Below are 115343 nucleotides of genomic sequence, written 5' to 3'. Positions count from 1 at the left end.
AACGGTTGAAGCGAGCGAAAAGGGGTGGATAACCGTGGGCAACCAACCTCTGGACATTGGCGCGAACGATTCGGCGGACGCTTACGACGCCGTGGTGTTCGGCGGCGGCATCGGCGGTACGGCGGCAGCGTATGTCTTGGCCCGAGAAGGCTTGCGCGTCCTCCTCTGCGAAACGACGGGAACGCTGGGGCGGGAAATCGTGCGAGGCCGCAACCAATTCGCCGACTTGCCCCGATATTCGGAAGCTTCCTCCGCGGTTCGGGAATTTTTCCGGTACCTTACGCTTCGCGGAGGCTGGTTCGACGGCGAGATGGATCCGGCCGCGGCGGCGGTCGCATTCGACAGCATGATGGAACAGGTCGGCGCGGACGTCCTGTTTCAGGTGTGGCCTTCGAAGGTTTGCGCGGAAGACGGGCGCATAACAGGGGCCGTCCTCGCGACGAAAACCGGGTATCGATCGATCCGGACGACGAAGGTCGTCGATGCGACCGGCCACGGCAAACTCGCCCGAAGCCGGTTCGAGGGGATCCCGAATCCGGACGCAAGGACGGTGCTGCATGTCCTCTTCAACGGATCGGAAGGAGATTGCGAAACGGAACGAAGCTGGACGGCGGACGGGCTCGGCGTCATCAGGGCGTCTTGCAGGGCGACCTACTGGCCCGGAGAGCGGCGCATCTCTCTGTGCGTGGACAAATTCGTATCCCGATCGGAGTGGATGCTTCGTCTTCCGTCCGTCGTTCCGGAACTCAAGCGCTTGTTCCCCTCGCTGAGCGGCAGCGCGTTCACGTACGTCGGCGACGATGTATGGCAGACCCCCTGCCTGCGTTACCGGACCGGTTCCGTTGACGCCCGGGCGGCGGGTCAGGTGGAAGATGCGGAAGGCCGTCCGTACGACATCCGACGCAATATGCTAGGCGATCCCTTGAGGTTGCAGGGATTCGCGATGGCGGGCTATTGGCTGGAAGGAATGCCGTTCGATCCCGCTCAGGAGGAAAGAGCGCTAATGAACGCTTTCCGGCTCGGAGAGCTTGCGGGACGATCCTTGCTGGCCGATTGACCGGGTCCTCGCGAACCATACGCCATGGAAAGAAGGCCGTCCCTCAGTCGTCTAGGACGACTGAGGGACGGCCCCTCTCATGCGCTCCGTTTTCCGGATTCGAGGGAAAATCAGCTCCCCTCGGCCGCCGGAATCGGCGCGACTTGGAAATTGTCGATCGCGCTTTCGCTGTTAAAGCTTCGGACCCCTGCCTTCCCGTGCGTGAAAGCCGTCTCGCTGTGATCGGTGTAGTCGATCAGCGGCGTGTCCATATCCCCGACGTACACCTGGATTCGATTTCCTTGCGCGACTACCTTCAGATGCTGCCATGTCCCGACCGTTCCCGACAGCGGCTTTCCGGCCAAGTGTTGGAAGCCGTAGTTGAATTTGCCCAATTGCACGCCGTCTGCGGTCAAGTAGGCCATATATCCCTGCAAGAAATCGTCTCGGTTCTGTCCGTATTCCGTTCCGTCGGCCGGGTTGTTGACGCGGAAGAGAATCCCCGCGTTACCTCCTCCTCGCGTATTTCGCCCCAACCGAATATCCGTCTCCACGATATAATCCGACCATCTGTCGTCGCCGATCACCGCTTTCGGATACCCATTCGGCTGGGATAGAAACTCGCCTTGTTTCGGGACGTCCGGGTCGTTATGGAAACGGAAGCTGTAAAAGTCGAATTCGCCTTTAACGATCTCCGCTTTGATGGTGTGCCGGCCTGCGGGAAGGACGACGCCTTCTTTCGTCATCGTCATCCACTCATGGAAATTGCCCGTGTTCGGAATGTCGATGATGCCCGTTAGGTCGGTCGTATCGTCGAGCCAGAACCGAACCTGGCTGCCGTTCATGGCCGTAGCGAATCTCAAATCGAGTTTGTAGGTGGTCTCCGTGACGCTAACGTCGTACTTCAACCATTCGCCGGTTTGGTTCCACCCCGTCGTGAAGCCTTCCGGGAGCAGCCGAATGTCGACATCGTCGGTCCGGTACAGACCGCGGATATTTCCCGGAGTATTGTCGTGATATCCGACCCCTTCCCCGCCGTTCATATAATCTACGGCGAGAACGGTTCCGGGAAGTCGGATCGGATCGTCCGACGTTCGGAAGGAGAGGCCGGCAAAATCATATTCGCCCTGTACGATTTCGACAGTAAGGGTATGATCGCCTTCCGGCAGCGCGATATCTCCCAGGTTGACGTTCGTCCATGCATTCCAACCTCCGGTATTGGGAACGTCGACCACGCCGGTCAGATCGACCGCGTCGTTCAACCATAACCGGATTTTCCCGCCGGCGAGCGCCGTTGCGATTCTAGCGCTGACGTCGTAGACCGCCGGCTCGGCGACGGCAACGTTATACTTCAACCACTCGCCGGTCTGGTTCCAGCCGACGTTCCAGCCTCCCTGAGGATGAACGCGAATGTCGACGCCGTCGTCGCGGTACTGCCCGCCGATATTCGCCGGAGTATTGTCATGATAACCGATCCCCTCGCCGCCCGTTCGATAATGGACCGCTTCTACAATGCCAGGGATCGATGCCGGTACGTCGTACGAGACGAATTTGAGCCTTGCAAAATCGTACTCGCCCTTCACCGTTTCGAAGGTGATCGTATGTCGGCCTTCCGGTAAATAGAAGCTTGGGGACAGCGTCGTCTTCCACGCGTTCCAATCCCCGGTCGCCTTGATGTCGATCGCGCCGGTCAAATCCGTCGTATCGTTCAACCAGAGTCGCGCCTCATTGTCCGCGAACGTGGTCGCCGCCGTCACCTCGACTCTGTACGTTCCTGCCCGCTTCACTTCCACATTGTATTTGAGCCATTCCCCGGCACGATTCCAGCCCACGTTCAAACCGTTGTAATTGGTGTTCGTTCGAATGTCGACGGAGTCGCCTCGATAAGCCCCCCCTATATTTTCAGGAGTCGTATCATGGTAACCGACGCCTTCGCCGCCCGTGTTGTAGAAAGGCGCTTCGACGATTCCCGGCACCGGCTTATATGCGTCGAACGCGGGTTCTTCGCCGGTATTGACCCTCCAGCCCTGTTCGAATTTCCTCCAACCCTGATCGTCGCCGTCGTTGAAATCGTCGAAGATCGGCGTCGTCGGAACCGTTCGGTTGAAGGTCATGGAAGAAAATTCGAACGACGCGTCTCCGACCGGTACGACCTTGAGCGTATGCAATCCTTGCGGAAGCTCGACGTTCCGAATCAGCGCATTGCTCCACTTCTCGGCGCCGCCGGTGGAAGGGAGTCGTACTTCGTCCGTCAGTGCGGTCGACTCGTCAAGCTCGAGCTTTACGCGAGCATCGGCATCCGCCGCATACCGGATCATCACATCGTAAGTACCCGCTTCGGAAACGTTGATGCGATACGGCAAATTCCCCTTCCGGAACGACGTGAGGTAATCGCTCCCGTCCGCGGCTTCGGCCGTTCGAACTCGGTTCGAAACGCGATCCGAATCGCCGTTCCCTCCCATATGATAATGGACGGCTTGGATTTTGCCGGGAATCGGCATGGATGCGGTATGAACGCTGTTCCCTCCGACTTTATCGCTGAACGCCACGAAGCCGAAATCCGCATGCGCATCCGTCGTCGCGTAACCGATACTGCCTTGGCCCAGCCCTTCGATCGTGCGGGTTTGTTTGAGCATATTGTCTACGTAGATTCGATATTCGGCACCCTCCTTCTCGATCCGGATCTGATGCCACTTCGTATAATCGTAACCTTCCGGAAGCGGGGTAACGACCCGTTCCGCATCTTCGCCGTCCACCCGGAAGAACGTCTCCAGACGGTTGCGATTACGGTTCAATACGGCAATCCCGTAATGATTCTCGTTCCTATAGGAAAATACGGCGCCCATCAACGGGCTTTCGCTGTCTCCCTGAGAAACCTGCTTCATGTTGAACTCCGCGGTGAACTGGTCGCCGGTCGCCTTCTTCGAAAGCAGCATGCGAGCTTGCTCCGGCTCTCCGGTCGCTTCTTGATACAATGTCTCGCCGTTCCGTATTCCCCAAGTTCCTCCGCCGACGGCGTTCCATTGGTCGCCTATTGCGCCTCTTTGAAACCTGTCGCTGAAATCCGGCATGGCCGGATCGGGCTGTTCGGTCGTCGTGGGGCCGAGAACGAGCATTTTATCTCCGTTCCATACGATTCGATCCAGGTTCAGATGCCGCCCGGGATTGGCATGGCTGTGGTATACGATATAATCGGAATCCAGGTCGGGACCGCGAACGATGGAGTTGTGTCCAAGTCCGACATGCTCTCCCTCCGAGTCGAGAAGAATCGGGTTCTGGGAGGCTGCCGGCTCGAAGCCCGAGACCGGATTCGAGCTCGTCGCATAATCCACCCGATAGGCATCGTTCCAAATATGGTTTCCGGTGTACGTCATGTAATATTTTCCATTCCGCTTGATGACCGTCGGACCTTCGGTCCATCCCCTCATCGCGGCGCCGGTATTCGAGGGCTCCCCGAACGTATAAGGATCGCTCATCGGCCGAACGTTGATATTTCCGCTTCCCGTACTATAGAAATACCATTTTCCGTCGTCGTCGATGAAGACGTGCCCGTCGATCCCGTCGACCGTATTCCCCGTCTGCGCCGTGAACGGACCGATCGGACTGGAGCTCTTCAACACCCGGTGTCCGCGCTGCGTCGTGCCGGGATCGTCTCTGAGCAGCGCCGTATACATGTAAAAATCCCCGTTCCAGTACACCACTTCAGGAGCGTAAGCCCCCTTCGTCACCGGCTCCTCCGCGCACAGTCCGCGGTATTCCCAGTGCACCAAATCCCCCGAAGACCATACCTTCACGCCGGGCTTATCGTCCACCGTGCTGGTGTATAAATAATAGACGCCGTTAAACTTCAGGATGTAAGGGTCGCCTTCGCCATAAAAGCCCCCATGATCCCAATGCCACGAGTCGGTCACCGGTTGGGGATTGCTATACGCTAAACTCGATGCGGGGAAAGATACAGTCAGGACGGCGGCAACGAGTCCCGTCAGCCATCTTTTCATGTCAGATCAGCTCCTCGGTTCAACAAATCATATCGGTCAGACGACAGGTCACTACCCGTTGGAAAACGGAACCGGATGCGTTGCGCCGACGACGGATCCGGACAGTCTACGCTGTTGAAAGTTTCATTGTGGTCCGCCGTTATTTCCCGCAGCCGCGCCGCGTCCGACTCCGCAAAGTATTAAGGAGTTCCAATGGCCGACGGCGTAAAACAACACCATCACCGCCAAGATCGGCTTGAAAAGCGGCGGTATGATCTATGCGTCGGCAACAATGCCAAGCATCGTAACCAAGGGAAACGCAACGAAAATTTTCCCTTGGATGCTTACCCGGGGGGAAATCAGCTTCTTGAACGAGAGGAAGATCATATTTCCTCGGGCTCGATGAGCAATCCATGTTCGTCTTCTTCGACTTTGAGCGCGACGATGCCGACGCGCGTCCGGAACGGAGCGGTGCGGTCGTTCCCGAACAAGGTCGACCGGAGTCTGCCTTCGCGATCGACGAACATCGTACCGTGTCCTCCGTGAGGCACCGCAAGCCGCCTCGGGGAGTAAGGTCCGTACACCTGATCGGATACGGCGTACAGTAAATCGTACGTGCCGTCCACCCGTTCGTCGCCGTTCCATTCCGCCGCCCCGAGAATGTACTTGTTCCGATATTTGACGAGGAACGCCCCCTCGTACCCGACGCGCTGACCGTCTTCGCACAACAGCTTGCGGGGTTCTTCCGCGAAGCCCGTCATATTTTCCTTCATGCGAGCGATCTTCCCGTCCTGCCATACGAAGTACACCTGACCGTGTTCATCCCGGAACAGACTGGAGTCGATATCCGTATTCGTCATCCGCCCCATGTCAATATAAGGTCCCTCCGGCTTTCCGGATACGCTTTTAATCAGCCCGGTGCCTCCGCCCTTCAGCGAATACGTAATCCAGAAGGTTCCGTACAAATAAATCGTCTCCGGCGCCCAAAGACATGGATTTTCATAAATGTTGTTCTCCCACGTCCCGTTTTCCGCGAGATCCCATACTTTCCCCACATGGCTCCATGCCGTAAGATCCTTCGAGCTCCATAAGTGAAGCTGGTTGTTCCCGTTCCAGAAATCTCGGTGGGGTCGGTCGGAGGTGCCCGTCAAATAATAGACGCCGTCCGGACCTAAGCAAATATGAGGGTCTCGAATCGGAAAATCCGCGGCGGGCGCAAGACTTCCGACGGCTCCCTTCTCAAGCACGACGTTCTCGTCCGGCCTTATAAATCCCGGTCCTGCCAGGGACATCGGCACGACGGCGGGGTAATGCTCGACCGGCGAATAGCTGCCGCAGCCGGAGAAGGAAGCATACAGCCGTCCGTCCGGTCCGGTAAATAAAGACGCTTGGCCGCCATGAGGCAGCGCCAAATATCTTCGACTATATGGCCCGTAGACGGATCGGCTGACCGCCGCGAACGTATCCACCGCGTCGCTTCCTAGCCGCTCGAACGGTTCCGCGCAAAACAGGAAGTAATAGCCGTCCCTCTTGCAGATGAACGCCCCGTATGCCCCTGCCTGATGATTCCCGGTGTACGCGGGCCGGTCTACCCGTCCGGCCGTGCGCCAAGGCTGCACTTCCACCCTCCGGGGTTGTTCCAGCAGTCCCGTCATCTCCTCGTTCATTCGGGCGATCCTGCCGTTGCCGTACACCCAATAGACCGTGCCGTCATCGTCCTCGAAGAGAGAGGCATCTCGTCCGTCGGCGGTCATTCTCCCCATATCTTGATATGGGCCCCGGACGTCTCCGGACGAGCTCCGAAGCAACCCGGTGCCGCCTTGTTGTACTCCGTAGGCAATCCAGTACGTTCCCCTCGCATAATGGATTCTCGGAGCGCAGATGCCGCAAGGGCCGTCGTTTTCCTGCTGCCGGGTCCCCTCTCGCTCCAAGCTCCATACCGTGACGGGCCCCGTCCAGGTTTGCAAGTCCGAGGACGTCCAAATCCGAATGCTCCGGCCGTCCGTCGTTCCGGTCAAAGCATACGTTCGGTCCGGGCCCGCGCAAATACTGGCATCCTTCAATGGCGTATGTAATATAGGCCGTACGACGGTTGCCGATGCCGAGAAGCCTGTGCAGGCGGCCCATTCCGTTTCGGGGTGAGGCGGTCGTTCGAGGAAATGATGCGTCATTTTATTTCCCTCCTTCGGTTTGCGATGGGAAAAGGCCACCTTCCTCCGCGGAAGACAGCCCATACTTTTATGCTTATCCCGGAGAATGGACCGCCGGTTTTTCCAATCTGGGCGCTTGTCCTTCCATCACTTGCTTGATGACGTCGAGCGGCAGCTTCGGCTCCCGATCGAACGTAAGCAAGCCGTTGATTTCCTGTTCCACGTCGGTTAGCTGCGTGTAACAGTACCCTTGAATCGCCTTCGACTGCATGATCGGCTGCACGACGTCGACGATGCGGCTGAGGAAATCTCCTTCGTCGGCGGCCGACGAGTACCCCCACCCCGCCGCGTCTCCTTTGCGAAACGAGATGCCCCCGAATTCCGACATATGGATCGGCTCGCCCTCGTACGGGAAGCCCGGCACGTAAATCCACCGGTTCTGCGCGATGCTCCGGATCGCGCGGTCGGCGGAAGCATATCGCTCGCGCAGCACTTCCCGTCTCGATTCGTAATCGTGAATCGTCGCGATGTCCGACTTGACATGCTCCCACCCGTCGTTGGACAGGACCAGGCGCGTGTCGTCCAGCGACTTCGTCAGATGGTACATCGTCAGCGCATGCTCTTGCTGCTTCTTGTCGATCAGCACGTTCGGCACGCCCCAACTCTCGTTAATCGGCACCCAGACGACGATGGAAGGATGGTTGTAGTCCCTCTCGACCGCTTCCTGCCATTCCTTCGTGATGCGTCGCACATACGTCGCCGAGTATTGATACGCGTTCGCCATTTCGCCCCAAACGAGAAGTCCCAGTTTATCGCACCAATACAAGTAACGCGGATCCTCGATCTTCTGGTGCTTTCGAGCGCCGTTAAATCCCATCGCCTTCGTCAGTTCGACGTCCCTGCGAAGCATCTCGTCCGAAGGCGCCGTTAAGACGCCGCCGGGGAAGTAGCCTTGGTCCAGGACGAGCTTCATATAATAAGGACGGTTATTGAGGCAAATCACGCCGTCCTCGACGGAAATTTTCCGCATGCCGAAGTAACTGTTCACGACATCGACGCTTGCGTCTCGATCGATGAGCTCGAACTCGATATCGTACAGATTCGGAGTTTCCGGCGACCACCAGCGACCCAAACCATGGTCGTTGAAGTCATGCAAGCGGATCGTTCGGCTTTCTTCCTCGGCATGCATCAGCCAGCGATCTCTCGCGACGGGCTCCCCCTGGAAAGAAATCGAAGCGGCCAGCTCCAATCCGGGCCGCCACCCTTCGACGAAGCCTTCGATCCGGATTTCGTTGCGGTCGATGTCCGGCGTCAGCTTCACGCTGCGTAAATACGAGTGCGACACGGCTTCCAGCCATACGGTCTGCCAGATCCCGGTCGTTCGGGTATAGAAGATGCCCTCGGACTTCTCCTTCCAATATTGTTTCCCCCGCGGCAGCGTAACGTCCAAGCTGTAATCCTTCGCCCGGACGACGATTTCGTTCGACCCGCGCTTCGCCGCGACCGTAATATCGGCCGTGAAAGGCGTATGCCCCCCCTCATGGCAGGCGACGAGCCGCCCGTTCACCCATACCTTCGATTCGTAATCGACCGCGCCGAAATGAAGCAGGATGCGACGGCCCTCGTAGTCGGACGGCAAATCGAATTCCCTTCGATACCATACCAAGTCGTGGAAGGCAGTGTCTCCGATCCCGCTAAGCTCGCTTTGATAACAGAAGGGGACTTGAATCCGCTTCGAGAAAGGACGGTTCGTATGCCAACCCGCTCCCTCGCCGGCTCCTTCGTCGTCGAACTCGAATTGCCACATCCCGTTCAGGTTCAGCCATTCGGTCCGCTCGAATTGCGGCCGCGGGTATTCCCCCCGCGAGTAAAGTTCTGTATGCGTCATCTCTCCACCGCTCCCATCCGTATTTTACTTTCTCTCTAAAGACGTAACCGTAAGATCGCCCAACGCGGTATGCTCCGCGAAGCTGGAGCGGATGCCGACTTTGCCGCGCAAGAACGCGCGGTCGTCGAAGTAAGAGAAGACAGGTTCCTTCCCCTGATCGAGATACGCTTCGATTCGGCCGCCGACCGCTTCGACGCGGAGTCGGTACGTCTTATTCGGCTCCAATGCGACGTCCGCCGATACGAGCAGCTCCGAATCGTAATTCAACTTATACAACTCGATCTCCCGATCGTTCACGGCGACATAATACCCCATTAGAGCATCGGTCACTTGGTCGGGGAAATGCGACTCGTTCGTGACGCGGACCAACACGCCGGCTTGACCGAATTCTTCCGAGTCGATCGTAATGTCCGTCTCTACGGCGTAATCGTCCCACAGCTCGCTCCCGCCGTACATCTTGGCGTCCTCGGTTCCTACGCTGCGGTAGGCGCCGTCTACAAGCTCCCACGAACCGTGGACGGCTTCCGAATCGGACCGTTCCAATACGTTGCGCTCCTCGAACGCTCCGGAGACGGACGGCGAAAATTCGATCGTTCGCCACTCTGCAGTCCCTTCCGTTAATTTGACGGCGAACGTGTGGTAGCCTTCCGCGAGCTCGACCTTCCCTACCCGCGTGCGAACCCAATCCGATGCATCGTCCTCGGAAGACGGGAAGGACGGGAGGCCGTACGAACCGACCCGTTCGTCATCGACCAGAAGTTCGATCTCCGCGGACGCCTCAACCTTCTTCATCAGGAAATCCACGCCGTAGATCCCGCTCTTGGACACGTTGACGGCATACCGGAGCCAATCCCCTTCGCCGGATAAAGCGGCCGAATAGCTCCCGTCCTCCGTCTCTCGGATCGCGATCCCGTCCCCCTTCCGCCGATCGGACGCCGCAGCCGCTTCGGAACGGCGGTACCCGCGCCCCTCGCCCTTCAAGTAATGGACGGCCTCGATCGAGCCGGGAATCGGCTTCGCCGTTTCATAATCGCTCGTCCCGCCGGCATCGTCGGCGAACGCCGTATAAGAGAACGTCGGCCGCGCCTTCTCGTATCGATACCCGATGCTTCCCGCGCCGATCTCCGATGCGCCCGACTCCAGCTTCAACATCGAATCGAGATACACCCTTACAAGCTCGTCCGTTCGCTCCACTCGAATTGAATGAAGCTTCGTGAAATCATAACCGTCCGGGATCGGCCGCTCCTGTACGACCGTCGTCGCCCCGCCTTCCGTCCGAACGAGAGAGATCGTTCCCTTCTCCGGTTGAATGACGGCTTCGCTGTAATGATCTTGATCCGTATAACCGAATATCGCGCCGATCCGAGTTTCCGGCGATGCCGCATGGTCGAGTCGGAAGTTGTATTCGGCCGTAAACACAGGCCCGGTTTGCGCCTGGCTGACGATCCGCCCGCCGTCGCCGACTCGCTCCTCCGTCCAACGCCGATCGTCGATCCCGGCATCCAACCGATCTTCGAAATCCGCCCGCTTCGGCGCCGGTTGGCGGAAGCTCGTGGGACCGAGCGCCGACATCTTCGCGCCGTTGAACGCCAGCCGATCGATGTTCATCTGCCGTACGGGCGGGCCTTCGGCCGAACGTCCGACCAAGTTGTGATACACGATGTAGTAAGAATCTAAATCCGGTCCCATCACGGTAGAGCTGTGACCGAGGCCGTTGAAATCCGGCTGCGTGCTGATGAGGATCGGGTTGTTATCCGGCACGCGGTACGGCCCTAACGGCGAATCCTCGGACACGGCGTAGTTAACGCGGTATCCTTCGCTAAACACGTGATTTCCGGTCAACGTCATATAATAACGTCCGTCTCGCTTGATAATCATCGAGCCTTCGGTCCAGTGCCCGAGGAAGGCGCCGAGGATCGGCTTCCCGTAATCGAACGTCGAGGGCGACGTCATCGGAACCCCGACGATCCCTTCCCGGCCGGCATGCGTGAACAGCATCGTGCCGTCGTCGTCGACGAATACGGACCCGTCGATGCTCATCCCTACATTTTCCGTAATTCTCTCGAACGGCCCGATCGGCGATTCGCTTCGGAAGACGTAATGCCCTTTCCCGGCGGGAGAGGTGTATAAATAGAAATACCCGTTCCAATAGATGACCTCCGGCGCGTAAGCGCCCGTCGAGACGGGATCCTCCGTAACCAATCCCGCGTACGTCCAATTCACGAGATCGTCGGAAACCCACGCTTTAATGCCGACTCGGAAATCTTTCGTGCTGACGTACAAGTAATAACGTCCGTCGTGACGCATGACGAACGGATCTCCGTTCCCGTAATCCGGCCACTCCTCCTCGAGGGATGGGAACGGATTCGCATAGGATCGCTCCTCGAACTTCTTCATATCGATCGCCTCCGGTGTACTGGAATCATCGCAGCCCGTCGCGGCGACGGCCGCGAACGCAAGACACCCCGCCAATACGGCTCTCGCGGATCTCAACGCCCCCGCCATGAGAATTAGCCCTTAATGCCGCTAATGGCGAGCGACTCGACGAAGTAACGTTGGCAGAAGAAGAACACGAGAATGACCGGCAGCATGGCGATCACCGCGGCGGCCATAATCATCGGGTAGTTCGATCCCGAGATATACATGGATTGCATGGAAGCGATCAACACCTGAATCGTCTGCTTTTCCGGCGTATGCAAATAAATGAGCGGTCCGAGGAAGTCGTTCCAGATGCCCATGAAGCCTAACGCCGCCTGCGCCGCAAGGGCCGGCTTCATGATCGGAAGCGCGATCGTCCAGAAAATCCGGAAAAATCCGCTGCCGTCGATTTTCGCCGCTTCGATCAAGTCGTTCGGCAGCGCTCCCGCTAAATATTGCTTCAAGAAAAAGATGACGACGATGTTGCCGAACAAGCCGGGCACGATGAGCGGCAGCAGCGTGTCGACCCATTGCAGCGCCGAAAATCCGATGTATTGCGGAATCATGACGACCGAGTACGGAATCATCATCGTTCCGAGGAGGCCCATAAACAGAACGCCCTTATAGGGGAACTCGAATTTGCCGAACGCGTAAGACGACATGGCCGAGACGAACAGCCCCACCGTCAACACGACGACTACGATCGTCATGCTGTTCAGAAAGCCGAACAACAACGGCGACTCTTCCCAGACGGCTTGGAAGTTGCCGAAGGTAGCCGGGCTCGGAATCCACTTCGGCGGCAAGTCGAATATATGTTGCTGATGCTTCAGCGACGTCGAGAGGGTCCAGATGAAAGGAGCGATCATGAAGACGGAGCCTAGGAGCAGAAGGAACATCGCCCAGGCGTCAGCCGTTTTTTTGTATTGCATTCCGTGTACCCCCTATTCTTGATACACCCATCGGTCGGAGAGCTTGAATTGAACCAGGGTGATCAGAAAGATGATGAGTCCGAGCACCCAAGCTCCGGCGCTGGCGTAGCCCATATTGAAGTAAGCGAAGGCGTTTTGGAAAATGTAGTACACGATCGTCGCCCCGCTGTATTCCGGACCTCCGTCGACGGCCAATACATAAATTTGGCTGAACGATTGGAACGTGCCGATCACGCCCATCACGACGACGAAGAAATGAATCGGCGTCAGCAGAGGAATCGTAATGGTTTTCAGCTTCTGCCAACCGCCCGCCCCGTCGATCTCCGCAGCTTCGTAATAAGTGGACGAGATCGATTGGAGTCCCGCGAGATACAGCACCATCGTCCCCCCGACGCCTCCCCAGAGACCGATAAGAATGAGGGAAGGCTTCACCCAATCGGCTTCGCCCAGCCAATTCGGACCTTCGATGCCGAACAGCTGCCAGAGGAAGTTGTTGAGCAACCCGTAGTCCTTGTTCAGAATCCACTGCCAGAGCAAGGACACCGCGATGATCGGCGAGATGACCGGCAAATAATAAATCGTTCGCATGACGGAAATTCCCTTAAGCTTGCGGTTCATAAGAATGGCAAGAAGGAGCGAGACGACCATGCCGATCGGAATGCCGAGCAGCAAGTAGAACGTATTGAAAATCGACTTATAAAATTTCTCGTCCTTCAGCAGGTCGACGTAGTTGGCCAAGCCGATCCATTCCGGAGGAGAAAGCATATCCCAATGATGGAAACTCATATAGATCGAGTACAGGATCGGCGCAAGTCCGAAGATCAGAAACCCCAACACCGGAGGCAGCACGAACGAGTAAATCCACCAAAGCTCTTTTTTTCGATATCCGGGTAGCTTATTTTTCATAGGGAGCCCACCTTACTTCCGTAGTTCGACTGGGGGAAAAGGAAGAGAACCGGCGGTACGCGGGACCGCCGGCCATCTCGAGAGCAATCGCGTGTCTTATTTGTTTCCCTTATCGTAGAGCTCTTGAAGCTTCGGCTGCATCATCGCCGTCCAATCCTTCGCGGACATCTCGCCGTTCCACACCTTGCTGGCTTCCTGCCAGAACGTATCGAGCCACTGATTATCCTTGGACCGAGCGGGAAGATCCGTCCTTCCGTAATCTTGGATAATGTCGAGGAACACTTGGCGATTGGCGGGCGCTTTCTCGTAAGCCAAGAACTCGCCGTTCGCCATATCGATCAAGTTCGGCACGGCCTGCCCGAGCTGATAATTTTGCCGTTGGCCTTCCTCGTCGAGCGACAGGAACGCCGCCAGGTTGAAAGCTTCTTCGACGTGCTTCGTCTTCGCCGACACGGCGAAGCCCATGGACCCGAGCCACGTCGCCGTCTTTCCCGTGTTCGGACTTGCAGGCCAGGCGGCGATATCCCATCCGAAGGGAAGATCCCAGAACGCCGGTTGATCCCAAGGCCCCATGGCGAACATGCCCATTTGACCGTTCACGAAGCGCGTATACGCATTCATCGCTTGCTCGGCTTCTTGATTCGGACTTACCTTATGCACAAGATTCAAGTCCGCCGCAAACTGCATCGCTTCGTAAAACTCCGGCTTGTCGATCGTGACGGTGCCCGTCGTCGAGTCGAGGAAGTCGCCCCCGTTGCCCCATACCGCGGATTCCAGGTTGTATGCCCCGACGCCGAACACATCCGTTTTTCCGTCGCCGTTATTGTCCGCGGTAATCGCCTTCGCCGCTTCCAACATGTCGTCCCACGTCCACTCGCCCGCTCGGGCCGGGGGAGGCGCGATGCCGGCTTTGTCGAAGAGGTCCTTGTTGTAGACGAACGCCCATGGACCCACGTCCTTCGGAAGCCCGTAAATATCGCCCGTTCCGACCGTCGAACCGTCGTAGCGATAACGATCCAGCGCCTGCTTCCACACATTGTCCGGATTGAACAGATCGGTCTGGTCGAGCTGCGCTTGCAGGTTCATGAGAATGCCGGATTCCGCGAATCGGTAAAACTCCGAACCGCCGACGTAGAATACGTCCGGCGCTTTCCCGGAGCTGACGAGCGTCGTGAGCTTCTGCCCGTATTCGCCAGGGGGGACGGAAGTATACTTCACTTTGACATGCGTGTATTTCTTCTCGAAGGAAGCGATCAGCTGCTCGAAAATTTTCTTTTCGTTCGGATTGCCGTGACCCATGAATTCGATCGTGACCGGTTCTTTCTTCGGTTGTTCCGCAGTCTCCCCGCCGCCGCTCGGTTCGTTCGACGGAGTCGGTTCGGCGCTTCCGCCCGCGCTGCCGCTTCCGCCCGAGCAAGCGGACAAAACCAACATAGAACTCATAAGGACTAGCGATAACCATTTCAAATTGTTATTCATCTGCTTCCCTTCCTTCTCATTCGATTGACGACCCGTCTTCCACTCTGTAAGCGCTTTACGAAACCAATTATATTAGATATTGATATATGTTTATATACCTTATTTAGTATAAATTTATCGCCCCGGCATTGGATTGCACCAACTTCACGGGAACGACGACTCTTTGCGGTTCGAGCTTCCCTCGAATTTGCTCCAGCAACAGCTCCATCGTGATTCGGCACATCTCTTCTTCGTTCTGGCGAATATACGAGACGTCCGGAATGCCCGGCGGGTCGAACGTAATCAGCTCCATCCCTTCCGGGATCGGCTTCCCGACGGTTGTCGCGGCCCCGTACACATACCGGCAAAGCTCCGTATTCACGGTAATCGCGGCCGTCACTTCCGGGTGCCCTTGCAGAAACTCCTTTACCGCTTCGTACGCGCGTCCGCCGGAGATCACGTCGAGCGGGAGCAGACACCATAAGCTCTTGTCGATGGAAATCCGCCGATGGAGGTAAGCCCTTTCAAAACCTTGCGCGCGTTCGTCGGTCACCGTGTTCGTAATTTCCGGCGAGATGAAGGCGATCGAGGTATGTCCTTTATCCATCAAATATTCGACGGCCTCGCACGTTCCGGCGATATTGTCGGAGCTTACGCTGTAGGTCTTTATTTCTTTAAGAAAGCGATCGATAAGCACCAACGGGAATCGTTCCAACGATAATCTCAGAATCGAATCGTTGTAGTTTTCGTTCTCCACCGGAAAAATAATGATTCCTTCTACCCCATGCTTCAGAAAGGAATCGATAATCTTCGTTTCCTCTTCCTGCGATTCTCGGGTAATGCGCAGCATGAGATCGAACCCCGCCGCGGAGGCGTATTTCTCGATCGCGTCCACGAAGCTTTGATCCACCTTCGTCTTCATCGTCGGAACGATCAAGCCGATCGTTCCGCCCGTTCCCGGCTTGTTTCCGGCGTCGGCGACGCGATCCAGCGCGGAGGCGTATTCGGGACGGGTCAGCACGAACGTCCCTTTGCCCTGGACGCGGACGAGCAGTCCTTCCTCGACCAATCCGTTCAAGGCGTTTTTGCTCGTAATTTGACTGACGTGATATTTGTCGGCCAGTTCCTTCTCGGACGGGATCCGGTCGCCCTCTCTCAACACGCCGCTCCCGATCAGTTGTTTGATTTCCAGTTGAATTTTCTTGTAGAGAGGCATGGACTTCATAGCTTAGATCACAACCTTCGGAACTTAATATATGTTAGTATATTATTATAAGTTAAATAGTATATTACATTGGGTTTGAAGTCTAGGCATATTTTGTTAGCGACAACAAAAAAGACTGCCCCGGTCCGGAGACCCTAGGCAGTCCATACCATCTGTCATCTATACTTTCCGATAATCTACAGGCACCATGAGTCTTCGCGGTCGAAAGGTCCCCTGCAGCTGTTCGGCCAGCAATTCCACCGTCATCCGGCTCATCTCGTCTTCCCTTTGCGCCAGAACCGATACGCCGTCCAATTCGTATGCGTCGAACGCGACGAGCTCGACGTCCGTCGGTACCCGCTTCCGCAAGCTGCGCAGCGCAGCATACGCGTAACGCGCCAACTCGGAGTTCACCGCGAATACGGCCGTCGCTTCCGGCCTTCCTTCTAGAAAGCGCAAAATTTCGTCATACGCCTGCTGTTTGGCGATGGTCTCCAGCGATAACATGCACCAAAGCTGTTTATCGATCGGCAAGCCGCTGTCGACAAGCGCCTGTTCGAATCCCTTCGCCCTCTCGTCGGTTACGGAGTTCGTGATTTCCGGAGACAAGTATACGATGGAACGATGCCCTCTCCCGATCAGATCCGTTACCGCGGCGCAAGTTCCCTCCAGGTTCGCCGAGCTGACGCTGTAAGTCTTTATTTCTCTCAGGAAACGGTCGATGAGGACCAGCGGCACCCGATCGAGCGACAATCGAAGAATCGCATCGTTATAGCTTTCATTTTCTACCGGGAAAATGATAAAGCCGTCTACGCCTCGTTCCCGGAACCGTTCGATCGCCTTCGCTTCTTCTTCCTGAGACTCCCTTGTAATGCGCACCAGCAGCTCGTACCCCGCTTCCGAGCAGTACCGTTCGATGCCGTCGAGAAGACGCTGATCCACCTTGGTCTTCATCGTCGGCAAGATCAGCGCGATGGTACTCCGTACGTCGTCCGACGCCGTCGCCTGCTCCGCCTCCCCCTCCGACATTCGAACGAAGGTCCCCTTGCCTTGGAAGCGTACCAGCAAACCCTCCTCCACCAGTCCGAGCAAGGCGTTCTTGGAAGTAATTTGGCTGACCCCGTATTGGGCGGCCAATTCCTTCTCCGACGGGACGCGATCTCCCGGGCGCAGCGCGCCGTCGCGAATTTGCCGTTTAATCTCTTGTTGGATGCGTTGATATAACGGTTCTATACGACGCTCACCTGCCTATCTCTTACAAGCGGATATGTCGAAAAATAACATAAATTTAGTATATCGATTTCACCTGACATTAGCTAGAAGGAAAGCATGAGGGCCTCTTGCGGTCGTGCAATGGGCTTGGGAGACAGCAAGGATTTGGAGAATACCGTATCGAATTATTAGACTATGCTTGATTACGACTATTAAAAGATAAAGGAGATAAAGCGATGACTGAATTTTGGGAAACAAGTTTTATCGAAAATCAAATGATGTGGGGATTCGAACCTTCGGACTCGGCCATCTTAGTAAAGGATTTTTTCCTTGAAAAGAAAGTTAACGATATATTGATACCTGGTATCGGCTACGGGAGAAACGCAAAGATTTTTATCGACAACGGAATCCATGTAACGGGTATCGAGATTTCAAAAACGGCGATTGACTTGGCAAGGCAAAAAGGGCTTGATGTTCCTATTTTCCATGGTTCCGTAACGGATATGCCCTTCGATAACAAACTTTATGACGGTATATTTTCTTATGCGCTGATCCACTTATTGAATCATCAGGAGAGAGCGAAGTTTATTAAAGATTGCTACGATCAGTTAAAGCCGAACGGTTATATGATTTTTACGACGATTTCCAAAGAAGCCCCGATGTACGGAAAGGGCAAACGACTGGGGAAAGACTATTTCGAGATTATGGAAGGGGTAAAGATGTTTTTTTACGATTCCGACTCGATCAAACAAGAATTCGGAACATATGGGTTGATTGAAGTTTCGGAGATTGTCGAACCCCATAAAAATATGGAAAATAAACCTCCATTCAAATTCACTATGGTAAAGTGTCAAAAAGCCCTTCCCCTGCTACAATAAGGAAACATGCTTTACCCGAACGGGGGGTTCGTCTTTGGCTAAAGAAAGCTTCGATAAGGAGATCCAATTCCTTCGCATGCTCGCGTTGACCAGCGGGGCGTTCAATCGGCAGCAGTTCGCGGAGCGGTTGGGCATTTCCGTCCATACCTTCGACAAGACGATCCGCCGGCTCAAAGAAATCGCAAGCTCCGTCCATCCGCAGACGAACGAAGAGCAAAGCACCCCTTTGGCAGACGCGCTGCGTTACAGCTATTACGACTCCTCCGATCCGATGCTGTTGTTCCTGTTCCGCGCGAAGTCCGTGAAAGAAACCGAAAGCGAACGGATCTCGCTGCTGCTGGGGGCGATGAACGGGCAAGCGCTGACCGCGATGGAGCTGCTGGATCTATGCTGCGGCAGCTTGTCCTCCGACCTTCCGATGCCGGACGAGAAGACCGTCCGCTCGGATCTCAAATATTTGGAAGAGGTCGGCGTCATCCAGCGGGAACCGGGCCCCCGCCCCTATCGCTATCGGATACGGAACGATCTCGTTCGGGACCTGACGGACGAGGAATTGATCGACCTGTATGATTTCGTGGATGTCATGGCCAACACGCAGATCCCTTCCGTTCAAGGGTATCTGCTGCGCGACGGACTGAAGAAGTATCTCCTTCGAAATCAATCCGAGTCGCTCATCGTCGAGCCCTTTCTATATAAGTATCACTATTACTCGCGGATTTTGGATGAGGCGCATCTGTTCACGCTGCTGCATGCCATCCGCGGCCGCCGGAAAGTGAAGTTCGTCTACTTCTCTCCCAAATCCGAACAAAGCTACGCTTCCAAGAATACCAACCCTCTGTTCCTAAAGGATAAACAGGGCAAAACGGAAAAGACCCTTCCGCTGAAGATCGTCTACGATCATCAGTATGGGCGTTGGTATTTGTTGGCCTACGGCCGGGAGGGCATTCGAATGTATCGGATGGAAGGCATCACGCAGATCGAAGAGGATGAATCCGCAGCGAAGGAGTTGTTCGAGGAAAAGACCCGTCAGCTGCTCGAAAGCATACGGTACAGCTGGCTTATCGACACCAGCCCGCCGGTGACGGTGCGTGCGCGCTTCTATAAACCTGAGGGCCCCGAACCGGATTTCATCAAGGACCGGGTATTGCTTCAAGGGCAATGGGGGCGCATCGTGGAGGAAGACGAGGCGTCGTTTATCTACGAAATCGTCGTCAACGGAACGACGGAAATTAAGCCGTGGCTTCGGAGCTTCGGGTCCAGCTGCGAGATTCTCGAGCCGCTCCGCTTCCGTCGCGAAATGATCGCCGAATGGAAGGAGATCCAGACCTACTATGCATCTGTTCGAGAAAATCTTTAATCATCAGATCCTGTCCCGTCTGGAGGACTCCGGCACGTTCATGGTTACTTCGCACGAGCGGGCTTGGCTTAAGACGATGCTCGAGCATCCCGCGGCGGTCGAAGCTTTCACGGCGGACGCCTTAGGGAAGCTGCGCTCGATGCTTGAGACCGATGAGGCGATGGATGTCTACGGCCATCTGATCGAGAAAGCGCGTTGCATCGAAAAGCAGGTGTACCACCCGCTCCTCCGCACCTTGCGCCGGCTCGTCATGAATAAGAGCGCGGTCAGGTTGACCTACGAGGTGAAAGGCGGCCGCCTCAACGCGGATCATTCCGGACTTCCGTACAAGCTCGAATACTCCATGGTCAAGCGGGAATGGTACCTGCTCTGGTACCACCTCCGTCATCACGCCTTCATGAGCACGAGACTGAAGAAGATCCGCGCGATCGAAGCCGAACCCATTGAAGCGGCCAAAGCGGATGAGATCATTCGAAGAGTAGACCGGCTCCTCGAATCGCGCAAAAGCGAAGCCGTGATCGAAGTCGTCCGGCAGTACAACGGAGAGCTGTCCCGCATTCTTTACGCCTTCTCCAGCTTCGAGAAAGATGTGGAGTACGATGCGGAATGCGATACATACAGAGTGAAGGTTACTCTTCTCGGAGATGAATTCGAGTATCTGCTTTCGAAGATCCGTTTTCTAGGTAAACGGGTACGAGTGGTCGAAGGCGATTATTTGAAACGGCGCATGCTGGAGTCGTCGACCAAGGCATTGGAACGGTATGGGGTTACCGAGGAGGAGATGAGCTCGTAAAGCGCCGGACAGGGAAGCCCGGCGCTTGCGTTTCGTTCGTCTCCGCGAAGGTTAATGTACCGGTACATCCTTCGCTTCCGCCTGCAATCGGGACAGCTCCTCCTTCAGCTCTCTCACGATTTGGGCGTATGCCGGCGAATCGTACACATTGTTCAGCTCTCTCGGGTCCCGCTCCAGATCGAACAGCTCCCATTCGGGCGGCGTCGCCTCGTACGACGTCATGCCGAGCGACTGGCCGTAATAATAGATCAGCTTATAGCGCTGCGTGCGAATCCCGTAATGCGAAGCGACGCGATGAGGCTGGCTCATATGCTCCCAATAGCGATAATACATCGAGGTACGCCAGCCGTCGGGAATTCGGCCCTGCAAGAGCGGCCGCAGACTGCTTCCCTGCATCTCCGAAGGAATGTCCACGCCGGCGAGGTCCAGGAACGTTGGGGCGAAGTCCACATTGAGCGCCATCGCGTCCATCGCCGAGCCGGGGCGTACCTCGCGCGGATAGCGGACGAGGAACGGCATGCGCAGCGATTCCTCGTACATGAAGCGCTTGTCGTACCAGCCGTGATCGCCAAGGAAGAAGCCTTGATCCGAAGTATAGACGACCAGCGTCTCCTCGGCGATCCCTTCGCGATCGAGATAGTCGAGCAAGCGTCCGACGTTGTCGTCGACGGAAGCGATGCAGCGCAGGTAGTCTTTCATATAGCGCTGATATTTCCAACGTTTCAATTGCTGCGGAGTCAGATTCGGCGGCGGCTCCCGCTTCAGATCGATCGGGTCCAGATCGCGCTCCACGCGCATCGTAGCTCGTCGCGCCGCTTCCGAACGGTTCTCGTAATCGTCGTCGAACGTATCCGGCTCCGGGATGTCCTCGTCTTCGTACAGCGACATATGCTTGTCGTCGGGCTCCCATGGGCGGTGCGGCGCTTTATGATGGCACATCAGCAGGAACGGTCGATTCGGATCGCGCCGCTGAAGCCATTCCAGCGAGATGTCGGTAACAATATCGCTGACGTAGCCCGGAAAGACGCGCTCCCGGCCCATCTCGTACATCAGCGGGTTATGATAGTCTCCCTGTCCGGGCAGCACGCACCAATAATCGAACCCGGTCGGGTCATGGTCGCCGCCATGGCCAAGATGCCACTTGCCGATCAGGCCCGTCTGGTAGCCGGAAGCCTGCAGCAGCTTCGGGAAGGTCGTCTGCCGGCCGTCGAACTTATGGCCCAACGTTTCCACGCCGTTCAGATGATTGTACAGGCCGGTCAAGATCGCGGCGCGGCTCGGGGCGCAGATCGAATTGGTGCAGTAACAGCGGTCGAATCGCATCCCTTCTTGAGCGATGCGATCGATATTCGGCGTCCGGTTGACCTTGCTGCCATAGCTTCCGATCGCGTGGGCCGCATGGTCGTCGCTCATAATAAAGACGATATTGGGTTGCTTCTTCTCGGTAGACATGGCTATCTTCCTCCCTCCTCGCGTCCCCTAGCGATGCATTCGGGCATTCTCCGCCCATTCCCGTTCCCAGCGCGTCTCGATGCCGGCCCGCCAGCGTTCGGCGGCGGCTTGCAGCTCGGCCGCCAGCTCGGGATGCCGGTCCCGTTCATTGCTCCGTTCGCCAGGGTCGTTCGCGACATTGGCTAGATGCACGTCGTCCGCGGAAGGCGCGCCCTCTTCCAGTTGGCCATGCAGCACAAGCTTCCAGTCTCCGCGGCGTACGGCCGTCTGTCCGCCGAGCTCCCAATATAAATCGCGTTCGGGTAACGTTTCGCCTCGGCTCAGCAGCGGCAACAGATCGATGCCGTCGCGCTCCAGATGCTCCGCCGTCCCGCCGGCCGCGCCGACGATCGTGGGCAGAACATCGACCGCGCAGCAGGGGCTGGAGATCGTCTGACCCGCGGGGATGACCGCAGGCCAGCTCCAGATTCCGGGGACGCGAATTCCGCCCTCGTACAGACTGAACTTATGGCCCTTCAGCTGGCCGGCGGAGCCTCCGTAATACGGGTCCTCCTTGCCGTCGAGCCAGTTGCGCGATTCGCGCGACGGGCCGTTGTCGCTCTGGTAGAAGATGCAAGTATCGTCGCGTATGCCTTGCCGTTCCAGCTCGGCGACGATGTCGCCGACTCCGTCGTCTACGGCGCTCAGCATGGCCGCCATGATCTGGCGGTCCCAAGGCAGATGCGCGAACCGATCGGTATATTTGCGCGGCGCATGCATCGGATAATGCGGGGCGTTGTAGGCGACATATAGGAAGAACGGCTGTTCCCGGTCGTCGCGGACGATGGAACGGATATGCTCCACCGCGCGCCGCGTCACCAGATCGGTGAAATATTCGCCGTCTTCGTACACTTCTTTGCCGTTATGCCACAAGTCGTGCAGCGGATTGCCCGGGCTTCCCCAATAGAAGATGTGGGAGTAATAGTCGATGCAGCCGGCCATAAATCCGAACGCTTCGTCGAAGCCATGACGTTCGGGACGGCAGTCCTCTCGCACGCCGAGATGCCACTTGCCGAACATCGCGGTCCGATAACCTAGCGCTTTCAGTTCCGAGGACAACGTCGGGACGCTCGGCAGCAAGCCGCTCGTCTGTCTTCGTCCGGCGAGGATCGAGCGCACGCCGGCGTTGCCCGGGTACCTGCCGGTCAGCAGCGCGGCCCGGGACGGCGAGCACACGGCGCTGGCGGCGTACCAGTCGGTGAAGCGAGCGCCGGAAGCGGCCAACCGGTCGATATGAGGCGTTCTCACCTCGGTCGAACCCATGCAGGACAAATCCCCGTACCCCTGATCGTCCGTCATGAAGACGATGACGTTCGGACGTCGGCCCGTCGGCGCGGACAGGCGCTCCGCAGCATTTTCAACCATAGTAAAACCCCTTCCTGTTATTGCATATATCGATCATATGCTTGGCGGTACGTCTGCATATACTGCTCCAGCCCCATGCGTTTCAATGTGTCCGTATAGGCGCCCCACTCGGTGAAGGGAGCCGCGCCGGTAATAAATTTCACCGTCATTTCGTTCACATAGGTCGTCAAATCGTTGCCGACCGAGGCCATCACATCCGATTCGTCGCTCGTATAGGTGAAGGCGGCCCATACCTCCTTCGGGAAGTGCGCATTGACTTTCGCCGTCGCTTCCAGCGCCGACGGGTAGCTTGCGCCGCCCTTGGAGAACTTCTCGGTTTGCACCGTCGGCTGGCCCGCTCCCGGCCAGGCCAAATGCTGACCTACGGCCTCGTCCAAAGTAAGCCCGCTTGGATTGTGCGTAATGTCTTCCACGTACTCGTACCGGTCCTCTCCGAGCGAGCGGAACGTCCCGCCTTCCACGCCCATGAAGAACAGCTTCATCCCTTCTTCCGAATACCAGTAATCGACCCACTTCATCGTTTCCTCCGGATGAGCGTTTCGGTGCGTTATGACGAATGCGCCGGAAGCGCGAATCTTCGGATTGATGCTGGATACCATCCGATCGCCGCGCGGGCCGACCAGCGCGTTCATCCCGATGTAATCGTCTTTGGTGGTCTGTCCGATCGGCACCGGATTGACGAACACGAAGCTGCCGACCGTGTCGGCCTCGCCCTTAGCCGTCATCTTCGGATTGTTCATGGTGAAGATTTCTTCATCCAACAGCTTCTCGTTATACAGCCGCGCGATGTATTCCAGCAATTCCCGGTATCTCTCGTCGGCCGGAATAAAGCGCAGCTCTCCCTTCTCTTCGTCCATGTCGACCATGGCATGCGCGCTCCCGCGATTGCCGAGACCCCAGAAGCCGCGAAGGGCGTTGATCACCGCATCGATGTTGGGCGCGGTCAACGGCACCTCATCCATCGCTCCGTTGCCGTTGGCATCCCCCTCCTTGAACCCCTTAAGCAGAGCGTAATACTCTTCCGTCGTCGTCGGTTCTTTCGCTCCGATCCGCCCCATCCATTTCTCGTTCAAGAACAGCTTGGAGCCGTAATTGGCCGATTGAAAATCGCTGACGAACGGCAGGGAATAGATGTTCCCGTCCGGCTGGGTAATGCCCTTCTCGACCTCCGGGTACAGCTCGAAGATGCGTTTCAAATTCGGCGCATGCCGCTCGATCAGGTCGTTCAGCGGAATGAAGACGCCGTCCGCGCCGTATTTCATGATATCGGAATTTTGCAGCTGCGCGCGGAATATGGCGTCCGGCACATCGCCGCTGGCCAGCAGAATGTTTCGCTTCTCGGCGAAGTTCGCGTCCGGCACCTGCTCCCACTCCACATGAACCCCGGACAACGCCTCATACTCCCGCCATACGAGCATATTGCCGAAATCGCCGTGCACCGGCGCCCGCGACGTCAGCATCTTCAACGTAATCGGTTCGCCGCCGGACGTTTCTCCGCCTTCGGTCGACTGCTGAGACGGGCCGTTCGCGCAAGCCGCGGTAACGAACGCCATGGCTGCGATTGTCGAAATCGAAGCGAGTCGCTTGATCTTATCCATTGTACGCCTCCCGGATCCTTCAGATTGATTGCTACGCATGCACGGCTCTACCCCTTGATCGCTCCGATCATAATGCCCTGCACGAAATATCGCTGCAAGAGCGGGTACAGCAGCAGCACAGGCAAGCTCGTGACGACGATCAACGCATATTTAATGCTTTCGCCCATCAATTGCTGCTGAGCGGCCGATTCGTCGGCCAGCTCCATCATTTCTTGCATTTGGCTCTGGATGAGAATTTCCCTGATGATCAGCTGCAAGGGGTACTTCTCGCGATCGGACAAATAAATTAAACCGTTAAAAAAGGAATTCCAATGAGCGACGCCGTAGAACAACGTCATGACCGCCAAGATCGGCACCGACAACGGCAGTACGATGCGAAGCAAGGTGCGAATCTGCGAGCTGCCGTCGATCATCGCGGCTTCGTGCAGCTCGCCGGGAATATTTTCAAAAAAAGTGCGCATCACGATCAGGTTGAATACCGACACCGCGCCGGGCAACACCATCGCCCAGTATGTATTGATGATTCCAAGCGATTTGACCACCATATAGGTGGGAATCAGCCCGCCGCTGAAGAACATCGTCATCAAAATCGCGAGCATGACGATTTTCCGCCCGGGCAAGTTCGGCCGGGATAACGGATAGGCTCCCATCGTCGTCATCGCCAGGTTGATCATCGTACCGGTCGAAGCGTAGACCAAGGTGTTGAGAAAGCCGGTAAGCACGGCGCTGTCCCGAAATACGCGGGTATAGGCTTGGAAGGTGATTTCCTTGGGAAACAGCAGCACTTCTCCGCGAATCACCAGATACGGATTGCTGATCGAAGCGCTGAGCACAAAGACCAGCGGGTACAGCACCACGATCAAAATCAGGCTCAGCGCGATTACGTTGATCGTCTCGAAAACTTTGTCATGAATCCCCTTATGCGTCATCGTTCCATCCCTTCTTTCCTCCCGTCGCCGCAATCCGCCCGTTACCACAGGCTGTTCCCGCTAACCCTGCGCGCGGCGAGGTTGACGGCTACGAGCAGCGCCAGATTGACGATCGAATTGAACAGACCGACCGCCGCGGCGAAGCTGTATTGAGCGCCCAGAATCCCGCTCCGATACACATACGTGGCGAACACGTCCGATGCCGACATATTCAAGTCGTTCTGCATTAAGAAGATCTTCTCGAACCCTACGTTCATGATGGATCCGATATTCAGAATGAACAAAATGACGATCGTGGGCATAATGCCGGGAAGATTGATGTGCCATATTCTTTGCAGCCGACTCGCCCCGTCGATCGCCGCCGCTTCATGCATTTGCGGATCGATATTGGTCAACGCCGCAATGTAGATGATGGAGCTCCATCCCGCGTTCTGCCATACATGCGAGCCTACGAACAACGTCTTGAACCATCCCGGCTCGGTCATGAACGAGATCGACTCCAACCCGAACCAGCCGATCAGATGGTTGACGATCCCCGTCGTCGGCGACAGGAACGTCATCAGCATGCCGACCATGACGACGACCGAGAGGAAGTGGGGAGCATAAGTGACCGTTTGCACCGTTCGCTTGAACTTCTTGCTGCTCACCTCGTGGATCATCAAGGCCAACAAAATCGGCACCGGGAAGGACACGGCTAACTCATACAAACTGATGCCCACCGTATTGATCAGCAGCCGCATGAAATAATAGGAGTTGAAAAAGCGCTCGAAATGATCGAACCCGACCCATTCGCTACCGATAATGCCTTTCATCGGAGTGAACCGTTTGAACGCGATCTGCACGCCGTACATCGGCCAATAATGAAATACGGCAAAATAAATCAGCACCGGGATCAACAGCAGATAGAGCTGGTAGTTATGGGCTAACCTTCTTACCAAATTCGCACCCTCCTTTCTTCGCTTGCCGCTAGCCCTTCATACGGCAATATTGGATCAAGCGAACGGCAGCGCGATCGTGCACCGCCGTCTGCTTGTGTCCTCTACCCTATCCGCTGTCGTCCGAACTGTAAACGAGCAGTTCTGCCCTCCCGTGCATATCTTTACATCCGTCGAAAACGAGGCGCCGGCCGATGCCGTGCAAATCTGTCGGAGCCGTGCACATCTTGACATCCCGCGTTTTCCCGCCTGAACCCGGGTTATTCCATCCTGCTGATCGCGCGGTATTTGATCGGCGATACCCCTTCCTGCTTGAGGAATTTGCGGCGGAAATTGGCTTCGTCTACGTAACCCGAGCGCTCGATGACCTCGCCGATCTTCCAATCGGTCGTTCGCAACAGTTCTTTCGCTTTGTCCATTCGCAGCTTATCGATATATTGAATCAACGAAAACCCGGTATGATCCTTAAAGAAGCGGGTGGCATAGGAGGGCGAGAGCCCTACTTCCTCCGCGATCACATCGAGCGAAATCGTATTGTCCGTATAACGTTGATGGAGCAGCTGCATGAGCCGGTCAAGCAACGCCGTATTTTTACTCTCTTTGCCGCTTTCCACCGCTTCGCACAAATTCGCGCAGATGTTCGTCAACCGCCGCTCCGTCTCCGTCAATTGTTCGCTCGTCTCTTCGTAAAACTGCTCCAGCGCCTGTCTTTCCTGTTGAATCCACATTCCGTTCATATCCCCGAGACTGCGCACGATTTCCCCGCCTAGACGCTTCCACACTTCTCTGGCGGTGCCCGGATGGACGAGCTGTCTGCGCATATCGGCGGCGATGTCGCCGATCGTCTGCGCGGCCTCCGCCTGGTTCCCTTGCTTCAACGCCAGCATCAGACGATGCTCGTTTTGCGGTTGGTATTGATACGGGTTGTCCAACAGTTGCCGGACGTCCTCATAGGCAATGGCGTTTCCGGGTCCCTGGTAATAGCGGTACCTGGCGGCCGTCTCCGCTTCCTTCAGCGACGGCCCGAGGCGCTTGTAATCTTCATACACCGAGCTGATCCCTGCGGTAAGCGAATAGCGGAAATATTGGGAGTAGACGCGGATCGCTTGCTTCGCAAGCTGCGTCAGATTTTCGTTGTTCGCCGCCGTTCGCTTCAGATTAAGCACCAACGCCACCGAGCTCGTGTCGGGAAGCCGCAGCGCATACCGCTCGCCTGACTCCTCCGCCAGTTCTTCGGCGATATTCATCAGCGCGAACATCAACGCTTCCCGCTGCTGCGGCGAATTCAAGCGATTGAAATCGGATGCGTTGTCGATCATGAACAACATCACGGCATAGGCAGGATGCGTAAGTAAAAACCGCGGACGATCCAGCATGGCGGCCGCCTCCTTCCTTCTCTCCTCCTCCCCTCGGATCATCCAGATCACATATTGTTCCTTGAGCAGCCGGCTGCCCGTCTTCATCTGAGAATACAGCGAGCTGTTTTTCCGCGTTAACTCGTCGAACGCTTGCGTCACGAGCGAATATTCATCATTCGTCGCTTGCGTTCCATTCGAATGGGCGGCCATCCACTCCTTGGCGCTTCCGGAGTTTACGGTACTGGCAAGCTGTTTCCATGGCCTGTAGTTTTGTTTGGCGAACAAGTAAGACAGCAGCAGACCGAGCAAGAAGATCCCGAACACGGCCAGATAGTAAATTCTCCTCATCGCCGTCGTCTCGTCCTGGAACTGTTCCTTGGGCATGACCAGCACATACGTCCACCCGTTCGTTTCCGACTGGAAGCGGATGAACGACATGGAAGGATCGTCCTCGTTACGGGGCAGGCCGCCCCCAGGTTCCTCCATCGCCGATGGCAGCCATCTCTCCCGCTCGCCGCGAATATTGCCGAAGCGAGTAGAAGTAATCAGCTTCTTGGTATCATCCAAAATGTAGAAGTATCCGTCGTATCCCTGCAGCACCCGATTGATCATCGACGTGAACTGCCTCTCGCTGATGACGAAATTGACGAATCGCAGCTCCTCGCCGCGCGATCCGGGCAGCGGGTACACATATAGCAGGCTGTCGCCCTCCACGGGATAGGGATGGGAATAAGGGGAGATCAACAAGGGTTTCTTGCTTGCCGTCACATGCTCCGCGATCAACTCATCGTATGGAGCGGTGAAAGCATATAACTTGAGGAACGATGGGAAATCGTAGCTGCCGCTGGTGCTGAGCGTTTGAATCGTCTCGTCCGAGCCGTAGCCGACGGCGATGTCGTAAATAAACGAAGAACCGGCCGCATACATGCGAATTTGATTCAACGCCGCATAGCTTTCATAGCCTCCGTTCGCGAGCGCATACGGGCTAAGCATCGGATTCAGGGGGATCTGCAAGGCAATGCGCTCCAAGTCCTGCAGGCGGACCTCCGTCATCAGCTTCACCTCGGCCAGTACGGTGGAGCTGACATGCTCCACGTTGTCCTGCAGCAGCTCGGACATACGCCCGTAGACAAGGCTGCCGACCGCCAGCAAGAGAATCAGCGTCAACGAAATATAGGAAACGAAGTACTTATAGAACCGCACGGACAGCCTAGTCTTCGTAGATGTCATCCCTTTTAGCCCCCTTTATTGTTAGCGCTTACTTTTTTGTGTTGGAATTCGCCTCAGGCCGAGCCGGCAAAACACTTTAAACATGATACCACAGAATCTGGTACTCATAATCACATAAATCAATATCGATGCGGGAGGTAATTGCTCCAATCCACAAGAAATTCGCAATTTCTTCCTTCGGATTTTTGTGGTTTAGTTAAAGGAGAAAATGGGAGGCGGTCATCCATATGAGTTCGAACGAAATATTCGAGTTATTATCGGAGAGCGGAGCGCGGCGGCTGCCGGATCCGTTGAGGAAGCTCGGGGGAAAGGCGGTCGCAAGCTCCGAGGAATGGGAGCAAGGAAGAAGGGAAGAAGTGCTGCGCCTGTTCGAGGAGCGAGTGTTTGGCGCGGGGCCGGTCGGGCGTCCGCGACGAATCGCCTTCGAGGTCAAGCCGACGGAGGGGTGGATGGGCGGCTCGGCGGTTCGGAAGCAGGTGCGCATTCGGTCGGAAGGGCCGGGAGGCGAGAACGTCGTTCGGCTGCTTCTGTTCGTGCCGGTAAGTGCCAAGGAACGCCCGGTTCCTGCATTCCTACTGATCAATAACCGCGGAAGCGAGCATATGGATGCCGCGCGGGAGAAGCGCTCCCCCTTCTGGCCAGCCGAGGCGATCGTCGCCCGCGGGTTCGCGGCCGCCGTATTCGACAATGCGGATGCGGATCCCGATCATCACGACGGGTTCCGCGACGGCGTTCACGGCGTATTCGATCCTCCGGGGGAGCGTCCGGGGCATGCCTGGGGAACGATCGCCGCATGGGCGTGGGCCGCGAGCCGGGCGATGGACTATTTGGAGACGGACCACCATATCGACGCGTCGAAAGCGGCTGTCGTCGGTCATTCCCGGGGAGGCAAGACGGCCTTATGGGCTGGGGCGGCGGACCGGCGGTTCGCTTTGGTCGTCAGTAACAATTCCGGCTGCACCGGAGCCGCCGTAAGCCGGGGCAAGGGCGGGGAGACGATCCGGCAGATCAACGACAGATTCCCGCATTGGTTTTGTGAAAATTATAAAGCGTATAACGATAACGAGTATGCCCTGCCGGTCGACCAACATATGCTGATCGGGCTGATCGCGCCGCGGCATGTCTATGTTGCCAGCGCTACCGAAGACCTCTGGGCCGATCCGGAATCGGAATTCCTGGGGCTGACGTTTGCTTCGCCGGTGTATCGACTATACGGAATGGACGGCATCGCGGGGCTGCCGATGCCGACGGCGGAACAACCGCTTCATACGAACGGCATGGGCTACCATCTTCGCGCCGGCGGCCACGACATGACCGAGTACGACTGGCAGAGGTTCATGGATTACGCAGAGAGGTTTCTATGCGACTAGAATCTTCTTCCCCGCGTTACTTCTTATGAAAAGAAAAGAAACCCAACCCGTTGTTTGACGTTGGTTGGGTTGGGTTTCAAATGTTTTTAGAAAATCTCGATTTCCGACAATCCGACGTTACTGCCCGCTCCGCCGGTCACCTCGAATTTGACCCACTCGACGGTTTTCCGATCGAATACGATTTCTTTAACGGTTCCGTCCTCCGGGATTCCTTCAACCGTTATGCTGCTGCCGTCGCTGAATCGGAGGACGCCGGACAATGCGTTGTCCGCCAAATTGATGCGGTCGTACAACCGGATCCGGTCGATCGTTACAGCCTCATCCCATTGCAATTGAATCCAAGGATTCGATTCTCCGCTCGACGCCCACTCCCCGTTATCGTGAAATCCGACCACGCCGTCGGCCGCTCTCGTAACGCCGTAATGATCGTTGAACTGCGAGGAACCTGTAATCGTCGCTTCTCTGGCCCGGTTGACCGCCTCGATCATCCGAAGCTCCGACAATCCGACGTGCGTTCCGCTTCCTTCGGTCACCTGAAACTTCATCCAGGACACCGCCTTGCTCGGGAACGCGACCGACTTGCCTTGGCCGTCGTTCGGGATGTCCGACACGTCGATCGCCGATCCGTCGCCGAACGTTATCGTCCCTTCGCTTGCGTGATCCTGCAGGTTGACCCGGTCGTATATAACGACCTCATTGATAAGCTTCAGACCCGGCCATTCCAGACGGATCCACGGAAGACGCTCGCCGTTCGACGCCCATTCGCCGCGGCCGTGAACGCCGATGACGCCGTCCGCCGCTTTGGCCGCGCCGTAGTCCTCGTTAAATTCCGACGAGGCCGTTACGAACGCCCCCGTATTTCCTCCTTCCTGAAAGACTTCGATTTCGGAGAGCCCTACATTGGCGCCGGAACCGCCGGTGACCTGCACTTTCAACCAACGCACCGTCTTCGTATCGAAGTCGATCTCCTTGAAGGCCCCGTCCGCAGGAATGCCCTCGACCGGGATATGGGTTCCGTCGCTGAAGTAGACGGACGCCGTCACGGAATTGTCCTGCAAGTTTTGCCGGTCGTACAACTTGATCGAACGGATGGTTACGTCCGACTCCCAATCCAGTTGAATCCAAGGATTCAATTCGCCGTTGGACGCCCATTCGCCGGCTCCGTGCACGCCGGCCACGCCGTCGATCGTCTTGGCCGCCCCGTATTCCGCGTTATATTCGGAAGAGGCGGTCGCGACGGCCAGCGGAGCGACGTTGCCTCCCGAAATTTCAAGCGGGAACGTGCGCACGTTTACCGCATCGCCGGACGCGGATTCGTTGCCGAACCCGTCATAGGCTGCGACCGCATAAGTATACGTCCGCCCTCCTTGGAGACCGGTGTCCAAGTAACTCGTGAAATTCGCTTTCAGATCGGCGATCGGTTCCCCGTTACGATAAATTTTGTAACCCTGCAGGCGTACATTATCTGAGGAAGGGAGCCAGGACAACGATACTCTCGAATGATTTTGCGCGAACGCATGCAGCGCTGCGGGAACCGAAGGCGACTCTGTGTCCGTAATGACGCCTTCCCGCGCCTCGGCTGCATCCGAGTAACCGCCCTTCGCTCCGCTCTTGACCGCGCGCACCCGGTAATAATAGTCGTGTTCCATATCGGAGGCGACTTGATGGTCGTAGTAGCCGTTCGACGTCACCGAGGCGACATAATCGCCCGGACCGGGGACGAAGTCGGCGCTCGTGCCCCGGAACACCTCGTAATGCGACAACCGTTCGTCGGCAAGATCGTTCCAAGTCACATGCGTCCCGTTTGCGCTCGACACTGCGGATACGCCCTGCACCTGTTCCGGCGGCCGTCCGTGAACGACCCGCATCGTCACCCAGTCGTGACCTTCGATCTCGAACGTGACGAACCGCCCTTCCACAAGGTCGATAGGCTCGATATCGTTCTCCACCATGTCGGTTCGAATCACCTGCGCCGGGGCTAACGCGTTCAAATCGACGGTAACCATCGTGTCTTCGCCTAACGTTTCGTTGAAACGGAGAATGACCCCTTCGCCGTTCGCCTCCGCCAGCTTCGCTGTCGTAAGGACGACATTGTCCCGGTCGATCGACATAAATTGCCCCGCGGACGCGCGAAGCGTACCTTCCGGCTGGGCGTCGTCGATCATGACGCCGCGCAGCGCATGGTTCGCCTGCATGCCGAATCGATCCGCGCGCCCCGACTCCCAGTCCCCTCCCGCATGGGAAGCGATCGAATAGCGCAAGGTTACAGGTCCCGGCTGCGTCTTCTGGAAATTGACGTGCCACTTGTTGTTGAAAACAAAGCTGTAGATCCACGGATTCTCCGTATTATAATCCCAAGGCCCGAGAGCCGACCTTCTCTCGCCGTACTGCACGATCGGGTTGGAGATCGGCGAGAGGGTGATGCCATACCCCTCCTGATCGGATGCGTCGATCCAGCGGTTGACCGTGTAGTACGCCGTGCTGGAAGATAGAAACTGCTCGTTATCCGGATGGGTAATATCCGTACGTACATACGGCCTCATGTCCCCGCTCGGCATTTCATGGCGAAGCATAAAGTTCGGCACGCGCAGCGGGAACGTAAAGAACCCTTCTTCGTCCTGCGTCGCATACGACGGCGCGTCCTCCTTCACGACGTCGTTCACGATATCGATCCGAGGCAAATCCTCGTACAGAATCACCTGACGGCGCATCTCCTTCACGCCGACGGAAACGCCGTCGGCGGTCATCGTACCGAGCACGGGACCGGCATCACCGGACAACTCCGCCTTCGGCACCGTATGCTCGGTGTACACATCGTGGCTCATCTTCTTCGTCGTGAAATAGACGAACTCATTCAATCGATACGGCGAAGCGGGGTCCACCATCTCGCGGTTGCCGTGCTGCTTGTCGACGATGCTGGATATGGCCCCCGTGTCGTCGAATGTAATTTTATAAAAGCGGTTTTCCAGCGTGTCGTCGGTCGCAACGATGCTGCTCTCGAACTGCGGCTCGCTCGCGCTCTCTTCGATCGCGAACGTCTTATAACCGAGTCCCGGCACGCCGGAAGCGACGAAAACAATCGAACCGTCGTCCGTCTTCCGGTATTTCACCGGCTGTCCCGTTTCTTGATCGACGAGTTGAAACCGGTCCGGGAAGCCGTCGCCAGACATTGTGACCACATCCGATCGTTCCCAGCTAAGCGCGTTATAGACGGCTACGGATTTTCCCGAAGCTGCGATCTGGGTGCTTATGGACTCCAGCGACCGATCCAACACGCGATTCGCCAACGTATCGCTCGCGATCGCGGTATTCCGCTTCCATCTCCATTGATCGTCCGGCTGCGGAATTTCATTGCCCCACGTATGTTCGTCATACAAAATCATGTTTCGGTACGCGTCGGCCAGCTCCCGATACGGGTACTTGGCGCCGTCCACGAGGGCGTTCGCCAGCGTTGCGTAGAGCTCGGCGGCCGGCAGCTTGTCGTGGTTTTGTTTATTCAGCGCCGTCTCGTAAGCGGTCGAGGAGACGCCGTAGTTCCACCAATCCTCCATCGTCCCTTGGAAAACGGGAATGTCGTCGCTGTATCGCTCCGACATATAGGAGAAGAAATCGTCGACCGTCGAACTGACGAATTGCGGGTATACGTATTTTCTACCTTGCGCATCCGTCTTCGAATTCAGGAACGCGATATTGTCTTTCACGGCCGCCGTAATCCCTTGATTATCGTAAGGCGTCGTGAAATCCGCGATGACCGCGTCGTACGGATAGTCGCCCCTGTGGTAACGCATCAAGTTATCCGTAATGTTCGCGGCGGGAACGAGCGGATCCGGGTTCCGGAAATCGAATTCGTCGGTGGCGTAATGACCGTAATTGTACGTTAAAATCCTGTTGTCCGGGTTGAGTCCCTCATAGTAGAACAACTCGGGATACGGCTCGAGCGGATAAGGATTTTGCCGCAGCATCGCATAGCGGACGCCCGACGCGGCGAAGGCGTCGATCGCCGCCCACGACATGCCCGGGCTGTCGGACATATACAACACCTTGTTCGAGGCGACGCCCAGCCGATCTTTCAGATGCCTCTCCGAATAATATTGCATGCGGGCAAGCTCTTCCGTACCGAGCCCCCCGTACACGGTGTTCACATAGTTGGACGGATAGGTCAGCGTTCCTTCTCGCAATCTCGCTTTTACCGTCTCGAACCAGTCGGCGTCCCGCGCGTTCCAGGCCGAATCGTAGAGCATATAAGACGCTTCGATCGGGTATCTGAACCGATCGTTCGGCTCTCGGCCCTCGGTTTCTTCGACATACCCTAACGCATCGTCGAGGTACCCCGGCCATACGTCTTCCAAGAGCTCTTCCTGACCGTGAGTATACCCGATGTCCAAGTGCATATCGTGCGCGACGTACACTTTCCAATGCCGAATTTTTTTCTGTTCGACCGTAAGCGAGGCGTGCGGCGCTCCCTGACCGTGCCTATTAAAATACAGCTCGAACGTGACCTCGTCGCCGTCCTGCTCCAGCTCGGCGACGTAGACGCTTACCTCGTTCCTTCCTTCCGTAAGCGCCGGGATCTCTTGCATATAAGGCGCCTTGCCTTCGACTGCGATTTTCACCCAAGCGTCGGCTCTAGCGTCATTGCCATTCTCGATGAAGAGCTTCGTTTCCGATTTCAGAACGCCGCCGTCGTCGACGATCCAAGGGGTTTGCACGACGTCGACGATGGAGACTTTCGATGCGAGCGCTTTCGGCGGAGCCAAGGGGAGCATAGAGAAGACTACTAGAAGCGGTAATACGAATCGGATTTTTTTGACCATACATAAATAACCTCCTTCGATTCTGCAACCTACCATTGCAATCTTGTAATTCATGGTAAGTTTCCGAACGTCGGAGGTAAATCTCAATATTTTTCGATAAGTATCAGATTTCTATGCAATCCTTGGGGATCGTGACGCTAACTCGCGTCCAGCAACCGGGCTCGCTTGCGATGGTAATGCCGTATGGGTTCCCGTATTGAATGCGGATCCGCTCCTGGACGTTGCGGAGACCGTACCCTCTCGACTGCTTGATCAGTACCTCTTCGGCGATGTCGGGCTGGATTCCCGGTCCATTATCCTCGACGACGAAGACAAGCGTATTCTTGTCCTCGCCCATCTGTCCGCTAATCCGCAGCGCCCCTCTTCCGGTTCGCTTCTGATCGATGCCGTGTTCGATCGCATTCTCCACGATAGGCTGCAAGACGAGCTTAATCATTCGCTGCTCGACGATTTCCTCGTCAATCTCGTACGCGACATCGAAATTGTAATCGTGCATAATCAATTGCATCTCGAGGTAGGACTTCGTGTTCAGCAATTCGTCTTTGACGAGAATATGGTCCTTGCCCTGATTGAGCGTAGTCCGATAGAACGCGGACAGGATCCCGGCCACCCGGCTGATCTCGTCCGCCCCTACCTCGATGGCCTTCCAATTAATGACGGATAAAGAATTATAGAGAAAATGGGGATTGATTTGAGCTTGGAGCGCTCTCAGCTCGGCTTCCCGTTGGGTAATCTTGCTTTTGTATCCTTCCTCGATCAACAGGTTGATGCTCGTCAGCATTTTGCCGAAGCGGGACTCCAGCTCTCCGATCTCGTCGCCCGCATGAACCTTCAAATTGATCGTAAGCGTGCCTTCCTCGACCAACTGCATCTTGTGGTTAAGGCGCTGAATCCTTCGTACGAATACGCGCGAGAAAATCCAAATGATGAGCAATAGCACGGCGACGCTGGCCCCTTCGATGATCAAGGTCGCCCGAATGATCCTCCACGGACTGATCGTCAATGCCTCGGCGGGCACGATCATCGATAAGGACCAATTCGATTCTCTCATCTCGCGATGCAGCCAGAGGTGTCCCGGAAGCTCGCCGCCCTCTCCTTGAAGCCGCTGCTCGACAAGCTTGGCCGCGTCGAACGTTGCGCCCGCGTCCGGCTCCGTCGCGTATACGACCTTCCCTTCGGGATCGGTAATGACCGCGACGGCTTCTTTGATGTCGGACAGATCCAAGGAGTTGGACAGGAAGCTCGGAACCAGCTCGACATAAACAAGGTTCTTCTTCTCGTAATTCACGTCCCCGAAGATGCGCCTGACGCCGAACACCTTGCCGCCCTCCACATACCAATGCGTATCGAGCGTCTGCATGGCTTCTCGATACCACCGTTCATGCTCCACGGCGGCGATCGGCATGATCGAATTCATGCGCTGCGTCAAGTTATTTTCCGTATAAATAATGATCCGTTGGATGTCGCTGTTGAGGAATGTCGCCGTATTGATCAGAGGGTCGACGGTTTCCTGCAGATCGACGTACATCGCATAGTAGCTGGTGTATTCTTCATTGAAAATATGGGAGAAATTCGGGTTGTAACTGATCAATTCGATCGCCGAATTAAAGCGCTGCAGTTTGTAACTCAGGTTATCGTCGATTTTCCTTAGATTATCTTGCAGTACGATATGAGCCTGCTCAAGCTGAACTTTCTTGGACTGCTGATAGGAATAGACGCCCAGAATCGTGAGCGGAATCAAGACCACGGCCAGATAAGACACGAACAGTTTATGCCTCAGCTTCATCGAATGAATCCAGTTTGCAAGCAAGCGCCTTTCCGCCTTTCCTGTCGCATTCCGACCTTAACCAATTCCCCTCACAGCGCCGAATTCCTTCCTTTTCGTTTTTCCTTCACCGTTTCATTATTCCTTCACCGCGCCGAGCACGATGCCGCTCACGAAGTATTTCTGCAGGAACGGATAGATGAGCAGGATCGGCACCATAGACACCATGACCTTGGCGGAATTGAGCAGCTGGCTCGACATATTCGTCAACCGTTTGATCTCTTCGGGATCCGTCGTATTCATGATCGAGTTGACGCTGATGATGAGCTGCTGAATGTACGTTTGCAGCGGCCAGTTCTCCTTCGAATTCATCAGAATCATCCCGTCGAAGAAGGCGTTCCAATGCCCGACGATCGAAAACAGCGTAACGGTGGCCAGCGCCGGCAGCGAAGTCGGGAGGAAGATGGAAAACAAAATTTTCCAAGGCCCCGCTCCGTCCATATTCGCCGCTTCCTCCAGCTCTTTCGGAATGCCCCGGAAGAAATTCATGAGCAAGATGACGTTAAACACAGGAACGGCGGTCGGCAGCACGAGCGCCCACATCGTATCGAGCAAGCCCATCGAATAGATGGTCATATACCAAGGAATCAACCCGCCGTTGAACAGCATGCAGAAAATGACGAACCACATATACACGTTCCGGCCGGGGAACAGCTTGGCGGACTTGGATAACGGATAAGCCATCAGGATCGTAATGATAAAGTTGATCGCTCCCCCGAGCAGCACGCGCTGCACCGACACGCCGAACGAAACGAAGAAGCTGCGGTCGCGGAGAATGGACTCGTACGCGTTCAGGTTGAATTCGACCGGCCAGAAGAACACTTGCCCGGACATAGCCGGAATTTTCCCGCTGAACGAGATCGCCAGCGTATTGAGCATCGGAGCGATGGACAGAAGCGCGATCAGGCTCAATATCAAATAGATCGTCAGATCGACGAATCGGTTCGTTCCACGAATCATAGACATCGTCACTCCCGTCAAAAGATGCGGTAATTAGCGAAGCGGGCGGCAAGGAGGTAAGAGACCGCGATCAAGACGAAGCTGACGACGGATTTCAGCAAGCCGACGGCCGTAGCCAAGCCGTACTGGATTTCCAGCAGCCCCGCGCGATACACGTACGTATCGATAATATCTCCCGTCTCGTAGACGATCGGATTATACAAGTTCAAGATTTGTTCGAACCCTGCGTTCAACACGTTCCCCAGCCCGAGCGTCGCGAGCAGGATAACCGTCGGCAGCAAGCCGGGAATCGTAATATAGAGCAGGCGTTGGAACCGGCTCGCTCCGTCGATCGCCGCCGCTTCGTATAAATTCGTGTTAATCGAAGTCAACGCGGCGATATAGATGATCGTGTTGAAGCCGAATTCCTTCCACACGTCGCTGGCGACGAGCACGACCCGAAACCAGACGTTGCTCTGCAGGAATAGAATCGGGTCTCCGCCGAAAAATTGCACGACTTGGTTGACGACGCCTTCCAAGCTGAGCAAATTAATAAGAATGCCGGATAGAATGACCCACGACATAAAATGAGGCAAATAGACGATCGTCTGCACGATCCGCTTGAACTTCGTGCTGACGACCTCATGAAGCAGCAAGGCGAAGAGGAACGGAGCGGCCATGCCGAAGACGATCTTCAGCGAAGCGATTACCATGGTATTGACGAATATCGATCGGCTGTCAGGTAAGGCGAACATGTATTCGAAGTTCTCCCAGCCGATCCACTCCGAACGGAAGATGCCGCGCGTCGGTTGAAAATCTTGAAACGCGATCACGATGCCGAACATCGGAATGACGCTGAACGCGATCAACAGCAAGATGCCGGGCATCAACATGATGTGGTAGTTCCGGATAAAGGTCTGGTTTCTCATTGCATCGCCACCCATGCGTAAGTTTGTTTCAAGAAGAAGGAAGGGGCCGCCTCGCGTGCGGGCAGCCCCTGACGATTACCGATTGTTGACGATTTCCGCGATCTCTTCGGCGACATCGTCCCCGCCGATGGATTTCCAGGTAGAGACGAACTTGTCGAACTCGTCTAACGGAGAAGTGCCGGAAATAATTTTCAGGAACGTCTCCTTCTCGAGCTTCTCCAGGTTTGCGCCTCGCTTGAGCATCGTCTCGGTATTGCCGTAGAAGATCGGCTCGATCCGATTCATTTCCTTGGCGCCGGTGACCGCGGCAGCGGTATAGAACGCCAACGAATCCGCGTACGCGACCATATCCTGCTTCGGATTTTCGTGATTTTTCAAGATCGCCTCCACGCGAGGCATAATGCGCGCCGGCAGACCGGTCGTGTCTTTGTCCTTAAGCACCTTGTCGTAGATCGGGATATCGCGGGCCAGCGCATCCTGGAAGTCCAGCTGCAGGTTCAGCGGGTAGTTCAGCCAGCCTACGCCTTGGCCTTTGTACAGCTCTTGGGCCGCGGGATCGATCAAGCGGATGCCTTCGTATTCCACGTTCAGCACTTTCAGGACCGCTTCCGGGTGTTTCGCGCCTTTCTTCACGACCAGGAACGAACCGGATGGGACGGACGGCACGAAGTTGCGCTTGCCCGCATCGTCGAGCGGTACGGCCACCGGCACCCAGTCGGCTTCCGGATTGGCCTTGACCGCGTCGGACATCGCCCAGCCGGCGAACCACGGCGCGAAGAGGATGCCTGCGCGCCCGCTCGATACGAGACCGGCGTTGTCTTCCCACTTCCGCGTCAGGAATTCCATGTCGATCAGTCCGTCGGCATACATCTGGCGCAGTACGCCGAGCGCTTCCTTGGTCTCCAGCGTCGTGGAGCCGTAGACGATATTGCCTTGGTCATCCTTGAACCAGCTCTTCGGGTACGAATGGTATGCGTTGAAGATCGGGTCGAACGTGAAGAATCCGCCGTCGCCGACGATGCTCGGATCCCCGAGCAGACCGACCGTATCTTTCGTACCGTTGCCGTCAGGGTCCTGCTCGACGAACGCTTGGATAATGCCCTTCACATCGTCTACCGTCTTCGGCAGCTGAAGATTCAGCTTGTTCAGCCAGTCTTGGCGAATCCACAGCAGCTGGAAGTTCCCGTCGATATTCGTATTCGGGAGCGCATACAGCTTTCCGTCGATTCTTCCGGTGTTGAGCGCGCGGTCCCCGGAATACGAATCGTAGTACTCCTTGATCAACGGAGAAGCGTAGTTCTCGTACACTTCGGTGAGGTCCTCCAGCATATCGGCTTTCGCCAGCTGATGGAACTGCTGTTCGTTGACGATCATCACGTCGGGAATGCTGTTGCTGGCGATCGCGAGCGTAACCTTCTGATTGTATGCGTCCAGATCCTCGACGGAGAATTCGTACTTGATGTCGACGTTGAGCCGCTCCTCAACGTACCGGAGGTACTCGTTATCCTCCAGCGTGTCCCCGTCGGGCAAGTTGTTGCCGGATACGCCTTGCCGTCCCAGCGTAATCGTGACGGTGTCCTCATACGCGGCGAACGGCCCGTCCTCGACGGCGGCATCAGCCGGCTGCTGTGCATTGTCCGTCGTCTCTGTCGCTGTCTCCGGCGTCTCTGTCGTCGCACCGGACGATGAACCGTCGTTCGCGCCGCTGCAAGCCGTCATGCCGAGGAGCGCCGCAGCGCTGAGCAAGACAAGCCATTTTTTTCTGTTCATGACCCAACCTCCAGTGATTGAACTTGTTTACGTGTTCATCATACCAGTCCGATGGAAACGCCTTCTATCTCACATATTTTTGATTTGAATCGTTTTTTTACGGATTTTTATCTCTGAATTTCGCCGGCGTGACGCCGTAATGCTGACGGAAGGACTGGATAAAATAGTTCGAATTTCGGTACCCCAACCTTTTGCATATATCGACGATCTTCATGTTCGTGTCTCTGAGCAGCGTCACGGCTTTGTCCATGCGGACCTGGGTAATGTACCGAATCAAACTTTGCCCGGTTTCCTTCTTGAACAGGTAGCTTAAATAGCTAGGCGTTAAATACACCTGCTCCGCAATCCCTTCGAGGGAGAGATCCTGATCGTAATGTTCCTCGACCATCTGTTTGATTCCCTCGATGATTTTATTCGTAGATTCGCCCTTCCCCTTCGATTCGGCGCCGGATTCGAAGAGATCGAACATGTCGAACATCAAATCTTTCAAATCGTGCAGGGAAGGCGATCGGGTAATTTTGTCCAAATAATCGTTAATGACGCTCAAGTTGTTCCTGTGTTCTTTGCCCACCGCTTTGCTCATAATTTCCGAACATAAAAATTTGGTGTACAGCGAGGAGAATTGCCCTTTCGTCTTCAAGTAAGAGAACAGCAGCTCGACCCCGTACTTCGCGCCCCGCATGTCACCGTAGTCCAGGCATTGGTAAATTTTGTCCGCGATCGACTGCAATTCGACCTCGTCGACGGCCGCTCCGGCGAACTGCTCGCCGTCGAACAAAATCGCGTCGTCATTCATAAAAAACGTAAATTCCAGCAAGCGCTCGATGCCGCAGTAGGCGTTATGCACGCCTTCCCATCCGTCGGCCGCGGCGCCGACGATCAGTCTCACTTGCTGTTCGTACCGTTCCGCGGTGCCGGAGGCGATCGTCTCGGCCAGCGATCGGAGCATCTCCTTCGGCAGCGGAACGGAGCTGCGGACGAACAAGAGGCTCTGATTTTCGTTCACGTTCAAATAGTCGAACGGGAGGGGGATGCGTTCGCCGAGCATCGCGTAGAAATCGTCGTTATGCATATCGAAGAACGGACGCGGACACTCCGCCAGCAAGAGATGGATCCATTCCCGTTCCGGGGCGTCGCCCTCTTGCAGAGAGACCGCGGAGGGCTTGTTCGGCTTGGTCCCGTTGATCGCGTCCAGCAGCATCTTTTCCCTCTCGTAGACCATGCCTCGCCGGTAGCCTTCGAGCAGCTCGCGCTCGCGAGCTTTGTCGGCCTCCTTCTCCAGGCAAGCATCCATCGCCCGATGGACCGCCGCCAGGAATTCAGGCACCTGGATCGGCTTCAGCAAGTAATTCGAGACATTGGTGCGCATCGCTCTCCTTGCGTATTCGAATTCGTTGAAGGCGCTGTAAATAATAAGCTCGATGTCCGGTTTCTCCTCCCGGATTTTTTCCGACAATTCCAGACCGTCCATGAACGGCATCTTAATATCCGTGATGACGATATCCACCGGCTCGCTTCGCACGATCTCGAGCGCAGCCTCTCCGTTTTCGGCCAGGATAGGTTCCAGCTCCAGCTCCAACTTGCGGATCAGATTGCGAATGCCTTCCCGTTCGATTCGCTCGTCGTCGACGATCAGAATGCGTTGCATCGAATCGCTCCTTCCTCTCGCACAAGCACAAAAAGGGCTTCTCTGCAGAGAGATATCGCCCTTCTTATGCTTGTCGGACTATTTGCTTCTGAATGCTACCGTCCCCGCGTTGACGCTGTGGTTCGCGCGTACGGCCTGCTCTGCCGTACAGAATCGCTCGCCCCATTGAAGGGTGTAGCGGAATTCGTAGAAACCGCCTAACGTCGCCTTGAAGTTCGTCTCCCAATAGTTGGTCAGCACCCAGGCGTACAACGATTTGCGTTCTTCTTGCGGGGCCTGGCCCTGGACTCTTCTCTCGCCGAATTCCAACGGCCCGGTCTGCATCAGCGGGGTATCCGGCGTGGCGAGAGCCAGTCCGCCGGTCGGCGCAACCAACGCCAGCCCTTCTTGAATGCAGTAGAAGTCGGTCAATGTGCCCGGGATTTGATCGATTCCCGGCCGGATCGCCGCCCCTGCCTTCTCGAGCCACAGCTCGCCGTTGTCCTCCCGGAGGAAAGGCAAGGATACGTATACGTTCTCGGGTTCCCAGACGCTAGTCTTGTGCATGCGGACGGATACGTCGACCCGGGGCTGATCTTTGTACACCTTCAGGAAGAGCGAGTAGTGACTCATACCTTCCACTTGATACGTGAGCTCCACGATACCATACAATGCGCCGTTCGTAATGGCTTTTACGCCGCTGAGTCGGCCGAAGTCGCGCTGGACGTTCATCCCTTTGCGGTTTCTGCCCATGATTCTTCTGACGGTCGTCTGATCGCCGTGCTCGCCCTTGGTCACTTCGTAGACCGGCGTGAAGGCGCCGCAGGCCTGTTCGGAATCGATAAGTTCCTTGCCTGTCCGTTTATTGACCCACGAGACGATCCCCGCTCCGCGCTGCCAAGCGATGCGCACGTCGGCGGACTCGATGCTGTTTTCCGTGATCATGATCCGATCCGGATCCTGTGCCAGCGGGAGGAGATCCCGAACGTCTTGAATCCGGTCGTTGCCGATCAAGCGCGTGCTGCTGGTGGTGCGTCCCGCTGCGCGAGCCGCTGCGCTGCGGATCGCGTACCGCTTCTCTTCCCGCGCGCCCAGCTTGGCCATAATGGCGATCTGGTAGCCTCGGCTCACCTTCTCCTGTTGGTGGGGGACGACCTCCCCGGTTTGTTCGTCAACGACCTCTAAGCCATTCCGGAAGTAATCCGCTTCCCACTGCTCTTCCAGATAGAAGAAGGCGAGATCTTCCACAGGGTAGTCGAACGAATTGACGACCGTGTACGTGAACGCCCGGTTCGCCCGCAGCAGCGCATCACCTTGGGTACGCAGCACCTTATCCAGCGAGCGGTACGCCAGACGGCTCGCATTGGCGGCGTATGCCTCCTTGCGAACCCCCAATTCCTGCACCATCGGATGCCACGGCTCGGAGATCGAGGAATGATACCCCCAGGTGTGCTCGGCGTACATGATTAATTGCTGCTCGGCTTCCTTCATCTCGTTCGCTTGGACGCTCTTGCCTTCCGGGTCGAGCCGCTTGACGACGGACAGCGTGCGCTGCGCATTGCGGAAAATTTGCGTATGCATCGCCGTCGAGGCTACGCCGTCGGACCACCAATCGGGCCAGTCGCCGCGGTACACCGGGATCTCCGCGTCTTGCTGCTTCACGAGGTCGAAATAACGGTTCAGCGTGGTCATCTCGAGCTCGACGCGGTCCCCGTGCTTGGCGTTCCATTCGCGAACGAAGCTCGCGATCCGTCCGTTCGGAGCCGCGTTATCCCGCAGCAGCCCCATGACGTTGACCAATACGAAATCGTACGGATAGCCTTCCTTGTCCAGCTGCTCGAGATAACGCGAGACTCTCGTCTCCGCGAGCTTCCAGTGGTCTTCGGCAATGCCCCAGACCGGCGTCTCGTCCCGGATCGTATAGGACAACGTGCCGTCCGGATTGAGCCCCAAGTCGTTGCCCATCATATAATGTTCGCCGCTCCATACGAGCAGACGCTTGCCGTTCGGCGCCTCCCAGTAAAACGGAAATTGCTTGCGGCCGATGGCGAACATGCCGTGATGGGTATGGATGCAGCTCAGCAAGTGCTCGATGCCGGCATCGGCCAACGCCTCTGCGTATCCCCAGCTGTAGCCGTTAATGTCCGCGGTCATCGCCGATCTGACGCGAAGTCCGTAAGGCTCTGCGAATTTCCCGGCTCTCGCGACCATCTCGGCAAGCAGCTCGTATTGGATGAGCTCCGTCATGTTCAAGTACGTGCCCGACAGCTCGATATCGCCTCTGTGCAGGGCGGCGACGAACCGTTCCTTTTCTGCGTCGGACGCTTCCTCCAGAAACTTCTCGACGGCCCAGAACGTCTCGCAGGTCCACTTGAAGCCCTTCCACTCCGGACGTTCTCCCTTATGCGAGGCTTCGCAGATGTCCACCGCTTGCCTGATGAAGTCGACGTGGTATTGCTCGATCTTTTCCTGTCTTTCCGTGTAACCGATATCGGTGTGAGAGTGATGAATCACATAAATTTTCCACTTTTTTCTGCCGGTTTGCATGGACTCTTCTCCCTTAATGTGAGATGTTCACTTCTATACTTTCGACAGTATAGCGTCAGGGAGAATGGATCGGTAGACTATATTTTTGCGATTCGTATCGGTTTTTTTCGTTATTGGACGGTCTTATTTATAAGCCCGTACACGCCAAGAAGCGTACTGGACAACGTATCTCGACTGACCCGGATATCGGCATGCAAACCGGCCGTCGCCGCCGCCTCCCGGAAGGCGGGCACGAATAGATGCGCGCTCTTGGAGATCTGTCCGCCGAGCGCGATGCGATCGGGCCGGAAGCGGAGCAACGAAGGGAGGAGAACGTCCGCCATCCGCCGCCCGAATCGCTCGAACAACAGCAGCGCCTCCTCGTCGCCCGCGTCCGCCAGACTTGCCAGCTCCCGAACGTCCAGATGCTCCGCATTCGAACCGAGCCCGGCGGCCAGCTGCAGGATGCCTCTGCGGGAGATATAGTCATCCGCGATCCCATCCTGGTAAGGTACGGTATAAAGCCAACCCTCGGCAGGCACGTCGTCGCGATGCTTCACGAGTCGTCCGCGCTCCAGAAAGCAAGAGCCCAGCCCCGTTCCGATCGTCAAGCAGACGGCGCGATCCGCGCCTTCCGCCGCGCCGCCGGGTCCTGTCTCGCCCAGGCCGAACAACGCCGCGTCGTTCTCGAAGGCGATGCGAAAGCGCGGCGTAAGCCGCCCGCCCGTTCGCTCGTCCGCGCGCAGCGCTTCCTGGAGAAGTCGACCGACGGGCAAGCCGTACAGCGAGTCGAACTTGCCCAAGCCGCGGATGCGGCTGACGCCTTCCTCGTAATCGAACGGTCCGGGGAAAGCGACCCCCAAGCCGTCCGCCGCGGCATCCGGCCCGGCCTTGTCGAGAATATCCGCGAAGATGTCTACGAAGCGGGCGATCATCGGCCCGGCAGCCAGACCGGCCCGAGTTTCGTAGTGACCGACGGTCCCTTCCGCGATTCTCCCGTCCGCTAAAGCGGCGGCTTTAATTTCCGTCCCTCCGACATCGAACGCCACGATCAAAGACGATGTCATGCGTCTCGCCTCCTACGCCCTAACATAAGCCTTGATCGTCCCTACCGTCTTGCCCTCGCTCGGTCCGCTCGGTCGAATCGTGTAAGAGGTTACGGAAGCCGGCACGATGAACGTCTCGGCATAACGGACGACGAACGGCTCGAACGCCCCGTCCGGGCTTTCGACGGTCGCTTCTTCGCCTTCGATCAGATTGAGCATGTGGACGCTGCCGTTCTGCGTGTGCACGACGGGTTCGGAGAACCAATGCCGTCTCGTCTCGATGAACTCAAGCTCGTGCAATCCCGTCCGCTCTTCCTTCCAGCCCGCTCCTTCCCCGATCGGCTCGATGCGGTTCGCGCACTCCGCCTCGATCCATGGCGACGTCCGATCCCAGCGAATCACCTGCTCGCCATGCTCCAGATGCACGGGGCGGGGCTTGCCGTCGAGTCCCAACCGATCCCAGTCCCATAGTTTGAAGGTGAAAATGTACGGCGTGGCGCTGATCTCCAGCACCATACAGCCTGGCGCGGAACAATGCACCGTTCCGGCGGGAATGAGAAAGTGGTCGTGCTTGGCCGCCGGGTACGTATTGATATACTTTTCCGCCGGGAACGAATATCCGCCTTCCTGCGCCTTGCGCAGATCCGTCATCATCTCTTCGGGAGAGACGTTCTCCTGAAGTCCAAGGTACACTTGCGCCCCCGGAACGGCATCCAGAATGTAGTAGCTCTCATCCTGCGTATAGTGCATGCCGAAGCGATCGCGGATATACTCCGTCGTCGGATGGACTTGCAGGCTTAGAGGCTGACCGCCGATCGTGTCCAGGAAGTCGAACCGGATCGGGAACTCCGCGCCGAACCGCGCGTATACCTTCTCGCCGAGCAACTGGATCGATCGGAAGAACACCAGATTGATCGCCGGCAGCTCCAGACGAACCGGGCCGTACTGAAAGTATAAACTGTTCTCCTCCGGCACGCCGTCGAATCCCCAGGCATACGGATGTTCGCGCTTGGGCAGATCGATCCGCTCCTCCAGCCACGTGCCCCCCCATACGCCGGGATCGAAATAAGGAACCAACCGGAACGGCCGGCTAGCCGCTTGGGCCATTCCATCGAACAGCGCCTGACGGGTGACCATCTTGGGCGAATCCTTAACGTTCGTATCCAGATAGTAGTCGATTTCGCCGAGCCGCTTCTTCTTCAGCCGGTCCGCCATGCGCCATTCGAAGAAGAATCCCCGCTTGTACAAGCGCAGGATATCATCCTCGCGACGTCCCGCGCGCCAATTGCCGAGTTCTTTGGAGCGATAGCGTTGCTGAATCTCCCAGCGCGCCAGATCGGCATAGAGGAATAGGTCTCCCCGAGCGATCAGCGAAGCGCCGAAACCGACCGCAAGCACGATGCCGTCCCCCGCCGCATCGATCCGGCTTCGCAATACGTCGATCCGCTCCGGATCATAGAACTCTTCGATCTGGAACGGCGCCATATAACCGAAGACGCGGTCATCCGTGAGATAACGTTCGACTTTGCGATCGACTTCATCGGGAGCCAGCGCCGCTTCCTCGGCTTGAACGATCGTTACCGATTCGAGCGACTGCCGGCATCCCGCTATGATTTCCTCCTGCCGAACGCCGGGGTAACATTCTAGAACGACCACGGTTTTTTTCTTCCCCAGACGCTTGACCGCGGCGGCGAGCTCGCGGCCGATCGCTTCGTACCCCTCCCAGGCCTCATCTTCCCGTCCTCGAATGGCGACAATGGGTTCTTTATCATAGCGAGATGACATAACAGTGCAACTCCTTTGTGTTTGTTTATCACAAGATAACATAAACTAACACAAATGAACATACCCATCGTCAATATATACCACCAATGATTCGGAAACAGATGCCGCGGCCTCTATACGATGTGCAGCTCCACGCCGCTCTCCTCAATGCGTTCCCGATCTTCTTGTTGTAAGCCGCTGTCCGTTACGAAAACATGGATGTCCGCCAAGGTCGCAACCGGCGAGAAGTAACGCTTGCCGATTTTAGAGGAGTCGAGCAGCATCACGACCTTATTCGCGGAGCGGATCATGTTTTTTTTGACTTGCGTATCCATTAGATTCGGGTCTGTAAACCCCGTCTCTGGCGTGTAGCCGAGCGCTGACAAAAATAGCGTGTCCGCATGATAGCGGGAGAAGAACTCTTCCGCCACCGAACCGACGAACGTGCCGGATATGTCCCTCAGCATGCCTCCGCAGCTAATGATTGCCCGCTTGTCGGTTGCGTAGGGGCGGAACCGACTCAGCGTATCGATGCCGTTCGTAAGCAGCGTCAACTGTTCCAGATGGCCCAGCCGTTCGGCCATGCGCGATACCGTCGTACCGTTCTCCAGCACGACGGTGTCTCCGCTGCGCACAAACTTCTGCGCGGCATATGCGGCCAACCGATCCTTGACGTCCCGGTTGATGGCTTGTTTGGCCGTCATCTCCGGTTCGTCCTGGCCGATCTCCTGCTCCGGCTTCAGGTAGACGGCCCCGCCATGGGAACGACGGATCCGATTTTCTTGCTCCAGCTCGTTCAAATCGCGACGAACCGTCATCTCGGAGACGCCGAATCGGTCGCTCAACTCTTTCAATGTGGCAGCGCCTCTATCGGCCAGGTAGGCGATTAACGCTTGTTTCCTTTGTAATGGCAACATCGCGGCACCTCGTCTTTTTTCCCATTCTAACACAAACGAACATTGCTGGCATATCCGCGATGACCTTGTAGAAGGTTGGCGAGTGCATAAGACGGGTCGACTGGAACCCTATTAACGACTTCCTCCAGGCTGCCCGCCTGCGTCTCCCAAAGCGCAAGGCTCCTCGCGGCGTCCCCGAACATGCCGGCAGCCAACTTTCGAATTCGTCCATCGTCTTGACACTCGGAACGCTGAAAATTCGGAGGACGTGTGGCCGAACAACACCGGGGTCATTCACCCGAAATTAAAAAAGCGATTCGGCTTACGATACAAACGCAAACCCTTCGCTTTCCTCAGGTTAAAGGCTCAGATTTCTAGCACGACTAACGACATCGGAGGCAGCGTAACGTTCAGCCGATCCTGTTTTCGAACGAAATCCCTAAACGTTCTAGGGGCGACTGCGGCGTCACTCCTGTATGAAATTACCGTCAACGGAACGACCGAAATCCGGCCGTGGCTGCGGAGCTTCGGCTCCAGCTGCGAAGTGCTCGAGCCTCGTCGCCTCCACAACGACATGATCGCCGAATGGAAGGAGATTCAGGCGTACTATGCGTCTGTTTGAAAAGATCTTCAACCATCAGTTCGTCTCCCGCCTGGAAGACTCCGGCATGTTCATGGTCACCTCGATGGAGCGGGCATGGCTCAAGACGATGCTTGCACCCCGCGGCGGCCGATGCGTTCACGGCGGATACGTTATCGAAGCTGCGAACGATGCTCGAGGGCGATGAAGCGATGGACGTGTCGGTTCACTTGATCGAGAAAGCGCGCAGCCTTGAGAAGCAGGTGTACCTCCCGCTTCTTCGCACATTGCGTCGGCTCATCCTGCGGAAGAGCGGGATTCGGATTACCTACAAAGTGAAAGGCGGCCGGATCAACGCCGACCATTCCGGGCTCCCGTACCGGTTGGAGTATTCTATGGTCAAGCGGGAGTGGTACTTGCTTTGGCGCCGCGCACGCTTTGCCCGCCAACTGCACCGCCGTGCAGCACTTTCTGCACCAAGGCGGTGCAATTTTTGCACCATCGCGGTGCACTTGATCCACCACGCCACCACGCCGCGCACGCTTTGCCCGCCAACTGCACCGCCGTGCAGCACTTTCTGCACCAAGGCGGTGCAATTTTTACACCATCGCGGTGCACTTGATCCACCACGCCACCACGCCACCACGCCGCGCATGCTTTGCTTACCGGATACTCCTTTGGTCATTAATTGCAAAAAAACCTTTCCGCTTGTTGGCGGAAAGGTTTTTACACCGATACATCTAAATAATGTTTCGCCGCCCCCGCCGCTTAACCGACGCCGACCAAAGCTGCCTGGATCGCCGAGTTGACCGACGCCCTAAGCCGTAGCAGCCAGGCTGCATCCCTTGGATAACGGTAAAAGGTAAGCGACTCCTCGAGCCCGTCCTCGATCAGCTCCATCACCCGCTCGCGCCCGACGAGACTCTCGAGCAGCTGCAGCGCCCGAAGATCCTGCATCGCCTCGTTCAGCACCTCCAGCCGGATCGACTCGACCGGTCCCTCCGCGCCGGGGTACACGAGGAACGCGTCGCCCGATGGGAAGGCGCAGCCCGCATCCGTCACGCGGTACGGGTCGATCGCCCGAAGCGAATATTGCGTATTCCAGAAGTTGTAGCCCCAATGCAGGAATCCGGCCATCTGGAACTTATACAGCTGGATTCCGAGTATGCGATTGCGGGCTGACGACATGTTGAAGAATCGATTCGATTCTCCAAGACGATACTGCGCGCAGGCATAGTACGTCCACAGCTCCGGAATGCCCCGCTCCAAGAACGGCTCGATGTGATTGTTGGCCGGGATCGGACGCTTGACCAGTCCTTGCTCGTAATATTCGAGATTCGAAAGCGCGTCGATGATCGGGAATTCCCCCAAGTACGACTGCATAAGCTCGCTTGCACTGCGGTACCACGGCAAATGCTCGAGGAACGGTTCATCCGAGACGTGAAAGTAGCTGCGCTTCTCGAGGCCATGCTCCCGAATGTAGGCCGTAAGCGCGGGAAGGAACTGACCGAGGAACGTCTTGTAAGCTTCCCCGGTCGCATCGGTTTCCCAGCCGAAAATCCGCTTGACCTCCCGTTTCTCCTCCGCCATGATTTTCGGCGCGTGCTTCGCCCCCCATTGGGTGAACAGGTGGGAGAATTCGAAGTAACGCACCCCGACCCGGTCGCAGAGCTCGATCCAGCGCCCCAGCCGCTCGAAGCCGAACGTATAGGAATCGCCTTCCTTCTTCACGTCCACGAGCTGGACGGTGGGACGCTCCCCGCCTTCTTGGGTATCCAGCGGAGGCGTGAACACCGGCGTAAGCACCATGTTCATCCCGTGCCGAACCGCCGTCTTCAAATAATGCTCGATGAGCCCCCAATGGGCCTCGCTAAACACTTCCACCCCGTAGTAGTTCGCCAAGCAATCGCTATGGAACCATTCGGTGTGGATCAGCGTCTGCGGGGGCAGGGCGGCCTCCAGCACTTCCAGCTCGAAGCATTCTTCCGCATGCCGCTCCCCGGCGGCGTCCGAGAACCGGACGACGATGGGGTGAACGCCCGCCGGCGCGTCGTCGTCCAGCTCTACCGTCACCCAAATCGAACGCCATTGATAGTGAATGCCCGTAACCGTGCCCGGGAACGCGCCGATGCTTGCGTCCGGGCCTTCGATCGGGAACAGCGGGTCGGGATACAGACCCGCTGTCGTCCGAAGCACGTACTCGTCATGGGCGCGTTGACACGGCAGCTCCGACGGTACCAGGCCGACGACCCGCAGCGCGATCGATTCGCTCAGCGGCGATTCTACGCTCACCGTAATCAATCTGGTCTGCGCAGCCGCGCGGTAGGCGACCTGGAACGCGTAGGTTTCCCCCCGCAGCGCGGAGCCCCGATGAAAGGGCTCGGCGCTTAATTCCTCGTCGGCAAATACCTTCTCCAAGGAACTGAGACATCTTGTGATCAACCAGTCGTCTTGCTTCTCCATGCGAGATGCTCCTTCCCCTTGCGCTTACGTCCACGCCTCGATCAAAAACTCGGCGTCGGCCTGAAGCGCCGCTTTGGCCGCTGCGCCGATGTGAGCTTCAAGCGCAGGGTTCGACATATGCTTGATGAAGTCTTCTAGATGTTTTGCCGCCTGCTCCGGTCTCCCCTGATCCATGTGATGCCGGGCCTGATCGAGGTTGTTCCCCAGTTGAGCGGACAACGGGCCGGTTAGCTCGCCGTCTTGCCGATAGCGGTCCATCAGCGCGTTCATGGAATCCAGGCTCGTCGTCACGGTGAAGGCGAACGACGTCTCCAACGTATTCCCGGCGGCATCTACCAAGAAGACTGCCGCCGTATGGCTGCCCGGCTTGCCGACCATATCGATCTCCGCTGTAGGCGCAAGCGGGTCGATCGCGACTTGGGTTCCGTAGACCGACAGCGTGACGGAGGCGAGACCGGACCCATCGTCCCAAGCGGCAAAGCCAAGCGGCAGCAAATCCTCGAAGCTATCTCCCTCCGACAGGATGCGACCGCCTGCGGTCAACTGGAACGTCGGGGCCATCTTGTCGATCCGTACGACGATCGACTTCGCCGACTCCACGTTGCCGGCTTTGTCGGAAGATCGGTACCATACTTCGTGAACTCCTTCATCGCTCAGCAGGATCGGCTGGGTGTACCGCGCCCATGCGCCGTCCGCCCCGAGCCGAACCTGCGTCTCCTCTACGCCCGACAGGCTGTCGGTCGCCGCAAGCGTGACCGTCGCATCCGTGCGGTGCCAGCCGTTCGTCGGCTCCCCTTCGACCGTTGCGGTAGTAGCGGGAGCCGTCTCGTCGATCGGCACGCCCCACGCTTCCACTTCCACATAGTGATGCGAGGCGTTCCGGCTGCTCCCGTTCGTCCAGAGCTTAATATACCTTGCGGTCGTAGGCTCGAACTCGATCGTCTTGCCGTCCGCGGACTCGGCGTACTCGTCGTCGGCGCCCGCGCCTTGGCCGGACGAATTGTCTGTATCGTTATTGAATACCGTCGTGTGCGTCGCAAAGCTCGGATCGCTCGACAGCTGCACGACGACGTCGCGATACGTTCGGCCATCAGCGAAATAGTGCCACAGCTTAATCGTGTCGAGGCTGTAGCTCTGGCCCAGATCGATGCGAACCCACTGCGGACCTTCCGCATCCATACCCGTATAGGCCGTGGCCGCTTTGTCCCCGTCGGTCAATCGTACCGGGTTGATCGGCTTGCTGCTGGCAATATCCGTCTTCCCGAGCGCCTGATTCGCGTACCCCGGCGGCTTCGGTTGGACGATCGGCGCGCCCCACGCCTCCACCTCGACGTAATGATGCGAGGCGTTCTTATCGCTCCCGTTCGTCCAGAGCCGCACGTACCGAGCGCTAACAGGCGAAAACTCGATCGTCTTGCCGTCCGCCGTTTCCGCGTATTCATCGTGGCTTCCCGCGCCTAATCCAACCGTATTGTCCTTATCGTTATTGAATACGGTCGTTGCGGTCGCGAAGGTCGGATCGTTCGACACCTGCGCGATGACGTCGCGGTATTTCCGGCCGTCCGCGAAATAGTGCCACAGCTTAATCGCGTCGAGGCTGTAGCTTTGGCCGAGGTCGATTTGTACCCACTGCGGCCCGGGCGCTTCCATGCCCGTGTAGTTCGTTTTGTCCCCGTCGGTCAGCCGTACCGCATTGATCGGCGCGCTGCTCGTAATTTGCGTACGGTTCTGCGCCTGGTTCGCATACCCCGGCGGCTTCGGCGCGGCGAGCGGCGATCCGTATACTTCCACCTCGACGTAATGATGCGAGGCGTTCTTATTGCTCCCGTTCGTCCATAACCTCACATACCTGGCGTCCACGGGTTCGAACTCGATTTTCTTGCCATCCGCCGTCTCGACGTATTCGTCGTGGGTTCCGGTGCCTTGACCGGCCGAATTGTCCTTATCGTTATTGAACACCGTCGTGAAATTCGCGAAGGTCGGGTCATCCGACACCTGCGCGATGACGTCGCGATACACTCGGTTGTCGGCATAATAGTGCCACAGCTTGATCGCGTCGAGCTTGTAGCTTGCGCCCAAGTCGATGACCACCCATTGTGGGCCCGGCACATCGATATTCGCGAAAGTGTTGAAGTCGCCGTCCGTCAATCGCGCCGTATTGAGCGGCAAGCTGCTCGTAATCGACGTCCGGCCCGCTGCCACGTTCTTATACCCCGGAGGCTTCGGCGGCGGCGGATCCGTCGGGTCGGTCGGGTCGGTCGGATCTGTCGGCGGCAGCGTCGTAATCGGGCCCATCGTGACCGCTAGATCGGAGATGACCGCCTTCGCCGGCGGCTTATCCTTGCCCGTATACATGCCGATGCCCGCCAAGAACGTGTTGCCGGTAAACTCTACAGTCGTCTTCCCCATGTACATCCACGTCTGATTCTTGTAGTAATACCCGGCGACGGTATTGCCCTGCTTTACCAGCTTCAGCTTGAAAGGCGCAATCATGCTCTTGCCGGCATAATCCATGAGCAGGCCCGACTGCGACCCCCAATACTTCTGTTGGGCGGGCGGCTTCTGCGCGTCCAAGATACTCTCTTCATTCCGGAAAACGTACCGCATCACCTGTCCGTTCCCGTCCAGGCGGAAATGCACATGCTTGGAATCGGCCGTATCCCGATCCCGGATCATTAGTCCGATCGAAGCCGGATCGGCCGCGCTGAACGAATCGATCGTCGCCGTCAGCGTCACCTCCGGATTCTCTGGATCCACCTCGAAGCTCTTGCTCAAATACACGAAGTCGTCCGAAGCGTTCCAGACGTTCTCGCCCATGCCGACTAGCGTTAGCTCGGAACCGTCGACGGTCGCGAATCCGCGGCTAGTCGGGCCGTAATGCCGAACCGACCAGTCTGTGCCCACCGGCGGCGGAACGTCCGGGAATACCGTAACGACGGCCGTCGTCGCTCTCGTGATGCCGTCCATCGTCACCTTCGCCGTGACGATGACCTGACCTTCGGAGAGCGCCGTGAACGACGCCGCGGCGCCGGTCGCCCCGTCGAACCGCAAGACGCTCTCGTCGCTGGACGCGAATTCCAAGCTCGCGGCCGAGAAGTCGGCAACGGCTCCGTTGCGCAGCTTGCCGTTCAACGTCAGCGTCGCCTGCTCGCCTTCCGTATAAATCAAGGTCGGCGACGTAAGCTGCACCGTATCCAGCAGCGTCTGGCTGACGCCCGGATCGAACGGCGTCGCCTCGTACACCCCGATGTCGTCCGCGTACGAGAACCCGGTCGCCGGGCTGCCTTGAACGATTTGCACCAATGCGGTTGTGTCCGTAGCTCCCGTCCGGAACGTAAGCGTCTTACGGACATACTCCGTTTCGTTCGCGGTAAGGGTCATTTCCGCCCCGCCGTAATCTTTAACGCTCAAGGAGACGGTATGGTTGGGATCGTTATACATCCAACCCGTAAGCACATAATCGGTATTCGGCTTCAAGCCCTCAATGAGCTGCTCTACGCCGCCGCCGCCCGCGAGCTGCAGCTTGGACTGAAAGCCTCGCTTGCTGGCGGCCGAGCCCGAATTCGACACCTGCAGGATCGATGCCGAGCCCGTCGACCGCACCGTCCAATACGAATCCACGCCCCAGCCGAAGCCGCTGTTCCGAACTTTGTTCATATACGGCGTCTCGATCGGAGTCAATGCCGCGACGGGCGGATTCGCGAAATTATGGCCCGCCGTCCAATCCGCGCCGCCGAATTCGTACGCGCCGACGTCCGGCGCCGCGCCGACATACCCGTCCGTAATGCCCGGAATGACCGCGCCCGAATTGATCGCCGTCGAGCCCTCCGTCAGTCGGTAATTATGCGCGGAGGGATCTGCGAAGCCCACACCCGCCTCCGTCAGCGTGTTGTACCCGCTGGCCGTATCGGCCGTCAAAGACACTCGATCGGTGAAGATGTTGTTGAACACCCTTGTCCCGTAGAGTTCCTTGTCATAAGGGGCCGTGCCCCAGTAGCCGATGCCGCCGAGGTTGTCTGCGACCGTGTTGTTGTAGATCAGGTGGTAATTGCCCGGCGTGTTCAGCTGAATGCCGACGTCATTTTCGAAAATTACATTGTGATGCACGACAGAGTTCTGCGTGAAGTTATCGAAGTAAAGACCGACGCTCATGTCGGTGCCTTGGCTGTCGTGAATCCAGTTATGGTGAATTTCGGTGTTGCCCATGTCGGTGCCCCAGCTGTAAATCTGGGCGCCGTCCCGCGACAGCCACATGCCGTTGTAGATGTCGTTGTACGCGATCTCCCCGTTGCCCATTCGCCAATACAGGATAAATCGGCCCGAATCGTGGAGCGAGTTGTGGCTGATCAGGTTGTCGTCGCCGCTCGACAGCTTGACCAGAGGATCGTAAGCCGCCATATAGCTTCCGTCATGGATGTCGTTGTTCACCAAGCGGTTATGGCTGCCGTCCAGATTGACCAGCGTACCGGTCGAATAAGCGATCGTGCTGTTCTTAATTTCGTTATAAGTGCCGGCTACATTGATCCCTCCGGTGAGCTGGTGGGGAATGGACGTGCCCTGCGAATAATTGGAAAAGTAAGGGTAGAGCACCTTCAAGCCGTCCAACACGTTGTGATGGGCGTTGTTCATCGGAATGTTGGCCGCGAACACCTGGAGTCCGGAAAGATGAATGTATGACTTGTCGTTCAGATTAAACGCGGTATGCCGCTTCTTCACCTCGACGTTCGACGGTACCCCGCCGTCCGGCGCCCACAGATACACTTTCTTCGCCGCCGCGTCCACATACCATTCGTGAGGAGCGTCCAACTCGCCGAGAATGCCCATGAGGTAATACGTGCTGCCGGCCTTGGGCCACATATAATCGTAATTCCCCGCCTGGGCTTCATACGTCAGCGTATGGGTCGCGCTGTTAAAGCCCGTCACCTTGCTGGTCTTGCCGACATACGCGTCGCCGCCCCGCTCCCAGATCGTGGCGCCCTTCCAGTAATCGTTAGGCTGCGTCAGATCGGGATCCGTAAGCGTGATCGCCGAACCGGCCGACGCGACGCCTACCCCCTGCTGCAACGCCGGCAAGCTGTACTCGCTAATATTCGGCCATCGCGCCTCCCACAGCGGAGTGACGTCGGCGCCGTCGACGACGAACAGTTGGTTCTCGTGCCCGAGGCTCCACGGGAGATCGGCCGCATAGACGTTGCCGTCGTGCTGCTGCCAGCCGCCGATCGGCTCGGAGCCGCTTACAATTACGGTCGCTCCCGGAGCCGCTTGGAACGTGATCGGCTTGTCGGCCGAGCCGCTCCTCGCCGGCGTGACCGTCTCCCGGTATGTACCCGACGCGATCAAGCACGTATCCCCGGGCAACACCGCTTCCGCGCACTTCTGGATCGTGCGGAACGGAGCTTCGGACGTGCCCGGATTGGCGTCGTCCCCATCCGGCGATACGTGGTACACCGCCGCGGCGGCCGCCGTCTCCGCGCTCGCCGGCGTCGCGGGCAGCAGCCCGGCCAGCAGCGCCAGAACGGTCGACAGCGCCAGACCGAAGCGCAAGGTCCTCCGCTTCTTGAACATCATACATCCCTCCTCTTATTGGGTTCACCCCCCTTTCAAAATATACGGAGACCAAAAACAATAAAAGTGCAAGATCTGCACTTTTATCGCCTCCGAGGCTGATCGATTCATACTTTTATGAACGAAGACCCCATGCATCTTCTCGCATGAGGTCTTCGTCCGTTCGTTTAAGCCAGCACGCCGCCGGCGAAGCCCGAGTATTCGTCCAGGAACCACTCGGCCGCCTTCAGCATATGAACCGATATTTTATCGTCTATGAAGGAAAAGGTCATTTTCGCCGTGCCCAGGTAGTCATCGGTAATGTATACGAGCAGGTTCAGTTTATGCTCCTCTACCCAAGCTCCGGATACGAGGCATGTATAACCTTCGCCCTTCGCCGTTCCGATGCGTTCGCCGAAGTACTTCGTCTCCGGGAAGGTCCCCTCTTTCTGTTTCCCGATCCCGAAGTCGAGCCGGTGCAAGCCCGATTCATTTTCGTATTCCCAGCGTCCTTCGTCGCCTTCGAACGTGAACCGCAGCCGCGAGATGTTCATGGGATTTTCGTGTAACCGGTACCATTTCCCGTTAATTTTCTCGGCATAGGAAGAGGTTAGGCCACCCTGCTGCGGAATGATATGTAAGCTGTCGATCTTGCGTTCAAGCGCCTTCCTTGCGGCATCGTCGGCAGGCAGCGGCCCGTCGTGGAGGTTCGCCAAGAGCTCTTCCCGCAACGCATTTCGAATAAGAATCGGTGCGATGTGCCCCATCATCTGGGTGTCCGAGGTACAAGCAAACACCAGCTCCCGATCCGGATATACGATGGCGAATTGAGAGCCCATCCCGCGGAAGGAGAACCCGCGATCCTCCTCGCACCAGATTTGGTAGCCGTAACCGATATCTCCGGACAGCGAGTTATCGATTTGCTTCGAAGTCGCCTCGCGGATATACGCCTCCGAAATCAGCTGCTTTCCGTTCCAACGCCCGTCATTCATGCATACATACGCCAATTTCGCCGTATCCCTCAACGTGCACATCACCCCGGAGCCGCCCCATGACGTGCCTTCCGGCGTTCGAATGCACCAAGCCTCCTTGGAAAAACCGACGGGATCCAGCAGCTTGTCGCGCATATACGTAAGGAATGGAACTCCGCTGATTCGTTCGACGATCGTCGTCAGCACCACGGTACCGGCCGTGTCATAGAAGAACACGGAACCCGGCGGGTGGGAAGGCTCCTTCCGGAAGAAGGTATCGGCAAAATCGCGATCCTGCCGCGAATAAGAAACAGCGGAATGCGGCCCTGCCATCATCAGAAGGTCTCGTACCGTCGTTTGCGCTACATAAGGATGGAGATGATCAGGAACCTTATCTTCGAAGAACGCCGCAACCCGATCCTCCAGCCTCAGCTTCCCTTCATCGACCAGCAACCCGATCGCCAAGGAGACGAACGATTTGCTGATCGAGTACATCCGATGCATGCGATCGCGGGAAAACGGAGCCCAATACCCTTCCGCGGCGATTCGGCCTTTGCGCAATACCAAAAAGCCATGCATGTTGATGCCTTCTCTTTCGATTCTCTCGATAAAACGCAAAATAGCCGAAGACGAAATTCCTAGGCTTTCCGGTACCGCCGGCGTAAACAACTCCGTTTCATTCCTGTTCATATTTCACTCCCCCATAAATAAACATCTATGCCAGTTCATTTTCCGCTTGAATCATCATATCACGAATCGTTCTTTGGTCGGTTATCGGCAGCGAAAAAAGCCCTCGAGTATCAAGGGCTGAAAGCATACGGGATAACTCGTGCACGCCTCGCTCGCGACGTATGCTGCGGCTGCTGACGGCCTTTCTACAGCTTTTCCAGGATCAGTTTTGCCGCTTGCTCGGCGCAAAGCTTATATCCTTCTTCGGTGAGGTGGAGGCTGTCTTCGCACTTGTAATAGTTTTTGTCTTGCAGCATCAGCGCATATAAATCATTCACTGTTATATTCTCTTCGGCTGCTAATCTTTTGGCCGCTTCATTATATTGGACAACCCAGTCATTGCTATATTTAATATTTACACCTGTCCCTGTGTTATCCGGAGAGGAGCCGCTATGCAGCACTGGGGTAGTTGTCGCGAATATAATCGCCGCGTCGTTCCGTCGAATCTCTCCAATAATTCTCTTTAGAAAATGGATATATTCATCGATCGGATGCACCGCTTCCGCCATGGGCGGCTCAATGTTCATATCCCAATATCCGTTATTCCAGTGTACCACATCGAATTTGCCATACTTTCTGAAAAGCTGGTTGGCCTGCCAGAGCGTATACGCCGCAAAACGGCCGTTGTCTGTATCGTCATAATAAACCTTGCATTTATCTTTCAAAATATCCCTGACGTATTCGTCATATCCCATACGAATGGAATCGCCCAATAAAAGCACCTTTTTCATATAACCGGCCTCCACTTCATATCATGTCGCACAAACATCTGGAAGACCTTCTGAATAACCCGGAGCGCCCGTCCAGGCAAACTGCTATTTTTTCCACTGCTCGATGAGGGCGATCGCATCCGAGGACAATACCGACTTCGCGCCCGGATCGACATGCCCCGAAAGCGCCTCGTTGTTCAGATGTTGGATGAAATCATGCATATGCTTGGCGGCTTGGTCCGCGTGTCCTTGCTCCAGCTGGCGGGCGGCTTGATCCAAGCGGTTGTTCAGCTGCGCAAGCAGCGGTCCCGCGACGCCGAGCCGGTCCAGCAGCCGCCGCATCGATTCGACGTCGGTCGCGACGTACACGATGAACTCCGCTTGGCTCGTATGACCGGCGCGGTCGGCGATCGTCACGCGAATCGCATGCTCCCCCAATCGTCCGGCCCAATCCAGCGGCCCCTCATACGCCGTACATTCGCCATCCCCGTAACAAGTCTCGATCGTTCGCCGCTCCACGCCGGACGCTGCGTCGTCCGCCTGTACGTCGAGAGCGATCGGATCGCCGTCCGGGAACGAAAGACCGCCGACGAGCGGTTGACTCCCGTAGGTCGCAGTCGTAACCGTGACGCCGAACGACGGCTTCGTCTTATCCAACTTGACGGTCAATTCCCGCTTCTCTTCGACATTGCCCGCGCGATCCACGCTATAATAGGAGATCGTATGCGTCCCTTCCGAAGCGATCGTCACTTGATTTCCTTGCTCCTCGGGACCGCCGTCGACGGAATAGTACGTGCGCTCCGCCCCCGACCGATCGTCCGCCGCCTGCAGCGTAACCGTCGCGTCGGACACGTACCAGCCGTTCGTTCCTTCCGTCCCTTCTACGACCGCTTCGGTGCTCGGCGGCGTCTCGTCGGGCGGCAGGATGCGCTCGAATTTCAACGCATCGACGACGACATACCCGTCCGTCACCGCGTTGGAGATCGTCACCTTCTCCGTCGGACCGCCTAGAAATTCGAAATCCCCTAACTCGTTCCACTTGCCTCCGTTGATCCTCTCGTTCACCCGAATCGCGGGCTCCTGGATTCCGGCATGATCGATCGTCACCGGCACCGCGGCGGATCGGTTGGCGTGCGTTGTCCACCACATCGATACCTTATAGGTTCCTGCAGGCAAGTCGGGAACGAACTCGACGCGCTTCGTCCCGCGGCCTAACGCTTTATCGTGAATAAAACCCGCGCCGTACGTTTCGGCGGTCGGTACGCCGGCGAACCATTCGCCGATCTTCGCGACCCCTTCGTCGGCATCGTCCATGATTTTGACCGTTGTCGGCGTCGCGACGACTTCGGCGGCGTTCGGGCTTTCCCCGGACGTCAGCCGTGCCCTCACCGTCACATAATACGGAGTTCCGATCGTCAGCCCCTTGATCGTAAAGCTCGTTGCGATTCCCGCATCCGCCGTATTCGAATACATGCCGCTGGCCGTACCGTATTGGACCGTATACCCCGTCGCGCCGTCGACAGGCATCCAACGCAAGGCGACGGACTCCAGGCCCGGCTCGGCGCTCACGATTTCCGGAACCGTGACGATCGTGCGTTCGAACTTCACGGCGTCGGCGACGACGTACCCGTTCGCGCCGGCGTTCGAGATTTCGACCCCTTCCGCGCTTCCGCCCGTAAATTCGTGCACGCCTAGGTCCTTCCATTGGCCGCCGTCGACTCTCTGATCCACGGCAACGGTATTCGTCCCTCCGGCATGGCGAACCGAGATCGGCACCGTACTGGATCGATTCGCGTTCGCGACCCACCAGACCGACACTTTGTACGTTCCGGCCGGAAGCTCCGGGGTGAACGTGACGCTCTTCGTTCCGCGGCCCGCGTTGTCGTCGTGCAAATAATCGGGGCCGTATTTGCTGTCTTTCGTACTGCTTACCCAGTCGCCGATGACCGTCACGCCGGAAGCATCCGCGTTATCCATTACCTTGGAGTACATCGGAACCGCCGTTCGTTCGCCCGCATTCGCGCTTTCTCCCAGGCTGTTGTAAGCGGACACCGTGAAATAATAAAGCTGCCCGTCCGTTAAGCCTTGCATTTTATAACTCGTTACCGGCCCTGCATCCACGGTTTCGGTATAATTCCCGCTGCTGATCCCGTACTTGATTAGATATCCCGACGCTTGGGCCACGCCGTTCCACGATAACATGACCTCTCCGGCGTCGGCCGCCGCGGCTTCCAATCCGTCCGGCGTTCCCGGCGGGGACGTGACGGGCGCCAACCGGAAGCTTGCGCGGAACGTCTTCCCTTCGGATGCAGCGGTATGGACCGTCATTCGGATCGTCGGGCTCAGCTGCGTCACCGTCACTCCCGGCTCCAAGCCGTTGACGGCTGTCGCCGAACGTTCGATTTCGATTTGGATCGTTCCCGTATTTTTCTGGGAAGGATCGGACACGGATACCGCGAGCTCGTCGTCCGTCTCATGCGTCATGACGGCGGCCCGCTTGTCGCTCGTGACGCCTCCCACCGTCTTCGGTGCATCGTTCCAAAATTGAATGCCCGTGATATTCAGGCCGTTCTCTCTGACCGCCTGCGCCTCGGGCGAATTTTCCAGAATCGTAATTTCGGGAGCCGACGCATACGCCTCTACTTGCGCCGCCGTCTTGCCCGGCAATAACACATATTCGTACGTTTCGTTCGCCGGATCGATTCCGTGATCGAACCATAACGTCATATACGGACGCGCGATCGGGTCCGTCGGCGCCGTATTCCTGCCGTCGATCTCGCTCCACGAGCCCGTCCGCAGCTCGCGAAGACCGTTCAGCGCCGCGCCGCCGGGAAAATAATAGCCGATATCCGAGCCCGGAATCGAGCCTGTAAGGTGCATCGTCCGCACGTCGGTCATCGCCGCCTGCCAGCCGATCGCGGTCGGCTGCGCCGCACCGTTCACGGTCAGCGGTTCGTTCCCGGCGCCCGCCAGCTTCCGATTATCGATCGTCGTCTCGATCGTTCGTCCGTCGGCGCTCGTAATCCCCGCGCCGAGCGCCACGATCTCGTCGTCGAAGGCGAACCACGCCTTCTTCGCCGTCATGCTGCTCGATTGCGCCTTCACCTTCATCGCCGATGTTCCATACAACCCTAGCATATCCGCGCCTCCGGCTTCCCGTTGGCTGTCTCGGTACCCGTTGCCGCTGCCGTCCGCTCGGCGCTGCGTATCCACCGTCGTTCCCGGCAGCCGATACGGATCGACCGTCGGCCAGAAGTCGTCGGTATACTGAGAGATATCCGAATTGTACAAATACGTCATCCCCTCGCCCGTATACCACCCGCGCCGGTTTTCTCCGTTAATTGTTTCGTGCGTGGCGATCCGATCCGAGGACATGCTCAGACCGAACGTATAGTTCGGACGAATCTGCACCGCGCGGTCCATGCCCGCGTATTGCTTGTACAAGCTTGGCGGCGTCCTCGGCTCGACGTCGGGGTCGTCCACGATGTCCATCGCCCACACGATGGAAGGGATGGACGCATGCTCGAAATAATCGCGGTACGTATCCTGTACGATCCACCCCTTCGCCATGCTGCGGAAGGCGGCCGCATCCGCCGTAGGGGCGAACTTCGACACGTACATGACGGCGCTAATGATCCCGTGTCCGGAAACATGATCCGTCGAATAGTACCGCGAAATTTCCCGGCCCCGCGTCATATCCATCATGAGGCCCTTATACATCAGCGGCTCGAAGGAATCGTAAACCCACCGGACGATATGGTCCTGATTCGGATCCGTAACTTCCCATGGCGATTCCTCCAACCAATACACCATCCTGGAGACGTCGAGCAGCAGCGCGCGGCCGTACCCGCCGTTATACGCCAACGTTCCGTGCTGGATGAAGGAACCGTCCTCGTAAAAACCGTCCCCGTTCGTGACATACAAAAATACTTCGCTTAACCCGTCTCGAGCCGCCGCAAGCTGCGGGCCGTTCTTCGTGACGGCGCCCGTAAGGCCGACGATCGCGGAGATCCAGACGCGGTTCGCGCCGGTATACTGATTGATCTTGCCCGCGTTCGTAAATTTCTTCACGGCATTCGCATAGTCGGCGATTCGCCCGGCGTCGAGGTCGTCGTACATGTACACCATGATATTGAGAAGCTGTTGAGGGACGCCGATTTGCCAATCCCACCAATTCCCGGTTTGCGCAAAATTTTCGTTGTATGCGTTATCGTATAACCAGTCCAATGCATCGATAATATCGTCCTTGAGCGCCGCGTTTCCTTCGAGCGCCGATCCCTTCGTGACGTAGGCTAACGCCATTCCCTTCAGCCAGCCATAAGTGCTCGTCTTCTCGGCGCTCGCCGACTTCACGTTCCTCGCGCCGCTCCAGAGGTAAGCGCGGTCCGTCCCCTTCTCCATCGTATCCCAGTACGCTTGCGCTTCGGCGGTAATGCCGGCGATCCGATCGGCGATATGCGGCTCCGTCTCGTCGTAGCTCGTTCCGCCCGTCTGCAGCTCCTTCCACTTGATCCGCAGGCGGTCGAAGTCGTCCGGCGCATTCGCCGATGCGCGCGGCGCGACGGCGCCGTTGCCGAATGTCGCGAGCAAAACAACGATCAATGCGGAAAGCAATCCTCGCTTCATCATGTCATCCCTCCATTTTGTATACGCTTTCAACAGTGGTTTAGGAAGCCTTCGATCGAAGGCTTCCTTCCCGTTACAACCGGCTCAGGAATGCGCTCGCCATCTGCGCGATTCGCCGATGCCCCGCTTCGTTCGGGTGGAGGCGGTCCGAGGTCAACGCGTCCAGCGTCAGCTTGTTGAAGCCGCTCTCCGTATACAAGTCCAATACCGGCAGCGCGTACGCCGCGCCGATCTCCCTGATCGCGTCCGCGTAGTCGAGCAGCCGATGCCCGATCTCGTTGGCCCGCTCATGATCGTACCCGTCCTTGTCCCGCTGCAGCGGCGTCCATAAGCTCAGACGGCAGGCCGGATTCCGGGAGAGAATCGATTCGACGAGCGTAACGTATGCGCCGCGGAAGGTGCGGATGTCCCGTTCGCCGTCTGCGCCGGGCGGCATATTCAACCGGTAGTCGTTCGTGCCCGCGAAGATCGTCACGCAGTCGTACGCCGGCTCCATGCCGAGGCCGACATGCACGGTGGCGCCGTGGTCCCGGTCGCTGCCGGCCGTCAGCGGACAGCCGCTCTTCCCGTAATTGTCGACCTTTCCGAATCCGAGCGCCGCGGCGACCAACGGCTGATACCCGTTCGCCGCCGTAATGCTGTCGCCGAGCGTCGCCCAGCTTTTCCCCGCCCATCGCTCCGTCACTCGGCTTCCCTCCGATTTCCGCAGGCGTCGAACGTCCGGACGTACCGAACGAGCTCCGCGAAGTTCACCCAGGAGATGCCGACCTTCTGGTCCGCCGCCCCGTAGGACATGATCAGCTCCTCGCCGACGACGATGCCGCCGGTCGTGAACAGGCAAGGCGTCGGGTAATCGGTCGGCAGCTCCCAGTCCTGCTGCGCGTACATGAGCCGGTCCGAACAGCGATGCGTCACGACCGGGAAGTCGTTCTCCCGCTCGCGGACGATCAGGAACGACTGCGTATAGCCGAAGCGAATATCCTTCTTCCCATGATAGGATACCAGCCATTCGTCGTCCGAGATGCGCAGCGGCGCCCAGCTGGCTCCGACCCGATCCGCTTCCCAATCGAACAAGCTCATCGCGAGCAGCCGATGCGCGGCCTGCGGACCGGCGAGCCCCTCCAGCGTCTCCGCCGCGGCCATATACATCGAAGGTCCGATGTCCTCCCCGCCTGGGAACGGCCGAGGATTCATCGGACGATGAAGCGCCACGTATTGCGGCTTCCCGTCGATCGTCATTTTCTCCGGGAAAAGAAATACGTCGCGATTGTCGCTGACCGAGCCGTCGGTGAGCGGGCACACGTAGGCGAACGCTTCGTCGTAGCGGCGCTCCTTCAGCTTGGCCAGATCGAGCTTGTACAGCACGGTCACCGTGTCGTTGCTGCGGCATACGTCGTAGAAGGGGCCCGCGCCCGACTCGACCCAATCCGGCACGTAATCGTAACGCGTAACGACGGGAGGCTCTTGATCCGCCATCCAATACGGGCCCGGCGGAAACATGCGGCAGGCGACGGACACGTAGAGCTCCCCTTCGATCGGGAAAATCCGCGGATCTTCGATGCAGCCGTTCGCGTAATCTCGGACCCGTCGGCCCGCGACGTCGCGAATCCAGATGTCCTCGTCCTCGAAGCCTAGCCTCGGCGCCAGCGCCGGACGCGAGAAGTCGGCCTCCCAACTGACGCCGCCGTCCTCGCTGACCGCATACCCGAGGAAGATCGGATACGGCGGCAGCTTGCCCTCCCGCCGCTTCTCGGGCCACGGTCCGGTCGCGCGGAATAACATATGCAGCGCGTCCGAATCCGGGTCCTTCACGATCGCCGGGTTCAACACCATCTTGCTGGCCCAATCGCAGCCTTCGACCGGCGCGAGCGCGGGCTCCGGCGAATAACGGAATTGCGGTTTCATAGCAGAATACTCTCCCTCGGGTTGGTCAGATTTCCAAGTAAGCGCCTTGCCGCTTGAGCGCGGCTTGCAGCTCCGGAATCGAAATGTCGTCGGTTCGCTTATTCTCCAACGCCGCCAGCGCGGCCGCGACGCCGCCGCCGTGTCCGATCGCGCCGGCGATCGGCGTCACGCGGATGCCCCCCTGCGCCTCGAACGTCGTGGAGATGCAGCGGCCCACCGTGACAAGGTTCTGTACCTTGTCGTTAATGAGGCACCGATACGGAATGCTGTACGTCTCGCCGGATTTCAGGTGCTTGATTTCCGAATTCCGCTTTCGAAAATGCTCCTCCCGCTCTCCCTTCGGCGGATGGATGTCGATCGGATAGCCGCCGTGCGCGATCACGTCCTCGAACGTCCGGCACTCCACCAGATCGTCCAGGGTGAGCGTATAGAGGCCCTTAATTTGCCGCGAGCTGCGCACGCCGACGGACGGGCCGGAGGAGACGACGACCGCTTCTTCGAAGCCGACGATCTTCGCCTTCAGGAACGTCTCCAGCTCCTTCACATGCCTGCGGCCGACGACCTCCGCTTGGCTGAGGCTCCACGGATCGGTGCTGTCGTGACCCAGGATTCTCGACGTATTGACGATCACCTCGCCCGGATTGTTCGTCTCGAAGAAGAGCAGATCGTCGCGCACGCCCGACAGCTCGCCGCTGTCCATCGCTTGCTTCATCGCGCTGACGAAGCCGCCGATCGACAGCCGCTCCGCCCGCAGCACCCGCTGCCGATCCTCCTCGGTCGCGAGCCGCGGGAACTCCTCCGGATGCGTCCGGATGTATTCCTTCACGCGGGCGATATCGACGTTCCGTACCTTCATATTCATCGTCATCGGCTGCATCGCGCCGTCCGTCTCCCGGCCCTTATGGAACTCGACGCCGGCCCATGCCGACAAGTCGGCGTCGCCGGACGCGTCGACGAACACCTTGCCGCGGATTTCCGTCAAGCCCGCTTTATTGCACACCTTCACCGACCGGATGCGCCCGTCCTCGACGCTCGCTTCCGCCAGCATCGTATGATACAGCAGCTCGCCGCCGCTCTCCGTGAACATCAGGTCCAGCTCGTACTTCATCCCTTCGGCGTCGAACGGCGTCACGGTATACGTATACCCCGTCGTATCCTCGATATGACCCGGCGACTTGCCCCTCGCCTTCATCCGGTCGATCAACTCGCCGGGGAGACCTTGCACGACCTGCGTCGGTCCCGAATGGAACGTCATCATCGGGCCGACGCCGGCCGCCGTCAGCATGCCGCCCAGAAAGCCGTATTGCTCGATCAGTACGGTGCGCGCGCCGCATCGGGCCGCGCCGATCGCGGCCATCGCGCCGGCGATGCCGCCGCCGACGACGACGACGTCGAAGCTCTTGCTTTGATTCATCGATAGGCTCCTCCCTATAACGGATTTCCGGTCGTGCCCGGCGGCGTGACGTAATCGTCGCCTAAATCCAGCACTTGGCCGCCGCGTTCCAATGCGGCGCGCAGCTCCGCGTACGGCAGCTCCTGCACCGCGCCGCCGCGCCGCGCCGTCAATACCGCCGCCGTCGCCGCCGACTGCCCCAGCACCATGAACGCCGGCTCCATCCGAATCGAACCGTACGCCGCATGCGTCGCGGACAGACAGACGGGCACCAGCAGGTTTTCGCACTCCGACCGCTTCGGAACGATCGCTCGATAGCTGATCGGGTACGGCGCCGCCACCCTCCCCATCATCCCGCCCTCCGTGCATAAGAAGCCTTCCTCGTCCAGGCAATATTGAATGTAATGCGAATCCATCGCGTACGAGCCGAGCCCGACCGGGTCGTCGGCGAGCGCTTCCCGGCGCGCCGTATGCTCCGTCACCACGACTTCCCCGAGCATCCGTCTCGCCTCGCGGACGTACAATTGCGACGGCCAATGGCCGGACTCCGTAAACTCGTCCTTCGGCAGCCCCCACGGACGGTACGACTCCCGAATCCGCTCAGGTACGCGAGGGTGGTGCTGCACCGTCCAGACAAGCCCCTTCTGGAACGTCTCGTGCTCCCGCTCGATCCGCCGGCGCGTCTCGTCGTCCGCCTCCGCATAGTCGTAATTCATGCCGATATAATCCGTCGAGAAGACGCCTGTATTGTTGGAGTCCGTCTTCCGGCCGGGCATCATCGTCAGCTTGAAGATCGGCGCGTCATACCCCGCCTCGAGCAGTCGGAACAAGATCTCGTAATCTTCCTCTCGATAGCCGTCCGGCTTCTCGACGGGTACGCGGTTGTCCGGATCGTCGGTGAGGCACATCCGGTAATTGTACGCCTGCACCTTCCGATCGCCCTCGCCGACCGCCCCGCCCGGATCGGGATTCACCCGCGCCAGCAGCCCGCTCGACTTGTCGCCCGGAACGCGGTACGGGTCGACTGCGGGATGCAGCCGGACCGGCTTCCGAATCCCGTTATTCGACTCGCCGTACCGATCGTTGCTCTCGCGGCCGACCGTGTACGAGACGCCGGCGCCGGCCATCAGGTCTCCTTCGTACGTCGCGTCGATAAAGACGCGGCCGCGGACGACCTCGCCCGATTCCAGCGTCATCGACGTCACCCGCCCCTGCTCCGTCGCGACTCCGCCGTTCCTGTCCAACCTGGCGTTCCGCCGCACGTCCAGCCCGGCTTCCTCCGCCCAGCGCGTAAGCACCCGCAGCGCCGCGCTCGGCTCGAACCGCCACATCGGGCCTTCCCTGCCGCAGTCCGCGGCGAGCCGCTCGTAAAACTCCCTCGCCATTCCGCCGATTCCTGCGGGATCCCCCGCGTCGGTCGCGCCGAGGCCGCCCGTCGTCAGCCCGCCGATCCGGCTGCTCGGCTCCAGCACGATCGCCTTCATCCCCATGCGGGCGACCTGTATGCCGGCGACGATGCCCGCCGCATTACCGCCATAGACGACTACATCGTACATCTCCACTCGTTCCACCGTTTCCGCTGCCTCCAAGCATCTGTAAGATTCCTATATTGTAGACTTCTGTTGGCGGGATTCGAATGTTCATTCTTCGCATTTCTGATGTAATCGTATATAAATTCCGTGCATGCGAAAAAACCGTCAGGCATCGCTCTCGCCTAACGGTCCTACGCGTTCGTGCATATGCAATTATGCGTGCAGGGAGGGCGCGGGTCATACGCTCCGTTCGCTCCGTTGTCGTCGTGTTCTTTGATTGAATAGGGAAAAAGGTAGAAACGCGACGACAAAAAGTCGCTCACTCCGGTATGCCCCACGCCTACTCAGCTATAGCGCAAGACTTCACTGATCCGGTAGTCTGAGGATCAAATAAACGCACCCGTCTACAAATCCAGTATATTATAATGTATTTATCTACCAATTGTTACCATTAGACCATATTGTTTAAAATAAGCAAGCTCGATGAGTCCCATTCTTCCATTTCGATGTTTAGCTACAATTACCTCAGTGATATTTTTTTTGTAACTTTCTGAGTCATACTCTACTACTTCTTGGTGAAGCAAAATGATTATATCTGCAACAGATTCGATACTCCCCAAATCTTTTAAATCACTTATTAGCGGTCGTTTATCTAATCTATGTATAGGGGCTAATGATGCTAACACAACTACTGAACACTTAAGCTTCTTCGCTAAACTCTTTAATTTTTTTATGTTTCTAGTATTTACCTCGAAGTCACTTTGTGAGTCATCGCAATTTAATAAGTTCAAGTTATCAATGATTATTACTTTGGGATGCACTCTAGCACATTTCTCCAATATTTCTTCGACATTAATATCACTTTCATCATTAATGAACAAGGAAGACTGGTGGATACCTTCAACGGCCATGACGAGTCTATCCCAATCTTCCGCCTCTAGACAACCAGATCGAATCCTGGATTTATCGACTTTTCCCGTAGCCGCAATAAGATTTCTAATAATGTTGCTTGAGGTAGATTCCAAGGAGAAAAATGCAACGGTCTCCTTAAGAAAAACACTTACATTTTTAGCAATAGTAAGGGCAAAATCAGATTTTCCCATACTTGGTGCTGAAGCAATAACGACTAATTCGGATTGGTTTAACCCTCCTATTAGGTTATCAAGATCGGAAAATCCCGTAGGTATAGATTTTGGGTTAAATACTTCTTCAATAAACTCATCGTTTTTATACGTTTCATTCTTGGATATGTGGTTATTCGATGTTTGCTCAAGTTTCTCCAAAATCAAATTCACACTTGTTTCAAGACCGCTTACTTTGGATTCTAAATCTCCAGTGTTTAATCGGTTCCCATTTGTTAGAACAGTATCATACCATCGGTCTCTATGTTTTATTAACTCGTTCACTGTAAATTTTCTACCCTTTGGATGTTTCGAATTGTATGCCTGAACCTCTGCATGACAATCAAAGCACAAAGGAATGCAGTTTTCGAATGTGTCTTCTCCACCGTCCGCCTTCTGCTTTATATGGTGCAATTCAATTTTTATACCACAGAATTTGTGACAGAGACAGCAGTGCCTGCCGCAGGATACTAGTGCTTTCACTGATACATTATTTGAAAATGCCATACGTTCTCCATTTCCATGGTGATAATTGGCACAACCCTATCTCCTAAGCATCGTATTCATTATAATATCAACTCAGTCTTTCTAATAGATTGAGATTTACATATTCACATTCATTGACTGAACCTAATCCAATTTCGTCCTTTGTTTCACAATCTTCCGACGCTTTCGTCTTCATAGCCGAGGTCTATCAATCTAGATACTGCTGCTTCCCTTATTTTAGACCAATTACCCACTTGATCTTCATTGGTATAGTATCTTGCTATCACCGTCAATTACATCCTCATCGATAAAGCTCCTCCGCCGTACGATCCATCCAGCTGAGCGAAGGGAATTCCAGGAGAAGGAGCGGCGGAACACGAAGACACTCCCCCGCGGCACTCCCGATAAACACCCTTCCTAAGCACAAAAACCGCCAAGCGAAATCCCAGTTCGCCTGACGGTCCTATCCATGTTCGTTCTCATGCATTACGCGCCCGGCAGCAGCTCCTCCTCCTACGGCTGAGGCGCGTCGACCACGCGGATTTCCACCTTCGTCCCTTCGCCGAGGCGCGATTCGACGACGACCTCCGACGCCTTGCCGAAGTACAGCTCGATCCGCTCTCGCACGTTGAACAGCCCGTAGCTCTTCGCGTCCTGCCGATCCTCTCCTGGCTCGCCGAGCGCCGCCGCCTTCTCCTCGCTCATGCCGACGCCGTTGTCGGTCACCGTCAGACGATAGCCCTGCTCCGTCGCGCGCCCTTCGATGCGCAGGCGGCCTTTGCGGTCCGACAGCTGCTGAATGCCGTGAAGCAGCGCGTTTTCGATGATCGGCTGCAGGCTCAGCTTCGGAATGGTTCGGGACAGCAGATCGGGTTCGACGTCGATCTCGTAGTCGAACAGATCGTGGAAGCGGCTCGTTTGGATGTCCAAGTACGACTGCGCCAGGTTGATTTCGTCCTCGACCGTCACGATATCCTTGCCCTTGTTCAGCGACAGCCGGAAATATTGCGCCAGCGACGTGACGATGTCACTGATTTCGTCCGCGTCCCGGCGAATCGCCATCCAGTTGATCGTGTCCAGTGTGTTGTACAGGAAGTGGGGATTGATTTGCGCCTGCAGCGCCCGCAGCTGCGCCTCCCGCTCCCGGGCGTTGGCGCTGTACGTCTCCTTCATCAGATGACGCATCGTGCCGATCAAGCGATGGACATTGCTCTCCAGCCCCAAGATCGACCCTTGGCCGGTCTCCGCGTGTTCGAGATCGGCGTCGATCCCTTCCTTCTTGATCATGACGCCGATGTTGCGTATTTTGCGGATCGTCGTCTCCGTAATGACGCCGAAGACGAAGAAGACGACGAGAATAAATAGGATGAGGCAGATGACGACGATGACGAACGTCGTGGTCGTCGCGTACCGTTCGTTGCCGGAGGCGAGATTCGCGGCCGGAATGCGGGCGACGACCTTCCAATCCGTACCTGCGATGGTTTTGAAAATAAAATATTCGCCGCCATCCCCGTCTACCGCAATTCCTTCCTCCTGTCCGCGAAGGGACTCCCACCGCTCCCGCTCCATGAAGGATCCGATGAGTCCGCTGTCCGGATGGGAGACGACCGTGCCGCCGCCGTCGTAGACGGCGATGCTGCCGCCCGCGAGCTGCACGTCGGCGAGCACGGACGAGAGCAGCCGCTCCGGCATGTCGACCGCAAGGAGACCGATAATATGGGAGAAGTCGGCCGGATGTTTAATGACGCGGACCTGCGGAATGACGGCCGTTCGCTGCAGCGCGTTCAAATACCGGATCTCTTGCGTGTCGAGCCAGACCGGCGCCCCCAGCGCCCGCTCCGCCTCCGGATACCAAGGCTCCCGCTGGACGGAGCTAAGCCGATAGAACGTCAGATTGTCCGAGGCGTACATCTTGCGGTCCTCGACGAACAGTCGGATTTTCCATACTTCGTTGCGGTTTTCGAGCGCTTGGATCATATTGGACAGCTGCGTCTGGTCCTCGATTTGCGCAAGCATCGTATCTTCCTGCGGCGACCGTCCCAAACGTTCGTAAATCTCGATATTCTTCATTAAACTATCGGACGTCTCCCGCACCTTCGACATCCGATAGGCGATATTCGACTCCACTTGGCGAACGGCCTGCAGCATCGAGTCGGCGACCTCGTCCTTCAGGATCGAGGATGACTTGACGAAGTAATAGCGGGCGAACAACAGCGTCGGCAAAAAAATAAGGATCAAATAGACGAGCCATATTCTCTTCATCTTCATCCCGGCCAGAACATCGAATAAGGGCCGAAGCCTCCGCTCGATGGCCGCCTGCGCTCGTCTTCGCACGTCCTACCCCTCCGGTTCGCTCGTACCGTGCATATTGCGGAATTCGCTGGGGCTCAGTCCCGTGTACCGCTTGAACTGCTTGCTGAAGTAACCCGGCTCCGAATACCCGATAGCGTAGCATATATCGTACAACCGGATGGAAGAGTCCTTCAGCAGATCGATCGCCCTGTCCATCCGCACCTTCGTCATGTACTCGTTCAACGTATACCCCGTCTCTTGCTTGAAAATAAGGCACACGTACGTCGTCGTCAAGTACACTTCTTCCGCGATTTGCGCGATCGTCAAATTTTCGTTGTACCGACTTTCGATCAGCGACTTGATTCTTTCGATCACGTTCCGGGATTTCTTCGTTTTCTTCTCGTTAATGCATTGCGCCACCGCTTGCATGTAGCTCCCGATCGCGGCGTTCATCTCGGCGATCGTCTCGAGCCTGGCTACGTCGTCCCGCACCTTCACCTCCAACGCTTCCTGCTCCGGCGTCCATGCGTGGATGCCGGCCAGAAACCGGGAGGAGAGCGCGACGATATCCTGGAAGATCATTCGGCAATACTGGATCGGCGCGTTGCGCCGGCGGGACAGCCGTTCGGTCAGCTCCTCCAGGAACCGCTGGATGCTTCCGATCTCCGCCGCCTTCAAGATCGCCTCCAGCTTGTCGAGCTCCTCCCGAACGTCCTTATAATCGAACGCATCCGGCGAAACGAGCTGGTCGATGCGAATAAGGCGATTTTTGCCGAGAAACAGCTTCTGCTGCAGCGCATCCTCCGCCTGATCGAACGAGCGGTGAACGAGCCCTGGCTCGTGCACCGGATTGCCGACGCCGATCGATATGCTGATCTGCAGGAAGCGCGTCAGGAAGTCGTCCAGCTTCGCCTTCAGTCCGACGAGATTTTCGTAGAGCGCCTCCACCTCCGATTCTTCGCGGAAACCGAGGATCGCCGCGAACATGAACCGACGATATTCGAACACATAGCCGTTCGTGAATTGATCGATCGACTCTTGGCATATATTTTGGATGGAAAAGGAGATCAGCTCGATCTCTTTCTGCGGCATCCGCTCCAGTAAGAATTGCCGATCGTCGATCGCCAGGACGCAGACGCAATATTCGGCTTCGAGCGGCAGCCGCAGCTCCAGGAATGCGATCTGCCCTTCCAGCTCCGCCCGCGTCAGCTCTCGCTCCGTAATGAGGCGATGCAGAAATTTCTCCTTCAGCAGCGGCACGCTCTGATGCAGCTTCGCCGTCATCTGCCGCATCAGTTCGCGCTGCCGCTTCTCCGAATCGGCGAGCTTCGCGATTTTGCCGAAGACGGCGCCGAGCTCCTTGCGGTCGATCGGCTTCAAGATATAATCGACGGCATCCATCTTCATCGCCGATTTTAAATAATCGACGTCGTCGTAGCCGCTGACGAATACGATCTTCACGTCCGCATCCGACTCGCGCAGCCGCTTCGCGAACGCGATGCCGTCCAGCTTCGGCATCTTGATGTCGGTGATGACGATGTCCGGGAGAAGCTCCCGATATAGCGCAAGCCCGCCTTCCCCGTCGGCCGCCTCGCCGACGACTTGAATGCCGTAGCTCGCCCAATCGATATAGTCGCGCAGTCCGGTACGCGTCGACAGCTCGTCGTCCACGATGATCATTCGCTGCATAGCCATTCCCGCCCTCCATGATGATGACCCGGGGAAAGAGCGTCAAGCAGCCTGGCGTATCGCCAGGCTGCTTGTCGATTCAGGTTCCGCCGCTTACTTGTTTTCCGCGTACCACTTGTTGATCGCCGCAGTCAGCTCCGTGCCGCCCTGCTTGTCGTATTCGGCGACGAAGTCGTCGTACGCCTTCTTCAGATCGCCGGTCTCGACGACCGCCTTCACCAGGAACTCCGTCTCCATATTGTTCAGCGACGTCTGATATTTTTGCGCTTCCGCAAGGCTCGTCGCATATCCCGTGTAATCGATGTGGATCCAATCCTTCGTTACGTTGGCGTTCATCTGTTCGAACGAAGCCGCCATCTCCGGCGTCTTCCTCGCGCGCGCCTGCCACAGCTTATATTCCGAGCCCGCCTTCGGAGCGCCGGTGAACTGCTTGGAGTTCTTCAGCTCGTCGAACGCCGGAAGAATCGGGAAGTACTTGCCGTTATTGATTTCGAAGTGAGTGCCTTCTTCGCCCAAGTACGTCGACAAGAAGATGTCCGGATCGGCGCGAAGGTTCATATAATCCATAGCCGCCTCGGGGTTTTTCGCCGTCTTCGGAATGACTTCGTACGTAGACGCCTGCATTCTTTGCGACAAGTACGGAAGTCCGCTTGCGCCGGCCAGCGCCGTAATCATCTCGACGTTCGCGTTCGGATTGTTTTCCTTCACCGCCGGCACGAGCGTCGGGATGTCCCAGAAGAACGCCGGAGCGAGCGTCGCCGCTTCCGCCGTGTTGAACTTCTGCATCGTATTGGCGAATTTGTTGATCGGGAAGTCTTTATCGAGCAAGCCCTCTTGATACAGCTTGTTCATGAACGCGACATAATCGAAGTATTGCGGCGTCTTCACGCGCGGCACGAGCTGTCCGTCGATCTCGTACCACGGCGCCGTGCCGAGCCCGAAGGCGCTGCCGATGATCGAGTTGAAGCCGTCCGAGCCGCTCGCGGTCAGCGGGGTAATGCCTTTCTTTTCCTTCACCGTCTTTAAGTAGGTATAAAATTCGTCCAACGTCTTCGGCGTCGCGAGGCCCAGCTCGTCGCGAAGATCGGTTCGGAGGCCGATCCCGCCTTGGATCAAGCCGTACGGGTCATTGACGTCGCCGCCGCCTTCGAACGGAACGCCGTATTTCTTCCCGTTCGACGTCGCCGACTTCCAGCCCATCTCGGAAACCGCGTTCGTAATGTTGCCGCCGTTCGCCGCCAAGAGGTCGTCCAGCTCCATCAGCGCGCCGTTGCCGAGCAGCTCGGCGAATTGCAAGTTACTGACTTTAATAATGTCATAGTTTTCGCCGGACGCCAATTCGAGCATCAGCTTCTGATTCGCGTTATCCTTCGGCAGCGTGTAATATTCGACTTTGTAGCCGGTCTCTTCCTGAATCCGCAGCGCCGACGCGTCCGTATTCGGATCGAACGCCTGGTACGGGATCAGCATCTTCAGGACCGGCTTCTCCGCTTCCTTCGCCGGTTGTTCCGCCGGCTGTTCCGGAGACGTAGCCGACGCCGACTGCTCCGCCGGAGGTTCTTCGGACGTCTGCGGCGCGGCGCCGCCGCCGCAAGCCGCCAGCAGCGAAGACAGCAATGCAGTAACGACCGTTAGTGTGAGCCAAGACTTACCCTTTTCCAATACGAACACCTCATCCTCTTTTATGTTTTGCTTTCGAGTACAGCTCTATTATGTGAAAGCGGTTCATTTTCCCCAAGCGACGTCTTTCTAGTTTCTAGTTCATTCCTATAGAGATTGGATTTCGACGATTATCCCTTCACCGAGCCGATCGTAATCCCTTTCACGAAATACTTCTGCAAGAACGGATACAGGCACAAGATCGGCAGCGTCGACAGCATGATCGTAGCCGCCCGAATCGATTCCGGGTCGACGTTCATCATCCGGTCCGCGTCGAGCTCCATCCCCATCTCCGGCGTCGTCTGGCTGATCAGCTCGTACAAATACATCTGCAGCGGCTTCAGATCCGGCTTCGTAATATACAGCACCGCAGAGAAATAATTGTTCCAATAAGCGACCGCGAAAAACAGTCCGACCGCCGCCATAACGGGCAGCGCCATCGGCAGCACGATCCGGAACAGGATCGTAAAGTTGTTGGCGCCGTCGATCCGCGCGGATTCCTCCACGCTCTCCGGCAGCTCCTCGAAGAACGTCTTCACTAGCAATATATTGAAGACAGACAGCATGCCTGGCACGATGAGCGCCCACAGCGTGTTCACGAGACCGAACGTCTTGTAGAGCAAATAGTTCGGCACCATGCCGCCGCTGAACAGCATCACGAAGACGAAGACCAGCATGAAAAACTTCCTGCCCTTCAGTTTCGGCTTCGACAGCGGATACGCGATCATAACTGTCATCGTCAGCGCCAGCACCGTCCCGACGAGCGTCACGATCACCGAGTTCCGGAAGGAACCGACAAACTGCTCTTGTTCGAGCACGTATTGGAACGTCCCGATTTGGAAGTCCACCGGGAGGAACGTCACCTGACCGAGGCTGATCGCCACCTGGCTGCTGAGCGACTTCGCCAGCACGTGGAGGAAGGGCAGCAACGTCGTCAATCCCAGTATAAACAACACGACAATATTCACAACGTTAAATACTTGTTCTCCTCGAGTCGTCCGCATCGTCCGCATGCGCTCCTTTACCAGATGCTCTTCTTCATAAATCGCTTCGCGAGGCTGTTCGCCGACACGATGAGCACGAACGCTACGACGGAATTGAACAGGCCGACCGCCGTGCCGAGACTAAAGTTCATCTGCCCGAGGCCCATTCGATAGACGTACGTGCCGATAATGTCCGCGACCTCGTACACCGTCGGATTGTACATAATGAAGATCTGCTCGAAACCCGCGTCCAGAATGTGACCGACCTTCAGGATGAGCAGCAGCAGGATCGTCGGCGCGATACCGGGAAGGGTGATGTATACGATCTTCTGCAGCTTGCTTGCGCCGTCTACCGTGGCCGCCTCGTATTGCTCCTGATCGATGCCCGTGATCGCGGCGAGATAGATGATGGAGCTCCAGCCGATATCTTTCCAGCCGTCCGTCGCTACAAGCACGCTGCGGAAGATCGACTTGTCCATCAAGAAGCTGATCGTATGTCCCGTCGCCGCGTCCAGGAACTGGTTGACGATGCCCGTCGAACCGAGCAGCGTGACGAAGATGCCGCTCACGACCGCCCACGACAAGAAGTGCGGCAGGTACAGCACGGTTTGGAGCACCTTCTTGAACCACGCGACGCGAAGCTCGTTCAGCAGAATCGCCAACAGGATCGGCAGCGGGAACAGAAACACCAGCTTATATACGCTGATCAGGAGCGTATTGGCGAGCGCCTGCTTAAAATCGGCGCGGCCGAATACATTTTCGAAATGCTCCAGACCTACCCAAGGACTCGCCAGCAAGGACGTAAACGGGTTGTTTCCGGCGAACATGTTGAAATCCTTGAACGCCAAGGTAATCCCGTACATCGGAAGGTAGTTAAAGACGAGCGCGAACAGCAATCCGGGAATGAGCAGCAGGTACATGTCGTAATTGGTTTTCAAGTAGGCGAGCAACTCGCGCTTCGGCTTCGGACGCGCCGCCGCCGCACTGCCCGGGGATTGTATCGGTTTGGCTTGCATCGGTCTGACCTCCTGTAACTGTAGCTGGTAGCTATCATTATGGAGTCTCCCGATGGTTTGCGGTAGCGAGAGCATTTCGATTTCTAGTTCATTTGTATAGTAAATTAAAGAGGTCCAAAACTTCATAAAATCGGTTAAGGATGCAATGACACGGTTCCACGGTATAAAAAAACAGCGATGGAATGGTTCCATCGCTGTCCAGCAGGTCGCGAAGACAATGAAATCAAGATAGCGAACTCAGCGCTTCAGGGGTGAAAGGCTTCAGTTCGTCAAGACGGCCGTCTCGTACCTTAGCCGCCCATGCCGGGTCAACCAGCAGCGCACGGCCGACTGCAACCAGATCGAACTCTCGATCGTTGAGCTTGTGGATCAAGGTATCCACGTTCGCCGTACCTGCGTTTTCCCCTCGGAACGAAGAAATAAACTCGTTATCCAGACCTACGGAGCCTACGGTGATCGTAGGTTTACCGGTTAATTTTTTAACCCAGCCTGCGAAGTTTAGATCGGAACCGGCGAACTCCGGTTCCCAGAAGCGGCGGGTCGAGCAGTGAAATGCATCTACGCCCGCTTCTACAAGCGGCGCAAGGAAATTGGCCAATTCATCCGGATTGGCTGCCAATTTCGCCTCGTAATCACTTGATTTCCATTGCGATATCCGCAGTAAGATAGGGAAATCGGGTCCTACGGCGCGACGGCAAGCCGCAATAATTTCAGCCGCGAATCGGGTTCTTTTCACAAGGTCTCCGCCGTAGCTATCGGTGCGCCGGTTCGTTCTCTCCCAGAAAAACTGATCGATCAAATAACCGTGAGCGCCATGAAGCTCAATCCCGTCGAAGCCGATCCGTTTGGCATCCGCCGCGGCTTGCGCGTATGCGGCAATAACGGAATCGATCCGTTCCCGGCTCATCGGCTCATTGACTTTTTCCCCGGTCGCGAGATCCAAACCTGAAGGTCCGATCGGCCGTTCCTCCGGGTTCGGAACGGCTCCTACCTTACGGTCCGTGCCGATATGCCACAGCTGCGGCATAATTACCCCGCCGGCTTCATGTACTTCTGCGACGACGCGAGCCCAACCGTTCAGCGCTTCTTCCCCATGGAAATTCGGAATATTCGGATTATTGGTGGCAGCCGGATCGTTGATCAGAGTACCCTCCGTAATAATGAGCCCGACACCGTTCTCAGCGCGGCGACGGTAATAAGCGGCCACATCAGGCCCCGGCACTCCTCCGGGAGAGAAGGCTCTCGTCATTGGAGCCATGACGACCCGGTTCTTTAGGTTCAAAGTTCCAAGCTTGAAGGACTCAAATAAAGGTCCTAGCTTGTAGGCAGGTTTTTGATTATTCATTTCAGCATTACCTCCATTGCGAATAAATTCTGATCTCAGAAGCCTCGCCACTCTAACTGTCATATAAATTGTTACAGATTTTAAATTCACTTTACCATACTTTTTCCGAAAGTACTACTTTTTAACTTACAAGCCGCTCAGGGGCTGTTATCACAGAATACTTTTTGGCATGCTTATGCTTCCAAAACGCAACGGCAAACTTGTGCTGCCCAACCAAAAAAAGCCCTTGAGTGTCAAGGACTTTCAGTTTGTAGACAAAGCTCCGAAAGGAGCAAGGGCTACAGGCTTTTTTTGTCGTATGGAGTCAAGAGGTTCGGAAATCGCCTATATCCGTACGACCTTGCATCTGCCCATATGCTGGAACATCCGCGCTTCCGATGGGAATATATCCCCTTCCGGCGGCACCTTAACCGCGCGGGACAACGCGTAAGCCGCCCAAGCGTCAGCTCCGCTGCAGCGAAGCGCTGCGGCATACCGTCATCGCATCGGCGCAATTGCTTGATTGGTTCTAATACGGATTCGTCTCAATAAACTTACCCTCCCGCAGAGCGTACGTTCTTCCGGCGGTAACCGCAAACTCCAACGGCTTCGAATTGCCGATTCGAACCCTGCAAATACGGGACAGCCCCGCGTTAATCCGGGCCTCTTCAAGCTCCCCTCGGACCCAAGTCAAACTGACCGTAAAGCCCCCCCGCGCGCGCAGCCCGTAAGCTTCCCCTTCCGTCCATTCCGGAGGCAATGCCGGCAACAGATGCAGTTCATCGTTCTGACTTTGCAGCAACATCTCCGCGATTCCGGCAGTGCCGCCGAAATTGCCGTCGATTTGGAACGGGGGATGGTGATCCAGCAAGTTCGGCAAGGTGGATTTGGCTAATAAAGCCTGAAGATGCTCTCCCGCCTGCTTCCCGTTCTCTAGTCTCGCCCAGAAGTTAATAATCCAGGCGCGGCTCCAACCGGTGTGTCCGCCGCCGTTCGCCAATCTTCGTTCCAGCGTAACTCGCGCGGCTTCGGCCAACTCCGGCGTTCCGCCGACGCTGATCTCGTTGCCCGGATGCAGTCCGAACAGGTGGGAGATGTGGCGATGTCCAGGCTCCTCTTCATCGTAATCATGAATCCATTCCTGAATCTGCCCGTGCTTCCCGACCCTCGTCCGCGGAAGCCGGCTAGCCGCCTCCGACAGTTCTCCTCTGAAAGCTTCGTCGACATGCAACAACGACGATGCCTCGATGCATGCCCCGAACAACGCTCTCAACAGCTGATTGTCCATAGTGGCTCCGTAAGTAAACACCGCCGGATCCCCGTTATCCAGCAGATAAGTGTTTTCCGGCGAGACGGAAGGACAGGTGACCAACTCCCCTTCCGGACTCTCGACAAGGAAATCCAATGCGAATAACGACGACTCTTTCAATATATCGTAATGCTTTGCCAGGAACTCCAAATCTCCTGTATAACGGTAGCGCTCCCACAGATGGAGCGATAACCATACCAGCCCGAGCGGCCAATACGTTGCCGGGATCCAGGTATCCTGAGGAGCGCTATCCGCCCAAATATCTGTATTGTGATGCGCCGCTGAACCCCGGCACCCGTACATGACGGCGGCCGTTCGTTTCCCCGAAAGGTTCAGACGCTCGATCAGTTCGAAAAGAGGTTCGTGCAGCTCCGACAAATTACAAGATTCCGCAAGCCAATAATTCATCTGCAGATTAATGTTGATGGTGAATTTACTATCCCAGCTTGGAAGGAAGTCCTTGTTCCAAATCCCTTGAAGGTTTGCGGGCAATGATCCGGGACGGCTTGAGGAGATCAGCAAGTAGCGCCCATAATGGAAGTAGAGCGCCGTCAGGCCGTGATCCCGCTCCCCTGATTTCACGCGCTCCAATCGTTCGGCCGTGTCGAGGTGTGCCGGCTCCGCGTCTCCGCCCAACGAAAATCGAACCCGTCCGAACAACCGCGCGTAGTCCGCAATGTGGTCTTCGCGCACCGCCGAATACCCTTTGGAAGCGGCCGCATCTACGCGCTCTAAGCAATAAGCTTCGGGATCGGCGTGTCGGAACGTCGTCGCGGCCGCGAGGTAAAAGACGACTTCTTCCGCGCCTTCGACGACGAGATGTTCGCCGATCGATTGCACCGTGCCGCCTACCGTTTCGCAACGAAGGACGGCTCGGAAGTCCACGCCGCCTTCCCCGCCGCCGTTCCCTCGCATCGACAACATGTTGACTCCGATTCGGTCGATCCGTTCGGCGTATCTCCATTTCGCCCGACCGAGCCGCGCCGTTACGTCGAGCGCCCCGGGTACACTCGCGGCTAATCGAATGGCGAGGACATTGTCCGGATGACTGGCGAGTAATTCTCGAGTATACTCTACGTCGCCGATCCGATACCGGACCCGTGCGATAGCTTCCGATAGATTCAAATCCCGAACGTATTCTACCGCGTCCTCCTCTTTGGCGTTCGGGAATGTCAGCAAGACATCTCCCAGCGGCACGTAATGTCGCTGTGTCTCCGGCAACCCCGTAAGCGCCAATGCGGCTAGGCGTTCGGCTTCCTTCGGACGGCCGGCAAAGACGAGCTCGCGGATCCGCGGCAGGTAAGCCGCTGCGTCCGGGTTGTGCCGGTCACGCGGTCCGCCGTACCATAAGGAGTCCTCGTTCAACGAAATGATTTCGCTGCGAACCTTCCCGAACACCATCGCCCCGAGCTTCCCGTTGCCCAGAGGCAACGCCTCGTTCCATTCCGACGCAGGCTTGCGGTACCAAAGCTTCCGATCGTCGTTCGCGCTCAACATGATTCCTCCCCTGCAAGCAGTTATCTCGGAACATCAGTAACCGTAAAGTCGTCGAAATCCGCGTACCCGCCGACCTCGCGGTCCGCTTGCGCAAACAAACCGACTTTCGCGCCGACCCACTTACTGACGGTCGCTTGGAACGGAGGGCGGGCGACCGACTCATAATGCATTCCGTCGAAGCTGTACTGAAATGTGCACATCGCGCCCGGTTCGACGAGAACGCGCAGCGATAATTCGGGTGCAGAGGTTTCGAGCTTCCACGCGATCGCTTGCTTCTCTGTATCCCCCTCGAGCAACCGGAGCTCCGCGTTTCCATTCTCGTTGAACGCGAGGATCAGCGCGGCATAGCTGTACCCGAACACAATGAGACCCGCGGAGTCTCCTTCTCTAAGACCTGTGCCATCCAGTCGAACGCCGGCTTGGAACGATAAAGCAGGGAACTTCTGAAGCAACAGGTACGGCGCTTGGTACAGCGACGAGGCGCTTTCGGGCGACCGCCTGCTATACAGCCGCAGCCATCCGCTTCGTTCCGCGAGCGAGTACCATCCCGACTCGGGGTTCGCTTGCCATTGCCACTGCAGCCCCAATCGTTCTTGGTCGAAACCGTCGTCTGTTGCGGGAGTCTCGATCGGATATCGGTTCCCGACATTCGGCTTCGGCGCGCGGAGCACCGGCTCACCGATCCCGTCTCCGTCCGCGTCTTCCCCCATCGACGGCCAATCGTCGTCCATCCAGGTCATCGGTTGCAAGTGGACGATCCTCCCGTAGGCATCCTTATGCTGGAAATGCATAAACCAGGATTCTCCGGACGCCAGCTCGATCCAAGCGCCTTGATGCGGGCCGTTCACAGGGCTGTTCCCTTGTTTCAGTACAATGCGGTCTTCGTACGGACCGAATGGATGGCGCGCACGAAGCACGGTTTGCCATCCTTCTTCGACGCCCCCCGCCGGGGCGAAAATATAATAATAATCCCCGCGTTTATACATCTTCGGTCCTTCGATTGTCGGATGCCGCTCCGGATCGTCGATCACGACGACGCCTTCGTCCAGAAGCCGTCTACCGTCCGGGGACATTCGTCGCACGCGAAGCCGATGTTTGATCCCGCTCCGACTATGCGCGTAAGCATGCACCAAGTACGCCTGACCGTCATCGTCCCAGAACGGGCAAGCGTCGATTAAGCCTTTTCCCTCATGTACAAGATGAATTTCGGACCATTCGCCGGCTGGCTCGGACGCTTTCGTCATGAAGATGCCTACGTCCGGGTCCCCGTAGAAAATCCAAAACATCCCGTCGTGAAATCGAATACTCGGCGCCCAGACGCCGTTCCCGTGCTGAGGCTTATCGTAACCGGGCAACGGCATATGCGGAATCGCGTGATGGATCAAGCGCCAGTTAATCAAATCCTTCGAATGCAAAATCGGCAACCCCGGGATATGTCCGAAACTGGAAGCCGTCATATAGAAGTCTTCGCCGACGCGAATGGCGTCGGGATCGGAATAATCCGCGTGCAGAATCGGATTGGCGAACGTTCCGTCTCCCTGATCCGATACCCGCGTCTTGGACAAGTATGTCATGAATAAGGCTCCTCTCAAGTTTGTAGACGCGGCTTGTATTCGCTGGGACTCAAGCCGGTATATTTTTTAAATACCTTAGAGAAGTAAGCGCGATCCGAGTACCCTAGCATATACGCCGTATTTTCCGCCGTTTCGCCAACCGCGAGCAGCCGCTTCGCTTCTTCCATCTTGATTAAGTGCACATGGTCCGTGAAGTTCATACCCGTAAGCTTTTTGAAATACCGCGAAAAGTAACTCGGATTCAGGTGCAAGTACCTCGCAATGTCGATCGACGTCACGTTCCGAAACATGTTTTCGTATATAAAGGCGTTAATCGCCTTGAGGTCCGGATCCGTCGAAGACTCGGAGGAAGACGTATTCCCTTGAATCAGACGGTCCGCGTACCATCGCACGATTCGGAAAGCCTCTTCCAGGCGAACCGATCGATCGATATCCTCGTGAATACCCGAAGGCACCGACCGTCCCAACCGAACGCTGGCCTCCTGTAAGCAACGCAATACTTTCTCCTTCGCGCCGTTCGCTTCCCTTTCCGTTTCTCGGATGGCCTGTTCGATATTGCTGAAATACAAGTGGGATAACGAACGATCGCCGGCGGCCAACGCCTCGGTCCATTTCGCCGTCAGCCCTTCCGAACCCGCGCGGGCCGCGCCCTGCGTCGCTTGTCGGACCATGTTTCCCTTCGCGCCGTCGACGAAATATTCGAACTCCGCCCGATCTCTCGCTCTGTGAAGTAAGGCGCCGAGACCAGGCAAGTCGCTGGACTCCGCCTCGACGAAATAATAGCTGCGAACCTTAAGAAACTCCGCCAGTTTCGCTTGATATAGCGGTGCGAAGCGGCGCAATTCGGCCGTTGCGTCGTCGGCGCTCGCATCGCAAGCGATGAGCCATAACCGATGGTCCATGAAAGGAAACGCCGTCACGCGCATGTCCGATGCCACTTCCGCGGCGATATTGTAAGCCGCGTATCGAATTAATTCGACGCGCTGACGGTCGTACGTTTCAGCCAGGTCGCCGGCGTCCAGATGGAACCAACCGACGGCGAAATTCGAGTCGCTCCAACCGATCCCGAGCCGCCTTCCGTGCTCCAGCATTGCCGACGGTTGCCCCGTGCCGGTGAGTTCAGTAAAGAACTGTCGGAGCAGAACGTCGCGGTTTCGCTCCAAGTCGCTCTTGTAGGCGATGCGCTCCAGCTGTTCTTGTTCGAGCGCAAGACGGGACGCCGCCTTCCGCAGCGTATCCGCGAAAGTTTCCGGATTCAACTCATCCTTAACGACATAATCGTCCGCATCGATACGAAGCGCTTCCTTCACATATTGAAAATCTTCGTGACAAGTGAGGAAGACGACGCGCAGCGCAGGGCGGGCGTCACGGAACCGGCGGGCTAAGTCGATGCCATTGCCGTCCGGAAGCCCGATATCGGTTACTAAGATGTCGGGCTTGACCGATTCGAATCGCTCAAGCGCCTCAGCCGCGGAATACGCCTCCGCGCAAACCGACAATCCCAGCGCATCCCAAGGTACCAATTTGCGTAAATACTCAACGACGGGTACATCGTCGTCGATAAGCATGACCTTAATCATCGATCGCATCCTCCCCGTCGTGATCGCGGATTGGGATAAACAAGCGAGCGACGACCCCCTCTTGTTTACCGGACTCGATACGGAGGGCCGCTTGTTCTCCGAATGCAAGCTTCGACCGGCGCAACACATTGTAGAGCCCGATGCCTCTCTCGCCGGTTCGTTCCGTCTCGCCCATAAGCGTGCGTTGCAGTTGGTCGGTTTGCTCCTCTGTCACGCCCCGCCCATTGTCGACAATCCGAATCTCGATCCCGCCGATCGCCTCGGCAACCTCGACTCGAATTCGCGGCGCCCGGGAATCTCGGGTAAAGCCGTGAATGATGCTATTCTCCACCAGCGGCTGCAACAGCAACCGAGGAACCATGATTCCCCGGAACCGATCCGGCAACAGGACCTCGAAATCGATATCGAGTCGATTTCTCATGCGCATGATAGAGACGTACTGCGCTAACAGCTTGCATTCGTCCCCTAGCGACAGCGGCTCATGAACCCGGAGATGGGCGCGAAGCAACGCCATTAACGCATCGATCGTTTCGCTGTTCGCACGGTCGCCTTCGATCGCAAGATTACACTTGATGGAATTTAGCGTATTGAGCAAGAAATGCGGTTGAATCTGAGAGTACAATGCGTACAACTCGATTGTGCGTTTCTCTTCTTGCTCTGCTTCCACTTTGCGAATTAACGCGTTGATATTGTCCAGCATTCGGTTGATCGAAGCGCCCAGCAACGAAATTTCGTCCTGCCCCGCTGCGTTGTATCGAATCGAGCTGTTGCCTTCGCCATACTGCGAGGCGACGCGCATTAATTTGCGGATCGGTCGATTCAACCCCTGCGCGATCACGCCCGACATGAACAGAAAGACGAACAGCACGATGCTTACGGCCATGATCGTGTACCAGAAGCGCTGCGCCATGTCTCCGGTCGCGCTGCTCGCTTCCAGGTCGTACGTCAACGTCCAAGACGTACCGGGCACGGCGATCGTCTCCCGCATCCACCCCGTTCGCGGGCCGTCCGACAACGTCCGCGGACTTCCCTCCATGCCCGCCAGCAAAGATCCGTCCGTTTCGTAGAGCGTAAAGATGCCGTCCCCCGCATTGCGGAACAACCCACCGAAATACGAGTCAGGGACGCCGACGAACAACGTTCCCAGCACCTCGCCGTGGAACGGATCGTAGACCGTCTTTTTTAAGAAGAGATAGTAAGAGGCGCGGAATGCGTCTCCGTAACCGCTCTCTCGCTCCGCTCGAAACCAACGAACGAGCCCTGTCGAAGCTTCGGCTTCCGATAGATGCTTGAACCGTGGGTCGGCTAGAAGTCTAGCGATTTCAACGGCGTTCATCGATCCGATGAGCGGGTAATTCGCTCGATTGACGTAGAACGCATTAACGTGAACAAGAGACAGCTTACCGACCTGCAGCGCAGCCGTTTCGTTCAAACGCGTAAAGACTCGGTAATCTTCGAAATTGCCGAATCCGTTGAGTTCGCTAAGCGACCTTAAATCAAGAAACAATCCGTTCGCTTGCGAAGCCGAATACTGGTTGACCGTGTAGATCACGTCATTGGCGGTTTTGGATAAATCGTTGGCAAGAATACCGATGATCCCTTTCATATTTGTACGGACATTCTCCTCGTTCGCCTGCTTGTTCGTGACGTACGAAAGCCCCGTAATGATAAGCAAAGGAATGATCAGAAACAGCAGCAACGCCACCTGAATCCTCCGATAGAAGGATATGCGATACATCCAACCCAAACCCGATTCCCCCGTTGACCCGTCCTATTCAACGATCATACCGTTTCGCGCCGAAAAGAAACAGGGAAATCGGCATTCGCGCCGATCCCCCTCCTGCAATACCGACTATTTGTGCTCTTCGATAATTTTCTGTCCTTCGTCCATCATAAATTGTCGCGCTTCCTCGAATGTCGTGTTGTCAAGGAGGAACTTATTGATGCCGCCTTCCGCAACCTTCTTCAGCTGTTGCTGATATGGAACGCTGATGACCGAAGAGCCCGCCGTGCGGACCCGCTCGTCGAAGAGCGTCGCGTTCAATGCGTCAATGTCGACGAGGTCCGTCTTGTCGCCGACCATCTCCGCGACGACCGCTTTACCGTCCGCTTTCTTCCAGCCCGGGATGCGGCCGGACAACGCCGCGCCTTCCATCGTCGCGAACTTGATAAACTCGAAAGCTTCCTCCTTATGTCCCGAATTCTTGTGAATCGTAAGGAAGCTGCCGCCGATGCTGGTAAGACCCGGTTCCGTTTCTTCGGAAGAGCGCGGAAGCGGCGCGAACGTAATCTTGAAGTCGCGAGGGTAGCTTTCTTCGTTCAAGAACGCTTCGTCGAGCGAGTACATCGCGATCGGAAGCATGCTCGTCGTCCCATTCATGAAATCCGTCGCCCAATGCTGCTTCGCCGCCAAGACGTCTGCGAGCGGACGTACCGACTGATCCTCGACTTCCATGCCTCGGCGCATGTTGAACCAGGATTCGAAACTCGGATCGTCGAACTGCAGCGTGCCGTCTTCCTTCAGCTGAGGGTTCTTAAAGTCTGTATAGGCGATAATGTTCGCATACTCGCCGAAAGTATGGAAATAAGCTCCGAGGCGCCCTTCTTTGCTCTCTTTCAACGTTTTGGCATAGGCCCGGAAATCGTCCCATGTCCAATCGAAAGAGGGAAGTTCGAGACCGGCTTCCTTCAAATGCGTTTCGTTGAATGCGACGTACCAGAAGCTCGCGTCCGTCATCGCGCCGTAATGTTTCCCGTCGTACGTCGGATTGCGATAAAACTCGTCTTCCGGAACGATTTGGTTGGCTGTATAGAATTCGTCCAACGGATACAACATGCCGTTGCCGGCACGCTCCAACACGTAGCCTTCGTTATTCATCAGAACGACATCCACTTCTTCGCCCGATGCGGATAACACATCCAGCTTCTGCAGCATCTCGCGGGAATCGTTATTTTGCACGAGCGCCACATGCTCGACTTTTACCTTCTCGCTCTGCGCATTGAACGCCTCCACGATCTTCATCATCGGTTCGCCAGGCTCGCCCTTGGCATTCGTGTAAAATTTCAGCGTAACGACTTCTTCGGCTCCTTCCGATCCGTTTCCGACGGACGCCGGCGTTTCCGATGCCCCGCCGTCGCCGCCCTGTCCTCCGCATGCCGCCAAAAACAGTACCGAGAACAACGCGACCGCCGTTGTCAATTTTTTCATTTCGTTTCCCCTTTACGCTTCATGATTGTTCTTACAGCTATATGATAAAGAAAGTGAAAGCGGTTTACCGTGTAATCTTTGTGGAAGTTTGGTGTGCACTTTTTTTACTTGCCGCCGATTACCCCTTCACGCCGCCCACTGTAATTCCGTTGATGACCTGCTTCTGCAGGACGACGAACACGATAAGGAGCGGAATGATCGCCGACACCGCGGCCATCATCATCAGCGAGACGTTATTGGAATATTCTTGCCGGAAAAACTGAATGCCTAACGGCAGCGGAAACAATTCCTTCGTGAATAAGAAAATCAGCGGATTTTGGTAGTCGTTCCAGGTCCATATAAACTTGATGATGCCGGCCGTCGCCAGGATCGGCTTGCAAAGCGGCAACATGATTTGAGCGTATACGCGAAGGTATCCCGCGCCGTCGATTTTCGCGACTTCGATAAAATCATTGTGAACTCCCATCATAAACTGCCGCATGAGGAACGTGAAGTACATCGAGAAGGCCAGCATCAGCATCAGACCTTCGTGAGAATTATACAGGCCAAGCCATTTGATCATAATAAACCGCGGAACGAGCGTAGCCTGTTCCGGAATGATCATGAAAGACATCATCAGTCCGAACATGACGCCCTTGCCGGGCGCTCGCAATTTCGAGAAGGCGAAAGCGGCCATCGACGAGAACAACAGCGTTGCAATCGTAGAAACGACGGCAAGCTTAAAGGAATTCCAATAAAACAACGAAAACGGCACATTTTCCATCCAAACCTTCTGGAAATTATCAACCCAATTCCACTCCCGCGGAATCCATTGGATCGGGTAGGTCATCACGTCGCGCTCCAACTTCGCGGAAGCGGACAACATCCATACCAACGGGGTAATGAATAGAATCGAACATGCCCCGAAAAGCACAGTCAGCAACAGGCGATCAAGCTTGATTTTGTTTGTCGGCAATTGTATTCCCCCCCTCTCAAGCTCGTTTTTCTCTAGCTTGTACGATCCAAGTGACGGACGTAACGGCGATGACTAGCAAAAAGAGCACCCATGACAACGCGGACGCGTAGCCCATCTTAAAGTTAATGAAGCCTTCCTCGTAGATGCGGTACACCAGCACCGTCGAAGCGTCGTTGGGTCCGCCGTCGGTCAAAAATTTAATGAGATCGAAAACCTTGAACGAACCGATGATCGTCGTGATAGTCAAGAATAGCGTCGTCGGCGCCAACATCGGAATCGTGATATACCAGAACTGCTGGATCCCAGAAGCGCCGTCGATTCGCGCGGATTCGTACACTTCCTCGGAAATTTGCGTCAGTCCGGCGAGGAAAATGATCATCTGGTAACCGAGCGCCTGCCAAATCGCGATGACCATGATCGCAATGATGGCGTAATGGGAATCGACGAGCCATTTCGGCGGTTGATCTAACCCGATGGCCATTAGGAATTGGTTGATCGGACCGCTCGACGGATGGTACAGCGCAGCCCATACGGCGGCGATCGCAACGGTGGAGCAAATATAAGGGATAAAGAACAAGATTTTAAACAAGCCTTTGGCGTACACCTTTGTATGCACGAGAACCGCCATAATCATCGCGATCACGAGTCCCGCCGGAACGGTTACGGCCGTGAAGAACAGGTTGTTTTGTAACGCCTTCCAGAACTTCGAATCGTCTATCATTCTCTCGAAGTTTACGAATCCGACCCACTTCATCTCTTGAAAGCCGCCGACCAAGTTCCAATTCGTAAAGCTGAGCATCAGAGAAAACAATAAAGGGAAGATTGCGAGCGCGATAATGCCGATCGCTTCGGGCGCAAGAAACAACCATCCTGCGACCGCTTCCTTGCGGTGTTGGTTCCACCATTTTCTTTTCTCGGTTCTCGTCGCGCGTTCGATCGCCGTCGACATTGTGCCTTACCTCCCGCGAGTAGTGCTTATCGTTACATTCATTATAGAAACAAACGACGATTTCTGCGGCTTACGATTTAGACTCGTTTCGCGTGTATAATTTTTACCCGAATACCTAAAAGCCCGCTCGGACGTCGTCCGGCGGGCTGTTCCCGTTTCGCTATTCATTATAGTGAGATCGTCGTCAGCTTCTCCCGCAGCCAAGCATAGGCGGGGGCTCCCCGATCGGCGTAAATTCGCTTCAATTGCTCGTACGCCTTGACGGCCGGCTGACGCGGAAACACGCGGTCGGTATCGTCCGACTCCAGAAATAAGCCTCTAGGAGCGATTAAACCTAATAAATCCGGCATTTCCGCTCATCGATAGATGTACCGCCAACCGAGTTACATCAACAGCAATTTCCGGGCACTGTATAATTATTTATAGTCGCCCTGTTTAACCAATATCTACAAGGGTTTTTGGTCCTCTGTTTCATTCCTAATCACCAACGCGACGCACTCCACATGCCCCGTATGCGGGAACATATCCACCGGCTGCACCTCGAGGGTAGCGAAGCCGCCGGCCTCGAGCGCGGCGAGGTCGCGGGCTAACGTGGCGGGATTGCACGACACGTAGACGATTCGCTCGGGACGCATCGCGACGAGCGTGTCGAGCAGGGCGGGGTCGCAGCCCTTGCGCGGGGGGTCGACGACGATGACGTCGGCGTCGATGCCCTGCTCGCGCCACGCGGGCAGAACGACCTCGGCGCGGCCGACTTCGAAGTCGGCGTTGTCGATGTCGTTCAGCCGCGCATTGGCGCGGGCGTCTTCGACGGCGTCGGGGATGAGCTCGACGCCGTACACCTGGCGGGCGGACCGCGCCAGGAACAACGAGATTGTGCCGATGCCGCAATAAGCGTCGATGACGGTCTCCCCGCCCTCGAGCGCCGCATACTCCAGCGCCTTGCCGTACAGCCGTTCCGTCTGCACCGGGTTGACCTGATAGAACGAGCGCGCCGAGATGGCGAACCTAATCCCACCGATACTATCGAAAATGACATCCGCCCCCCACAACGTCGCCGTCTCCCGTCCGAAGACGGCGCTCGTCTGATCGGGGTTCACGTTCAGGCAGATGCTGACGACATGCGGCAGCTCGTCCCGCAGCCGGGCGACGAGGGCGTCGAGCCCGTCGACGACGCGCGTCGTGCCGACGAGCACGAGCATCATCTCGCCCGTCGCGAACGATACCTTCGCGACGACGTGGCGCAGCCAGCCCGAGCGCGACTTCTCGTCGTACGCTTCGATGCCGAGCTCGCGCGCGATGCGCTTCGTCGCGAGCACCGCGTCGTCGTTCCGCTCGTGCTGGATGAGGCAAGCGTCCGTCGAGACGATCCGGTGCGAGCCTTGCTCGTAGAAGCCGCCGACGAGGCCGCCCTCCTCGAGGTCGAAGCCGATCGGCACCTGCGCCTTGTTGCGGTACCGCCATGGGTCGTCCATGCCGAGCACGGGATGCACGACGATCCCGCCGAAGCCGTAGCCTGAGCTAAGGGAATCACCTTGGAAAGAAGCACCGGAAGATACCTCCCCCTCCGGCGAACCTGAGCTAAGGGAATCACCTTGGAAAGGAACGCCGGGAGCAGCCGAAGACGGCGCCACCCGCAGCTTCCCGATCCGCTCCAACGCGTCGACGACGAGCTGCCGCTTCCAACGCAGCTGCGCCTCGTACGCGAAGTGCTGCAGCTGGCAGCCGCCGCACCGCGCATACACCGCGCAGGGCGCCGCCACCCGATCGGGGCTCGCCGCAAGCACCTCGAGCAGCTCCGCCCGGCCGAAGTTCTTCCGCAGCTCCGCGACCCGCGCCCGCACCCGCTCCCCGGGCAGCGCCCCCGGCACGAACAGCGTGAAGCCGCCGAACCGCCCGACGCCCTCTCCTTCGTGCGCCAAGCCTACGATGTCCAGCTCGATCACGTCATGAAGCGCGACGGGAAGCTCCCGTCGCGCCGCGTCGCCCGCAGGCTTCGATGATGCTGTTGTTGTCTTCCGGCGTTTCGCCGCCGCAAATTTCTTCGTTCTCACGCGCTACCCTTCCACTCCATTGCTTGATTGTCCCAACGCTCCCGGCGTACCCGTCGGATGAACCGCGACGGCGCTGCCGCCGGAGCCGCCCTGCCGGTGGTAACTCGACCGTCCCGTCGGATCGACGAAGACGCCGATGTGCTTCGGCAGCACGGAGATGTCGCACGGCAGCGTACCGCCGAACTCCCCGTCGAGGTTCAGCTGCACGTAGTCCGGCGACTCGATCGCGATCCGCTTCGACCGGAATTGGACGAGCAGCGGATCCAACACCCGCTCCCCGCGCACCACCATCGTGGCGAGGCGAATGAAGTCCGCCAGCGTACACCGCTTCAAGAAGAACGCGTCCATGTAGCCGTCGTCGATCGCCGCGTCCGGCGCCAGCTTCTCGAAGCCGCCGACGGAGTTCGAGTTGGCGATGAGGAAGATCATATACTCATCCTCGAACGTCGTCTCGTCCGTCGTCACCTTCATCCGAATCGGACGAAGGCGGGGCAGCTTCTCGAATCCCTTCATATAATAAGCGAGCTGCCCGAGCATCGTCTTCATCTTGCTCGGCACCTCGTACGTCAATTCCGTCAGCGAGCCGCCGCCCGCGATATTGACGAAGTACCGCTGATTGACCTGCCCGATATCGATCGGCTTCACATACCCTTCGGCGATCAGGTCGATCGCCGCGTCCCAGGACCGCGGAATGCCGAGCGCCCGCGCGAGATCGTTCGTCGTCCCGAGCGGCAGCACGCCGAGCGGCGGGCGGCGCTCCAGCTCCGCGAGTCCGCTGACGACCTCGTTGAGCGTGCCGTCGCCGCCGGCCGCGACGACGATGTCGAAGCCGCGGCGCGCCGCTTCGGCGGCCGCCAGCCGCGCGTCGCCCTCGCCGATCGTCGCATGCGTCGACGTCTCGAACCCGTAGCCTTCGAGCCGCTGAAGCACGTCCGGCAGACGCCGCCGCATCTCTTCGCGCCCGGATGTCGGATTATAGATGAGTCTCGCTCGCTTGACCATCTGTTTCCAGCTCCTTCGCCTTCGCTTCGACGCGCCGCGCCATCCACCGCGACAGCAGCGGATGGGGCAGCAGCGAACGACCGTTATACCGAACATCATACCCGCGGAAACGGGACGGTATGACTTTATCTGTAAAATATCCTTCGCTCACGAACATCGGCGCGACGATCGGCGTCAGCTCCGGCCGATGGCGGCGCCACCAACGAAGCTTCCACTCGACCTGATCCGGCAGCAGCATGACGGCGTCCGCCGCCGCGAAGCCGCCGCGGACGCGTAGCAGCGAAGCCGCGCGCTCCAGACAATCGCGCCAGACGCGATGAAACCCCTTGAGCACGCTGCCGTGACCGACGACCAAGACGAGCTCGTCCGAGGGATGACGTGAAAGGGGTAACATTTTCTCATACAAAATCTCGATTACGTCTTCGTCCGCGTCGATCGGCGCGCACAGAGAAACACGAGCCGACACCCGGAACGGCGTCAAATCCGTCTCGAACCGGCACGTCGCCTTCGCGCCGAGCGCCCAAGAGATTTCTTCGATATGCGTGCTTCCCGACGAGACGAACAGCGGCAGCACGATCAGGTCGCGCACGCCGAGCGCTTCGAGCGCGTCGATGCCGTCCTGAATGAGCCGGCCTTCGACCAGCTCCAAATACGATGCGTACACCGGATACGAAACGCGCGCGCGCAGCGATTCGATCGCTTCGTCCACGAGCCGCACCCAATCCGGGTTTCGCGAGCCGTGACTGATCACCAATACTCCGATCATCGCGAATCTACCGTCCCAGCCGCTCCAGCGTCATCTTATAACCGTCGTTGCCGTAGTTGAGGCACCGCTTCACGCGGGAGATCGTCGCCGTGCTCGCGCCGGTTTCCGTCTCGATCTGGTTGTACGTGCTGCCCTTGCGAAGCATCCGCGCCACTTCTAATCGCTGGGACAACGACTGGATTTCGTTGATCGTGCACAGGTCGTCGAAGAACGTATAGCATTCCTCGAGGTTCTTCAAGGTCAACACCGCTTCGAACAGCTGGTCGATCGATTTATCGTTCAGCTTCTTTAATTGCATCGGATTGAGTCCCCCTCGGTCGGACATTAACGCTTTAACATTGTACAGTTCTATAGTAACACGCCCATAACCTTTTTGGAAACCGGGCATCCGTCTATACCAATCCGTAGGCGACTACATAGTGTGTAGTATGAAAGCCCAAACCAAACCCATTATGCGGAAAAAGGAATGTGAGCGCAGTGAACCATAATCCACACGTTAGCAACACTACGTACGGCGGGCATTTTCCGGCGCCCACGCCTTACGCGGGCGGCTTCCAGCCGCCCTACGGCGTAACGCCGGACCCGACCGGCTATCCGGGCGTGCCCGGACCCGTGCCCGGCTCGCAAGCCGGAGCCGGCGGCGGAGGCGGCCTCGGCGGACTGCTCGGCGGCGGCGGAGGCGCCGGCGGGGCCGGAGGCCTCGGCGGGCTGCTCGGCAACCTCGGCAATCTCCCGCAGCTGATCGAGCGCATGGGCGGCATCGACGGCGTCCTCAACAACGTGACGAAAATCCAGAAGATCATGAGCTCGGTGCAGCAGATGGCGCCGATGCTGAAGCTCGTCATGGGCAGCATCGGCAAGTCGAAGAGCGCGTCCTCGAACGACGACGATACCTACTACGAGCTGCCGAGACGCCGCCGCCGGAGACGCCGCCGCAGCGGCTCGTCGCGCCGCCCGAGCGGCCGGGGCCGCCGCCGGTAAACGAAAAACATGCGCCTGCCCGAAACCGAAGGGCAAGCGCATGTTTTTTCGTTTTACTTCTTCGCGAACCACTCGTCCAGCTGCCGTTGCTGCTCCGCGAGATACGCGTCGACGCCGGCTTTCTTCAGCGCGTCCTGCAGCTTCGGCAAGTATACCGCCGGGTCGAGCGTGCCGGTCTGCAGCCCCGCTCCGAACTCGCCGGACACCGATTGCATGGCGGCGATTTCCGTCTTCACGTTTTCCCCGTTGAACGTAAACCCGTACAGCGGCGAACGCTGCGCGTTCTCGTTGCGCTCGATCGTCACTTCCCACGTATCGTCCGGCTGACCTTCCATCAAGTAGCCGATCGTCTCGTTGCCCATCACCCAGCCTTGTACGCCCATCGGATAACCGCTGTCCGCGATCGGCACGACCTTGCCTTCGGCGTTCAAGGTATAGTGTTTGCCTTCGATGCCGTACTTCAGCAGATTGAACATGTCCGCATTGGACGCCATCAGATCCAGCAGCGCGACGGCGCGCTCCGGATGTTTCGACGTGTGGCTGATCGCGTTCATCGTCGCGGTCACCCCCGTGAACGTCGGCACTTGCGTCGGGATGTAGATAACGTCGTGGCCACCGTTTTCCGCTTTGTGCCCCGCTTCTCCGCCCGCCTTCAAATTAAAGTCCTGCGTGACGGCGACGTTGCCCTTGGCCAGCACCGATTTCAAATCCGGAGCGGTCGCGGCGTCCTTATTGATCCAGCCTGCCTTGAACCACTTATGCATCGTCTGCAAGTGCTTCTCATACTCGGGCGCGAAGTCCGTGTGAATGATCGTCTTCGGATCGCTGTTGCGGAACGTCACGCCGGTCCAAGAAATATCGTACGCCGACCAGATCGGAGAGTGATCCTTGGCGGCGCCGAACGGAATGATATCGGGTTCGTTCTCTTTAATCTGTTGCAGGAACGGCTCCAGATCCGTATAGGTCTTGATCGAAGAGACATCCAAGTTATACTTGTCGGCGAAGCGCTTCTGAACGACGAAGCCTTGAATTTGCGTCATCGTCTGGTAGATCGGAATCGCGTAGATGCTGCCGTTAATCCGGGCGTCCTCCAGCTTGTCGCCGAACAGCTTCGTTACGTTAGGCGCGTATTCCGGCAATAAGTCCTCGATCGGGTAGAACGCGCCTTTGTTCACGTTGCCTACGTAACCGAAGCTCCAGTTGGAGGTCCACGCAATGTCGAACTCTTCGCCGGACGCAATGACCGTATTCATCTTGTCCTCGTAATCCCCCGCTTCGACCGGCACCAGATCGACCGTCGCGTTAATTAACTCTTGCGTATACTTGTTGAATTCCGCTTCGATCGTATCCATGTCCGTCGGCGTGCCGTAGCTCAGGAAATACCACTTCAAATTCACGGGCTCGAGCTCGGCTTCGGCCGGCTCCGATATACCCTCGCCTTCCGCGTCCGTTACGGTGCTCTGCGGCGTCGCCTTAGGCGTCTCTTCCGTCGAGTTTCCGGATTGCGTGCTGCAGGCCGTCGCGAACAGGAGCGCCGCGATGACAGTGACAAGCCGAACCTTCTTCGTGGATTGTACCGAATGCATACTGGTGTGACCTCCTTGATAATGAAAATTATATATTATCGACTGCATCGCTGCAGGGGATAATCGGAAATCAGCCCTTCAACGAACCGATCGTCAGACCCGCGACGAAATATCGCTGGAAGAACGGGAAGACGAACATCATCGGGCCGGCCGCAAGGATCGCCATCGCCATTCTGACGTTGTATTTCGGCAGGTCGGCGATCGCGACCTCCATCCCGAATTGGGAGACGAAGTCGCTGTTGCTCGTCAGGAACTCGATGTTCCGGATCATGCGCTGCAGCAGCAGCTGCAACGGCGCAAGGCTCTGATTTTCCAAAAACAGCAGCGCGTTGAACCACTCGTTCCAATAATTGAAGGAAATCATGAGACCGAGGGTCGCCAATCCGGGCGTCGACAAGGGCAGCACCATTCGGAAAAAGATGCGGAACTCGCCGGCCCCGTCCATCTTGGCGGATTCGATCATCTCGAACGGAATTTTCAGCATGTAGCTTCGCATGATCATCACGTAAAAGACGTTCAACAGGCTGGGCAGAATGATCGCAAGAATGTTGTCCTTCAGGTGGAGATATTGCGTCATCAAAATATAGAACGGGACGAGCCCGCCGCTGAACAGCATCGTGAAGAAGACGTAAAACGTAGCCAACCGACCGAACTTATAATCTTTACGGGACAGTACATAGGCCGTCATCGCGGTCAGCAGCAGGCTAAGCGCCGTCCCGGCGACGGTAATGAAGGCGGTGACGCCGTAAGCCCGGAGCAAGATCGCGGGGGATTTGAATACCGTCGCGTAGCCTTCCGTGCTCCATTGCTCGGGAATGTATTGGTACCCGTTCGCGATGATCGATTGCTCCGCCGAGAGGGAGGACGTGATCACCAACACGAACGGGAGAAACATGCACAATGAAATGAGGGCGAAGATTCCGTTAATGATCGCTCTGGCCATGCGCCTCTCCCCCTCCTACCATAACGAATTCTCCTCGTTGACCTTGCGGATGACGAAATTCGCCAGAACCACCATGACCAAACCGACGACCGATTGAAACAGGCCGACCGCGGCCGCCATCGCAACGTCGCCCATGCTGCGCAGGGCGCGGAACACGAAGGTGTCGATAATGTCGGTCGTCGCGTACACCATCCCGGAATCGCGGGGAATGAAATAATGAAGGCCGAAGTCGCCGCGGAACATGTTGGCCACGGACAGGATGATCAGCACGCTGATAATCGGCGCGAGCAGCGGAATCGTGATTTTCATCGCCATCTGCAGCTTCGACGCGCCGTCGATTTTCGCCGCCTCGTAATACGTATAGTCGATCCCCATCATCCCGGCGTAGAAAATCAAAGTTTGGAACCCGATTCCCTTCCAGAGATTGACGAGGTTCAAGAGGAGCGGCCAGGCGTCGTTCTCGAAATACCACATCCGGGGCTCCATGCCGAACCATTCCAGCATGGAATTCAGAAACCCGGACTGATGGTCCAGCATCGTATCCGTGATATAGGAGACGATGACCCAAGACAGGAAGAACGGAAGGAACAACACGGTTTGGTGGACCTTCAACCACCTTCGGCTCAGCTCGCTCATCAGAATCGCAAGCGCAAGCGCGCATGCCATCGTGACCGTCATATAGCTGAGGCTATAGAGAATCGTGTTTCGAACGATGCGGTACGCGAGCTCCGTCGTGAACAAAAATTCGAAGTTCGCGAAGCCTACCCATTCGCTGCGAAACACCCCCAGGTTCACCTTGAAATTCTTGAAGGCGACGACGATGCCCGCCATGGGGATGTATGCAAAGATCAATAAGTACAGGAATCCGGGTAAAAACAGGAGGGACAACTCTCCATCCTGTTTGAAGCGGCTCCATCTGCGCCGCTTCCCGGCGGATGGCCGAACGTCTCGCTCGGTACCGTAGGTCTTGACGGGATTCATAAGATCACCTCGTTTCTTTTGCTACCCCGATTATGGCGGAGGTCGCCTAAGAGTGCCTACTGTGGAAAATGGCGAACGCGCGGCGTTGCCCGTATGGGAAATGGCGATTTCTATGGGATTTGGTTTTTGAGCCGATTTTCATACGAATCGCTACATTCGGAGGTATATCCCCTGCGCCTCGTTCGTTATGATGAGGGGGAAGGAACCGATTTTCATGAGAAGGGATTTGTTGGACACATGAGCGAAATCGCGGATCGACAGCATGCGATGATTCATTCGAAGTCTTCGTTCGCGGGGCAGCGTCCTTTCCGACGCAACGAGCACCCCGAGGCGCAATGGTTCGGCGACGGCAGCATGGGCTTGTTCGTCCACTGGGGCCTCTCGAGCGTGAGCGCCAAGGTCGACTTGTCGTGGGGCATGATCGCGGACACGCCGTGGGACACCGATCCGGAGCGCAAGATGATGCCGGAAGCGTATTTCGCCCTCGCCGAGAGGTTCCGGCCGCGGGCGTACGACCCCGACGCTTGGCTGAAGGCGGCGAGCGACGCCGGCTTCCGTTACGCCGTTCTGACAACGAAGCATCATGACGGCTTCGCGCTGTGGCCGAGCCGACACGGCGATTTTCACACCGGCCGCTTCGCCGACGCGGCGGACTACGTACGACCGTACATCGAGGCCTGCAGGAAATACGGGCTAAAGGTAGGCCTCTACTATTCCCCGCCGGACTGGTATTTCCAACGTCATGAGATGTCCTTCCGCTTCCAAAGCAAGGGCACGCCCGAATCGCCGCATTACGGCCTGCGGCACGAACCGATCGACCTCGCCCCGCCGTCGGCGGAGCGGATCGAAGCGCATAAGAAGCATATTCGCGGTCAAATCGAGGAGCTGTTAACGAATTACGGGACGATCGACCTGCTCTGGTTCGACGGCGGGCCCGAGGCGCTGTCGATCGAAGACATCCGGGCGATGCAGCCCTCGATCGTCGTCAACTCCAGAATGCATGGGTACGGGGATTACGAGACGCCGGAGCGGACGATGCCGGAGCGGGCGCCGGACGGATGGTGGGAGCTGTGCGATATTTGGCCCGAGGGCTCGGGTTGGGGGTACACCGAGCCGCATCGGTACCAACCGACGGAGTGGGTGCTGAGCCGTTGGGCCCAAGTGAAGGCGTTAGGGGGGAATTACTTGATCAACGTCGCGCCGAACGCCGACGGCGAGCTGCCGCCGGAATATTACGAGCGTATTCGCGAGCTCGGCGCCGCGCTCCGCGGTTAGTCCAATCATTCGATCAGTTTCTTCAAGCGGTACTCCCGGGGGGTCGCGCCGAACTTTTTCTTGAATAGCTTGAAAAACTGGCTTTGATTTATAAACCCGACCCGCTCCATGATTTCGATCACGCTGTAATCTTTATTGGAGAGCAGCTTTTCCGCTTGCGACAGCCTCACTTCGTTAATATATTCGGCGACGGAGCAGCCCTCGCTCTTCTTGAAGCTGCGCCCTACGTAAGACACGGACATATGCAGCATAGAGGCGATGCTCTGCAAGCTCAGATTGACGTCGGTGTAATTGATCGCGACGAGCTCCTTGATCGTCTCGAGCAGCACGTCGTTCTTGTCCAGCGACGGGATCGACTTCGCTTCGCTCGTCAAGTCCTCGAACAGCTCGGCCAACACCGCCTTGACTTCGGCGATCGTCTCCTTCTCCATCATGCTTTGATACACCCGGTTCATGTCGACGTTGATCGGCTGCAGCTTGAATGCATTGATTTCCTTCAACGTCTTCCGAATCGTCATAATGATTTGGTAATACGACTGCATCGTCTGATCGAAGGTCAGCTGCCGCGCCAGCTCGATATACTGGTCTAAGAATTGACCGAGGACGGCCGGATCGTTCGATTTCAGGCCGTTGATCAGCTTTCGCTCCAGCTCTTCAGGAACGTAGAAGTCCAGATTCGCCGTATCCTCCGCCGCCATCTCCGGCGTAATGATCGATTGATGCCCGTATTTGATCCGGTACATGGAATATGCTAACGCCCGCGCATAATGGTCCGTCGTGCCGCGAATGTCGGCGAACGGTTCGCTGATCGCGAACGTTAAGGAAAGCTTGTAATAGGTGTTCGCGACCTCTTGAATGCGTCGGAAGATCGGCTCGACCTCGGCCATAAAGCCCTCCCGCTTCGACTCCGGAATCGACAGAATCGCCGCCATATGGTCGCGTCGCATATCTACGGTCTCGCTCCGGAAGACGCTGCTTAGCAGCTCGTTCGCGATATTGGAGATGGCGAAGTAATACAAGCGCTTCTCGCTGGGGCTCGTATTGATGTCGAAATCGTGCAACCGATCGATCTTAATGACGCACACCGCGTAGAGGGAGCTTTCCGCTTCGCCGCCGCCCGAATGCCGTCCGAAGAAGTGCGCCAGCTCCTCGGCGGTGATGGACATGCTGTTCAGCAGAAGCTTCCGAATATAGAAGCTCTTGACGATCGTTTCCTTCTCTTCCGAGTCGCGCTTCACCAAGTCCAGCTTGTCGACCATCTGCTTGTAACGGTTCGTCACGTAAGAGAATTCGTCATGCTTGGGCCGGAGCTTCGACTGGGACGATTCGTCGCCGCCTTGCCTGAGCTGACGCATGAAGGAGTCGACGGGCCGGTACAAGACGTTCGTCGCGACGACGGCGACCGTGACGGCGATCAGCATGAAGATCGAGGTGATCCAGATGGACGTATTCCGCAAGTCGTAGACGTCGCTCATGACGGAGTCGTAGGGCTGAACGTTCAACACGACCCAGTCGTTGACGCCGATATTTAGATACGTGACGACCTTGCGGTCTTTCCCCTTGCCGATCGTGAACGTACCCCGGTCGGCGACGGCTTCGTCGATCCGCCGGTTGACGACGGCCAGCTCCTCCGGGTCGACCAGACCCGTTTGCCTTTTCTGAAACAACAACTGCCGATTGCCGTCGAGAATCAAGAAGCTGCCTTCCTGCTGCAAGTCCGTTTGGTTCAGCATATGGATGTTCTCGAAGATCCACTCCGGCGAAATGGCCAAGACGAGCATGTTCTCGATCTTGCCCTTGGCGTCCGGCTCGTACATCGCGTATAAAAACATATCGAAACTCCCGTAATTGCTCGGGTCGGACGCCTCGAACGAATAAGGAACGAATCGCATGCGGGGCAACGATTGGGAATGGATATAGTCGTTAAGGTTCTTCCGGAACCGCTCGTCGACGGAATATCGCGCCGCGCCGTTCGCGATGAAGAAGTCGTCGTGGAAGCCGTTATAAATAAACATGGAATGAACGAAGGACGAACTGCTCGTGACCGCGTCCAGCTTGCCGATGCTCTTGATGTACAAGTAGTCATCCAATTCTTTCGCAAGGCGCAGGTAGGTCACCTCGGTGTCGAAGAACAGAAAGCTTGCGGTATTCGTCACGATTTCGTTCATATACCGTATGTTATAGTCGATTTGATGCAGTACCTTATCGTTGGCGCGTTCGTGAACCTGAAGCACTGTGCGCTCCGAACTCACGTACAGCGTTATAGATGAAATCAGGACCAGAACCACGATGACCAAGGTGACCGTCAGCCAGATGCGTTGCAAGTACTTCTTGGAAAACCAACTCCGAATCTTTTCCAAAAAGACTCACCTCGTTAATAGGATTGGTTAGCAAGACTTCATGTTACTTCGACAACCGGAAACGCTTTCCTCTCTCGAGAAAAAAACATATCCCCGGGCCTCGGGGATACGTTCGCCGTTATTGCTCCCAATCGAACAAGACGTTCAAGGTTTCGGCCGGACGCTGCAGCATGAGCTGATACGCTTCCTGACAATCCTTCGGATGGAAGACATGGGTGATCAACGGATCGATCTTCAGCTCCCCCGTCTTCAACCAACCGAGCGCTTGAAGCTGCGCTTCCTTATAGAACCCGCAAGGGAAATACACGGTAGGCTCCTTCAGGTGGGTCAGGTGGAAGTCCACGGAGATCGGCTCCGGGTACCAGCCCTGCATGACGATCTGCCCGCGATGCCGAACCAAGTCTACGCATTGCTTGAAAATCGAAGGCACCCCCGTCGTATCGATGACGATATCCGCCCCCGCCCCGTCGGTCTGCTCCTTCACCCAAGCGACGAGATCGACCTCCGAAGCCGTAACCGCCCGATGAGAGGAGTGCGCCGCCGACATCTCGACGCGCATCGGGTAATGGTCGGTCGCCATGACGTGCAATCCGTGGATTTTCGACAGCTGCGCCGACATCTGGCCGATCATTCCTTGACCGATGACGATGACCTTGTCCCCCGGCTGCGTCTTCAGGTACCCGAAGCCTCTCATGCTGACCGCCGGCATTCCGCTGAACACCGCTTCCCGCGGGTCGATCCCGTCCTCGATCTTGATCGCCGTTTCGAAATCCGCCACGAGCGTGCGCATATGCGCGCCGAACCAGTTCCGCGGATGCTTCTCGGAAATGTTGCCCTTGCTGACGAAGACGCGGTCTCCGGGGGCGAAGCCTACTACGTCGGCGCCCGCCGATTCGACGATGCCGACGGTCTGATACCCGGGAACGGCAGGGAATCGAATATCGCCCGTGCGGCGACCGCTGTAATACCAAATTTCCGTCCCCATCGATACGCCGGAATATTCCGCCCGGACGACCAAGTCCCGAGGACCGGGATCGGGCAATTCCACAGGCGCGTAGACGGCGCTTTTCGCTCGTTCGAACCAGATCGCGTCGGTCGTTGTCCTCATTCGATAAGTTCCTCCTTCGGTTCGTTCATCCGTACGATCCCTTTCACGACAGCGCCCGAACGCACTTGACGGAACGCTTCGTCGATGTCCTCGAACGGCCATTCATGGGTAATCCACAGATCGACGGGGAATTCCCCCTCGACCATCATCCGGCACACCTCGTCCATCGAACCCGCTTCGTTCGTATCGTAATGGCGAAGGGAAAACTGCCTTGGACCCTTGGATAACGGGATTCGGTACGCGTCCTCGGCGACGCCGTACACGGCGATGTGACCGGACGGCGCAAGCAGCCGGAACGTATGCAGGAACACATCCTCGCTCCCGGACGCTTCCACGATGACGTCGGCCCGAAGATCCGGCAGGTTCTCCGGCTTTCGCGTGTCGACGACCTCGTCCGCCCCCGATGCGAGCGCCAGCGCGAGCCGCTCCTCCCTTCGGCCGGCGACGACGACTTTGGCGGCGCCGAAGCGCTTCGCGAACCAAGCGATGCCGAGCCCGGCGATGCCGGTGCCGAGCACGAGCACGGTCTTCCCCTTCAGCTCGAGCTGGCTCGCAAAGCCGTGCAGCTCGCTGAGGCTGATCAGCAAGGCGGCCTCCCGGTCGGAGAGGCTCTCCGGTATGACCTTCGGCGTCGCGAAGCCGTGCTTGCCGCCGTCCCGCTTTAACGCGGGAACGTCCTCGGCGATGCCGTATTCCGCGAAGCCGCCCCATGCGGCGAATACTCCGGCGTCGGCATGCGCCTTGTAGCCCGAGCGGGTCACTCGGTCGCCGATGCGGAACGAGGTTACCTTACTCCCGACGTCGACGACCGTCCCTACCGTCTCGTGCCCCAAGACTAAGGGATAGCGGATAAAATCGAACGGCAGCGTGCCGTCGACGATCATCTGATCGGTCGAATTGCAGACGACGCAGAGATCGATCCGAACGAGCGCTTCATAGGGACCGACGTCCGGCATCGGCAGTTCGACCGTCTCCATCCGTCCCGGTTGACGTACGACGAGCGCCTTCAACGGCAATTCCCCCAATTTGGAAAAAGGTCTCGCATCCAGCCGCAGCCGGGGTGCATGGTCATCGTAAACCCCGGCGGCGCGTCGGGCCACTATTTGATTTGCCGTTCTCCATGAATTTCGGCCCGCGACCTTTTCTTATAGAAAACGCATTAATTCATACTCGAAAAACAGCCGCCCGTAACGAAGCGAAGCTGCCGAACGGAATCGTTCGGGCAGCTTCGCTTGCAAAAAATTTCAACTCTCTACCAACCTCGCGCGCAGCCGGGCGATATCCGCAGCAGCCAAGCCGATCGCGCGCAAGTACCCTTCCGCCCCGCCGTGTTCCGCTTCGAGATGCCGCAGCATGCGCAGCATGTACTCCGGCTCGCTCTCCAGAAACCGCTCGTACGCCTCGCCCGACATCCCCGCGGGACGGCCTTCGCGCAGCTCCTCCAGAATCGGCGCGATGCACGCCGACGTCAGCGCGTAATCCTCCGCGATCGCGTCATGCGGCACGCCGGCTAGATCCAACAGCAGCCCGGCGACGACGCCCGTCCGGTCCTTGCCGGCGGCGCAATGGAACAGAACCGCGCTTCCGCGGCCCGCGGCGAGCGCTTCGAACACCCGCTTCAATTCGCTGCCCGCGCCCTCGAGCAAGTTGATATACAAGTCGCCGAGGTCGCGCACCTCTCGAACGCCCGTCGATGCCGGATTCAGTAGACTTACATGTACATAATCGACCGTCTCCGACCCGTCGAACGCGTTCCGCTTCGCTTCCACTTCCCGCGCGTGACGCAGATCGACGACGGTGCGGATTCCCATCTCCTCGAGGAGCCGCTTATCCTCCCCGGTCAACCGATGCAACCCGTCGGCGCGGAACATCGCGCCCCACCGCGTCGTTCGTCCTTCCTTCGTCGCATAACCGCCCAAATCCCGTATATTATAAGCGCCTACCACGGGGATGAGGCGCTTCTTCTCCGCATGCATAGCCATCCGTACCTCCGCCTTTCCGTTGATTAGATGTCGAACACGCTGAATTGATCGTACACGAACGCGTTCAACGCGAGCACCGCTTCCCTCGCGCCGGCCGGATCGCCGCGCTCCAGCGCGTCGTAGATGCGCGCATGGGCGCTTCTGGCGTGCGTCGGCTTCGGGAGCGAGCGGGCGTTCATTTTCCGAAAAGAAAGCATCTTGAACATATATTTACCTTTGATAGTCTCAAGAATGTTCCGCATGCTTTCGTTACCGCAGCTCGCCACCATCGTTCCGACGAATCGCAGCGAGCTGTCGTAATACGCCTCGTAATCGCCCGACTCGGCGGCGAACGCTTGCCGTTCCAGCTGCTCCCGCAGCGCCGGCAAGTCGAAGGCGTGTCCGCGGGCGGCCGCGACGTCCAGCGCGAACAGCTGCATCGAGACGAGCACCTCGAACATCTCGCGGAACTCGCGGAACGAAATTTCCTTCACGAATACGCCGCGACCCCGGACGGACTCCAGGAAGCCCTCCGTCTCGAGCAGCGAGATGGCCGCACGGATCGGCGTCCGGCTCATGCCGAGCGTGTCGGCCAACTCGTTTTCCGACAATAACATGCCCGGTAAAAATTCCGCCGAAATAATTCGCGCGCGAATGTCTTGATATGCCTTCTTCTCGAGGGACGGCCGGGCCGCCCCCCTCTTTCCCATAGATCGATCGGACAATGTGGCTTCCATGTTCAACGTAAACCGCCTTTGACGAAGGAGTCGATAATTTGTCGTTGCAAGAGCAGATAAATCAAGAGGATCGGCAGGCTGGCGATCGTCGTCGCGGCCATGAGCGGCCCCCATTGGTTCGCTTCCGTGGACATGAACGATTGCAAGCCGATCTGAAGCGTCGAATATTCGGGCTTGTTCGTGACGAGCAGCGGCCAGAAATAATCGTTCCAAGACGAGATGAACAACAAGACGCCGATCGAAGCGATCGAGGCGCGCAAATTCGGGAAGATCACTCGCCATAGGATTCCCCAGCTTGACGCGCCGTCCAGCTGCGCCGCTTCGACGAGCGCCTTCGGGAACGAACGGAACGTCTGGTACAGCTGAAGCACCGCGAACGCCGACGCCACATTCGGAATGATGAGGCCGAGCAGCGAGTTGCGGAGGCCCCAGTCGCTGATGACGACGTAATTCGGGATCATGATGACCTGGAACGGGACGAGCCACGTCAAGGAGATGAGCGCGTACAGCGCATGCCGGCCCCGGAACTCCCAACGCGTGAACGCGTAAGCGGCCAGCACGCTCGTCAGCAGCTGCGTAACGGTCTGGCCGACGGCGACGGTCAGCGAGTTCGTGAGCATCCGCGCCATCGGGATCGCCTGCCATGCCTGCACGTAGTTGTCGAACGTCCAATGGGCGGGGAACAGCGAAGGGCTGTAAATTTCGCCCGGCGACTTGAACGACGTGTTCAGCGCCCAATAAAACGGGAAGATCGCAAGAAAGCTGAGCCCGATGAGCAGCGCATGCTTGCCTGCCGCGCCGGCTCTCGACTCGCGCAATGAAGCGTCTCTCACAAGGAAGCCTCCTTAGTTGTCGTAAAACGACAGTCTGCTCGACAGCTTCATCTGTCCGAGGGCGACGAGGCCCGAGCCGACGAAGACGAGCACGGCCGCCGCGGAGCTCCACCCGACGGCGAACGTCTTAAACCCGTACGTCCACAGGACGTAATACAGGTTCGTCGTCGAGCCGAGCGGTCCGCCCTGCGTCAGTACGTTCACATAGGAGAAGCTCCACTCCGAGGCGAACAGGACGCTGAGCATCGTCATGAACAAGATCGTCGGCGACAGCAGCGGAAGCAGCACGTACCGAAGGATCTGCCAGGGTCCCGCCCGATCCATGCGCGCCGCTTCGACGTACTCCTTATTGATGCCGGTCAGCGCCGCCGAGAAAATCAACGTGCTGAACCCGATCAGCTTCCAGCCGGTGATGAACGTAATCGACCAGATCGCCCAATTCGCGTCCGTGAAGAAGCGGATCGGCTCCTCCATCCCGAATACCGTCCGCAGCGTCTGATTGACGATGCCGCCCATCGGATTCAGCATCCAGCTCCAGACCGAGGACACCGCGACCGGGGCCATGATCATCGGGACGAAGATGAGCGCGCGGTACAAGTTCCGCGCCCGTCCTCCGATCCGGTCCGTAAGAATCGCGATGACGAGCGGAAGAAGCAGGGAAAACGGGAGCACGCCGACCGTATAGATGAGCGTATTCAGCAGCGCCTTCCCCATCTCGGGAAGCGCGAACAGCTTCGCGAAGTTACTCCACCCGACGAACGTCTTCGGCGACATCGGCAGCATATTCCACTCATAGAAGCTGAGCTGGAACGTGCTGACGAGCGGCCGGTAAATCCAGTACCCGATCGACAGCAGCGCGGGCAGCAGGTACAAATACGGGAGCGCCTTCCCGAGCGTTAACCTCTTGCCCGAGCGGGGCAGGCGGTTGCTCCTGCCGCGCGCGGACATTTTCGATACAATCGCTCCGCCGTTCATCATGGCATCAACGACTGCGCCCGGCTCTGCGCCTCTTGCATAATCGCCGCGACGTCGCCCGTCCCCTGGATCGATTGCTGGACCGCCTCCAGCAGCGTCGTCTCGATCTGAAGCCAGTTCGGGCCCGGGTAAGAAATCCACGGACGCAGGCGCGTCAGCTGCTCCAGATTCGGCTTCACCAGCGGATTCGCTTCGACCCAATCCTTCAAGTAATTCGGGTCGTCGACGATCGCGGGACGAAGCGGCAAATACCCGATCTTGGACGTAATGATCGTATAGCCGCGTTCGCTCGTCACGAACTTCAGGAACTCCCAAGCCGCCTTCTGCTTCGCTTCGTCGCCGGACAAGATGAACAGCGCGCTTCCCGAATTGACCGGCGTCGTCGGCTTGTCGCCGAAGGACGGCATCGCGGCCGCTTTAAGCTCCCAGCCTCCGGCCTGCGACGCTTGGATGAAGGCGCTCTGCAGCGCGCTCGTATAAAGCAGCATGCCGAGCTTGCCTTCGCTGAACGCTTGAATGACTTCGCCGTCGTTCAGCTTGTCGTGCGCTCCGCTCAGCACCATATCCTGCCACATCCGGATCGCTTCGACCGCCTCCGGCTCGCCGAAGCGGATCGACGCGCGATCGTCGGACAGCACCTCGCCGCCGTTGCTGCCGATGAGCGCCTGCACGATCCAGTCGTTGCCCGCCGAGCCGCCGATATGTACGCCCTCCGCCTCCGTCTTGCCGGCGATCTGCAGCGCGGCCTCCTTCACCTCCGCCCACGTCGTCGGCGGCGCGTTCGGGTCGAGTCCCGCGTCCGCGAACAGCTTCGCGTTATAGAACAAGACCGGCGTGCTGAAGGTGAACGGAAGCCCGTACGTCTTGCCGTTCAGTCTGCCGAGCTCCAGCCCGTTGGGCGAGAACCCTTCGAACGTCTTCGACAGCTCCTCGGCCGGCACGACATCCTCCAGCGCCTTGGCATTGTAATTGTGGACCGCGTAATCGAGCCCGTCGAACACGAGCTGCGCCACGTCCGGGCTGGCCCCCGCGGCGATGTCCGCTTGCACCTTCGTGTTGATTTCCGTGGAAGCGACGGCGATCGGATCGATGTCGATCTGCGGATGCGCGGCCTCGAACTCGTCGATCAGCTGCTGCGTACCTTCCTTCTGGCTGGCGATCGCAAGATTGTAGGAGTAGAACGTGATTTTGACTTTCTCCCCAACGTCCGTTCCGCCCGCGGCGGCCGCCGTCCCGTCGACCGTTCCGTTCGCATTGCCGCACGCCGACGCGAACAGCATCGTCAGCGCCAGTAAACCGCCAAGCTTCGTTTTCGTATGGAACATCCTACTTTCCCTCCATCGGAAAATGTTCTCTGCGCTCACTTCGCCGCGTACTCCGCTGTGAAGACATGTTCGTAGAGCAGACGCTGCTCGCCCGGCAAAGTCATGGGTTGTACGGATATGCCGCGATCCTTCACCGTCGCCAGGTTATACCCCGATCGCTCGAGGAAACGCATCGCTCGTTCCGCGGAAGCATCCAAGCCGAAGGCGACGCCGTCCGCCGCCGCGCACAACGCGCCGTTCAACGTGCCGACGTTGTGGTAGTGAATATGTCCGGACAGCAGACCGATGACGTCGCTTCCTTCGATGGCTCGCGCGAGGTCCGATGCATTTTCCAAGAGATGATCGTCCATAACCGTCGTAGGCGTGCGCACCGCCGGATGATGATGCACGAGTACGGTTCCTAGCGGCGCCGGCTGCTCCAACAGCTCCCGCAGCCAGACGAGCTGAGCCTCGTCGATCCGACCGGCATGCGAGTCCGGCACCTGCGTATTCAGCATGACGACCCGGAGCCCGCCCGAGAGGAAGCTGTAATAATAAGACTGCTCCGAAGGCGCTTCGCCTAGGAACCCTTCGCGGAAGGCCGGCCGACGGTCATGATTGCCGAGCGCGACATGAATCGGAATGCCGAGCTCCCGCTCCGCGTCGTCGACGAGCGACCGAAGGAAGCGGTAATCCTCGACGTCGCCGTCATGCGTCAGGTCCCCGCTGACGACGAGGAACGCCGGCTTCGTCCGCAGCGCGGCGACGCTCGCGAGCGTCTTCCGAAACTTCTCGGTCGTATCGAGTCCGAACAGCGGCGTCTTCCCCGGCACGCTGATATGAATGTCCGTCAGGTGGATAAAGTAGATAGCTTCCGTTCCGCTCATCGTCTACGCTCCTTCGCTCACGGCGGTCGGCTTCGGCGGCGCGTAAGCGTCGATCTCGCGGATTCCGTCCAACGGCAGCACGCGATACGAAGGCTTCCCGCCGCGCACCGTGACCCACAGCATCATGTTCGCGTCGCAAGGGGCCATGCCGTCGCCGTGAGCCAATCCGCCCGTTCGTCCCATCTGAATCCGCTCGTTTCCGTTCCGTTCTTCGTATTCCAAGGCGTGAAGATGTCCGGCGAAGATCGTATGCTTGCGGCCTTCGAGCATCCGCATCAGCTTGGCGTACTCCTCGCCGTCCGTCTTCCACCCCGGCTTATGCATCGCGACGAACGTCCACGTCGCATCCGCATGCTCCGCCAGCGTCCGCTCGACGAACGCCAGCTGATCATCGCCGAACGACAGAATGATCTTGGAGAGGCTGAGGAGCTGCTCGGGAGGAACGGCGGCGACCAGATCCGCATAGAACGACTTTCCGACTTCCCCGGCCGGTACTGCGCCGCTTGTCATGCCGTCCGTCGCCCGCTTGATGGCGTCGACGACCGCATCCGGCAGCTCGTCCGGCGTCTGCTCGGTGTTCAGCATGACGAACAGCGCGTCTCCGACGCGGAAGGCGTAATACGTCGGTCCTTTCCGCTCCCGCCAGACGTCCGCCATCAGCCGATTGCTGTAATCGTGGTTGCCGACGGCCGGGAAGAACGGCAGTCCCGCCGCTTCGACCTTGGCATCGAACTCGTCCCACTCCGCGTGCGCGTCCGCTTCGTTCCGCCAGTAGCCCTCGATCATGTCACCCACCGTGACGACGAACTCTGGCCTCAGGTCCTTCAAGATCTCCAACGCGCGTTCGAACACGCCTTCGGTCGCCATTCCGCAGCGGTCTCCCAGGACAGCGAACGAAAATGCCTCGTACCGCCCTTCCGACAAACGCCCGAACCAGGGGCGCTTCCCCGCCGCGTACTCCCCGTCCGTCATAACCTCGATCGCGCCGCCTTCCCGACTCGATCTCGCTCCCAGCATAACTTCCTCTCCCTCCTAGTCTCCCTTGTCCTACGAGTAGAAGTATGCAGGTTGTATGTAAGCTGAAGATTAACGGGGTTTGAAGATTATATAAATCTGAGAGCCGTCTTAACAAAACAAAAAAACGCCTTTCGGCGCCCTTTGCGATTACCTATGAACCTTGCATGCGATACGGCTCGGGCAGCGCTTGCGCATCCGTCTCGCGCATCGAGACCTTCGCCCCGATGGCCCGGAAGCTCCCGATCACGTCCTCGTAGCCGCGCTCGAGGTGCTCGATCCCCGTAATGCGCGTGACGCCCTCGGCCGCGAGGCCCGCCAGCAGCAGGCAAGTGCCGGCCCGCACGTCCGTTGCATGCGCCCATCCGCCCTGCAGCGGAAGTCCGCCCCGGACGAAGGCGCTCTCCTTCCGAATCTCGATATCCGCACCGAGACGGCGCAGCTGCGCCACGTGGGCGAACCGCTTCGGATAGACGCGCTCGGTCACGATGCTCTTGCCCTTCGCCTGCAGCAGCAGTGCGGTCATAGGCTGCTGAAGGTCCGTGGCGAAGCCCGGATACATGCCCGTCCGAATGCGCGTCGCCCGCAGCGAGCCCGATCCGTAAGCGGTAATATGCTGTTCCCCGCATTCGATCGTCATGCCGATCTCTTCCAGCTTGGCGAGAAGGGCGCCGAGATGCTCGGGTATGGCGTCGAGAACGGTAACTTGTCCGCCATGGAGCCCGGCAGACATCAAGAACGCGCCGGCGATCAGCCGGTCCGGAATGACGGCGTGCGTACCCCCGTGCAAATAGGGAACGCCTTCGATACGGATGCGCTCCGTTCCCGCCCCGTAAATCCGCGCGCCGAGCCGGTTCAGGAAGTTCGCGGTATCGACTACTTCCGGGTCCACGGCAGCGTTGAATAGACGCGTCCGACCGTGTGCCCGGACGGCCGCCATCATCGCGTTCATCGTCGCGCCGGACGTCACCGTGTCGAAGTAAATATCCGCCCCGCGCAGCGACGCCGCTTCGACGACGAAATAATCCTTGTAGAGCCGAACCATCGCTCCCAACGCTTGGAACGCCTTGATATGCTGATCGATCGGCCGGGAGACGAAATCGTCGCCTCCCGGAAATCCGATCGTAACCCTGCCGAATTTGGACAGCAGCGCGCCCGCGAAATAATAGGAAGCCCGATAGCTGGAAGCCTTGCCCGGGTCGATGACGGCGCTATGAATCCAGCGCGGATCGACGACGATCGTTCCGCCTTCCCGCTTCATCCCCATGCCGATGTCTTGGCCGATCCCCGCGATAATACGGATATCGTCGATTCGCGGGATGCCCTCCAACGTTACGATATCGTCCGCCAGACAAGCGGCGGCGAGCAATGCAAGGGAGCTGTTCTTCGCGCCCGGAATATGTACGGTCCCGTTCAGAGGGCCCGAATGCTCCGCCTGGATATATTTCATGAATAGATTCCCACTCTCGTTATGACAATTTCAATTCCGATTCGAGCACGTATCCGCTGCCGCGTACGGCGCTGATAAGAAAGTTGTCTTTTCCGTACTTCTTGCGGACCCGATAGATGAGCGCGTTCAATTCGTCGAGCGTCACATCCGGAACGCCCTCCGCTCCGGGCGATCGTTCCGGCCATACGCTGGACTTGATCTTTTCGACCGTAACGAGCCGGTTCGCATGTTCATGAAGCACGCGAATCAGCAAATATTCTTTCTCGGACATCGGGATCCGCTTGCCTTCCACGACGCATTCCCGCTTCTCCCAATGGATCGTCAGCGGCGGTTCCGGAGCTTCCAACCGCTTGACGATACTGAACGGCTCGATTTCCAGCGTCTGATCCGCGAACAAATAAGAGAAGTGGAGGACGATCATGCCTTTGGCGAGCTTGATGATATCGAAGTTATCGAGAGGGTGCGGGGTGTGAGGCGCGACCCGTACGCCGTTGATTTCCGTGCCGTGCCGGCTCCCCAAGTCGTATAGGACCGCCTTCTCCCGCTCCTTCCGGATGACGAGGTGCTGCCTGGAGATAAACGGGTTGATGAAGGCGAAATCCGGCGTCATCTGTTTGGACAACCGGCCGACCAGCGTCTCCTCCGAGTATAAATTCATGCAGTTCCCCGATCGGTACGGTTCGCCGCGAATGACGTACAGACATGCGAAGTGTTCCAGTTTCGTCCCCTCCTTCGACGACGGCAGGCTGCCGCCGATATTGGAAAATGGCTCCATGGTTCATCGTACCCCAAACCCGGGACGAATGAAATCCCCGGAGCACTGACGATCCGCTCACATTTCAATAACTTCCCCTGCGCACGAAGAGGCCGCCGGGGATTCCGGCGGCCTCGCGGCGAGCGTTGCGATGGCTATTCTATTATCCCTCTGGGCTCCATGATGGGGGGAGTTCTCGCAATCGTTCTATATGGGTACGGCGCGGTGCAGCCTCGCCATCTCCGCTTCGGTCAGCGCCCGGTCGAAGACGGCCAGCCCCCCTAAGGTCCCCTCGAAAAAGTTGCCCATCTCGCCGTGCCGATGGACGGCGCCGACCGTAAAGTCGGCCCCGTCGGCACCCCCGTCGTATAAGCCGTCCGGGTAAGGGTACGGATTGTACCCGTCTCGGCGATCCAGCGATCCGTTCAAATACGATCGCGCGTACGCGCCGTCGTACGTGAACGCGACGAAGCTCCAGGTCTCGTACGGCACCGCCGTCGAGCCGATCGAGGCGTCCATGCAATACTTGTGCCCGGGCGTCGGCCCGCCGGACGCGGAGACGTGCCCGCATACTTGATGACCGCTTCCCCAGATGCGCAAGTCCAGAAACAGGCCATACTGCCGCTTCTTCTCCGATTCGTTCCACATGCCGGCGATCGCTTGGCATTCCGGCTTCCGAACGTCCTTGCGCTTCACCCAAGCGGCGACGGTGACCGCCGCGCCTTCGCCGCCGAAGCGGAGCGCCGGGCAGGCGGCCCGCGGCAGGCGCAGCCACTGTCCATGCTCGAGCTCGATCGCGTGCGGTCCGAAGAGGCCGTCCCCCGTTCGGCGGATGAACCCGCCCTTCGGCTCCAACGCGTACGCATGCGGACCGTCGGCGACCTTCGCGGCGCCTTCCGCGTCTTGGAAATCCCAGAAAGCGACCAGCCCCGCCGTGCCCAACACGGCCGCTCTTCCGGCGGCGGATGCGCCCTCAACCTTTTCCCCATTCATGGAACATGCCCCCGTCCGCTAGTACATATGGTATTGGTTCGTGTCTTTCCCGTGCAGGCTGTACCGCGCGTAGTGCTGATAGTGCGCTTTGTACAATCGGCCGTCCTTCGCGGGATGGTACGTCAAGAACAGCTGCTTCCGGCTTCGGTCGGACAAGTTCGGTCCGCTCCGGTGCGGCGCGAGGGAGTGAAAGATGATGATGTCTCCAGGGTTCGTCTCGACGATCTCTCCCCGCGACTCGTCGATCTCCGCGATTTCCTCCGCGTTCATATTGCGCAGCTCGCCCGGCGTCGAACGCAATCGGTCGTGATAGCCCGGGAAAAGCTCAAGTCCTCCGTTCGCGACGGTCGCCCCGTCGATGGCGACCATGACCGAAATCAACCCGTCGATCGGGAACCCTTGCCACCATGAGGCGTCTTGGTGCATCGTATAGCCGTTGGCTCCCGGCAGCTTGAAGATCAGCTTATCCTTGAACAACAGCGGCTCGTCGAGGTACAGATCGCGGAGCGGCGATAAAATTCTCTCGTTGCGGACAAGCTCCTCGAACACCGGCGAGATGTCGTGCACGGGGTCGAGCCGTTCGATCTTCACCGAGCCGTCCGCGTAACGCTTATGTCCCGCGCGAACGTTATAAGGATTCGTGTAGTCCGGCAGCGTCAAGAGTCG

At 57.5% G+C, this 115343-nt stretch carries 79 protein-coding genes and 1 pseudogene (2 of these 80 cut by a window edge); 10 read left to right on the top strand and 70 right to left on the bottom strand.

Features of this window, described 5'->3' with window-relative positions:
* Together FE782_RS13125 and FE782_RS13120 are read left to right on the top strand one after the other, a co-directional pair.
* Positions 1-32, top strand: the end of a protein-coding gene (locus FE782_RS13125) for an FAD-dependent oxidoreductase (RefSeq protein ID WP_138194551.1). 1867 nt of this gene lie to the left of the window's left edge; the window shows 32 of its 1899 coding nt (coding positions 1868-1899); its start codon lies off the left edge, out of view; it ends in the stop codon at positions 30-32.
* A 2-nt stretch (positions 33-34) separates the two neighbouring features.
* Positions 35-1057, top strand: a complete 1023-nt coding sequence (locus FE782_RS13120; RefSeq protein WP_158299384.1) for an FAD-dependent oxidoreductase — start codon at positions 35-37, stop codon at positions 1055-1057.
* Between the two features lie 110 nt (positions 1058-1167).
* Here FE782_RS13120 and FE782_RS13115 read toward each other — a convergent pair whose 3' ends face one another.
* The 9 genes from FE782_RS13115 to FE782_RS13075 form a co-directional block, all read right to left on the bottom strand.
* Positions 1168-5034 (bottom strand): carbohydrate-binding protein, encoded by a 3867-nt coding sequence (locus FE782_RS13115; protein WP_138194549.1) that lies wholly within the window; start codon positions 5032-5034, stop codon positions 1168-1170.
* Between the two features lie 362 nt (positions 5035-5396).
* Positions 5397-7184, bottom strand: a complete 1788-nt coding sequence (locus FE782_RS13110) for a family 43 glycosylhydrolase (RefSeq protein WP_158299383.1) — start codon at positions 7182-7184, stop codon at positions 5397-5399.
* Between the two features lie 73 nt (positions 7185-7257).
* Positions 7258-9051, bottom strand: coding sequence for a glycoside hydrolase family 2 protein (locus FE782_RS13105; RefSeq protein ID WP_138194547.1), 1794 nt, complete (start codon positions 9049-9051; stop codon positions 7258-7260).
* Positions 9052-9075: 24 nt separating this feature from the next.
* Complete coding sequence (locus tag FE782_RS13100; protein ID WP_238392467.1) at positions 9076-11556, bottom strand: family 43 glycosylhydrolase; 2481 nt, start codon at positions 11554-11556, stop codon at positions 9076-9078.
* Between the two features lie 5 nt (positions 11557-11561).
* A complete protein-coding gene (locus FE782_RS13095) occupies positions 11562-12398 on the bottom strand; it encodes a carbohydrate ABC transporter permease (RefSeq protein ID WP_138194546.1) in 837 nt (278 codons plus the stop codon).
* A 12-nt stretch (positions 12399-12410) separates the two neighbouring features.
* On the bottom strand, positions 12411-13304 hold the full coding sequence (locus FE782_RS13090) for a carbohydrate ABC transporter permease (protein ID WP_138194545.1): 894 nt from the start codon (positions 13302-13304) through the stop codon (positions 12411-12413).
* A 96-nt stretch (positions 13305-13400) separates the two neighbouring features.
* Complete coding sequence (locus FE782_RS13085; RefSeq protein ID WP_138194544.1) at positions 13401-14783, bottom strand: ABC transporter substrate-binding protein; 1383 nt, start codon at positions 14781-14783, stop codon at positions 13401-13403.
* Between the two features lie 103 nt (positions 14784-14886).
* A complete protein-coding gene (locus FE782_RS13080; protein ID WP_138194543.1) occupies positions 14887-15987 on the bottom strand; it encodes a GntR family transcriptional regulator in 1101 nt (366 codons plus the stop codon).
* A gap of 159 nt (positions 15988-16146) precedes the next feature.
* Positions 16147-17178 (bottom strand): GntR family transcriptional regulator, encoded by a 1032-nt coding sequence (locus FE782_RS13075; RefSeq protein ID WP_338016891.1) that lies wholly within the window; start codon positions 17176-17178, stop codon positions 16147-16149.
* A 236-nt stretch (positions 17179-17414) separates the two neighbouring features.
* Between FE782_RS13075 and FE782_RS13070 the strand changes: the two genes are divergently transcribed.
* From FE782_RS13070 to FE782_RS13060, 3 genes are read left to right on the top strand one after another with little or no spacing between them, the layout of a single operon-like run.
* Positions 17415-18056, top strand: a complete 642-nt coding sequence (locus FE782_RS13070) for a class I SAM-dependent methyltransferase (RefSeq protein WP_138194541.1) — start codon at positions 17415-17417, stop codon at positions 18054-18056.
* 34 nt (positions 18057-18090) lie between these two features.
* On the top strand, positions 18091-19413 hold the full coding sequence (locus FE782_RS13065) for a WCX domain-containing protein (protein ID WP_138194540.1): 1323 nt from the start codon (positions 18091-18093) through the stop codon (positions 19411-19413).
* Positions 19388-20206 carry a WYL domain-containing protein gene (locus FE782_RS13060; protein ID WP_138194539.1) on the top strand — a complete coding sequence of 273 codons (819 nt, stop codon included), beginning with the start codon at positions 19388-19390 and terminating at the stop codon, positions 20204-20206. The genes FE782_RS13065 and FE782_RS13060 overlap by 26 nt, the downstream gene beginning before the upstream one ends.
* 51 nt (positions 20207-20257) lie before the next feature.
* Here FE782_RS13060 and FE782_RS13055 read toward each other — a convergent pair whose 3' ends face one another.
* The 6 genes from FE782_RS13055 to FE782_RS13030 all read right to left on the bottom strand — a co-directional run bounded on the left by FE782_RS13055 (position 20258) and on the right by FE782_RS13030 (position 29112).
* Entirely contained in the window at positions 20258-21658 is a 1401-nt protein-coding gene (locus FE782_RS13055) for a sulfatase family protein (RefSeq protein ID WP_138194538.1), read from the bottom strand.
* 27 nt (positions 21659-21685) lie between these two features.
* Positions 21686-23062, bottom strand: coding sequence for a sulfatase-like hydrolase/transferase (locus FE782_RS13050; RefSeq protein WP_138194537.1), 1377 nt, complete (start codon positions 23060-23062; stop codon positions 21686-21688).
* Between the two features lie 17 nt (positions 23063-23079).
* Positions 23080-24660, bottom strand: a complete 1581-nt coding sequence (locus FE782_RS13045) for an extracellular solute-binding protein (protein WP_158299382.1) — start codon at positions 24658-24660, stop codon at positions 23080-23082.
* 47 nt (positions 24661-24707) lie between these two features.
* Positions 24708-25589 (bottom strand): carbohydrate ABC transporter permease, encoded by an 882-nt coding sequence (locus FE782_RS13040; RefSeq protein WP_138194535.1) that lies wholly within the window; start codon positions 25587-25589, stop codon positions 24708-24710.
* A gap of 41 nt (positions 25590-25630) precedes the next feature.
* Positions 25631-26527, bottom strand: coding sequence for an ABC transporter permease (locus tag FE782_RS13035; protein WP_238392466.1), 897 nt, complete (start codon positions 26525-26527; stop codon positions 25631-25633).
* 257 nt (positions 26528-26784) lie between these two features.
* Positions 26785-29112, bottom strand: coding sequence for an AraC family transcriptional regulator (locus FE782_RS13030; RefSeq protein WP_138194534.1), 2328 nt, complete (start codon positions 29110-29112; stop codon positions 26785-26787).
* A 227-nt stretch (positions 29113-29339) separates the two neighbouring features.
* Between FE782_RS13030 and FE782_RS13025 the strand changes: the two genes are divergently transcribed.
* Positions 29340-30482, top strand: a complete 1143-nt coding sequence (locus FE782_RS13025; protein ID WP_238392465.1) for an alpha/beta hydrolase family protein — start codon at positions 29340-29342, stop codon at positions 30480-30482.
* Positions 30483-30568: 86 nt separating this feature from the next.
* Here FE782_RS13025 and FE782_RS13020 read toward each other — a convergent pair whose 3' ends face one another.
* From FE782_RS13020 to FE782_RS12975, 10 genes are all read right to left on the bottom strand, one after another.
* Positions 30569-35296 (bottom strand): DUF7402 domain-containing protein, encoded by a 4728-nt coding sequence (locus tag FE782_RS13020; protein WP_158299381.1) that lies wholly within the window; start codon positions 35294-35296, stop codon positions 30569-30571.
* 103 nt (positions 35297-35399) lie between these two features.
* A complete protein-coding gene (locus FE782_RS13015; RefSeq protein WP_138194532.1) occupies positions 35400-37106 on the bottom strand; it encodes a sensor histidine kinase in 1707 nt (568 codons plus the stop codon).
* Positions 37107-37199: 93 nt separating this feature from the next.
* Complete coding sequence (locus tag FE782_RS13010; protein WP_138194531.1) at positions 37200-38081, bottom strand: carbohydrate ABC transporter permease; 882 nt, start codon at positions 38079-38081, stop codon at positions 37200-37202.
* Between the two features lie 17 nt (positions 38082-38098).
* The gene (locus FE782_RS13005) at positions 38099-38989 is read right to left on the bottom strand and encodes an ABC transporter permease (protein ID WP_138194530.1); all 891 of its coding nucleotides are present in this window, start codon (positions 38987-38989) and stop codon (positions 38099-38101) included.
* A gap of 75 nt (positions 38990-39064) precedes the next feature.
* Positions 39065-40759, bottom strand: coding sequence for an extracellular solute-binding protein (locus tag FE782_RS13000; RefSeq protein WP_138194529.1), 1695 nt, complete (start codon positions 40757-40759; stop codon positions 39065-39067).
* Positions 40760-40856: 97 nt separating this feature from the next.
* The gene (locus FE782_RS12995) at positions 40857-42407 is read right to left on the bottom strand and encodes a response regulator transcription factor (protein ID WP_138194528.1); all 1551 of its coding nucleotides are present in this window, start codon (positions 42405-42407) and stop codon (positions 40857-40859) included.
* A 78-nt stretch (positions 42408-42485) separates the two neighbouring features.
* Complete coding sequence (locus FE782_RS12990; protein ID WP_138194527.1) at positions 42486-44933, bottom strand: glycoside hydrolase family 38 N-terminal domain-containing protein; 2448 nt, start codon at positions 44931-44933, stop codon at positions 42486-42488.
* Positions 44934-45043: 110 nt separating this feature from the next.
* On the bottom strand, positions 45044-45979 hold the full coding sequence (locus FE782_RS12985) for an ROK family protein (RefSeq protein WP_138194526.1): 936 nt from the start codon (positions 45977-45979) through the stop codon (positions 45044-45046).
* A 12-nt stretch (positions 45980-45991) separates the two neighbouring features.
* Positions 45992-47743, bottom strand: coding sequence for a class I mannose-6-phosphate isomerase (locus tag FE782_RS12980; protein ID WP_138194525.1), 1752 nt, complete (start codon positions 47741-47743; stop codon positions 45992-45994).
* Positions 47744-47856: 113 nt separating this feature from the next.
* Positions 47857-48639 carry a DeoR/GlpR family DNA-binding transcription regulator gene (locus FE782_RS12975; protein WP_138194524.1) on the bottom strand — a complete coding sequence of 261 codons (783 nt, stop codon included), beginning with the start codon at positions 48637-48639 and terminating at the stop codon, positions 47857-47859.
* Between the two features lie 445 nt (positions 48640-49084).
* On the opposite strand from FE782_RS12975, the pseudogene FE782_RS12970 reads away from it, so the two are divergent.
* Positions 49085-49240 (top strand): annotated as a pseudogene (locus FE782_RS12970) (WCX domain-containing protein); the annotation flags it as partial.
* Positions 49227-49406, top strand: a complete 180-nt coding sequence (locus FE782_RS33180) for a hypothetical protein (RefSeq protein ID WP_202914527.1) — start codon at positions 49227-49229, stop codon at positions 49404-49406. The pseudogene FE782_RS12970 and the gene FE782_RS33180, both read left to right, overlap by 14 nt.
* A 560-nt stretch (positions 49407-49966) precedes the next feature.
* Here FE782_RS33180 and FE782_RS12960 read toward each other — a convergent pair.
* The 28 genes from FE782_RS12960 to FE782_RS12825 all read right to left on the bottom strand — a co-directional run bounded on the left by FE782_RS12960 (position 49967) and on the right by FE782_RS12825 (position 94833).
* Positions 49967-51661, bottom strand: a complete 1695-nt coding sequence (locus tag FE782_RS12960) for a DUF4091 domain-containing protein (RefSeq protein ID WP_138194523.1) — start codon at positions 51659-51661, stop codon at positions 49967-49969.
* Between the two features lie 24 nt (positions 51662-51685).
* Positions 51686-57229, bottom strand: coding sequence for a galactose-binding domain-containing protein (locus FE782_RS12955; protein WP_138194522.1), 5544 nt, complete (start codon positions 57227-57229; stop codon positions 51686-51688).
* A gap of 164 nt (positions 57230-57393) precedes the next feature.
* Positions 57394-58755: a serine hydrolase domain-containing protein gene (locus tag FE782_RS12950; protein WP_158299380.1), complete on the bottom strand. Its 1362-nt coding sequence runs from the start codon at positions 58753-58755 to the stop codon at positions 57394-57396.
* Between the two features lie 296 nt (positions 58756-59051).
* Positions 59052-59636, bottom strand: coding sequence for an SGNH/GDSL hydrolase family protein (locus FE782_RS12945; protein WP_138194520.1), 585 nt, complete (start codon positions 59634-59636; stop codon positions 59052-59054).
* An 84-nt stretch (positions 59637-59720) separates the two neighbouring features.
* Complete coding sequence (locus FE782_RS12940; RefSeq protein ID WP_138194519.1) at positions 59721-64244, bottom strand: polysaccharide lyase family 8 super-sandwich domain-containing protein; 4524 nt, start codon at positions 64242-64244, stop codon at positions 59721-59723.
* A gap of 70 nt (positions 64245-64314) precedes the next feature.
* A complete protein-coding gene (locus tag FE782_RS12935; RefSeq protein WP_158299379.1) occupies positions 64315-64926 on the bottom strand; it encodes an SGNH/GDSL hydrolase family protein in 612 nt (203 codons plus the stop codon).
* Complete coding sequence (locus tag FE782_RS12930) at positions 64923-66146, bottom strand: glycoside hydrolase family 130 protein (protein WP_138194517.1); 1224 nt, start codon at positions 66144-66146, stop codon at positions 64923-64925. The genes FE782_RS12935 and FE782_RS12930 overlap by 4 nt, the downstream gene beginning before the upstream one ends.
* A gap of 25 nt (positions 66147-66171) precedes the next feature.
* Positions 66172-67560, bottom strand: coding sequence for an FAD-dependent oxidoreductase (locus tag FE782_RS12925; RefSeq protein ID WP_138194516.1), 1389 nt, complete (start codon positions 67558-67560; stop codon positions 66172-66174).
* Between the two features lie 14 nt (positions 67561-67574).
* Positions 67575-69110, bottom strand: a complete 1536-nt coding sequence (locus FE782_RS12920; protein WP_138194515.1) for an FAD-dependent oxidoreductase — start codon at positions 69108-69110, stop codon at positions 67575-67577.
* 392 nt (positions 69111-69502) lie between these two features.
* Entirely contained in the window at positions 69503-70699 is a 1197-nt protein-coding gene (locus FE782_RS12915) for a DnaB-like helicase C-terminal domain-containing protein (RefSeq protein WP_138194514.1), read from the bottom strand.
* A gap of 492 nt (positions 70700-71191) precedes the next feature.
* The gene (locus FE782_RS12910; RefSeq protein WP_138194513.1) at positions 71192-73012 is read right to left on the bottom strand and encodes a cache domain-containing sensor histidine kinase; all 1821 of its coding nucleotides are present in this window, start codon (positions 73010-73012) and stop codon (positions 71192-71194) included.
* 3 nt (positions 73013-73015) lie between these two features.
* On the bottom strand, positions 73016-74665 hold the full coding sequence (locus FE782_RS12905) for a response regulator (protein ID WP_138194512.1): 1650 nt from the start codon (positions 74663-74665) through the stop codon (positions 73016-73018).
* Positions 74666-74752: 87 nt separating this feature from the next.
* Positions 74753-76321, bottom strand: a complete 1569-nt coding sequence (locus FE782_RS12900) for an extracellular solute-binding protein (RefSeq protein ID WP_138194511.1) — start codon at positions 76319-76321, stop codon at positions 74753-74755.
* 128 nt (positions 76322-76449) lie between these two features.
* A complete protein-coding gene (locus FE782_RS12895) occupies positions 76450-77322 on the bottom strand; it encodes a carbohydrate ABC transporter permease (protein ID WP_238392464.1) in 873 nt (290 codons plus the stop codon).
* A gap of 17 nt (positions 77323-77339) precedes the next feature.
* Complete coding sequence (locus FE782_RS12890; RefSeq protein WP_138194509.1) at positions 77340-78317, bottom strand: ABC transporter permease; 978 nt, start codon at positions 78315-78317, stop codon at positions 77340-77342.
* A gap of 223 nt (positions 78318-78540) precedes the next feature.
* Positions 78541-79662, bottom strand: coding sequence for an NADH:flavin oxidoreductase (locus FE782_RS12885; RefSeq protein ID WP_138194508.1), 1122 nt, complete (start codon positions 79660-79662; stop codon positions 78541-78543).
* Between the two features lie 508 nt (positions 79663-80170).
* On the bottom strand, positions 80171-82447 hold the full coding sequence (locus FE782_RS12880; RefSeq protein WP_138194507.1) for a glycoside hydrolase family 95 protein: 2277 nt from the start codon (positions 82445-82447) through the stop codon (positions 80171-80173).
* A gap of 20 nt (positions 82448-82467) precedes the next feature.
* Entirely contained in the window at positions 82468-84021 is a 1554-nt protein-coding gene (locus FE782_RS12875; RefSeq protein ID WP_138194506.1) for a glycoside hydrolase family 43 protein, read from the bottom strand.
* A 14-nt stretch (positions 84022-84035) separates the two neighbouring features.
* Positions 84036-85601: a response regulator transcription factor gene (locus FE782_RS12870; protein ID WP_158299378.1), complete on the bottom strand. Its 1566-nt coding sequence runs from the start codon at positions 85599-85601 to the stop codon at positions 84036-84038.
* On the bottom strand, positions 85594-87306 hold the full coding sequence (locus FE782_RS12865) for a sensor histidine kinase (RefSeq protein WP_158299377.1): 1713 nt from the start codon (positions 87304-87306) through the stop codon (positions 85594-85596). Before FE782_RS12865 ends, FE782_RS12870 begins: the two co-directional genes overlap by 8 nt.
* A gap of 147 nt (positions 87307-87453) precedes the next feature.
* Entirely contained in the window at positions 87454-88809 is a 1356-nt protein-coding gene (locus FE782_RS12860; RefSeq protein ID WP_138194503.1) for an ABC transporter substrate-binding protein, read from the bottom strand.
* Positions 88810-88927: 118 nt separating this feature from the next.
* Positions 88928-89764, bottom strand: a complete 837-nt coding sequence (locus FE782_RS12855) for a carbohydrate ABC transporter permease (RefSeq protein WP_238392463.1) — start codon at positions 89762-89764, stop codon at positions 88928-88930.
* Positions 89765-89780: 16 nt separating this feature from the next.
* Positions 89781-90713 carry a carbohydrate ABC transporter permease gene (locus FE782_RS12850; protein WP_138194502.1) on the bottom strand — a complete coding sequence of 311 codons (933 nt, stop codon included), beginning with the start codon at positions 90711-90713 and terminating at the stop codon, positions 89781-89783.
* Between the two features lie 167 nt (positions 90714-90880).
* Positions 90881-91063 (bottom strand): hypothetical protein, encoded by a 183-nt coding sequence (locus tag FE782_RS12845; protein WP_138194501.1) that lies wholly within the window; start codon positions 91061-91063, stop codon positions 90881-90883.
* Between the two features lie 96 nt (positions 91064-91159).
* On the bottom strand, positions 91160-92767 hold the full coding sequence (rlmD, locus tag FE782_RS12840) for a 23S rRNA (uracil(1939)-C(5))-methyltransferase RlmD (protein ID WP_138194500.1): 1608 nt from the start codon (positions 92765-92767) through the stop codon (positions 91160-91162).
* A 3-nt stretch (positions 92768-92770) separates the two neighbouring features.
* On the bottom strand, positions 92771-93769 hold the full coding sequence (locus tag FE782_RS12835; protein ID WP_138194499.1) for a diacylglycerol kinase: 999 nt from the start codon (positions 93767-93769) through the stop codon (positions 92771-92773).
* Positions 93741-94535, bottom strand: coding sequence for a sirohydrochlorin chelatase (locus tag FE782_RS12830; RefSeq protein ID WP_138194498.1), 795 nt, complete (start codon positions 94533-94535; stop codon positions 93741-93743). The genes FE782_RS12835 and FE782_RS12830 overlap by 29 nt, the downstream gene beginning before the upstream one ends.
* Before the next feature lie 7 nt (positions 94536-94542).
* Positions 94543-94833: a YerC/YecD family TrpR-related protein gene (locus tag FE782_RS12825; RefSeq protein WP_138194497.1), complete on the bottom strand. Its 291-nt coding sequence runs from the start codon at positions 94831-94833 to the stop codon at positions 94543-94545.
* Positions 94834-95012: 179 nt separating this feature from the next.
* Here FE782_RS12825 and FE782_RS32290 point away from each other — a divergent pair, with 179 nt between their 5' ends.
* Positions 95013-95516, top strand: coding sequence for a hypothetical protein (locus FE782_RS32290; RefSeq protein WP_158299376.1), 504 nt, complete (start codon positions 95013-95015; stop codon positions 95514-95516).
* Positions 95517-95569: 53 nt separating this feature from the next.
* Here FE782_RS32290 and FE782_RS12810 read toward each other — a convergent pair whose 3' ends face one another.
* From FE782_RS12810 to FE782_RS12800, 3 genes are all read right to left on the bottom strand, one after another.
* Complete coding sequence (locus tag FE782_RS12810) at positions 95570-97102, bottom strand: ABC transporter substrate-binding protein (RefSeq protein WP_158299375.1); 1533 nt, start codon at positions 97100-97102, stop codon at positions 95570-95572.
* Positions 97103-97172: 70 nt separating this feature from the next.
* Positions 97173-98045 (bottom strand): carbohydrate ABC transporter permease, encoded by an 873-nt coding sequence (locus FE782_RS12805; protein WP_138194494.1) that lies wholly within the window; start codon positions 98043-98045, stop codon positions 97173-97175.
* Between the two features lie 15 nt (positions 98046-98060).
* Entirely contained in the window at positions 98061-99026 is a 966-nt protein-coding gene (locus FE782_RS12800) for an ABC transporter permease (protein ID WP_138194493.1), read from the bottom strand.
* Between the two features lie 237 nt (positions 99027-99263).
* Here FE782_RS12800 and FE782_RS12795 point away from each other — a divergent pair, with 237 nt between their 5' ends.
* Positions 99264-100301: an alpha-L-fucosidase gene (locus FE782_RS12795; RefSeq protein ID WP_158299374.1), complete on the top strand. Its 1038-nt coding sequence runs from the start codon at positions 99264-99266 to the stop codon at positions 100299-100301.
* Positions 100302-100306: 5 nt separating this feature from the next.
* On the opposite strand, the gene FE782_RS12790 is transcribed toward FE782_RS12795, so the two are convergent.
* From FE782_RS12790 to FE782_RS12725, 14 genes are all read right to left on the bottom strand, one after another.
* Entirely contained in the window at positions 100307-102661 is a 2355-nt protein-coding gene (locus tag FE782_RS12790) for a helix-turn-helix transcriptional regulator (RefSeq protein WP_138194491.1), read from the bottom strand.
* Positions 102662-102779: 118 nt separating this feature from the next.
* The gene (locus FE782_RS12785) at positions 102780-103769 is read right to left on the bottom strand and encodes a zinc-dependent alcohol dehydrogenase (RefSeq protein ID WP_158299373.1); all 990 of its coding nucleotides are present in this window, start codon (positions 103767-103769) and stop codon (positions 102780-102782) included.
* A complete protein-coding gene (locus FE782_RS12780; protein ID WP_138194489.1) occupies positions 103766-104779 on the bottom strand; it encodes a zinc-dependent alcohol dehydrogenase in 1014 nt (337 codons plus the stop codon). Before FE782_RS12780 ends, FE782_RS12785 begins: the two co-directional genes overlap by 4 nt.
* Before the next feature lie 234 nt (positions 104780-105013).
* Entirely contained in the window at positions 105014-105751 is a 738-nt protein-coding gene (locus FE782_RS12775; RefSeq protein ID WP_138194488.1) for a tyrosine-protein phosphatase, read from the bottom strand.
* 23 nt (positions 105752-105774) lie between these two features.
* On the bottom strand, positions 105775-106467 hold the full coding sequence (locus tag FE782_RS12770; protein ID WP_238392462.1) for a GntR family transcriptional regulator: 693 nt from the start codon (positions 106465-106467) through the stop codon (positions 105775-105777).
* 2 nt (positions 106468-106469) lie between these two features.
* On the bottom strand, positions 106470-107300 hold the full coding sequence (locus FE782_RS12765; RefSeq protein WP_138194487.1) for a carbohydrate ABC transporter permease: 831 nt from the start codon (positions 107298-107300) through the stop codon (positions 106470-106472).
* A gap of 12 nt (positions 107301-107312) precedes the next feature.
* Positions 107313-108278 carry a carbohydrate ABC transporter permease gene (locus FE782_RS12760; protein WP_138194486.1) on the bottom strand — a complete coding sequence of 322 codons (966 nt, stop codon included), beginning with the start codon at positions 108276-108278 and terminating at the stop codon, positions 107313-107315.
* The gene (locus FE782_RS12755) at positions 108275-109600 is read right to left on the bottom strand and encodes an ABC transporter substrate-binding protein (RefSeq protein ID WP_138194485.1); all 1326 of its coding nucleotides are present in this window, start codon (positions 109598-109600) and stop codon (positions 108275-108277) included. Before FE782_RS12755 ends, FE782_RS12760 begins: the two co-directional genes overlap by 4 nt.
* A gap of 35 nt (positions 109601-109635) precedes the next feature.
* Positions 109636-110466, bottom strand: a complete 831-nt coding sequence (locus tag FE782_RS12750) for a metallophosphoesterase family protein (RefSeq protein ID WP_138194484.1) — start codon at positions 110464-110466, stop codon at positions 109636-109638.
* Positions 110467-110469: 3 nt separating this feature from the next.
* Entirely contained in the window at positions 110470-111483 is a 1014-nt protein-coding gene (locus FE782_RS12745) for a metallophosphoesterase family protein (protein ID WP_138194483.1), read from the bottom strand.
* A gap of 151 nt (positions 111484-111634) precedes the next feature.
* A complete protein-coding gene (murA, locus tag FE782_RS12740) occupies positions 111635-112930 on the bottom strand; it encodes a UDP-N-acetylglucosamine 1-carboxyvinyltransferase (RefSeq protein ID WP_138194482.1) in 1296 nt (431 codons plus the stop codon).
* Positions 112931-112949: 19 nt separating this feature from the next.
* The gene (locus FE782_RS12735) at positions 112950-113705 is read right to left on the bottom strand and encodes an FHA domain-containing protein (RefSeq protein ID WP_238392461.1); all 756 of its coding nucleotides are present in this window, start codon (positions 113703-113705) and stop codon (positions 112950-112952) included.
* A 186-nt stretch (positions 113706-113891) separates the two neighbouring features.
* Entirely contained in the window at positions 113892-114677 is a 786-nt protein-coding gene (locus FE782_RS12730) for a LamG domain-containing protein (protein ID WP_138194481.1), read from the bottom strand.
* An 18-nt stretch (positions 114678-114695) separates the two neighbouring features.
* A protein-coding gene (locus tag FE782_RS12725; protein ID WP_138194480.1) for a phytanoyl-CoA dioxygenase family protein crosses the window boundary here: on the bottom strand, positions 114696-115343 show its 3' portion. 123 nt of this gene lie beyond the right edge of the window; the window shows 648 of its 771 coding nt (coding positions 124-771); its start codon lies off the right edge, out of view; it ends in the stop codon at positions 114696-114698.

The sequence above is a fragment of the Paenibacillus antri genome (assembly GCF_005765165.1).
GTDB classification, from domain to species: domain Bacteria; phylum Bacillota; class Bacilli; order Paenibacillales; family YIM-B00363; genus Paenibacillus_AE; species Paenibacillus_AE antri.
The sequence above is the reverse complement of the archived record's forward strand: the minus strand, read 5'-3'. Positions and strand labels throughout refer to the sequence as shown.

Bases quoted from the DNA above. Each gene is read 5' to 3' on its own strand.
- FE782_RS13115 (WP_138194549.1), bottom strand. From the start codon at position 5,034: ATGAAAAGATGGCTGACGGGACTCGTTGCCGCCGTCCTGACTGTATCT.
- FE782_RS13110 (WP_158299383.1), bottom strand. From the start codon at position 7,184: ATGACGCATCATTTCCTCGAACGACCGCCTCACCCCGAAACGGAATGG.
- FE782_RS13105 (WP_138194547.1), bottom strand. From the start codon at position 9,051: ATGACGCATACAGAACTTTACTCGCGGGGGGAATACCCGCGGCCGCAA.
- FE782_RS13100 (WP_238392467.1), bottom strand. From the start codon at position 11,556: ATGGCGGGGGCGTTGAGATCCGCGAGAGCCGTATTGGCGGGGTGTCTT.
- FE782_RS13095 (WP_138194546.1), bottom strand. From the start codon at position 12,398: ATGCAATACAAAAAAACGGCTGACGCCTGGGCGATGTTCCTTCTGCTC.
- FE782_RS13090 (WP_138194545.1), bottom strand. From the start codon at position 13,304: ATGAAAAATAAGCTACCCGGATATCGAAAAAAAGAGCTTTGGTGGATT.
- FE782_RS13085 (WP_138194544.1), bottom strand. From the start codon at position 14,783: ATGAATAACAATTTGAAATGGTTATCGCTAGTCCTTATGAGTTCTATG.
- FE782_RS13080 (WP_138194543.1), bottom strand. From the start codon at position 15,987: ATGAAGTCCATGCCTCTCTACAAGAAAATTCAACTGGAAATCAAACAA.
- FE782_RS13070 (WP_138194541.1), top strand. From the start codon at position 17,415: ATGACTGAATTTTGGGAAACAAGTTTTATCGAAAATCAAATGATGTGG.
- FE782_RS13060 (WP_138194539.1), top strand. From the start codon at position 19,388: ATGCATCTGTTCGAGAAAATCTTTAATCATCAGATCCTGTCCCGTCTG.
- FE782_RS13055 (WP_138194538.1), bottom strand. From the start codon at position 21,658: ATGTCTACCGAGAAGAAGCAACCCAATATCGTCTTTATTATGAGCGAC.
- FE782_RS13050 (WP_138194537.1), bottom strand. From the start codon at position 23,062: ATGGTTGAAAATGCTGCGGAGCGCCTGTCCGCGCCGACGGGCCGACGT.
- FE782_RS13045 (WP_158299382.1), bottom strand. From the start codon at position 24,660: ATGGATAAGATCAAGCGACTCGCTTCGATTTCGACAATCGCAGCCATG.
- FE782_RS13040 (WP_138194535.1), bottom strand. From the start codon at position 25,589: ATGACGCATAAGGGGATTCATGACAAAGTTTTCGAGACGATCAACGTA.
- FE782_RS13030 (WP_138194534.1), bottom strand. From the start codon at position 29,112: ATGACATCTACGAAGACTAGGCTGTCCGTGCGGTTCTATAAGTACTTC.
- FE782_RS13025 (WP_238392465.1), top strand. From the start codon at position 29,340: ATGAGTTCGAACGAAATATTCGAGTTATTATCGGAGAGCGGAGCGCGG.
- FE782_RS13020 (WP_158299381.1), bottom strand. From the start codon at position 35,296: ATGGTCAAAAAAATCCGATTCGTATTACCGCTTCTAGTAGTCTTCTCT.
- FE782_RS13010 (WP_138194531.1), bottom strand. From the start codon at position 38,081: ATGATTCGTGGAACGAACCGATTCGTCGATCTGACGATCTATTTGATA.
- FE782_RS13005 (WP_138194530.1), bottom strand. From the start codon at position 38,989: ATGAGAAACCAGACCTTTATCCGGAACTACCACATCATGTTGATGCCC.
- FE782_RS13000 (WP_138194529.1), bottom strand. From the start codon at position 40,759: ATGAACAGAAAAAAATGGCTTGTCTTGCTCAGCGCTGCGGCGCTCCTC.
- FE782_RS12995 (WP_138194528.1), bottom strand. From the start codon at position 42,407: ATGCAACGCATTCTGATCGTCGACGACGAGCGAATCGAACGGGAAGGC.
- FE782_RS12990 (WP_138194527.1), bottom strand. From the start codon at position 44,933: ATGCAAACCGGCAGAAAAAAGTGGAAAATTTATGTGATTCATCACTCT.
- FE782_RS12985 (WP_138194526.1), bottom strand. From the start codon at position 45,979: ATGACATCGTCTTTGATCGTGGCGTTCGATGTCGGAGGGACGGAAATT.
- FE782_RS12980 (WP_138194525.1), bottom strand. From the start codon at position 47,743: ATGTCATCTCGCTATGATAAAGAACCCATTGTCGCCATTCGAGGACGG.
- FE782_RS12975 (WP_138194524.1), bottom strand. From the start codon at position 48,639: ATGTTGCCATTACAAAGGAAACAAGCGTTAATCGCCTACCTGGCCGAT.
- FE782_RS33180 (WP_202914527.1), top strand. From the start codon at position 49,227: ATGCGTCTGTTTGAAAAGATCTTCAACCATCAGTTCGTCTCCCGCCTG.
- FE782_RS12960 (WP_138194523.1), bottom strand. From the start codon at position 51,661: ATGGAGAAGCAAGACGACTGGTTGATCACAAGATGTCTCAGTTCCTTG.
- FE782_RS12955 (WP_138194522.1), bottom strand. From the start codon at position 57,229: ATGATGTTCAAGAAGCGGAGGACCTTGCGCTTCGGTCTGGCGCTGTCG.
- FE782_RS12950 (WP_158299380.1), bottom strand. From the start codon at position 58,755: ATGCATGGCTTTTTGGTATTGCGCAAAGGCCGAATCGCCGCGGAAGGG.
- FE782_RS12945 (WP_138194520.1), bottom strand. From the start codon at position 59,636: ATGAAAAAGGTGCTTTTATTGGGCGATTCCATTCGTATGGGATATGAC.
- FE782_RS12940 (WP_138194519.1), bottom strand. From the start codon at position 64,244: ATGATGAAGCGAGGATTGCTTTCCGCATTGATCGTTGTTTTGCTCGCG.
- FE782_RS12930 (WP_138194517.1), bottom strand. From the start codon at position 66,146: ATGAAACCGCAATTCCGTTATTCGCCGGAGCCCGCGCTCGCGCCGGTC.
- FE782_RS12925 (WP_138194516.1), bottom strand. From the start codon at position 67,560: ATGAATCAAAGCAAGAGCTTCGACGTCGTCGTCGTCGGCGGCGGCATC.
- FE782_RS12915 (WP_138194514.1), bottom strand. From the start codon at position 70,699: ATGGCATTTTCAAATAATGTATCAGTGAAAGCACTAGTATCCTGCGGC.
- FE782_RS12905 (WP_138194512.1), bottom strand. From the start codon at position 74,665: ATGGCTATGCAGCGAATGATCATCGTGGACGACGAGCTGTCGACGCGT.
- FE782_RS12895 (WP_238392464.1), bottom strand. From the start codon at position 77,322: ATGCGGACGACTCGAGGAGAACAAGTATTTAACGTTGTGAATATTGTC.
- FE782_RS12890 (WP_138194509.1), bottom strand. From the start codon at position 78,317: ATGCAAGCCAAACCGATACAATCCCCGGGCAGTGCGGCGGCGGCGCGT.
- FE782_RS12885 (WP_138194508.1), bottom strand. From the start codon at position 79,662: ATGAATAATCAAAAACCTGCCTACAAGCTAGGACCTTTATTTGAGTCC.
- FE782_RS12880 (WP_138194507.1), bottom strand. From the start codon at position 82,447: ATGTTGAGCGCGAACGACGATCGGAAGCTTTGGTACCGCAAGCCTGCG.
- FE782_RS12875 (WP_138194506.1), bottom strand. From the start codon at position 84,021: ATGACATACTTGTCCAAGACGCGGGTATCGGATCAGGGAGACGGAACG.
- FE782_RS12870 (WP_158299378.1), bottom strand. From the start codon at position 85,601: ATGATTAAGGTCATGCTTATCGACGACGATGTACCCGTCGTTGAGTAT.
- FE782_RS12860 (WP_138194503.1), bottom strand. From the start codon at position 88,809: ATGAAAAAATTGACAACGGCGGTCGCGTTGTTCTCGGTACTGTTTTTG.
- FE782_RS12850 (WP_138194502.1), bottom strand. From the start codon at position 90,713: ATGTCGACGGCGATCGAACGCGCGACGAGAACCGAGAAAAGAAAATGG.
- FE782_RS12845 (WP_138194501.1), bottom strand. From the start codon at position 91,063: ATGCCGGATTTATTAGGTTTAATCGCTCCTAGAGGCTTATTTCTGGAG.
- FE782_RS12835 (WP_138194499.1), bottom strand. From the start codon at position 93,769: ATGGTCAAGCGAGCGAGACTCATCTATAATCCGACATCCGGGCGCGAA.
- FE782_RS12830 (WP_138194498.1), bottom strand. From the start codon at position 94,535: ATGATCGGAGTATTGGTGATCAGTCACGGCTCGCGAAACCCGGATTGG.
- FE782_RS12825 (WP_138194497.1), bottom strand. From the start codon at position 94,833: ATGCAATTAAAGAAGCTGAACGATAAATCGATCGACCAGCTGTTCGAA.
- FE782_RS12810 (WP_158299375.1), bottom strand. From the start codon at position 97,102: ATGCATTCGGTACAATCCACGAAGAAGGTTCGGCTTGTCACTGTCATC.
- FE782_RS12805 (WP_138194494.1), bottom strand. From the start codon at position 98,045: ATGGCCAGAGCGATCATTAACGGAATCTTCGCCCTCATTTCATTGTGC.
- FE782_RS12800 (WP_138194493.1), bottom strand. From the start codon at position 99,026: ATGAATCCCGTCAAGACCTACGGTACCGAGCGAGACGTTCGGCCATCC.
- FE782_RS12795 (WP_158299374.1), top strand. From the start codon at position 99,264: ATGAGCGAAATCGCGGATCGACAGCATGCGATGATTCATTCGAAGTCT.
- FE782_RS12785 (WP_158299373.1), bottom strand. From the start codon at position 103,769: ATGAGGACAACGACCGACGCGATCTGGTTCGAACGAGCGAAAAGCGCC.
- FE782_RS12775 (WP_138194488.1), bottom strand. From the start codon at position 105,751: ATGGCTATGCATGCGGAGAAGAAGCGCCTCATCCCCGTGGTAGGCGCT.
- FE782_RS12770 (WP_238392462.1), bottom strand. From the start codon at position 106,467: ATGGAAGCCACATTGTCCGATCGATCTATGGGAAAGAGGGGGGCGGCC.
- FE782_RS12760 (WP_138194486.1), bottom strand. From the start codon at position 108,278: ATGATGAACGGCGGAGCGATTGTATCGAAAATGTCCGCGCGCGGCAGG.
- FE782_RS12755 (WP_138194485.1), bottom strand. From the start codon at position 109,600: ATGTTCCATACGAAAACGAAGCTTGGCGGTTTACTGGCGCTGACGATG.
- FE782_RS12750 (WP_138194484.1), bottom strand. From the start codon at position 110,466: ATGAGCGGAACGGAAGCTATCTACTTTATCCACCTGACGGACATTCAT.
- FE782_RS12745 (WP_138194483.1), bottom strand. From the start codon at position 111,483: ATGCTGGGAGCGAGATCGAGTCGGGAAGGCGGCGCGATCGAGGTTATG.
- murA (WP_138194482.1), bottom strand. From the start codon at position 112,930: ATGAAATATATCCAGGCGGAGCATTCGGGCCCTCTGAACGGGACCGTA.
- FE782_RS12735 (WP_238392461.1), bottom strand. From the start codon at position 113,705: ATGGAGCCATTTTCCAATATCGGCGGCAGCCTGCCGTCGTCGAAGGAG.
- FE782_RS12730 (WP_138194481.1), bottom strand. From the start codon at position 114,677: ATGAATGGGGAAAAGGTTGAGGGCGCATCCGCCGCCGGAAGAGCGGCC.